Origin of the sequence: Streptomyces sp. NBC_00287, from assembly GCF_036173105.1 — a bacterium.
In the GTDB taxonomy this organism is placed as follows: domain Bacteria; phylum Actinomycetota; class Actinomycetes; order Streptomycetales; family Streptomycetaceae; genus Streptomyces.
Window position 1 is genome coordinate 6548567 of record NZ_CP108053.1, and the last position, 115343, is coordinate 6663909.

Genomic DNA, 115343 nt, shown 5'->3' on the forward strand with positions numbered 1-115343 from the left:
GACAAGATCGTCGTCAAGCTGAAGGTCAACGCCGAGACCATCGACCAGGACGTCATGGCCGGCAAGGCGATCGACCTCGGTGGTACGGGTGTCCAGGCCGCGACCCAGGCGAAGGTCGTCAACTCCTCGGACCTGAAGGCCAGCACCGACAACACCTTCGGTGGCCGTCTGGTCTACATGGCGATCAACACCAAGCTCGCGCCGTTCGACAAGGTCGAGTGCCGCAAGGCCGTGGAGTACGCGGTCGACAAGGTTTCCGTGCAGACCGCGCTCGGCGGCCCGATCCGCGGTGACATCGCCACCACGGTCCTGCCGCCGGACATCCCGGGCTACGAGAAGACCGACCTGTACGCCACGCCGGACAACAAGGGTGACGTCGCCAAGGCCAAGGAGCAGCTGAAGGCCTGCGGCAAGACGTCGATCAAGACCAACATCTCGGCGCGCAGCGACCGTCCGGCGGAGATCGACTCGGCCACCGCGATCATCGACTCGCTGAAGAAGGTCGGCATCGACGCCAGCCTGAAGCAGTTCCCGTCGGGCAAGTACTTCACCGACGCCGCGGGTGTGCCGCAGTTCAACAAGAAGCAGAACATCGGTCTGCACATGATGCAGTGGGGTGCTGACTGGCCGTCCGGCTACGGCTTCCTGCAGCAGATCCTGCACAGTGACGCGATCGGTGAGTCCGGCAACACCAACCTGTCGCAGTTCGACAACGCGGATGTCGACTCGATGCTGGAGAAGGCGATCGCGAGCGAGGACGAGAGCGAGCGCAACAGCCTGTACGCCGAGATCGACAAGAAGACGATGGAGGAGGCGGCCCTCGTTCCGCTGACCTACTTCAAGGTCCTGCTGTACCGCCCCGCCAACTTCACCAACCTGGTCTCGACGGCGGCCTTCAGCGGTCAGTACGACTACCTCAACATCGGCACGACCAAGAAGTAGCCCCGGAAGGCAGGTGAAGGCATTGGTGCCCGCGGGCTTCGCGGCCCGCGGGCACCAGCGCCGATCCCCGTGATCTCGTATATCCTCCGCCGGATGATCGCAGCGGTGATCCTGCTGCTGGTCGTCACCGCGGTCACCTTCGCGATCTTCTTTTTGCTGCCGCGGCTCGCCGGCCAGACGGCCGACCAGCTGGCTCAGCAGTACATCGGGAAGAGCCCCACGAAGGCCGACATCGAAGCGGTCAAGCAGAACCTCGGTCTCGACCAGCCCGTGTACGTCCAGTACTGGGACTTCATCAAGGGGATCGTCTCCGGCGCGACCTATGACCTGGGCCCCACCACCGCGCAGTGCAACGCGCCCTGCTTCGGCTACTCCTTCAAGACCCACGTCGAGGTCTGGCCGCAGCTCACCGACCGTCTGCCGGTGACCTTGTCCCTGGCCGCCGGTGCCGCCGTCATGTGGCTGCTCGGCGGTGTCACGGCCGGTGTGATCTCCGCGCTCAAGCCGCGGTCGTTCGCCGACCGGACGTTCATGGGCATCGCCCTCGCCGGTGTCTCGCTGCCCATGTTCTTCACGGGCCAGCTCGCGCTGTTCCTCTTCACCTTCCAGTGGCCGATCTTCGGCCGCGAGTACGTCCCCTTCACCGAGAACCCCTCGCAGTGGGCCAACACGCTCTTCCCGGCGTGGTGTTCACTCGCCCTGCTCTACTCGGCCATCTACGCCCGGCTGACCCGCTCCGGCATGCTGGAGACGATGAACGAGGACTTCATCCGCACGGCGCGCGCCAAGGGTCTGCGCGAGCGGAAGGTCGTGGTCAAGCACGGGCTGCGGGCGGCGCTGACCCCGATCATCACCGTCTTCGGCATGGACCTCGGACTGCTGCTCGGCGGTGCGGTGATCACCGAGACGGTCTTCTCCCTGCACGGCATCGGTGAGTACGCGGTGCAGTCCATCCGGGACAACGACCTGCCCCCGATCCTCGGCGTCACCCTGCTCGCCGCCTTCTTCGTCGTGATCGCAAACTTCCTGGTGGACCTGTTGTACGCCGCCGCCGACCCGCGGGTGAGGCTCTCGTGACCGAACTCTCCAAGACCGGTGCCGCAGTGGGGGAGCCCGTGAAGGCCCCCTCCGACGCGCCCACCGCCTTTCTCGAAGTCCGCGACCTCAAGGTGCACTTCCCGACCGACGACGGCCTGGTCAAGTCCGTCGACGGGCTCAGCTTCAAGCTGGAGAAGGGCAAGACCCTCTCCATCGTCGGCGAGTCCGGCTCGGGCAAGTCCGTCACCTCGCTGGCGATCATGGGTCTGCACCGCCTCGGCGCACGCGGCAAGAACGTCCAGATGTCCGGCGAGATCTGGCTGGACGGCAAGGAACTGGTCTCCGCCGACCCGGACGAGGTGCGCCGGCTGCGTGGCCGCGAGATGGCGATGATCTTCCAGGACCCGCTGTCCGCGATGCACCCGTACTACACGATCGGCAACCAGATCGTGGAGGCGTACCGCGTCCACCACGACGTCAGCAAGAAGGTCGCGCGCAACCGGGCCATCGAGATGCTCGACCGGGTCGGCATCCCCGAGCCCGCCAAGCGCGTCGACGGCTACCCGCACGAGTTCTCCGGCGGTATGCGCCAGCGCGCGATGATCGCCATGGCGCTGGTGAACAACCCCGAGCTGCTCATCGCGGACGAGCCGACGACCGCCCTGGACGTCACCGTCCAGGCGCAGATCCTCGACCTGATCCGGGATCTCCAGAAGGAGTTCGGCTCCGCGGTCGTCCTGATCACCCACGACCTCGGTGTGGTCGCCGAGATCGCCGACGACGTCCTGGTGATGTACGGCGGCCGGTGCGTGGAGCGCGGCCCGGTCGACGACATCTTCGAGCGGCCGCAGCACCCGTACACCTGGGGTCTGCTCGGCTCGATGCCCCGCATCGACCGCGAGACCTCCGAGCGGCTCATCCCCGTCAAGGGCCAGCCGCCGAGCCTCATCAACGTCCCCTCGGGCTGCGCCTTCCACCCCCGCTGCCCGTACGCGGACGTCCCCAAGGGCGATGTCACCCGCACCGTGCGCCCCGAACTGGCGCAGGTCGGCACCGGACACTTCTCCGCCTGCCACCTCTCGCCCGAGGACCGTACGCGGATCTGGACCGAAGAGATTGCGCCGAAGCTGTGAGTGAGACCAAGAAAACGGACGTGACCGTCCCGGCACAGGCGTCGGCTCCCGCGGAAGAGCGCGAGGTGCTGCTGAAGGTCGAGGGCCTGCAGAAGCACTTCCCGATCCGCAAGGGCGTGCTCCAGCGCCAGGTCGGCGCGGTCAAGGCCGTCGACGGCATCGACTTCGAGGTGCGCAAGGGCGAAACCCTCGGCGTGGTCGGCGAGTCGGGCTGCGGCAAGTCGACGATGGGGCGGGTCATCACCCGGCTCCAGGACCCGACGGGCGGCTCGATCCACTTCGAGGGCAAGGACATCACCCGGCTGAACACAGCCGGGATGCGCCCGCTGCGGCGGGACATCCAGATGATCTTCCAGGACCCGTACGGCTCCCTGAACCCCCGCCACACCATCGGCTCGATCGTCTCGGCGCCCTTCCGGCTCCAGGGCGTGGAGCCCGAGGGCGGGGTGAAGAAGGAGGTCCAGCGCCTGCTGGAGCTGGTCGGCCTGAGCCCCGAGCACTACAACCGCTACCCGCACGAGTTCTCCGGCGGTCAGCGCCAGCGCATCGGCATCGCGCGGGCGCTGGCGCTGAAGCCGAAGCTGGTGGTGGCGGACGAGCCGGTCTCCGCCCTCGATGTGTCGATCCAGGCGCAGGTCGTGAACCTGATGGACGACCTCCAGAAGGAGCTCGGCCTCACGTACGTGATCATCGCGCACGACCTGTCCGTCGTACGCCATGTCTCGGACCGCATCGCGGTGATGTACCTCGGCAAGATTGTCGAACTCGCCGACCGCACCTCGCTGTACGAGGCTCCCATGCACCCGTACACCAAGGCGCTGATGTCGGCGGTGCCGGTGCCGGACCCCAAGCGCCGGGGCACCAAGAGCGACCGCATCCTGCTGCGCGGCGATGTGCCCTCGCCCATCGCGCCGCCGAGCGGCTGCCGTTTCCACACGCGGTGCTGGAAGGCGACGGAGATCTGCAAGACGACCGAACCGCCGCTGCTGGAGCTGCGCCGCGGTCAGCAGGTCGCCTGCCACCACCCGGAGAACTTCGAGGACCAGGCCCCGCAGGACACCGTGCTGCTGACCGCCGCGAAGCAGGCGGCGGAGCTGGTGTCCGACGAGGTGCTGGCGGAGTCGGCGGAGACTTCGGCGGCGGTGGCGGCGGAGGTGGAGGCCACGGCGGCTTCCACTGAGGAGGACGGCGCCGACAAGCAGGAAGCCACCGATAAGCAGGACTAGTACCCCAAGTCCGACCCAGCCCCCGCCTTGCATTGAAAGGCGGGGGCTCGGCATTGGGTGAGAATGGCAGGGTGTTCCAGCAACTCTTCACCCCGTCCGTCCAGCACACGCTCGACTTGATCGGCATCTTCGTCTTCGCGATCTCCGGCGCCCTGCTGGCGGTACGCAAGAACTTCGACGTCTTCGGCATCGCCGTCCTCGCCGAGGTGACCGCACTGGGCGGTGGGCTGTTCCGGGACCTGATCATCGGCGCCGTACCGCCCGCAGCCTTCACGGACCTGGGGTACTTCCTGACTCCGCTGCTCGCCGCGCTCCTGGTCGTCTTCCTGCACCCGCATGTGGAGCGCATCCAGACCGGCGTGAACGTCTTCGACGCGGCCGGCCTCGGCCTGTTCTGCGTCACCGGCACGACGAAGGCGTACGACCACGGCCTCGGCCTCACCGCCTCCGCCGCCCTGGGCCTGGCCACCGCCGTCGGTGGCGGTGTGCTGCGCGATGTGCTCGCCAACGAGGTGCCCTCGCTGCTGCGCTGGGACCGTGACCTCTACGCGGTCCCGGCGATCGTCGGCGCCGCGATGGTCGTCCTGTGCATCCGTTTCGACACCCTGAACTCCGTCACCAGCGGGTTCGCGGCGGCGACGGCCTTCGTACTGCGGCTGCTGGCGATGCGGTACCACTGGCGAGCGCCACGGGCTTGGAACCGTCGCTCGACCGTCCGGGAGGAGTGAGGGGCGGCCGTGGATGGGGGGAAAGCTACCGCTTAGTAGTTACCTGTTGTACCGTTCACTCATGCCAGAAGCAGCGTCCACGCAGGCCACGATCGGCGACAGCGAGTTCGACCGCGACACCGCGCTCACCCGGCGCGAGCCCGGGGTCTACGACATCGACCTCTCCGCCGGCTGGACCATCATCAACGCCGTCAACGGCGGCTATCTGCTGGCCGTCCTCGGCCGTGCGCTCTCCGACGCCCTGCCGCACGCCGACCCCTTCACGATCTCGGCGCACTACCTGACCGCGTCCCAGCCCGGCCCGGCGGTCGTCCGCACCTCGGTGGTCCGCACCGGCCGCAGTCTGTCGACCGGCCAGGCCTCGCTCTTCCAGTACGACGAGCAGGGCCGGGAGGTCGAACGCATCCGCGTCCTCGCCTCCTACGGCGACCTCGACACGCTCCCGGACGACGTCCGTACGACAGCGAAGCCGCCCGCGATCCCGCCGATGGACCAGTGCTTCGGCCCCGAGACTGCATCTGATATCCGACTACCGTCGGGTGGCCCCGCCCCCGTCCCCGGCAGCTCGGCCATCACCGACCGCCTGATGATCAAGCTGGACCCCTCGACGCTGGGCTGGGCCCTCGGCGCCCCGTCCGGAAAGGGCGAGATGCGGGCCTGGTTCGGCCTGTCCGACGGCCGTGACGCGGACCCGCTCTCCCTGCTCCTGGCGGTGGACGCCCTGCCGCCGACGGCCTTCGAACTCGGCATCAAGGGCTGGGTCCCCACGGTCGAACTGACGGTCCACGTCCGTACCCGCCCGGCGCCGGGTCCCCTGCGGGTCTCGATCACGACCCGCAACCTGGCGGGCGGCTTCCTGGAGGAGGACGCGGAGGTGTGGGACAGCAACGACCGTCTGGTGGCCCAGTCGAGGCAGCTGGCAAGGGTCCGTCTCGGCTGAACCTTCGGGGTCGGTCCCTCGTAGCCTGACCCCGTGAAGTCGGACCGCCTCCTCTCGATCCTCCTGCTGCTGCAGACCCGCGGCCGCGTCACGGCAACCGAACTCGCCGAGCGCCTGGAGGTATCGGTCCGCACGATCTACCGGGACATCGAGGCGCTCTCCACCTCGGGCGTCCCGGTCTACACCGAGCGTGGGCGACTCGGCGGCGTAGAACTGCTGGAAGGCTTCCGTACCGACGTCACGGGCCTGACCGCCGACGAGTCCCGCGCCCTGTTCATCCTGGCCGCGCAGGGCGCCCACGCCGCGCTGGGCCTGGACACGGCGCTCGGTTCGGCCCTGCGCAAGGTGATGGCCGCGCTCCCCGCGCCGCACCGCCCGGCCGCCGAAGTGACCTCCCGTCGCATCCTCGTGGACGCCACCCGCTGGAAGGGCGGCCCACAACCGGCCGCGGACCTGGATGTCCTGCAGGACGCGGTCTTCACCGACCGACGCCTGAAGCTGCGGTACCGCCACGGCGGGGAGACCCGGACCCGGACGTACACCGTCGATCCCTACGGCCTCGTCGCCAAGGCGGGTGTCTGGTACCTGGTCGCCGACAGCCGGGGGAAACCACGCCTGTTCCGCGCCGACCGGGTGCGTTCGGCGACGATCCTGACGGACCCGGTGAAGCGCCGCCCGGGCGTCGAACTCGCCGATGCCTGGGCGCAACTGCGCCGCCAGGTCGAGGAACGCCCCGGCACGATCGACGTGACCGTCCGCGTCCGCCGTGACCGCGTCGATCTGTTCCGACGCGTCAACGGCCCCTGGCTGACCGCGCTCCCGCAGGCCGAGGCGGGCAGCGAGTGGCTGACGGCCCAACTCTCCTACGGCTTCCTCGGAGAGGCCCGCCAACTGCTGGCGTTCGGCGACCAGGTGGAGGTGGTCTCACCGCCGGAGGTGCGCGCGGAACTGGCGCGCACGGCCGCGTCCGTCACGGAGCTGTACTTGAGAAGCGCTTTGCCCGACTGACAGGGCCCGGACAGGACGCCCTCAAGGAAGCCCTAAGTGCCGTTGGTTGAGTGCCTGCTTCAGGACTCCCTCATCGTTCTTGGAGCTGTTTCTCATGAAGCGTGCGCGTCTCGTCCCCGCGGTGGCCCTGTTGGCGCTCTCACCCCTGGCATTGGTGGCCTGCGGCTCCGGCGACTCGTCGTCCTCGAACACCGGTAACTCCAGTCAGCAGAACTGCCAGCCGCCGTCGGGGATGCCGAGCGGGGGGCCTTCGGGTGCGCCTTCGGGGATGCCGAGCGGGGCGCCCTCGGGTGTGCCGTCCGGTGCTGCTTCGGGTGCGCCCTCCGGGGCTCCATCGGGGGCTCCGTCGGGCGCGCCCTCCGGTATGCCGAGCGGCGGGCCCGGCGGAGGCGGTGGCCAGGGCGGCTGTGGCGGCGGCCCGGGGCAGCAGGCTCAGCAGGGCTGACGTAGAGAACTGTCGCCGTCTCAGTCCAACCAGTGCCGGCGGCCGATGCTGATGAGCCGCATCCGTCGGTTGGCGATGTGGACGACCCGCGCCCGCTCTTCCTCGGCACCCTCCTCCAGGGTGTCCAGGAAGAGCGAGGCGGTCATGAGCATCTGGTCGACGTAGAGGTTGGCCAGCATCAGGAGATCGTCGTCGCTCCAGCCCTCGGACATCGGGTCCTTGGCGAGCTCACGCTTCACTTCCTCGCCGAACCGGGCGAGTTGGTCCTGGATGGCCTCCCGGACGGGCTGGACCCCGCCGTGCCGCTCGCGGGCGATGAACCGGACGTGGGCCGGGTGGGCGGCGACATGGCCGGCGATCAACTCGACGGCGCGGGCTATGCGTTCGTCCGGGTCGCCGTCGGCGGAGACGGTGGTGCGGATCATCGGGTGCAGACTGCCGAGCGCCTCCTCGACGAGGGCGACGCCGAGATCCGCGGTGGAACGGAAGTGCCGGTAGAAGGCGGTGGGGGCGACGCCGACGGCGCGGGTGACCTCGCGCAGGCCCAGACTGCTCAGGCTCTGCTCCTCCAGCAGTCCCAACGCGGCGTCCAGGAGCGCCTGTCGGGTCTTCTGTTTCTGGGCCTGCCGGATGCCGAGGGTGTGACTCATGCCATGCAGTTAACAACTGTTCTCTGGAATTGAAAAGCCGTCGGGCGCGCTAGACTCATAAGTCAGTGAACAAGTGTAACTACAACCGTTCACCGAAATGTAACGAGACGCATCTCGGAGGGGGATCCCATCCCATGCTGTTCCTCGTCGCCGCGCTCCTGCTGCTGGGCGTCGTCATGGGCACCGTGGCCCACGCACCGCTCGGCTTCACCGTCATAGCCGCCGCAGTGATCGCCACATGGCTGGCCATCTTCGCCCTGCGCGAGCGCCACGCCCGCCGCAGCCACTGAGGGAGCTGACGAACCATGCAACTCACCGCACCCACAACCCACCGCCCGGTCCCCCGAGACGCCGACGGCATGGCCGTGGCGTCCTTCATCCTCGGCCTGGTAGGCCTGTTGGTCCTGAACGTCTTCCTGGGCCCGACAGCGATAGCCCTGGCAGCGGTATCGCTGTGGCGAGGCACGAACCGGCGCGGCCGTGCATACCTGGGCCTGGGCCTGGGGGTAGCGGACCTACTGGTCCTGCTCGCCTTCATGCAGGCGGACGGCACGGTGTCCTGGAGCTTCTGAGTACCCGCGTAGCCGCGGGCCCGCGGGCAAGCGAACCCACCCCGACGCGAGCCCGAACCCACGGCACGTCCCAAGCCCGGCGCCCTCATCCCGGCCCATCCACCGCGCGCCGTAGAATCGGCGTCACCATGGCTTACCTCGACCACGCCGCGACCACCCCGATGCTTCCCGAGGCGGTCGAGGCACTCGCCGCGCAGCTGACCGTCACCGGCAACGCCTCCTCCCTGCACGCAGCCGGCCGCCAGGCCCGCCGCACCGTCGAGGAGTCCCGTGAAACCCTCGCGGAAGCACTCGGCGCCCGCCCCAGCGAGGTCGTCTTCACCTCCGGCGGCACCGAGGCCGACAACCTCGCGGTCAAGGGCCTGTACTGGTCCCGCCGGGACGCCGACCCGGCCCGCACCCGGGTCCTGGCCTCCCCCGTGGAGCACCACGCCGTCCTCGACGCGGTCCACTGGCTCGGCGAACACGAGGGAGCCACCGTCGAGTACCTCCCGGTGGACGAGTACGGCCGAGTCCACCCCGAGGCCCTGCGCGAAGCCATCACCCGCAACCCCGACGACGTGGCCCTGGCCACCGTCATGTGGGCGAACAACGAGATCGGCACCATCCTGCCGATCCGCGAACTCGCCGACACCGCCGCCGAGTTCGGCATCCCCCTGCACGCCGACGCCGTCCAGGCCTTCGGCCAGCTCCCGGTGGACTTCGCCGCATCCGGCCTCGCCGCGATGACCGTCTCCGGCCACAAGATCGGCGGCCCGTACGGCATCGGCGCACTGATCCTCGGCCGTGACCACACCCCCGTCCCCGTCCTGCACGGCGGCGGCCAGGAGCGCCAGGTCCGCTCCGGCACCCTCGACGTCCCCGCCGTCGCCTCCTTCGCGGTCGCCGGCCGGCTGGCCGCCGAGCAGCGCGGGTGGTTCGCCCGGGAGATCGGTGCCCTGCGCGACGACCTGATCGCCGCTGTCCGTACGGCCGTCCCGGACGCGATCCTCGGCGGCGACCCGGTGGACCGCCTCCCGGCCAACGCCCACTTCATGTTCCCCGGCTGCGAGGGCGACTCCCTGCTGCTCCTGCTCGACGCCCAGGGCATCGAGTGCTCCACCGGCTCCGCCTGCACCGCGGGCGTCGCCCAGCCCAGCCACGTCCTGCTGGCCACCGGCACCGACCCGGACCTGGCCCGCGGCACCCTCCGCTTCTCCCTCGGCCACACCTCCACGGAGGCCGACGTCGAGGCGGTCGCCAAGGCGATCGGCCCGGCGGTGGAAAGGGCCCGGGCGGCAGGCCTCAGCTAGGGGTGGCCACGGCTCACGCCACGGCCGTACGCGCCTGCCGTACGAGCTTCATGTACCGCTCCCAGTCCCAGTGCTCGCCCGGATCCGTGTGGTCCGTACCCGGCACCTCGACATGGCCGATGATGTGCTCGCGGTCGACGGGAATGTCGTAGCGCGCGCATATTCGGGCCGTGAGCCGCGCCGAAGCCTCGTACATCTCGTCCGTGAAGCCCTCGGGCCGGTCCACGAAGCCCTCGTGCTCGATGCCGACACTGCGTTCGTTGTAGTCGCGGTTGCCCGCGTGATACGCCACGTCCAGCTCGCGGATCATCTGGGCGATGTGGCCGTCCTTGCGGACGATGTAGTGCGAGGCCGCGCCGTGCTCCGGGTCCTGGAACACCTGCACCGCGCTGTCGAAGCTGCCCTGGGTGACATGGATGATCACCATGTCGATGCCGTAGTCGTCGGGCCGGTCGGCCCGCCGCCAGTTCGCGTCCGACGCCGCCACCCACCGCGCGCCCGCGAAGTCGACCTCACCCTCCTTGCGCGGTTTCTCCACGCCGGGCATCCGCCACCACAGCCGCCCCAGCTCGTCGCGCGCCAGCACGGCGGTGCCCACCGCGGCGGTCGCGCCGCCGATCAGCAGCGCCCGCCGTCCGATGCGCCGGTCCGTGTCCTTGGATGCCTTCCTCGCCCCCATGTGATCGTCAACGGATACTCGTGGGCTCCGGTTCCCGCGGACCCGTACTCTTGAAGAGTTATGACTGATACCACCCCGCAGCGCCCCCTTCGCGTACTCGCCGCCATGTCCGGAGGCGTGGACTCCGCCGTAGCCGCCGCCCGCGCCGCGGAAGCCGGCCACGACGTGACCGGAGTCCACCTCGCGCTCTCCGCGAACCCCCAGTCGTTCCGTACGGGCGCGCGAGGCTGTTGCACCATCGAGGACTCGCGTGACGCGCGCCGCGCCGCGGACGTCATCGGCATCCCGTTCTATGTGTGGGACCTCGCCGACCGCTTCCGCGAGGACGTGGTCGAGGACTTCGTCGCCGAGTACGAGGCGGGCCGCACCCCGAACCCCTGTCTGCGCTGCAACGAGAAGATCAAGTTCGCCGCGCTGCTGGACAAGGCGCTGGCCCTCGGCTTCGACGCGGTCTGCACCGGCCACTACGCCAAGGTGATCGTGAACTCGGACGGCACGCGCGAGCTGCACCGCGCCTCCGACATGGCCAAGGACCAGTCGTACGTCCTCGGCGTCCTGGACGACAAGCAGCTCGCCCACGCGCTCTTCCCGCTCGGCGACACGGTGACGACGAAGGACGAGATCCGCGCGGAGGCCGAGCGCCGGGGTCTCGCGGTCGCGAAGAAGCCCGACTCGCACGACATCTGCTTCATCGCCGACGGCGACACCCAGGGCTTCCTGGCGAAGCGGCTCGGCAAGGCCGAGGGCGACATCGTCGACGAGTCCGGCGCCAAGCTGGGCACGCACGAGGGGGCGTACGGCTTCACCATCGGCCAGCGCAAGGGGCTGCGCATCGGCACCCCGGCCGCCGACGGCAAGCCGCGCTACGTCCTCGACATCTCCCCGGTCGACAACACGGTCACGGTCGGTCCGGCGGCAGCTCTCGACGTCACCGCCCTGCGCGCGATCAAGCCCCGCTGGTGCGGCACCGCCCCCACCGGGCCCGGCACCTACACCGCCCAGCTCCGCGCCCACGGCGGCGAGACCGAGGTCTCCGCCGAACTGATCGACGGCACCCTGGAGGTCGCGTTCACCGAGCCGGTCCGCGGCGTGGCCCCCGGCCAGGCGATCGTCCTGTACGACGGCACGCGCGTGGTGGGCTCGGCGACGATCTCCACGACCACGCGCGCGACGGCGGGCGTGGCCTGAGCGGTCGTACGACGGGCTAGGCGCCGAAGAACTCGGCCAGCACCGGGCCGAGGACCTGCGGTTCCACCATGTGGGTCTGGCCCGGCAGGGAGCGGTACGTGCCCTGCGGTGCCGCCTCCGCAATCGCCTGCGCGGCCTCCCGCATCCACGCGGGGCTCGCGCCGCCCGCGATGGCCAGCAGCGGTGCCTCGACCGAGGCCAGCCGGTCGCGCGGCACCCCGCCGTCGCCCATGACGGCGGCGTCGTAGGCGAGGCTCGGTGCGATGGCCTCCATACCGGCCCACATGGGGGACTGGCGGGCGCCCTGGATCATGGTCTCGGCGAGCCCGGTGAGCCGCAGGAACAGCTCGACGGCGTCTCCTCGCCGGCCCTCTCCGAGCGCCTCGGTCAGGCGCTCGGTGTATGTGGCCCACTCGGCCTTCCCGCCCTCGTACACGGCGAACGGCGTCTCGTACACGGCCACCTGACGGACCGGCAGCCCGCTCGCCGCCGCCTCCAGCGCCAGCGCGCCGCCCGAGGAGACCCCGCACAGCGCCGCCTCGCCGCCCACCACCTCGAGCAGCACCGCGAGATCCTCGACCTCGCGGGCCACGTCGTACGGCGCCGTAGCGCCGCTCTCACCACGGCCCCGGCGGTCGTACGTCACCACCGTGAACCGGTGCCCCGCAAGGGACTCGGCCAAGGGAGCCAGCGTGGCGCCCGTGGACATCGCGCCGCTGACGAGGACGACCGCCGGGCCGTCACCGGTGCTCTCGTACGCGAGGGAGGTGCCGTCGCGCGAAATGGTCTTGTGTCCCATGCCCGACAGACTGCCATCGGGCACCGGACTATTCGGTCACAACACCTCTACTTCGTAGAAGCACAGGTGGTCCTTGATCTGGGCGACGTCCGGCTTGGGCTCGGGGTACGCCCACGCCAGGTCCGCGGTGTCCGGCAGCGACCAGTAGGAGGCCGTGCCCTTGAAGGGGCAGTACGTGTGGGTGTCGGAGGGCGTCAGCAGGTCGAGACGTACGTCCTCGGGCGGAAGGTAGTAGCGCTCGGGACAGCCGGTCTCCCGCAGGACGAGCGGGCGGTCGCTCTCCGCGAGGACCTCGCCGTCGTGGACGACCCGCACGCGCCGCGTGCCCTGCTCGATCGTGATCGTGTGTCCATCAGCCATGGTTGGTGCAGCGCGTGTGGGGCGCCGGTTCTTCCCGCGTACGGTTGCTGCATGCGAATCTGCGTCTTCCTCTCCGCTGCCGATCTCGACGAGCGTTACACCCGCCCCGCGCGGGAGTTCGCGAACCTGCTGGGCAAGGGCGGTCACACGCTCGTGTGGGGCGGCTCCGACGTGGGGCTGATGAAGGTGGTCGCCGACGGGGTGGAGCAGGCGGGCGGGCGGCTGCTCGGTGTGTCCGTGGACTTCCTGGCCGCGAAGGCCCGCCCGGGTGTCGACGAGATGCTTGTCGCCCGGGACCTCGCCGAGCGGAAGAAGCTGCTGCTGGAGAAGGCCGACGCGGTGGTGATCATGGTCGGTGGTACGGGCACGCTCGACGAGGCCACGGAGATCCTGGAGCTGAAGAAGCACGGGCACACGGACAAGCCGGTGGTGCTGCTGAACACGGCGGGCTTCTACGACGGCCTGAAGCAGCAGTTCCGACGCATGGAGGACGAGGGTTTCCTTCCGCGGCCACTGTCCGACCTGGTGTTCTTCGCAGAGGAGCCGGTGGGGGCGCTGGCGTATCTGGAGGAGAGCCAGGGCGTGGAGTGACCGCCCTGTAGTGCGACGATGGCCGGTATGGCTACTCATGTGATCACCGGAGCCGGTTCCGGCATCGGCGCGGCCGTGGCGCGTCGGCTGCACGCGCGCGGGGACGAACTTGTGCTGCACGCGCGTGACGCGGGGCGGGCGAAGGAGTTGGCGGCGGAGTTTCCCGGGGCGAGGACGCTGGTGGGTGACCTTGCCGACCCCGACAAGCTGTCGTGGGCGTTCTCGCACCAGTCGCTTCCGGACCGGGTGGACTCGCTGCTCCACGTCGCGGGCGTGGTGGACCTGGGGAAAGTGGGCGAACTGACCCCCAAGTCCTGGCGCCACCAGCTGAACGTCAACCTCATCGCCCCGGCGGAGCTGACCCGGCACTTCCTGCCCCAACTCCGGGCCACCCGGGGACACGTGGTCTTCGTGAACTCGGGCGCGGGCTTGAACGCGCATGCCGACTGGTCGGCTTACGCGGCGTCAAAGCACGGTCTGAAGGCGCTGGCGGATTCGCTGCGCCACGAGGAACACGCGAACGGTGTCCGTGTCACGTCGGTCTACCCCGGCCGTACGGCGAGCCCTATGCAGGTGAAGGTCCACCAGCAGGAGGGCAAGGAGTACGACGAGTCGAGGTGGATCGACCCGGAGTCGGTGGCGACGACGATCCTGACGGCCCTGGACCTCCCGAGGGACGCGGAAATCAACGACGTAGTGGTCCGCCCGGGCCGCTGAAGCCCTTCTTCGCGGGGGCGGAAGAAGCTTGCGGTGCCCACACCTACGTAGGCTTCCCTGCGTGAACGCACACTTCAGCTTCGCCCCCGCCACCGGCGTCGGCTCCATGCCCGGCGGCGACGCCCGGGAGGCCGCCAAGACGGTCACCGGATCCGTCGAGGACTTCCCGTACCTCGCCGAACTGCCCGCCCGCGGCCCTGGCGCGGACATGATCGGCCGTACCGCAGGAATGCTCGTCGAGCTGTACGCACGCGTGGAGCCCAGCGGCTGGCGGATCGGAGACCGGCCGGGACGGGACACCAAGCGCGCCCGCTCCTGGCTCGGCGAAGACCTCGACGCGCTGGAGGAGTTCACCCAGGGATACGAGGGACAGGTCAAGGTGCAGGCCGTCGGCCCCTGGACCCTCGCCGCTGCCCTCGAGCTGAAGAACGGGGAGTCCGTGCTCTCCGACCAAGGCGCCTGCCGCGACCTCACCGCCTCCCTCACCGAAGGCATCCGACTCCACCTCGCCGAGGTCCAGCAGCGCATCCCCGGCGCCCAACTCGTCCTCCAGCTCGACGAACCATCCCTCACATCAGTGCTCCGGGGGCAGGTCAAAACCGCCAGCGGATACCGCACCCACCGCGCCGTCGACCGCCAGATCGTCGAGGCCGCCCTCCGCGAAGTCCTCGGGGTTCACGAAGGCCGGCCCGTCGTGGTCCACTCATGCGCACCGGACGTCCCCTTCGGACTGCTCCGCCGCGCCGGCGCCACCGCGATCTCCTTCGACTTCTCGCTCCTCACCGAGCGTGACGACGAGACCATCGGAGAGGCGGTCGAGGCGGGCACCCGGCTGTTCGCAGGTGTCGTCCCGGGCACGGACGGCCCATTGTCAGACCCTGCCGGTAGCGTCATGGGTGTCAGGACGCTGTGGCGCAGGCTGGGGCTGCGACCGGGGCTTCTCGCGGAGTCCGTCACGGTCACTCCGGCGTGCGGACTCGCGGGCGCTTCCCCGGAGTACGCCCGCAAGGCTCTCGCCCACTGCGTCCGGGCGGCGAGATCCCTCGCGGACAACCCAGAGTAACGGGAGGACAACACGGTGGCCGGCGACAAGCAAGCGGAGACGACGGTGCCCGCCGAGGCGCGGGAAAAGCACGCCAAGCTCGCTGAGCAGATCGAGGAGCACCGCTTCCGGTACTACGTGAAGGACGCTCCGGTCATCAGCGACGCGGAGTTCGACAAGCTCCTGCGCTCCCTCGAGGCGCTGGAGGACGAGTACGCCGAGCTCCGCACACCCGACTCACCGACCCAGAAGGTCGCGGGGGCGTACGAGACGGAGTTCACGGCCGTCCAGCACCGCCGGCGCATGCTCTCCCTGGACAACGCCTTCGACGACCTGGAGCTCGCCGCCTGGGCCGAGCGCGTCCACAAGGACGTCGGCACCTCCGCGTACCACTTCCTGTGCGAGTTGAAGGTCGACGGCCTCGCCGTGAACCTGACGTACGAGCACGGACGGCTGACGAGGGCCGCGACCCGAGGCGACGGCCGTACCGGCGAGGACATCACTCCCAATGTGCGCACCATCGCTGAGATCCCCGACCGGCTGACCGGCGACAGCATCCCGGACCTGGTCGAGATCCGCGGCGAGGTCTACTTCCCGATGGAGAAGTTCGAGGAGCTCAACGCCCGTCTGGTCGAGGCGGGCGACAAGCCCTTTGCCAACCCGCGCAACGCCGCCGCCGGTTCGCTGCGCCAGAAGGACCCGCGCGTCACCGCCACCCGCCCGCTGCACATGGTCGTCCACGGCATCGGCGCACTGGAGGGCTCCGACGGCCTCACCCGCCTCTCCCAGGCGTACGACCTGCTCAAGACCTGGGGACTGCCCACCTCCCGACACAACAAGGTGGTCGGCGACCTCGACGGCGTCCGGCAGTTCATCGCCTACTACGGCGAGAACCGCCACTCCGTGGAGCACGAGATCGACGGAGTCGTCGTCAAGCTCGACGAGATCCCGCTCCAGGGCCGCCTCGGCTCCACCTCGCGCGCGCCGCGCTGGGCTATCGCGTACAAGTACGCGCCGGAGGAGGTCAACACCAAGCTGGTCAACATCCGCGTGGGCGTGGGCCGTACGGGCCGGGTGACGCCGTACGCCCAGGTCGAGCCGGTGACGGTGGCCGGCTCGGAGGTCGAGTTCGCCACCCTGCACAACCAGGACGTGGTCAAGGCCAAGGGCGTCCTCATCGGCGACACCGTGGTGCTGCGCAAGGCCGGAGATGTCATCCCGGAGATCCTCGGCCCGGTCGTCGACCTGCGCGACGGCAGCGAGCGCGAGTTCGTGATGCCGAGCGAATGCCCCGAGTGCGGTACGGCGCTCAGGCCCATGAAGGAGGGTGACGTCGACCTGCGCTGCCCGAACGCCCGGAGCTGCCCGGCCCAGTTGCGCGAGCGCCTGTTCTACCTCGCGGGCCGCAAGTCGCTGGACATCGAGCACTTCGGATACGTCGCCGCGGCCGCGCTCACCAAGCCGCTGGAGCCCGAGGACCCGCCGCTGATCGACGAGGGCGATCTGTTCGACCTCACTATCGAGCGGCTGCTGCCCATCAAGGCGTACGTCCTCGACCAGGACAGCGGTCTGCCCAAGCGGGACCCGAAGAGCGGCGAGGAGAAGATCGCGACGGTCTTCGCCAACCAGCAGGGCGAGCCGAAGAAGAACGCGCTTGCCATGCTGGAGAACATCCAGGCGGCCAAGGAGCGTCCGCTCGCCCGGGTCCTCACGGGCCTGTCGATCCGTCATGTGGGCCCGGTGGCCGCGGAGGCGCTGGCCCGGGAATTCCGCTCGATCGAGCGGATCGAGCAGGCGAGTGAGGAGGAGCTGGCGGCCACCGACGGCGTCGGCGCGATCATCGCTGCCTCGCTCAAGGAGTGGTTCGCCGAGGAGTGGCACCAGGAGATCCTGCGCAAGTGGCGAGCGGCCGGTGTCCGCATGGAGGAGGAGGGCTCCGGCGAGGACCAGGGCCCGCGCCCGCTCGAAGGGCTCACCGTCGTTGTGACCGGCACCTTGGAGCACTTCACCCGGGACGGCGCCAAGGAGGCGCTGCAGACCCGTGGAGCGAAAGTGACCGGTTCGGTTTCGAAGAAGACGTCCTTCGTCGTTGTGGGTGACAATCCTGGTTCGAAGTACGACAAGGCGATGCAGCTCAAGGTGCCTGTTCTGAACGAGGACGGCTTCAACGTCCTGCTGGAACAAGGCCCCGAGGCGGCGGCCGAAGTCGCGCTTCCGACCGAGGAGTAGCGAGAAGTAGCGGTTGAAGGCCACCCGATCGGCGCATATCAGATGCATACGGGTGGCCGGGGCGCATTCGGGCAACCGTCGACGACCGCTGCCCGTGGAAGCCTTCTGCGGCCTACTGTTGAGATGTGCGCCTGCCGTGCCCAGCTGCGGTTGGGGCATTCCCTTGCTCTTGATGAGCTGGGGGAAGGGTTTTCCAACGCGGTGCCGCCCAGAGTTGTCGGGCATCGGGGCCGCGTGGCGTGGGCACCGCCGGCTGTGAGAGGGACGGGAATGGAACCGACCGAGAGCGCCGCCCCGGACTCACGGCTGCGCCGGTTCACCGGCGCCTGGCGGACGATCCGCTGGTCCGGGTGGGCCGCCGGGCGTCCAGCGGGACCGCCCACCGGGCCGGACGGCCTCGGCGCCGCACAGCTCACCGTCGAGCGCGTCCCCGGCCTGTCGGAGAGCGAGGCCGAACGGCACCTGTCCTGGCCCGCCCTGCCCGCGGCCGTCGTCGCGGCGGCCGGCTTCGTCCTCGGCGCCGGCTTCTACCGCGCCTTCACCGGCGGCCACGCCCTCTTCCCGTCCGGCACCGTCGGCTGGTCGCTCGCCGTGCTCACCGGCGTCATCGTCGGCCACCTCGTCGCCCTCGGCCGCGCCCGCTGGTGGGGCGGCACCGGCTCCGGCGCCGCCCTCACCCTCGCCGTCCTGATGCTCTACGGCTGGGTGCCCGCCGGCATGGTCAGCCTCACCGTCGTCGTGCTGGTCGGCATAGCCCGCCGCCACCGCTGGCGGCAGGGCGTCCTGCACGGCTCGGTGGACATCCTCGGCATCGCCGCCGGCGCCCTGGTGCTCGCCGCGTTCGGCCGGGTGCCGTCCGTCGAGGCCCCCTGGAACCCCGACACCTGGACCTTCTACACCGCCCCCGAGGTAGTGCTGGTCGCCACCGCCTACCTCCTGGTCAGCCGCACCCTGCTGTGGTACCTGCACGCCCCGCGCACCGGAGGACTGCCCACCGTCGCCCGCACCGCCCTGCTCAGACAGGGCCTGGTCGCCGTCGCCCTGCTCGGTATCGCCCCGCTGGTCTGTGTCGTCGCCATGGCCAAGCCGGTGCTGCTGCCGCTGTTCGCCATCCCGCTGATCGCCCTCGACTCCACCCTGTGGATAGCCCGGGCCCGCGCCGAGGAGCAGTTGCGCGACCCGCTGACCGGACTGCCCAACCGGCAGTGGCTGCTGGAGCGCATCTGGACCGCGCTCGACGACGCCGAGCGGATCGGCGCCCGGTCCGCACTGATGGTGATCGACCTGGACCGGTTCCGATCGGTCAATGACACGCTCGGTCATCTCGCCGGTGATCGGCTGCTGCTCCAGATAGCCGACCGGCTCCGGCTGGCGCTGCCCCGCGGGGCCGAGGCCGCGCGCCTGGGCGGTGACGAGTTCGCGGTCTTACTGCCGGTCGCCGACTCCACGACGTCCGCGATCCGGGTCGCCCGCAGTCTGGTCGCCGACCTCAGCTCCCCTCTCGACCTCGACGGCCTCACCCTGGTCCTGGAGGCCAGCGCCGGCGTCGCCGTCTTCCCCGACCACGCCCTGGACGCCGAGGGCCTGCTGCGCCGCGCGGACGTGGCGATGTACCAGGCGAAGCGGGACCGTACGGGCGTAGAGGTGTACGAGTCCAAGCGGGACTCCAACACCCCGGACCGCCTCGGTCTTCTCGGCGATCTGCGCCGGGCGCTGGACGCGCACGAGGTGCAGCTGCACTACCAGCCCAAGGTCCGCTTCGACGGCCAGGTCGCAGGCCTTGAGGCGCTGGTCCGCTGGGTGCATCCGGAGCGCGGGAAGGTGCCGCCGGACGAGTTCATAGCCATCGCCGAGTCCTCCGGGCTGATGCCCTATCTCACCGAGTACGTGCTGGACACGGCGCTCGCCCAGGTCGCCAAGTGGCGGGCCCAGGGCCTGTATGTCCCGGTCGCCGTCAATGTCTCCCCGCGCGACGTCCACACCCCGGGCTTCGCCGGATCGGTCGCCGCCCGGCTCGCCCGGCACGGCGTCCCGGCGGGCTCACTCCAGTTGGAGATAACCGAGCACGTCCTCCTGGAGGACCCGCAGCGCGCCGCCGACACCCTCGCGGGCCTGACCGGGCACGGCGTGAAGATGTCCCTGGACGACTTCGGCACGGGTTATTCCTCCCTCGTGCATCTGCGCCGCCTGCCCGTCAGCGAGCTGAAGATCGACCGCTCGTTCGTGGCCCGGCTCGCCATCGACAACGAGGACGCGGAGATCGTGCGCTGCACGGTCGACCTCGCGCACTCCCTCGGCCTGCTGGTCGTCGCCGAGGGCGTCGAGGACGACGAGACCTGGGAGCGGCTGCGCGACCTGGGCTGCGACGCCGTACAGGGCTGGCTGGTCGCCGCGGCGATGCCTCCCGAGGAGACGACGGCCTGGTTGCGGGCGAGGGGATCACGGGGTTGGCAGAGGCCGAGGGCGGCCCTGCCGGCGGCGGAGTGACGTGCCACGACGGCGCCGCAGCCGCCGAACGACCCTCTGAGGCACTTCCATCCGCGGGGCCCGAGCCGCACTCCCGGGAAACCGTTTAACGGCCGGAGGCCCCCGCCCCATAGGATTGGGCCCAAACCACACGCACTCACCCCAGAGGATCGCTGCATGCCTGGCATCACGCGCGAGGAGGTCGCCCACCTCGCCCGGCTGGCGCGTCTGGAGCTGAAGCCCGAAGAGCTCGAGCACTTCGCGGGACAGCTGGACGACATCATCGGCGCGGTCGCACGCGTCAGTGAGGTCGCCGACCAAGACGTACCGCCGACCTCGCACCCGCTCCCGCTGACGAACGTCATGCGGGCGGACGAGGTCCGTCCGTCGCTCACCCCCGAGCAGGCGCTCTCCGGCGCCCCGGCCCAGGAGCAGCAGCGTTTCAAGGTGCCGCAGATCCTGGGGGAGGACTAATCGCCATGACGGACATCATCAAGCTCACGGCCGCCGAGACCGCCGCGAAGATCGCCTCCGGCGAGCTCACGGCCGTCGAGGTCACCGAGGCCCACCTCGCGCGCATCGAGGCCGTCGACGAGAAGGTGCACGCCTTCCTGCACGTCGACCGCGAGGGCGCTCTAGCCCAGGCGCGTGCCGTCGACGAGAAGCGGGAGAGGGGCGAGAAGCTCGGCCCCCTCGCCGGCGTCCCTCTCGCGCTCAAGGACATCTTCACCACCGAGGGCATCCCGACGACCGTCGGCTCGAAGATCCTGGAGGGGTGGATTCCGCCGTACGACGCCACCCTCACCAAGCGTCTGAAGGCCGCTGACGTCGTCATCCTCGGCAAGACCAACATGGACGAGTTCGCCATGGGGTCGAGCACCGAGAACAGCGCCTACGGCCCCACCGGCAACCCCTGGGACCTCACCAAGATCCCCGGTGGCTCCGGTGGCGGTTCCTCCGCCGCGCTGGCCGCGCACATGGCGCCCCTGGCCATCGGCACCGACACCGGCGGCTCCATCCGCCAGCCGGCCGCCGTCACCGGCACGGTCGGTGTGAAGCCGACGTACGGCGCGGTCTCCCGCTACGGCATGGTCGCCTTCTCCTCATCCCTCGACCAGGGCGGGCCCTGCGCCCGTACGGTCCTGGACGCGGCCCTGCTGCACGAGGTCATCGCCGGGCACGACCCGATGGACTCCACCTCGATCGACGCCCCGGTCCCGCCGGTCGTCGAGGCCGCCCGCAACGGCAGCGTCGAGGGCATGCGCGTCGGCGTCGTCAAGCAGTTCCGCGGTGAGGGCTACCAGGCCGGTGTCATCCAGCGCTTCGACGAGTCCGTGGCTCTGCTCAAGGAGCTGGGCGCCGAGATCGTCGAGCTGGACTGCCCGTCCTTCGACCTCGCGCTCTCCGCGTACTACCTGATCGCGCCCTCCGAGTGCTCCTCCAACCTCGCCCGCTTCGACGGCCTGCGCTACGGCCTGCGCAGCGGCGACGACGGCACGCACTCCGCCGAGGAGGTCACCTCCCTCACCCGTGAGGCGGGCTTCGGCCCCGAGGTCAAGCGCCGCATCATGCTGGGCACCTACGCCCTGTCGAGCGGCTACTACGACGCGTACTACGGCAGCGCCCAGAAGGTCCGTACGCTCATCACGCGCGACTTCGAGAAGGCGTTCGAGCAGGTGGATGTCATCGTCTCGCCGACGACGCCGACCACCGCCTTCGCGATCGGCGAGCGCGCCGACGACCCGATGGCGATGTACCTCGCGGACCTGTGCACCATCCCGACCAACCTGGCGGGCAACGCGGCCATGTCGCTGCCCTGCGGTCTCGCCCCGGAGGACAACCTCCCGGTCGGTCTCCAGATCATCGCCCCGGCGTTGAAGGACGACCGTCTGTACAAGGTGGGGGCAGCCGTAGAGGCCGCCTTCGTGGAAAGGTGGGGCCACCCGCTTCTTGAGGAGGCTCCGTCACTGTGAGCAAGCTGTCCAAGGCCAAGGACTTCAAGAAGTCCAAGTCCGGTACGTACCTGTCGATGGCCACCACCGCGTTCGGCGCGTTCGGTGTCGCCAAGCAGATCAAGAAGGCCCGCGCCGAGCAGGACACGCTGAGGCTGATCGACGCCACCGTCTCCGCGGTCGCGGTCGTCACCGGCCTCGCCATCCTGTACCGCGAACTGAAGCGGCTGGGCGACGACGACGTCCTGCTGGGCTGAGAGGGAAGTTTCACCGTGACCACCACGACCGACCTGGTGTCGTACGAGGACGCGCTGGCGTCGTACGACCCCGTCATGGGCCTTGAGGTCCATGTCGAACTCGGCACCAAGACCAAGATGTTCTGCGGCTGTTCGACCGAGCTCGGCCAGGACGCGAACACCCAGACCTGCCCGGTCTGCCTCGGCATGCCCGGCGCGCTCCCGGTCGTCAACGCGACCGGCGTCGAGTCGGCGATCAAGATCGGTCTCGCGCTGAACTGCGAGATCGCCGAGTGGTGCCGCTTCGCCCGGAAGAACTACTTCTATCCGGACATGCCGAAGAACTTCCAGACCTCCCAGTACGACGAGCCGATCGCCTTCAACGGCTATCTCGACGTGCAGCTGGAGGACGGCGAGACCTTCCGCGTGGAGATCGAGCGCGCCCACATGGAGGAGGACACCGGCAAGTCGACGCACGTCGGCGGTGCCACGGGCCGTATCCATGGCGCCTCGCACTCGCTGCTGGACTACAACCGCGCCGGCATCCCGCTCATCGAGATCGTCACCAAGCCGATCGAGGGTGCGGGCGAGCGTGCTCCCGAGGTGGCGAAGGCGTACGTCCGTGAGCTGCGCGAGGTCATCAAGGCGCTCGGTGTGTCGGAAGCCCGCATGGAGATGGGGCAGATGCGCTGCGACGTGAACCTGTCGCTGCGCCCGCACGGCCGCGAGAAGTTCGGCACGCGTTCCGAGACGAAGAACGTCAACTCGCTGCGGTCCGTGGAGCGTGCGGCCCGTTTCGAGATCCAGCGGCACGCGGCGGTGCTGTCTTCGGGCGGCACGATCATCCAGGAGACCCGCCACTTCCACGAGGACACCGGGTCGACGACCTCGGGCCGCGTGAAGGAGGAGGCCGAGGACTACCGGTACTTCCCGGAGCCGGACCTGGTACCGGTCGCGCCCACCCGTGAGTGGGTCGAGGAGATCCGCGCCGGGCTGCCGGAGCTGCCGCTGGTCCGCCGCAACCGACTCCTCGCGGAGTGGGGCATCTCGGCCACCGAGATGCAGGCGATCCTCAACGCCGGTGCGCTGGACCTGATCGTCGCCACGATCGACGCCGGTGCCGACGCCGCCTCCTCCCGTAAGTGGTGGATGGGCGAACTGGCCCGTAGCGCCAACGAGTCGGGCAAGTCGCTGGACGAGCTGGCGATCACTCCGGCGCAGGTCGCCCGGGTCACCGAGCTGGTTTCGAAGGGTGACCTGAACGACAAGCTGGCCCGTCAGGTCATCGAGGGCGTCCTCGCGGGCGAGGGCACCCCGGACGAGGTCGTCGACAAGCGCGGTCTGAAGGTCGTCTCCGACGAGGGCGCCCTGACCACCGCCGTCGAGGAGGCCATCGCCGGCAACCCGGGCATCGCCGACAAGATCCGCGGCGGCAAGGTGGCCGCGGCCGGCGCCCTGGTGGGCGCGGTCATGAAGGCGACCCGGGGTCAGGCCGACGCGGCCCGCGTCAAGGAGCTGATCCTGGAGAAGCTGGGCGTCAGCGAGGGCTGAGCCGAGTCGCGTACGGCCCCGGAGGCAAGTCCTCCGGGGCCGTTGCGCTGCTTACTTACGGCGTCCTACGAGTCGTACGAAGCCCAGTGCCCGGCCCTCGTCCGCCCGTACCGCCTCGCCGACCCGGCGGGCCATCGTGCGATGGAACTCCTCCGGGCTCTCCTCGGCGATGACGTCGCACCACAGCAGCCAGTCCCGCCAGCCGTCCGGCTGCCAGTCGGCCGCCTCGACCTCGACGGCTCCGCCGCGCGTCCACTGGCGTCGCCACCAGTCGGCGGAGTGGAAGCACCACCAGTCGGGCTCCCACCACTGCTCGAGATGCTCCGGCGGCTCGACGCCGTCCAGTTCCTCCCGCAGTGCGGGCATGACGACGCCGATCCGCCCGCCCGGCTTCAGCAGCCGGGTCAGGGTGGGCAGATAGAGGTCGTTCGTGCCGAAGTACTGGTACGCGTCGATACTCACGATCGCGTCGAAGCTGCCCTCGGCGAAGGGCAGATCATGCGCCTCGGTGTGCACGGGCAGCACCCGGTCGGCGAATCCGGCCTCGGCGATGCGCTGTGCGTTCTCGTAGGGTTTGACCCACAGGTCGGCCGCGGTGACCTGGGCGTCGTACTCCCTGGCCAGGAAGACTGAGGTCATGGCACGGCCGCAGCCCAGGTCGAGCACGCGGGCGCCGGGGCGCAGGGCGTCCAGGCCGAGGGCGGGCGCGAGCCACTCCAGCAGCCACAGGGCGTTCGGGCCCATCTGGTTCTCGATGACCCAGCGGATGTCGTAGGTGTTGCTGCGCGGGTAGCGGGTGTGGGTCAGCCGCTTGGCGAGGTCCTCATTCGAGGGCCCCGTCAGCGGCGGGGTGATGTCTGGCATCGGTGAACGGGCTCCTTGAGTCCGGGGAAGCGGAAAGGGATACGTCGGAGCTCGGTCGGACGCTCAAACAATGCACCTGCTTCGGCCGGCGGCAAGGGGCCGCGAGAACGGCGGACCAAGGGACACTAGCAACCGTGCGTACGGCCCCGCACCTGGTTTCTCAGGGGGACGCGCTACGCTCGCCCGCCATGAGTGGACGCCCCGATTCCGAGCACCCCGCGGACATAGCCGAGGCGCACGAGGTGCACGACGCGCGCCGGGCCCGCTGGACGGCGGCCACGGTCGGCGCACTGCTGACCCTGGCCGGCCTCGCCGCCTCGACGCTCCGCGCCACCGGCTCCGCCCCGGCGCTCGTCCCGGCCGCCTACGCCCTCGGCGCCGCCGTCTGCGGCCTCGCGGCCTTCCTCGGCTCCCGGGGCCGTACCCGGTGGGCGCTGTGGCTGCTGATCGTCGGGGTGACGGTGATGGCGTTCGGAGACCAGTTCGACTGACGTGACAGTGTGGCCGTTACTGTCCTGTGATCTGGCTCGCACTCCTGTGAATAAACCCACGAACGCATTAAACGATCACTTTCACCTGCAAGAGTGGTCTTCGCATTGCTCATGCGTTCTTTGCGGGCTGTTCACCACATGAACGACTGTTCCCGGCTAAAGATCCATAAATCGCACCCCTGGGAGCAGGTTCGTGGCAGCCCTCGCACGCTGGTGTGTCCAGCGCCGCCTCGTCGCCGTACTGCTGTGGCTCCTTGCGCTCGGCGGGGTGAGCGCGGCCGCGGCCGTCGCGGGCTCGGCCTACTCGAACGACTACGAGGTCTCCGGCACCGACTCGGGCCGCGCCGTCCAGCTGCTCCAGGAGGGCTTCCCCGAGGTAGGCGGTGACAGCGACACCGTCGTCTGGCACACCACGTCCGGCACCGTCCGTGCCGTCGCCGTCGAACAGACCATGACGCAGACCCTGGACGAGATCGCCGAGCTGCCCGGAGTGGCCGCCGTGGTCAGCCCGTACGGCGAGCAGGGCGCCGCGCAGATCAGCGAGGACGGTCGTACGGCATACGCCACGGTCACCTTCGGTGACCGGGCCGAGAACCTCGACGCGTCCGAGGTGCAGGCCGTCGTCAGCGCGGCGCAGGACGCCGAGGGCGACGGGCTCCAGGTGGAGCTGGGCGGCAGCGCCATCGCGCTCACCGAGTCCAGTGGCGGGCATCTCGCCGAGGTGGTCGGAGTGGCCGTCGCCGCGCTCGTCCTCTTCCTCGCCTTCGGCTCGCTCGCCGCCTCCCTGCTGCCCATCGCCACCGCCCTGGTCAGCGTCGGCACCGCCTACGCCGGGACCGTGCTGCTCGGGCACGCCATGACCGTCGCCGACTTCGCGCCCATGCTCGGCATGCTGATCGGGCTCGGCGTCGGCATCGACTACGCGCTGTTCATAGTGACCCGGCACCGGCGCGGCCTGAAGCGCGGGCTGCCCGTCGCCGAGTCCATCACCAACGCCGTCGCGACCACCGGACGGGCGGTCGTGTTCGCGGGCGCCACCGTTTGCATCGCCCTGCTGGGCATGCTGATCCTGCGGCTGAACTTCCTCAACGGCGTCGCCATCGCGGCCTCGCTGACCGTGGTGCTCACCGTCGCGGCCTCGGTGACTCTGCTGCCCGCCCTGCTCTCCTTCATCGGCATGCGCGCCCTGAGCCGCCGTGAGCGGCGCAGGCTGGTCGAGCACGGACCCGAACCCGAGCTGCCGACCGGGCTCGCCGCCCGCTGGTCGGCGTTCGTCGAGCGCCACCCCAAGTTGCTCGGCGCCCTCGCCCTGGTCGTCATCACGATCCTCGCGCTGCCCACGCTCTCCCTGCGCCTGGGCACCTCCGACCAGGGCAACAACCCCGAGACCGCCACCACCCGCCAGGCCTACGACCTCCTCGCCGAGGGCTTCGGACCCGGCGTCAACGGCCCGCTGACCCTGGTGACGCACGTCGACGGCGGCGACGACAAGCTCGCCCTGGACAACCTCGACGCCACCCTCCGCTCCACCGAGGGCGTCGCCTCCGTGACCCCGGTGACCTTCAACTCGGCGGGCGACACCGCGTACCTCACACTCGTCCCCGAGTCCTCGCCGCAGTCCCACAGGACCAGCGACCTCGTGGAGCGGCTGCGCTCCGAGGTGCTGCCCCGCGCCGAGACGGGCACCTCCCTCGATGTGCACGTCGGCGGGGTGACGGCCGGCTACGACGACTTCGCCGACGTCATCGTCGGCAAGCTGCCGCTGTTCGTGGGCGTCGTCGTGGGCCTCGGCTGTCTGCTGCTCCTGCTCGCCTTCCGGTCCATCGGCATCCCGCTGAAGGCCGCCGCGATGAACATCGCCGCCGTGGCCGCGTCCTTCGGCATCGTCGTCGCCGTCTTCCAGTGGGGCTGGGGGAGCGAGCTGCTGGGCCTCGGCAGTGCCGGGCCGATCGAGCCCTTCCTTCCCGTGATCATGGTGTCCGTGCTCTTCGGGCTCTCCATGGACTATCAGGTGTTCCTGGTCAGCCGGATGTACGAGGAGTGGCTGGAGACCGGCGACAACCGGCGGGCCGTCCGGATCGGCCTCGCCGAGACCAGCCGGGTGATCAACTCCGCCGCGGTCATCATGATCTCGGTCTTCCTCGCCTTCGTGCTCAGCGGCGACCGGGTGATCGCCATGTTCGGCATCGCCCTCGCCGCCGCCGTCGCCCTGGACGCCTTCGTCCTGCGTACGCTGCTGGTGCCCGCGCTGATGCATCTGCTCGGCGGCGCCAACTGGTGGCTGCCGCGCTGGCTTGACGCCCGGCTGCCGCGGATCAGCATCGAGGCGCCCGAGTCCCGCGCCGCCCATGAGAGGCTGGCCGCTGCGACGGACGCCGAGGTGGCGGACGTACTGGCGAAGGAGCAACGGCAGGATGTACGCGATATCGCTGGGTGACGACGGCGCCGAACTGCGGCCCCTGGAGCCCTGGCACGCCGAGGAGTTCCTCGCGCACCTGGAGCGGGGCCGGGAGTTCATCAACCAGTACGTCCCGTTCGCCTCGAAGGCCAAGGACACCGCCGGTGCCCGCGAAGTCCTCCAGCGCTATGCCGACATGCGCGCCGCCGACACCGGGTCCCTGCACGGCCTGTGGCTGGACGGGAAGCTCGTCGGCGGGGTGCTCTTCCTGAACTTCGACGCGGAGAGCCGCAACTGCGAGGTCGGGTGCTGGCTGGAACCGGCCGGGACCGGACGCGGGCTCGTCACGCGCGCGATGCGGGTGCTGCTCGACTTCGCGTTCGGTGAGCGCGGTATGCACCGCGTGGAGTGGCACGCGGCGGCGGCCAACGAACCCAGCATCAATGTGGCGCGGCGGCTCGGCATGTCCCGGGAGGCCGTGCTGCGGGAGAACTACCCTCATCGGGGCGTACGCCACGACACCGAGGTGTGGGCGATCCTCGCCCCCGAGTGGCACGACGCACGCGCGCGTACCGCTCACAAGGATCATTAAGAAACCTCTCAGACAGCCCCCCTACGGTGCGAGACATGGGAACGAAGACAGTGGACGTGACGAAGACAGCCGAGGAGCCGGAGGCCGTCGAGGCCACCGAGCCCGACGACGAAGTGACGGATGAGGTGACGGAGGCCGAGGCCGCCGCCCCGGAGACCACGGACGAGGGCCCCTCCTTCATCGGCCAGGGCGCCGCCGCGGTCGTCTCCGCGGCGCTCGGCCTGGTGTCGCTGACGGGTGGCTGGATCGGTACGGTCGCCGCCGCCCGCGAGACCCTCGTCGGCCAGCTGGAGACCTCGTCGAGCGCGAGCGTGGCCCAGCAGGTCAAGGAGGTCTACGGCGACGCCTGGCAGACCACCGCCCTGTGGGCGGGCCTGTTCGCGCTCATCGCCCTGATCGCCGGCGTCGTGGTGCTGGCCCGGCCCGCGTTCGGCGTCCCCGGCAAGCCGCAGCCCGTGTGGATCAAGTCGGTCGCCTGGGGCGGCGTCGCGCTCGGTGTGATCGGCCTGCTGATGGCCGTACTGAAGTACACCGACGTCCTGCTCGGCCTGCCCTCCACCAGCTGAGACACCGCAGGTCCTGAGGGGTCTTAGGGCATCCGTAAGCACCTTACGGAGCCCCTGAGGCCCCTCACGCGCGTCTAAGGCCCCGCCTGCCGCCGAAGATGCGGAACTCTCCCGATGTGGCGGACCCCCCTGGGAAACGAGAGTTGAGGCATCGCAGAAAGCGAAGCCGAATCTCTCAAGGGGACATCATGTTCGAGTACGAGCTCCACCACCTCCGCTCCGCCGAGCTCATCCGCGAGGCCCAGAACGACCGGCTGGTCCGCGAGATCATCCGTGGCCGCCGCGCCGCCCGCCGGGAAGCGGCCCGCCAAGACGGAGAGAGCGAGGTGCATACCTCCCGCCGCGGCCGGCTCCGCTCCGCCCGCACCGCGTGAGCACCCAGGGACGGGGGGACCTGCTTGCCCTCCTCCCGAAAACCGGTGCCCCGCTGTCAGAGCCTCGTGCGATGCTCTGGCCCGTGGAAAACCAGTCCGTCAGCCCTGTGTTCGTCGGTCGCGCCGACGAGGTGCAGACCCTGGACGACGCGCTCGCCCGCGCTGAGGCGGGCGAGCCCCAGGCGCTGCTCCTCGGCGGCGAGGCCGGGGTCGGCAAGACCCGCCTCGTCGAGGAGTTCGCGGCCCGCGCATCCCGCGCGGGAGCCGTGATCGCGCTCGGCGGCTGTGTCGAGATCGGCGCCGACGGACTGCCCTTCGCCCCCTTCTCCACCGCCCTGCGCGCCCTGCGCCAGGAACTCCCCAGCGAACTCGCAGCCGCGGCCGCGGGCCAGGAGGAGGAACTCGCCCGACTGCTGCCCGAACTCGGCGAGACCGGCTCCAGGCGCTACGACGAGAACGGCATGGCCCGCCTCTTCGAACTCACCGCCCGCCTGCTGGAACGCGTCGCCGCCGACCGCACGGTCGTCCTCGCCCTGGAGGACCTGCACTGGGCCGACGCCTCCACCCGCCACCTCCTCGCCTACCTCCTCCGCACCCTGCGCACCGGCCGCCTGGTCGTCCTCGCCACCTACCGCTCCGACGACATCCACCGCCGCCATCCGCTGCGCCCCCTGCTCGCCGAACTCGACCGGCTGCGCACCGTCCGCCGGATCGAACTCGCCCGCTTCAACCGTGCCGAGGTCGGCCGCCAGATCGCCGGGATCCTCGCCGCCGAACCCGACCCGGTCCAGGTCGACGAGATCTTCGAACGCTCCGATGGCAACGCCTTCTTCGTCGAGGAACTCGCCGTCGCCGCCCACGAGGGCTGCTGCACCGGGCTCACCGACTCCCTGCGCGATCTGCTCCTGGTGCGAGTGGAGGCGCTGCCCGAGACCGCCCAGCGGGTCGCCCGGATCGTCGCCGAGGGCGGCTCCACCGTGGAGTACCGGCTGCTCGCCGCCGTCGCCCGGCTCGCCGAGGACGATCTCATCGAGGCGCTGCGGGCCGCCGTGGGCGCCAGCATCCTCAGCGCCGCGCCCGGCGGTGACGGCTACCGCTTCCGGCACTCCCTGGTCCGCGAGGCCGTGAGCGACGATCTGCTGCCCGGCGAACGCTCCCGCCTCAACCGCGCCTACGCCGAGGCCCTGGAGGCCGATCCGAGCCTCGTCCCCGCCGACGAACGCGTCATGCGCCTGGCCAGCTACTGGTACCACGCCCACGACCCCGCCAAGGCCCTGCCCGCCGTCCTGGACGCCTCCGTCACGGCCCGCTGCCGGCACGCCTACTCCGAACAACTGCGGCTCCTGGAACGCGCGATGGAGCTGTGGGACACCGCCCCCGAGGACGTACGAGCCACCCTGCGCCCCGTCGACTACACCGAGGTCTACCCGCCCTGCGGCTGCGACCCCGCCACCGCGCCCCTGCGCTATCTCGACCTGATGGCCGAGGCCGCCGTCGCCGGGCGGCTGTGCGGGGAGCGGGAACGCGCGCTGAAGATCACCAAGCGGGCGCTGCATCTGCTGGACGACGAGGGCGACCCCCTGCGGGCCGCGTGGTTCTGGATCCAGCGCTCCCGGCTGGTCCAGGCGCAGGCCCGCGGCGACGGCTGGCAGGAGATCGCCACCGCCCAGGAACTGGTCCGCGGACTGCCGCCGTCCGAGGTGCACGCCGAGGTGCTGGCCACCGCGGCCGCCTGGGCCATGGTCCGGGCACCGGGCCCCGAGGCCATGACCGCCGCCGAGCGCGCCGTCGAGTACGCGCGCATGGTGGGCGCCACCGACATCGAACTGAACGCCCGCCTCACTCTCGGCGTGCTCCTCGTCGGCGCCGGGGACATCGAGACCGGGCTCGCCCTGATGCACGAGGTCCGGGAGCAGGCGCTGCCGCTCGGGCTGCCGTCCGTGCTGGGCCGCAGCCACATCAACCTGGCGTCCAGCCTCGAAGGCATCGGCCGCTCCGAGGAAGCGGTGGGCGTCCTGCGCGAGGGCCTACGACTCGCCCAGGACCGGGGCCTGAGGGACTCCGAGGCCTGGCTCTGGGCCAACCTCGGCGAGGCGCTGATCTCCCTGGGTCACTGGGAAGAGGGCACCGAGGCCGCGGTCACCGCCCAGCGCACGGGACAGGTCGCCAAGCCGCGCGGCTGCGCCGCCCACTGCCTGGCCCACGTCGCGCTGGCCCGAGGGCGGCTGGACGAGGCCGCCCGCTACCTGGCCGACGGCCGCGCCTCCTACGGCACCCACGACCCCATGCCGCAGAACAACCTGCCGCTGTCCAGGCTCGCAATAGCCATCGCCGCCGCCGAGGGCCGCATCCTCGACGCCCGAGCCGAACTCGCGAGCACCCTCGACACCGGCTTCCCGCCCGGCACCCAGCGCTACGCCTGGCCCCTGCTGCTGGCCGCCGCCACCGCCGAAGCCGACGCCCGGGACCTGCCCGGCGCGGGCGAGGGCAGGACCGAGACCCTGCAACACCTCTTCGGCGCGGTGAAGACCCTCACCACGGATGCGCCCATCTGGTACGCCTACGAGCAGTGGGTCCGCGCGGAACTCCACCGCGCCGAGGGCCACGCGCCCGTCGACCTCTGGTCAAAGGTTGTCACCGCCTTCGAACAACTCCAACGCCCCTACGACCTCGCCCGCGTCCGCCACCGCCTGGCGGAGGCGCTCCTGACGGCGGGCGGCGAGAACGACCGAGCCTCCGCGGCGGAACTGCTCCGCCTCGCCCACGCGGTCGCCTGCCATCTGGGGGCCCGCCCTCTGGCAGAGGAGGTCACGTCGCTGGCCCAGCGAGCCCGCCTCCCTCTGACTCCGGACGCACCCCGCGCATCCGCCGACACCCTCGGCCTCACCAGCCGAGAACACGACGTCCTCCGCCTGGTCTCAGCGGGCCGTACCAACCGCCAGATAGCCGAGGAACTCTTCATCTCCCCGAAGACGGCCAGCGTCCATGTGTCCAACATCCTCGCCAAGCTGGGCGTCGCGGGGCGGGGGGAGGCTGCGGCGGTGGCGCATCGGATGGGCTTGTTCGCCCCCGACCCACTCCGCGCACCGACGGCGGGATGAGGCGGCAGGCCGCGGCGTACGCTGTCAGGGACCGGCCAGGGAGGGCGTCATGTTCAACATGTTCGAGGAACTGTTCGCACCCGGCCGCAAGCACACCCGCGATGAGCAGAACCGGCTGGAGCTCACCCGGGAAGACGTCGGGGACGGGGATCCCGGGCGCGGGCCGATAGATCTCGCGTCCGGGAAGGTCGTCGTGCGGATGCCGGTGGAGGAACCAGAAGTCGCTGAAGGCGACGGGGACTGAGTCTCCGCCTTACTTCACCTGCACCTCCAGGATCTTGTCGTCGCCGCCCTCCGGCGAGCCTCGGCCGTCCGTCTCGCTCGTCACCAGCCACAGCTTGTCGCCGCCCGCCGAAACCACCGTGCGCAGTCGGCCGTGGTCGCCCTCCAGGAAGGCCTGCGGTTCGGCCGAGGCCTCCGTGCCCTTCAGGGGGATGCGCCACAGGCGCTCGCCCCTCAGGCCCGCCATCCAGATCGAGCCCTCGGCGTAGGCGATGCCGCTGGGGGAGGCCTCGTCCGTCGTCCACTGGGCTATCGGGTTGTGGAACGCCGGGTCGTCCGACTTGCCCTCCGCCTCCGGCCAGCCGTAGTTGTCGCCCGGCTTGATCGCGTTCAGTTCGTCCCAGGTGTCCTGGCCGAACTCCGCCGCGAACAGACGCTGCTTGGTGTCCCAGGCCAGGCCCTGCACATTGCGGTGGCCGTACGAGTACACCGGGGAGTTCGGGAAGGGGTTGCCCGGGGCCGGTTCGCCCTCCGGGGTCAGGCGCAGGATCTTGCCGCCCAGGGACTTCTTGTCCTGGGACAGTCCCTCCTCGCCGCTCTCGCCCGTGCCCGCGTACAGCATCTTGTCGGGGCCGAAGGCGATCCGGCCGCCATTGTGGACGAAGCCCTTGGGGATGCCCCTGAAGATCGTGTCGGGCGCGCCCAGTTGCTCACCGGACGGCTTGTCCTCGTCGAGGAGCATCCGGACTATGCGGTTGTCCGAGGCCGAGGTGAAGTACGCGTAGATCATGTGGTCCGAGGCGTAGTCCGGGGAGAGCGCGAGGCCCATCAGGCCGCCCTCTCCGGCCGGGGACACCCCGGGCACCTCGCCCAGCTCGGTCTTCTTGCCGGTCTCGGGGTCGACCCGGGTGATCGTGCCCTCGTCACGGGAGGAGACGAGCAGGTCGCCGTCCGGGAGCGGGGCGAGGCCCCACGGGGTCTTCAGATCCTCGGCGACCGTGCGCACCACCTTGGCCGAGCCCTTGGCAGGCGGGGCATCCTCGGACGTGCCTGGCGAAGGGGCCGCCCCCGTCGCCGTACCTCCCGGTGTGGCGCTCTCGCCGCCCGAAGTGTCTCCACCTCCCTCGTCGGAGGAACACCCGGCCGTCAGCAGGAGCGCGGCCGCGGCCAACACGGCCGACACAGCTCGACGTTGCACGATCATGGTCCCTTCGACGCGGCGACCCCCCGGCGGGAGGTTCTACTTGTCATACACCGCTCGCGCCTCACAGGTTCCCGATCCATGAATCTTGAACCGACGACGCGCGAATCTTGAACCGACGACGCGTGAATCTCGAACCGGCGACGCGTGAATCTTGAACCGACGACGCGTGAACCTCGAACCGGCGACGCCCGAGTCCTGAACCGGCGACGCCCGCCCACCGCACAGACTCAGTCCCAAGACCCCCGCGCCCCCGGCAGCACCCCCACCTCCGCCAGATCCTCCGCCGTCAGCCGCAGCCCCGCCGCCCCCGCGTTCTCCGTCACCCACCGTTCCCGCTTCGCCCCGGGCACCGGCACCACGTGCCGCCCCTGTGCCAGCACCCACGCCAGAGCCACCTGCGCCGGGGTGACGTCATCGCCGTGGCGGCGGGCGATGCGGCGCAGGCCCGCCACGATCGGCTGGTTGGCCGCCATCATCTCCGCCGTGAAGCGAGGGTGGCGGGCACGGACGTCGTCCGGTTCGAAGCCCTCGCCCGGGGTCAGCGTGCCGGTCAGGAAGCCGTTGCCGAGCGGCATCGCCGCCAGGAAGCCGATGCCGCGCGCCTCGCACCACGGCAGCAGTGACTCCAGTGCCTCCGGCGACCACACCGACAGCTCCGCCTGCACCGCGCTCACCGGGAAGACCTGCTGCATCCGCCGCAACTGCCGCAGGGAGGTGTCGTGCAGGCGGCTCCCGGACCGACGGCCACCGCGCGCACCCACCGCGCACATGCCCAACGCCCGTACCTTGCCCGCCTGGACGAGCTCCGCCATCGCCCCCCAGGTCTCCTCCACCGGAACCTCGGGGTCCGTGCGGTGCAGTTGGTACAGGTCGATCACATCCGTCTGCAGTCGCCGCAGCGACGCGTCGCAGGCCCGCTTCACATACCCGGGGCGGCCGTTGGCCACGATGTGCTGCTCGCCGACCAGCAGTCCGACCTTCGTCGATACGAAGGCGTCCTGCCGACGCTCCTTCAACACCCGCCCCAGCAACAGCTCGTTGGTGAACGGGCCGTACATGTCGGCCGTGTCCAGCAGCGTCGAGCCCAGATCGAGCGCCCGGTGCACGGCCCGCAGCGACTCGTCACCGCGCTGCCGCGATCCGCTGTACGCCCAGCTCATCGGCATGCACCCGAGTCCGACAGCCCCCACCGCGAGCGCCGCCGCGCCGATCGTCCTGCGCTCCACCTGCTCGTGACCCTCCCTCTTCCGCCACCCCAACCTAACCTCTGCCGTCGGCGAGCCCTGACATAGCCTCCAGAGCATGACTCCTGACGTGTGGCTTCCCATCCCGCCGGAAGAGATCGAGGGGCTCCCCGAGGGGCCGGACTACCGCTTCTGGAACGGCGGCGAGGACTATCCCGCCGACCCCGCCGCGTGCGCGTTCTATGTCGTCCCCTACATGCAGGCGCCGGAGCTCGGTCAGCGCCCGCTGCCCCGGATGAGCTCCGTCCAGGTCGTCCAGACGCTGTCGGCCGGCACCGATCACGTCGAGCCCGGTCTGAAGCATCTGCGGCCCGGCGTAAAACTCTGCAACGCGCGCGGGGTGCACGAAGCGAGCACCGCCGAGCTCACGCTCACGCTGATCCTGGCCTCGCTGCGCGGCATCCCCGATTTCGTGCGCGCCCAGGACAAGGGGGAGTGGCGCGGTGGGTTCCGGCCCGCGCTGGCCGACAAGACCGTCCTCATCGTGGGATACGGCTCGATCGGCGCCGCCATCGAGGACCGGCTCGCGCCGTTCGAACTTGCGCGGGTGGCGCGCGTCGCGCGCTCCGAGCGCACCACGGCGCGCGGGCCCGTGCATCCACTCACCCAACTTCCCGCCCTGCTCCCCGAGGCGGATGTCGTCGTGCTGTCCACACCGCTCACCGAGACCACCCGCCACCTGGTCGACGCCGACTTCCTGGCCCGGATGAAGGACGGCGCGCTGCTGGTGAACGTCGCTCGCGGCGGCGTCGTCGACACCAAGGCCCTGCTCGCCGAACTGGAGAGCGGCCGCATCACCGCGGCCCTCGACGTCACCGACCCCGAACCGCTGCCCCCGGGCCACCCCTTGTGGCAGGCGCCCGGCGTCCTCATCAGCCCGCATGTGGGCGGACCGACATCCGCCTTCCTGCCCCGCGCCAAGCGGCTGCTGGTGGACCAGTTGAGCCGTTTCGTGAACCGGGAGCCGCTGCGCAACGTGATCCTTACGACGGGCGCTTCCACCGGCCCGTCGACCAACGCAACAGCCACGTAATCCGGTTCGGGTACCCTCCGCAATCCTTCGGACGCGGTCCGTGCCCGCATCCCCGCTGGTCGTCACGGAGCGTAGAGAACCTATGTCCCTGAGTGACGAGACTGGTGTATCGTCCCGACAGGGGCTGCGCCGCGCACCGTTCGGCGCCGGGGATGGACATTTCAGACTGTGAGGGGGGCGACGGGCGATGCACGGCCTATGGACCAACGATCCGACGCGGCGGGGCCGCCGGCGGCGACCCTGGCGCACGACCGCGCGCAGACGGGGCCACCACGGCAATCACGGCGGACACCACAGCCACCAGCGCAGGCACAGCAGCCGCAGGAGGCATGCGCACCCAGCGCACCGGGACCCGCGGGATCCGGGAGCGGCGCGGACCGGGAGGGACCGGTGAGCTCGCCGCCGCCTCCCACGACCACCCTCAACGGAGTGTTGCGGGCCCGTCCTTCGTCGGGGGCGCTGCCCCGGCCGCCGTCCCGCGGCGCCGGGTCCGGCATGGTCCCCCAACTCGTCCTGGCCCTGGTCTGCGCGGGATACGCCGTCGGTTCCGCGCTCGGCTGGGGTTCGGCCGAACTCGCACTGATCATGGGGGACTTCGGTCTGAGCGCCGCCGCGGGCGCCGCAGCCGTGTCCTGCTTCATCTACGCTCGCAGCCGCCGTATCCGCTTCCGCCCGGCCTGGCTGCTGTTCGCCCTCTCCTCGGTGATGGCGGCCCTCGGGAACCTGGTCTGGGGGTGGTACGAGGTCGTACTCGGGCGTCCCGTGCCCAGCCCCAGCTACGCGGACGGGTTCTTCCTCTGCTTCGCCCCGCCCGCCATCGTGGGGCTGCTGGTGCTCGCCAAGCGTCCGGTGACCAAGGCCGGCTGGGTCTGTCTCGGTCTGGACGCCTGGCTGATCGGCGGCTCCCTGCTCACCCTGTCGTGGAGCCTTGCCCTCGCGCAGACCGCGGCGGAGTCCGAGGCGACGAGCGTGGCGCACACCGCGCTGTCGCTGGCCTATCCGTTGCTGGACATCGCCCTGGTCAGCATGGTGCTCGCGCTGCACTTCCGGCGCTCGTCGGTGAACCGCACCGCGGTCAACACCGCGATCGGGGCACTCGCCCTGACCGTGATGTGCGACGCCCTGTTCACCTCGCCGCTGATGCACAACAACTACCGTTCCGGCCAACTCCTCGACGCGGGCTGGTTCGCCGGCTCGCTGCTGCTCGCCTACGCCCCGTGGGCCGCCCCGCGGGGCGGCGACGCGGAGCGTCAGGAGAGCGAGGGGTACACGCGCGTGGTGCACGAGCACCTGCCGGGCCAGCGCGGCGGCAGCCACCATCACATGCCCGCGCAGGGAGGTGATCACAGCCGGTTCCCGGCGGCCCGGCCGATCGCCGGTTCCCTGGCCGCCCTCACGCCCTATCTCGCGGCCGCGGTCTGCACCTTGGGGATTCTCTACAACGTCCTCAACGGCCGCAGCGTCGACCGTGTCGTGCTCATCACCGGCGGCACCGTGGTGCTCGCCCTCGTGGTGCGCCAGGGCATCATGCTGCTCGACAACATCACCCTCACCCAGGAACTGGCGCAGAAGGAGAACCACTTCCGCTCTCTGGTGCAGGGCTCCAGCGACGTCATCATGATCGCCGCACCGAACGGCATCCTCCGCTACGTCTCCCCGGCCGCGGCCGGCGTCTACGGCCGCTCCGCGGAGGAGTTGGTGGGTACCGAACTGGCCAATCTCATCCACCCGGAGGACCTGGGCTGCGTGGTGCACGAGGTGCGCCGCTTCCTCGCCGCCAGCCCACTCGAGGAACCCACTACGCGCATCGAGTGCCGTTTCCGGTCCGGTGACGGCGGCTGGCTCAACGTCGAGTCCACCGTCAACCGCCACCACGGCGGCCTCATCTTCAACAGCCGGGACGTGACCGAAAGAGTGCGCCTGCAGGCGCAGCTCCAGCACAACGCCGAGCACGACCCGCTCACCGACCTGCCCAACCGCGCCCTGTTCACCAAGCGCGTGCAGCAGGCCCTGTCCGGCCGCCGCGCCTCCGACCGCGGCGCCGCCCTGCGCGGCACCGCCGTCCTCTTCATCGACCTGGACGGCTTCAAGGCCGTCAACGACACGATCGGCCACCAGGCAGGAGACGAACTGCTCGTCCAGGCCGCCCGCAGACTCCAGGAGGCGGTCCGGCACGGAGACACCGCCTCCCGACTCGGCGGCGACGAGTTCGCCGCGCTCATCGTCGGAGACGGCACCCGCGACCGGTCCGCCCGCGAACGGCACATCCTGGAGCTCGCCGACCGCCTCAGGGTCACGCTGTCGCAGCCGTACGTCATCGACGGCAACGATGTCCGGGTCGCCGCCTCCATCGGCGTCGCGTTCGCCGAGCCCGGCCTCGGCGCGGGCGAGCTGCTGCGCAACGCCGACCTGGCGATGTACCGGGCCAAGGCGTCCGGCAAGGGCCGGGTCGAGCTGTACAAGCCGCAGATGCAGCAGGACGTCGTACGCAAGGCCGAGCTGGCCACGCGACTGCGGGCCGCACTGCACGACGGCGAGTTCGCGCTGCTGCATCAGCCGGTGGTGTGTCTGGAGGACGGCCGGATCACCTCGGTCGCCGCCCAGGCGCGCTGGCGGTCCTCGCAAGGGGTGCTGTTCACGCCCGCCGAGTTCCTGCGGGTCTCCGAGGACAGCGACAAGACCGCCGAGCTGGGCCGCTGGATGCTTCAGGAGGCCGTGGAGCAGGCCGCCGAGCGCACCGCCACCGGGCTTTCGGTGCCGGTGAGCGTGCGGATGAGCGCGCGCCGGCTGCTGGACCGCTCGATGCCGCTCGACTCGATCGAGGCCCTGCTCACCCGGCACGGACTGCCGTCGGGCGCGTTGGTGATCGAGCTGTCCGACACCGACGTACGGGTCTCGCTGGACGAGCTGGAGCGTCGGCTCGGCGCGCTGCGCAGGATGGGTGTCCGGATCGCGCTGGACGGCTTCGGCAGCGGCAGCGCGACGATCACCGCGCTGCGCAGACTCCCTGTCGATGTCCTCAAACTGGACCGCGGTCTGGTCGAGGGCGTCGTCGAGTCCGCGCGGCTGCACAAGATCACCAGCGGGCTGCTGCGGATCGCCACCGACCTCGGGCTCCAGTCCGTGGCCGACGGCGTCGATCTGCCCGAGCAGGTGGTGGCGCTGCGCGCGATGGGCTGCACCCATGGCCAGGGCATGGCGTTCTCCGGGCCACTGGACGAGTACCGGCTGCGCAGAGCGCTCGGATCCGGCCACTATCCGGTCCCGCACGGGCCGGTCGAGCCAGCGTTCGCGGGTGGTGGTTCGGCGGTGTACACCGGAGGTGTGCCCGCTGTTCTCGGAGGCGGCAGTGCCCTTCGCTCACATAATGAGACGCCCGTCCCACCACCTTGACATGCGGTGCGTGCCGGGGGGAGGGTCAGTGCCATGCGCACCCGAATTCTCGTACTTGGAAAGCGCGTCGGCTGACGCTGAGCCCTTGACCGCTCAGCGACCCACTCCCGGCGCGCTCCCCTCGCTTGCCTTACGGCACGAGGGGTTTTTTGTTGCACAGGCACCTGCCGAGCAGCAGTCGTACACCGCACAAACTTCGCAAAAACCCTCAGCATCGAGAAGAGAATGCCGATGACCGAGCAGGCCACCGGGGCCCATCATCCGCAGCCGCGGCCCCGTTCCGGAGGACAGCAGTCCGCGCCCGAGCACGTCACGGGTGCGCAGTCCCTCATCCGCTCTCTCGAGGAGGTCGGGGCCGACACCGTATTCGGCATTCCCGGCGGTGCGATCCTCCCGGCGTACGACCCGCTGATGGACTCCACCAAGGTCCGCCACGTCCTCGTGAGGCACGAGCAGGGCGCGGGCCACGCCGCCACCGGTTACGCGCAGGCCACCGGCAAGGTCGGCGTCTGTATGGCGACTTCCGGCCCCGGCGCCACCAACCTGGTGACCCCGATCGCCGACGCGCACATGGACTCCGTGCCGATGGTCGCGATCACCGGGCAGGTCGCCTCCAAGGCGATCGGCACCGACGCCTTCCAGGAGGCGGACATCGTCGGCATCACCATGCCGATCACCAAGCACAACTTCCTGGTGACCAAGGCCGAGGACATCCCGCGGGTGATCGCGCAGGCGTTCCACATCGCCGCCACCGGCCGCCCGGGCCCGGTCCTGGTCGACATCGCCAAGGACGCCCTCCAGGCGCAGACCACCTTCTCCTGGCCGCCCACCATGGACCTGCCCGGCTACCGCCCGGTGACCAAGCCGCACGCCAAGCAGATCCGCGAGGCCGCCAAGCTGATCACCGCCGCCAAGCGGCCGATCCTCTACGTCGGCGGCGGCGTCCTCAAGGCGCAGGCCACGACCGAGCTGAAGGTCCTCGCCGAGCTGACCGGCGCGCCCGTCACCACCACCCTGATGGCGCTCGGCGCGTTCCCCGACAGCCACCCCCAGCACCTGGGCATGCCCGGTATGCACGGCTCGGTGGCCGCGGTCACCGGACTGCAGAAGGCCGACCTGATCGTCGCCCTCGGCGCCCGCTTCGACGACCGCGTCACCGGCAAGCTGGACAGCTTCGCCCCGTACGCCAAGATCGTGCACGCGGACATCGACCCGGCCGAGATCGGCAAGAACCGCGCCGCGGACGTGCCGATCGTGGGCGACGCCCGTGAGGTCATCGCCGATCTGATCCAGGCGGTGCAGAAGGAGCACAGCGAGGGCCACCGGGGCGACTACGAGGCCTGGTGGAAGGACCTCAGCCGCTGGCGCGACAGCTACCCGCTCGGCTACGACCAGCCCGAGGACGGCTCCCTGTCCCCGCAGCAGGTCATCCAGCGCATCGGCCAACTCGCCCCCGAGGGCACGATCTTCGCGGCGGGCGTCGGCCAGCACCAGATGTGGGCCGCGCACTTCGTCCAGTACGAGAAGCCCGCGACCTGGCTCAACTCCGGCGGCGCCGGGACCATGGGCTACGCGGTCCCGGCCGCGATGGGCGCCAAGGCCGGAGCCCCGGACCAGACCGTCTGGGCGATCGACGGCGACGGCTGCTTCCAGATGACCAATCAGGAGCTCACCACCTGCGCCCTGAACAACATCCCGATCAAGGTCGCCATCATCAACAACGGCGCCCTCGGGATGGTCCGCCAGTGGCAGACCCTCTTCTACAACCAGCGCTACTCCAACACCGTGCTGCACAGCGGCCCGGAGGCGGACGGCAAGCAGCCGAGCGCGGGCACCCGCGTCCCCGACTTCGTCAAGCTGTCGGAGGCCATGGGCTGTTACGCGATCCGCTGCGAGGACCCGGCCGACCTCGACAAGGTGATCGAGGAGGCGAACTCGATCAACGACCGCCCGGTCGTCGTCGACTTCATCGTCCACGAGGACGCGATGGTGTGGCCGATGGTCGCCGCCGGCACCTCCAACGACGAGATCATGGCCGCCCGGGACGTCCGCCCCGACTTCGGCGACAACGAAGACGACTGAGCGAGAGAGACGTAAAAGATCATGTCCAAGCACACGCTCTCCGTCCTGGTGGAGAACACGCCCGGCATCCTGGCCCGGATCGCCGCCCTGTTCTCCCGCCGCGGCTTCAACATCGACTCGCTCGCGGTCGGCGTCACCGAGCACCCCGACATCTCCCGCATCACCATCGTGGTGGGCGTCGAGGACCTGCCGCTCGAGCAGGTGACCAAGCAGCTCAACAAGCTCGTCAACGTGCTGAAGATCGTCGAGCTGGAGCCCGGTTCGGCCGTTCAGCGCGAACTCGTTCTGGTGAAGGTGCGCGCCGACAACGAGACGCGCTCCCAGATCGTCGAGATCGTCCAGCTGTTCCGCGCCAAGACCGTCGACGTCTCCCCGGAGGCCGTCACCATCGAGGCCACCGGCAGCAGCGAGAAGCTGTCCGCCATGCTCAAGATGCTGGAGCCGTACGGCATCAAGGAGCTCGTCCAGTCCGGCACGATCGCGATCGGCCGCGGTGCGCGTTCGATCACGGACCGGTCGCTGCGCGCCCTCGACCGGTCGGCGTAACGACGGATCCGGGCGGCCGGGGAACACCGGCCGCCCGTATACCGAGACCCCCGAACTTCCCTTCCGCCCGCCGTCATACGGTGGGACGCAACACCTGCACACAAGGAGAGAACCCAAAGTGGCCGAGCTGTTCTACGACGCCGACGCCGACCTGTCCATCATCCAGGGCCGCAAGGTCGCGGTCATCGGTTACGGCAGCCAGGGCCACGCCCACGCGCTGTCGCTCCGTGACTCGGGTGTCGACGTGCGCGTCGGTCTGCACGAGGGCTCCAAGTCCAAGGCCAAGGCCGAGGAGCAGGGCCTGCGCGTGGTGACGCCGTCCGAGGCCGCCGCCGAGGCCGACGTCATCATGATCCTGGTCCCGGACCCGATCCAGGCCCAGGTCTACGAGGAGTCCATCAAGGACAACCTCAAGGACGGCGACGCGCTGTTCTTCGGCCACGGCTTCAACATCCGCTTCGGCTTCATCAAGCCCCCGGCCGGCGTCGACGTCTGCATGGTCGCCCCCAAGGGCCCGGGCCACCTCGTGCGTCGCCAGTACGAAGAGGGCCGCGGCGTCCCCTGCATCGCGGCCGTGGAGCAGGACGCGACCGGCAACGGCTTCGCGCTCGCCCTGTCGTACGCCAAGGGCATCGGCGGCACCCGCGCCGGCGTCATCAAGACGACCTTCACCGAGGAGACCGAGACCGACCTGTTCGGTGAGCAGGCCGTCCTCTGCGGTGGCACCGCCGCCCTGGTCAAGGCCGGCTTCGAGACGCTGACCGAGGCCGGCTACCAGCCGGAGATCGCGTACTTCGAGTGCCTGCACGAGCTGAAGCTGATCGTGGACCTCATGTACGAGGGCGGCCTGGAGAAGATGCGCTGGTCGATCTCCGAGACCGCCGAGTGGGGCGACTACGTCACCGGCCCGCGGATCATCACCGACGCCACCAAGGCCGAGATGAAGAAGGTCCTCGCCGAGATCCAGGACGGCACCTTCGCCCAGGCCTGGATGGACGAGTACCACGGCGGTCTGAAGAAGTACAACGAGTACAAGACCGCGGACTCCGAGCACCTGCTGGAGACCACCGGCAAGGAGCTGCGCAAGCTCATGAGCTGGGTGAACGAGGAGGCGTAAGCCTCATGGCGCAGGGCCGGAGCAGCTGCTTCGGCCCTGTTGTCCACCTCGTCCAGCCACGGACGAGTGATCCTTCCGCAGAGGCGTAAGACGCCCTCAGCCGCAGCACTACACTGCTGCACAACATACGCGTCAGGCCCACAGCGTCGTGCGTCTTCCACGCGGCTAAGCGACACCGAGGAATGTGAGGCACACCCCCACGCCGCCCGGCACGCACTCTCGCCGCACCGGCCAAAGGCCCTAGTAGCTCCGCTACGAGGACCTTCGTCCGGCACACCGAGAGCACGCACCGAACGACGCGGGAGCGCACCCCACATTCCCCGGCGCCGCTCCCCCTCCACCGCCTGCGGCCGTCGGGACGGCCGTCCGCATTGGACTTGTGAGGACTCACGTGAGCTCGAAACCCGTCGTACTCATCGCTGAAGAGCTGTCGCCCGCGACCGTGGACGCGCTTGGCCCGGACTTCGAGATCCGCCACTGCAACGGCGCCGACCGGGCGGAGCTGCTCCCGGCCATCGCCGACGTGGACGCGATCCTGATCCGCTCGGCCACCAAGGTCGACGCCGAGGCGATTGCCGCCGCGCGCAAGCTGAAGGTCGTCGCACGAGCCGGCGTCGGCCTGGACAACGTCGACGTCTCCGCCGCCACCAAGGCCGGCGTGATGGTCGTCAACGCCCCGACCTCCAACATCGTGACCGCCGCCGAGCTGGCCTGCGGTCTGCTGCTGGCCACCGCGCGTCACATTCCGCAGGCCAACACCGCCCTGAAGAACGGCGAGTGGAAGCGCAGCAAGTACACGGGTGTCGAGCTGGCGGAGAAGACCCTCGGCGTCGTCGGCCTCGGCCGCATCGGCGCGCTGGTCGCCCAGCGCATGTCGGCCTTCGGTATGAAGGTCGTCGCCTACGACCCCTATGTGCAGCCCGCGCGGGCCGCGCAGATGGGCGTGAAGGTCCTCTCCCTCGACGAGCTGCTCGAGGTCGCCGACTTCATCACCGTCCACCTGCCGAAGACCCCCGAGACCCTCGGTCTCATCGGCGACGAGGCGCTGCACAAGGTCAAGCCGAGCGTGCGCATCGTCAACGCCGCGCGCGGCGGGATCGTCGACGAGGCGGCGCTGTTCTCGGCGCTGAAGGAGGGCCGGGTCGCCGGCGCCGGCCTCGACGTGTACGCGAAGGAGCCCTGCACGGACTCCCCGCTCTTCGAGCTCGACCAGGTCGTGTGCACCCCGCACCTCGGCGCCTCCACCGACGAGGCGCAGGAGAAGGCCGGTATCGCCGTCGCCCGCTCGGTGCGGCTCGCCCTCGCCGGTGAGCTGGTTCCGGACGCGGTGAACGTCCAGGGCGGCGTCATCGCCGAGGACGTCAAGCCGGGTCTGCCGCTCGCCGAGCGCCTCGGCCGGATCTTCACCGCGCTCGCCGGTGAGGTCGCGGTCCGCCTCGACGTCGAGGTGTACGGCGAGATCACCCAGCACGACGTCAAGGTGCTCGAACTCTCCGCGCTCAAGGGCGTCTTCGAGGATGTCGTCGACGAGACGGTGTCCTACGTCAACGCCCCGCTGTTCGCCCAGGAGCGCGGCGTCGAGGTCCGGCTGACCACCAGCTCGGAGTCGGCCGACCACCGCAATGTCGTCACCGTGCGCGGCACGCTCGGCAGCGGCGAGGAGGTCGCGGTCTCCGGCACGCTGGCCGGCCCGAAGCACCTCCAGAAGATCGTCGCGGTCGGTGACTACGACGTCGACCTCGCGCTCGCCGACCACATGGTCGTCCTGCGCTACGAAGACCGTCCGGGTGTCGTCGGCACCGTGGGCCGGGTCTTCGGCGAGGCGGGCATCAACATCGCCGGCATGCAGGTGTCCCGCGCGGTCGCCGGCGGCGAGGCGCTGGCCGTGCTGACGGTCGACGACACGGTGCCCGCCGGGGTGCTGGCCGAGGTCGCCGAGGAGATCGGCGCGACGTCGGCCCGTGCGGTGAACCTGGCCTGAGGTTGCCACGTCAGACGCCGGACGCGCTGAGCTTGCTCGGCTCGTCCGGCGTTTCGCATGCCGGCTGCCGTACCTCGACCCGCCTCAGGGCGACCGCCGCCAGCACCGCCGCCCCCATGAGCAGCACCGCCCCCGCGATCGCCGCCCCCTGCATCCCGCTGGTGAACGCCTCCCGCGCGGCCGTGGCGAGGCCCGGCACCTGATCGGCGACCGCCAGTGCTCCGCCCAGCGTCTCGTGGGCCGCGTCCGGGGCCGAGGCCGGGATCTCGTGGCGGTAGACCGCCGTACCGATCGAGCCGAGCACCGCCATGCCCAGGGCGCCGCCGAACTCCGCGCCGGTCTCCATCAGGGAGGACGCGGAGCCCGCCCGCTCCACGGGGGCGGTGCCCATCGCCAGGTCCATGATCTGGGACATCACCACGACGCCGCCGACAGCGAGCACCGCGCATGCGGACAGCACCAGCCACAGCGAGTCCGTACCGGCGAGGGACAGCAGTCCGAAGCCCGCGGCGGCGATCACAAAGCCCCCGGTGACGACATGGCCGCGGTCGGCGCCCTTCTGCACCAGCTGCGCAGCGAGCGGTGCCGCCGCCCCGATCGGCACCGACGGCAGCAGCGCCCACAGGGCCGCCTCCAGCGCGCTCTTGTCGAGCACCGACTGCAGGTACTGCGTGGTGAAGTACGCCGAGCCGATGATGCCGAACGCCGAGACGAGGTTCAGGGCGACCGAGGGGGCGAAGCCCCGTCCGCGGAAGAGGGCCGGGGAGATCATGGGCGCGGCGGCCGTGCGCTGGCGGTGGACGAAGAGGGCCGCGAAGAGCAGGCCGACGGTGATCGAGACGACGTAGCGGACGTTCCAGCCCTCGGAGGGGATCTCCTTGAGGCCGTAGATCACGGGGAGCACGGCCGCCAGCGACAGCGGGACGCTCAGCCAGTCGAAGCGGTCGGGGGAGGGGTTCTTCGACTCCGGGAGCAGCAGCGGGCCGAGGATCAGCAGCAGCGCCATCGCGGGCAGGTTGACCAGGAAGACCGAGCCCCACCAGAAGTACTCCACGAGCACCCCGCTCATCACCGAACCGAGCGCGATCCCGGCCGTCATCACGCCGGACCACAGGCCGATCGCCTTCGCGCGCTGGCCGGGGTCGGTGAACATCGTGCGGAGCATGGCCATCGTCGACGGCATGAGGGTCGCGCCGCCGATGCCGAGCACCGCGCGGGCCACGATCAGCATCTCCGCGCTGTTGGCGTACGCCGCCGCCAGTGAGGCGGCGCCGAAGGCGGCGGCGCCGATCAGCAGGAGCCGGCGGTGGCCGATGCGGTCGCCGAGCGAGCCCATCGTCATCAGCAGGCCGGCCAGGACGAAGGCGTAGATGTCGAAGATCCACAGCTGCTGGGTGCCGCTCGGCTCCAGGTCGGCGCTGATCGCGGGGATGGCGAAGTAGAGGACCGAGACGTCCATCGAGACCAGCAGCAGCGGCAGCATCAGCACGCCGAGGGCGGTCCATTCCCGGCGCCCGGCACGGGAGTTGGTGATCGGGTTCGTTGTCATGCCGGTGAATGTACAGGCGTCTTAAACGTCTGTCTATGACGACTGTATAGGACGGCTGTATGGATCCGGGGTAGTGTGAGCGTCATGGGACACCGTGAGGATCTGCTCGAAGGCGCCAAGCGCTGCCTGCTGGCGAAGGGATTCGTGCGCACGACCGCGCGCGACATCGTCAAGGAGTCGGGGACGAATCTGGCGTCGATCGGCTATCACTACGGCTCGAAGGACGCGCTGCTGGCGGAGGCCTATCTGGCGCTGGTCGGTGAGCTCTCCGACGCCTTCGACGGGCAGGGTGTCGGCGGCATCGAGGCCGAGCCCGGTTCGATGGAGCGGTTCCGGGAGGTGTGGTCGAACATCATCGGCACCATGCAGGGGCCCGGTTCGATGTGGCGCCTCAGTATCGAGATCGTGGCCATGGGCGACCAGTTGCCCGCTGTGCGCGACCATCTGGCGCAGCAGCAGCGGGATGCCGAGCGTGCTCTCGTCTCGCTGTTCATGGGGGTGCCGGAGGAGGGCGTCCCGGACAAGACCCTGGACACCCTCGGCCGGTTCTACACGACGCTGATGACCGGCCTCATCGCCCAGTGGAACTTCGACCCCGAGCACGCGGCCGACGCCGACGCGCTCACCGAGGGGATGCTTCAGGTGATCGAGGCCGCCACTCGGAAGTGACCCGCCCGTCCCGCATCTCCACCACCCGGTCCGCGACATGCCGTACGACGGCCCGGTCGTGGCAGATGAACAGATAGCCGAGGCCGAGGTCGTCCTGGAGGTCGGCGAGCAGGTTCAGCACACCGGCACGGACCGACGGGTCGAGCGCGGAGACCGGTTCGTCGAGGACGAGCAGACGGGGCTCCGAGGCCAACGCGCGGGCGATTCCCGCGCGTTGGCACTGACCGCCGGAGAGCTCGTGCGGAAAGCGGTCGCCGTACGACGGGTCCAGACCGACCCGGTCGAGGAGTTCGGCGACCCGGACCGGACCGTCGGCGGCCGTCCAGCGGCCCTGCACCTTCAGCGGTTCCGCCACGGCGTCGCGGATACGGTGGCGGGGGCTGAGCGAGCCGTACGGGTCCTGGAAGACGGGCTGCATACGCGGCCGGAGCGGGCGCAGCTCGCTTTCGGTGATGGTCGTCAACTCCCGGTCCTCGAAGCGGACTTCACCGCCGGCCGGGCGGCGCAGCTGGAGGACCGCCAGGGCCGTGGACGACTTGCCGCAGCCGGAGGGGCCGTTCAGGGCGAGGGTCTCTCCGGCCCGCAGGGAGAAGGAGACGTGCTCCACGGCCGTCACGGAGCCGTAGCGGACGACGAGGTCGCGGACGTCAAGAAGAGGCACGTCAGGACGGGGCACGTCAGGAAGGGACATGCTGCGTCTCCCGGAACAACTCGACGGCGGGATGCGGTACTTCGGCGCTGCGATGGCAGGCGACCAGCCGGTCCTCCAGTGGCTGCGGCTCCGGCTCCTCGTGGTGGCAGAGGTCCGTCGCGAGCGGGCAGCGCGGGGAGAAGGCGCAGCCGGGCGGGAGCGCGCCGGGCGCGGGCGGGGTGCCGTCGAGGGAGGGGAGACGGTGGCCGGGGGGTGTGTTGCCGGGGAGGGAGGCCAGCAGGCCCGCGGTGTAGGGGGCCCGGGGTCGGCCCAGCACCTTGTCGGCCGGGCCGAGTTCGGTGAGCCGTCCGGCGTACATGACCAGCACCCGGTCCGCTTGCTGTCGTACGACGTCCATGTCGTGCGTGACGAGCACGAGCGCCGCGCCGACGGCCTCGCAGCGCTCGGCGAGCACCCGCAGCACCTGGTCACGGTGGTCCTCGTCGAGGGCGGTGGTGGGCTCGTCGGCCACGACCACGTCCGGTTCGTTGATGGTCGCCATCGCGATGACCGCCCGCTGCCGCATGCCGCCGGAGTACTCGTGCGGATACGCGCGGGCCTTGCGCTCGGCGTCCGGGATGCCGACGCGGTCGAGTGCCACGACCGCCCGGGCCCGGGCCTCCTTGCGGGAGACGCGGGCCACCGACCGTACGGCCGCGGCGAGTTGGTCGCCGACGGGGTGCACCGGGGACAGCGCGGACAGTGCGTCCTGCGGGACGAGGGAGATACGGCGACCCCGGTGGGCCGCGAGGTCGGGCCGGATCGTCCCGCCGGTCGTCGCATCCTGGGGCAGCATGCCCAGCAGCGCCCGGGCCGAGAGGGACTTGCCCGCGCCCGACTCGCCGACGACGGCGAGCACTTCGCCCGCGCGGACGTCGAACGACAGCCCACGGACGGCCTCCACCCCGTCGAAGGCGATCCGCAGATCGCGCACCGACAGCAGCACGTCAGACTCCAACGGGTGCCTCCTTCTTCTTCGCGCCACGAGGGGCTCGCCGGCCTTGCGCATACGCCGCCGTCGACACCGCGAGACCGGCCAGCAGGGCCAGCGCCACGGCCGGGGCGAGGGCGGCCCACGGGGCGCGTTCCACGTAGGCGCGGGACTCGTCGAGGAGCAGACCCCACTCGGGGGCGGGCGGCTGTGCGCCGAGGCCGAGGAAGCCGAGGGAGGCCAGGGCCAGGGCGATGCCGGGCAGCCGCAGCAGGGCGTGCCGGGCGACGGGCGCGGCCACCGACGGCAGCACGTGCCGGGTCAGGATCCACGACGGAGAGGCGCCGATGGCCCGTTGGGCGGTCAGGAACGCCGACGCGCGCACCTCCTGGACCAGCGCCGCCGCGTGCGCGGCCAGCGGCGGCCAGGAGATCAGCGCCACGGCGAGAGCCGCGCCGTCGGCGCCCGGGCCCGCGGTGGCGGCCACCAGGATGCCGACGATCACCGGCGGCAGCGCGTTGGCGATGTCGGACGCGCCTGCCGCGACGCCGGGCAGGAAGCCCAGCGCGAGTCCCACCAGGAGACTGAGCAGGCATACGGCGGCCGCCGTGCCGACCGTGGAGGCGGCGCCGTGACCGAGCCGGGCCAGCACGTCCCGGCCCAGGCCGTCCGTGCCGAGCGGGTGCGCCCAGGACGGGGCGGACAGGCGGGCGGTGGTGTTCACGGCGTACGGGTCGCGCAGCAGGCCCCAGCCGATGGTCACGGCGAGGACGGTGAACAGGGTCAACGGGACCGCCGCAGGTGTGCGGACCGGTCGGGTCGGAGGCAGGGCGAGGCCCGCGTCCCGCAGGGCGGGGCCCAGCAGACGACGCCGGAGCAGCGCGGCCAGCGCGCCGGTGACCAGGCCGAGGACCAGCAGGGCGAGAACCGAGGCCTGCAGCAGCGGCAGGTCCTGCGACTTGGCCGCGCCGAGGGCCGTACGCCCGATGCCGGGCACCGCGAACACGGTCTCCACGGCGACCGTGCCGCCGGTCAGACCGACGGCAGCCATACCGAACTGCGGGACCAGCGGCGGCAGTACGCGCTTCAGGGCCGCCCCCGCGATCAGGCTCCGGCTCACTCCGGCGCCCCGCCACAGCTCCACCCACCGCTCGTCGAGCACGGCGGGAAGCGCGTCGGCGACCAGCCGGCCGAGCAGACCGCCCGCCGGCACACCGAGGGCGAGCGCGGGCAGCACCATGTACTCGGGCCCGGCCCAGCCGGAGGTGGGCAGCCAGCCCAGCCACACCCCGCACACCAGCAGCGCGACGGTGGCCAGCAGGAATTCGGGTACGGCGGCCAGCATCGCGGCGTACGTCCCGGCCGTGCCCCGGCCCCGCACCAGGACCGGCGCCACCAGCGCGACGCCGACCAGCGCCGCCACGACGAGTGCCGCGCCCATCAGGCCCAGCGACACCTGGAGTCCGGCCGTCACCGACGGCAGTACGTCCGTGCCCGACACCCAGGAGGTGCCGAAGTCCCCGCGCAGCAGGTCGGAGGCCCAGTTCCCCAGCAAGGACAGGGGACCGGCGTCCAGGCCGAGGTCCCGCCGTACGGCGTCCAGGGCCTCCTCGGTCGGCTCCTGCTCGGCCGAGCGGGCACGCAGGACCGACAGCGCCGGGTCCTTGCCGGAGAGCCAGGGCAGCAGGCCCACGGCGGTCAGGACGGCGAGCAGACAGGCGAGACGGGTCAGCCCGGCCGGGCCGACCCCTCGTTTGATCCCCAGTTTCACTTGATGTACGTGTCCGCCGTGACCAGCTCCCGCTCGCGCGGGTCGTGCGCGGCGCCGACGACACCGGCGGCGTCGCCCTGGATGACCCGCTCGTGCAGCATCGGGATCGCGGCGTCCGTGGCGAGGACGGCGGCCTCGGCCTCGATGATCGCCTTGCGGCGGGCCTCGCCGGTCGCGGTCTCGCCGGCCTTCACCAGTGCCTTGTCCACAGTGGGGTCGGCGAGCTGGGGGAGGTTGAAGGAACCGTCCGAGGCGAAGTCGCTGTAGAGGTAGGCGGCCGGGTCGCCGGAGTCGAGGACGGTCGCGCGGGACAGGATGAACGCGTCGAACTTGCCCGCGAGCGCGTCGGACTCGATGTTGGCGTACTCGCGGACGTCCAGCTTCACCTTGAACCCGGCCTTCTGCAGCTGCTGCTGGAGGGCGGCGGCGACCTCGGGGAGTTCGGCGCGGTCGGTGAAGGTGCCGATGGTGACGGTCTGGCCGTCCGCCTTCTTCGCCGCCGCCCGCTTCCCGTCCGTGCGCAGATCGGCGGCCCACGGCAGCGCCGGACCGAGCAGCCCCTCGGCGAGGTCGGCGCGACCCTCGTACACGCCCTTCACGATCGACTCGGCGTCGATGGCCTCACGGACGCCGGCGCGCAGGCCCGCGTCCTTGAAGACGCCGTTCTCGGTGTTGAGGTACAGGGTGTTGGTGCGCGGCATGGGGACCTCGGTGATCAGGTCCTCGTCGACCAGCGCGGCCTGCGATACCGGGATGGCCTCGACGATGTCGGCCTCGCCGCTGCGGAGCGCCGCGGCGCGGGCGGTGCCGTCGGGCACGAACTTCACGTCGATTCCGGGGGCCTTGGCCTTGGAGCCCCAGTAGTCGTCGTAGCGGTCGAGGCTTGCGGAGGTGGTGCCGTTGACCTTCGTCAGCTCGAAGGGGCCGGTGCCGGCGCCGATGGGGTTCACCGTCTTCCCCTGGTACGCCTTCGCGGCCAGGATCGACAGCTGAGGGGAGCTCAGGCGCTGCGGAACCAGGGGGTCCTCGGTAGCGGTGGTGACGGTGACGGTGTCCGCGTCCGTGGCCTTCGCGGTCAGCTCGACGCCGTCGAGGATGCGCGGCTTGGGGGAGGCACCGGCGGCCACGGTGAGGGAGTTGACGACGGCCTTCGCGTCCAGCTGCGTGCCGTCGTGGAAGGTCACGCCGCCACGCATCTCGAAGGTCCAGGTCTTGCCGGACTGCTTCCACTCGGTGGCGAGCGCGGGCTCGGCGTCACCCTCCTTGTCCAGCTTCACCAGGGTCTCGGCGGCGGACCAGCGCGACAGCTTGAAGGCGTCATCGGTGAGTGGGGACAGGGCCGATCGGGGCGGCTGCATATGCGCGACCCGGATGCGCTTGCCCTCGGCGGACGCCTCGGAGGAGTCCGAGGATGCGAAGCAGCCGGTGAGCAGGGCGGAGGCCGCGGAGACCGCGGTGAGGGACAACAAGCGGGCGGGGACGCGCACGGCACACTCCGGGTAAATGCAAGGGAAAAGGTTGAGCGTGCGACGACCGTAGCATGATGACAATCATTTTCAGAAGCGTGGTTCGTTGTGCGGAACGGCTACAGCCGCGCCCCCTTCAGCGCCATGTGCAGCAGCAGCCGGTCCTCGCCGTCGTCCAGGTCGAGACCCGTCAACTGCTCGACGCGGGACAGGCGGTAGTAGAGGGTCTGCCGGTGGATGCCGAGCTCGGCGGCCGTCCGCGCCGCCTGTCCGGCACAGTCGAGATAGACCTCGGCGGTGCGGGCGAGTTCACGGTGAGCGGGGGAGAGGAGCGGGGTCACCGCCGGATCGTGCGCCGTCTCCGGGGGCAGCGCGGTCAGCAGGCGGTACGGGCCGATGCGGGCCCACTCCGCGACAGGCCCGAGTCGCGGCTCGGCCAGCACCGCACGCGCCGCGGCCGACGCCTCCCGCCAGGCCGCCCCCAACTCCACGAGCCCGGCCCGCGCGGCCGCGATACCCGCGCCCCCGCGTCCACCCGCCCGCTCCAGCAGCCGTCCGGCCGCGGAAGTCGCCGGAGTCAGCACCTCCGGGGACCGCAGCCGGATCAGCAACGCCAGCGAGTGGGCCGTCGTCCCCCACGGCACCGTGCACAACGCCGTCGCACCCGGCACCGTACGCACCGACGGGGCGTCGTCCGGGTCGGCCGACGGCCAGGGGGCGACGCAGACGACCGTATGAAGGGAGTCGGCGCGGGCGCCGAGGGCGGTGCGGAGTTCGGCGACGGCCATGTCGCGCTGCCAGTCGCGCTCGGCGGTGAGGACGGCCCGCAGCTCCCGGGTGAGGTCGGCGCCGTGCTGGGCCTCGTCGGCGAGCAGGTTGCCGATGCGGACGGTGACGTCCATCGCGGCGGCCAGTTGGCGGTCGGTGGGGCCCGGATCGTCGTCCAGGAGCCAGACGTAACCGAGGACGACGCCCCGATGGCGTACCGGCAGACAGATCCGGCCGCGATAGACGCCGGCCTCCGGGGTGGGCGGGATCCGGACGGGGGCGCTGGCGCGGGTGATGCCGAAGCCCTCGAACCAGGCGCGGACGGCGGCCGTGGAGCGGCGGGTCAGGATCGAGCGGGTGCGCACGGGATCCAGCGCGGAGGCGTCCAGCTCGCCCTCGCTGTCGTACGCGCCGAAGGCGATCAGCTCGAAGTCGCGGTTCTCCAGGGTCGCGGGGGCGCCGAGCAGTGCCGAAATCTCGTCGACCAGCTCCTGGTAGTCACCCTTGAATTCCGACGTCACTCGGGCATTCTCCCGCATTTTCCGGGGTCCCTCATACATCTGTATGAGATCTGCGGCACGGATGCGTGACAGCTGTCGATGGCCGACGATCGGAGGGATCCTTAGGTTTCACGGTGGTTCTCCGTGCTGTACCCCAAGCGTTGGGTTACGGCCTGTTTCTGATGGTTTGTGGAGGTGCCCCGTGCTGGGTCCCGTGATTCTCGCCGCGTCGCGCAGCGACCGGATGCGACGTCTGGTCTCGGCGGCCCCGGTCACCAAGCAGGTCGTCGACCGCTTCATCCCCGGCGAGACCGTGGACGAGATCGTCCCGATCATCGAGGACCTCACGGCCAAGGGCCTGGAGCTGACCATGGACGTGGTCGGCGAGGACATCACCAACCCCGAGCAGGCCGAGGCCGCCCGCGACGCCTATCTGGAGCTGATCGACCGGCTCAAGGGCCTGGACCTCGGGACGCGGGCCGAGGTGTCCGTGAAGCTGTCGATGTTCGGCCAGGCGCTGCCCGGCGGCCACGAGCTCGCGCTCGCGAACGTCCGCCCGGTCGTCGAGGCCGCCGCCGCCATCGGCACCACGGTCACCCTCGACGCGGAGGACCACACCACCCTCGACTCGATGTTCGCCATCCACGAGGAGCTGCGGAAGGACTTCCCGCAGACCGGCTGCGTCATCCAGGCCTACCTGTTCCGCACCGAGGCCGACGCCCGCCGCCTCGCCGCGAACGGCAGCCGGGTCCGGATCGTCAAGGGCGCCTACAAGGAGCCCGCCGAGGTCGCGTACCAGGACAAGGCCGAGATCGACAAGGCGTACGTCCGCATCACGCGCATCCTGATGGAGGGCTCCGGGTACCCGATGATCGGGTCCCACGACCCGCGTCTGATCTCCATCGCCCAGGAGCTGGCCCACCGCGCCGGGCGCAAGCCGGCCGAGTACGAGTTCCAGATGCTGTACGGCATCCGCAGCGAGGAGCACCTGCGCCTGGCCGCCGAGGGCCACCGCATGCGCGTCTACACGGCGTACGGCACCGACTGGTACGGCTACTTCATGCGCCGCCTGGCGGAGAAGCCGGCGAACCTGCGCTTCTTCGTCCGCTCGATGATCACCAAGGGCTGAGCCCGAAACACCCGCTCAAGTACAAGGAGTTACGGATCTTATGGACGCTGTGACCCAGGTCCCCACCCCCGTCAACGAGCCGGTGCACGGCTATGCCCCCGGCTCGCCCGAGCGCGCTCGGCTCGAGGCCAAGCTCAAGGAGCTGGCCGACAACCCGATCGACCTGCCGATGACCATCGGCGGCGAGAAGCGGATGGGCGGCGGCGAGCGCATCGACGTCGTGCAGCCGCACAACCACAAGGCCCGCCTCGGCACCTACGGCACCGCCACCCAGCAGGACGCCCAGGACGCCGTCGACGCCGCCCTCGCCGCCGCCCCGGCCTGGCGCGCGATGTCCTTCGACGACCGCGCCGCGATCATCCTGCGCGCAGCCGAACTGCTGGCGGGCCCCTGGCGCGAGACGCTGGCCGCGTCCACCATGCTCGGCCAGTCCAAGACCGCCCAGCAGGCCGAGATCGACTGCCCCTGCGAGCTCGTCGACTTCTGGCGCTTCAACGTCAAGTACGCCCGTGACCTGCTCGCCGAGCAGCCCCCGGCCAACTCCCCGGGCGTGTGGAACCGTCTCGACCACCGCCCGCTGGAGGGCTTCGTCTACGCGATCACGCCGTTCAACTTCACGGCCATCGCGGGCAACCTCCCGACCGCTCCGGCCCTGATGGGCAACGTCGTCGTGTGGAAGCCGTCCCCGACGCAGACCCACGCCGCCGTGCTGCTGATGCAGCTGCTGGAGGAGGCAGGCCTGCCCAAGGGCGTCATCAACCTCGTCACCGGTGACGGCATCGAGGTCTCCAAGGTCGCCCTCGAGCACCGCGACCTCGCCGGCATCCACTTCACCGGCTCGACCAAGACCTTCCAGTACCTGTGGAAGACGGTCGGCAACAACATCGAGAAGTACCGCTCCTACCCGCGCATCGTCGGCGAGACCGGCGGCAAGGACTTCGTCGTCGCCCACCCGAGCGCCGACAAGGCGGTCCTGAAGACGGCCCTGACCCGCGGTGCCTTCGAGTACCAGGGCCAGAAGTGCTCGGCGACCTCCCGGGCGTACATCCCGGCGTCGATCTGGAACTCCGGCTTCAAGGAGGAGTTCGCGGCCGAGGTCGACTACCTCACCATGGGTGACGTCACCGACCTGTCGAACTTCGTCGGCGCGGTCATCGACGAGCGTGCCTTCGCCAAGAACAAGGCCGCGATCGACCGGGCCAAGTCGGACCCGACCTGCACCGTCGTCGCGGGCGGCTCCTACGACGACTCGGTGGGCTACTTCGTGCGCCCGACGGTCGTCGAGTGCACGGACCCGGCCAACGAGGTCTTCACCACCGAGTACTTCGGCCCGTTCCTCGCCGTGCACGTCTACGAGGACGACCGGTACGAGGAGATGCTGACCCAGATGGAGTCGGTGTCCGACTACGCCCTGACCGGCTCGGTCATCTCGGGCGACCGCGCGGCGGCGGCGTACACGATGGACAAGCTGCGCTACGCGGCCGGCAACTTCTACATCAACGACAAGTCGACCGGCGCCGTCGTCGGCCAGCAGCCCTTCGGCGGCGGCCGCGCCTCCGGCACCAACGACAAGGCCGGCGCCCCGCAGAACCTGATGCGCTGGACCCTGACCCGCGCCATCAAGGAGACGCTGGTCGCACCGACCGACTACACCTACCCGCACATGGGCTGATCCCCAACGAGCGGTGACGGGCCGGGTCCTACGGGACCCGGCCCGTTCGCGTCTGTGGGGCTACTCGGCGATCTCCGTGCGCTCCCACCACTCGTAGACCGGCAGTCGGCCCTGTGGGGTGTTGTCGGCGCGTGATGTCGGGCGGAAGTGTTCGTAGCCGCCGCGGAGCTTGATCTTCACATCGGGCCCCGGGGCCGGGGGCGGGACGATGCGCTCGGGCAGGTCGTCCGGGCCGCCTTCGAGAAGCACTTTCTCCGTGTCGTTCATGAGCCTCACCGTTCCCCTCACCACCACGGTACCCAGTTCGCCGTCTCAGATAGTAGGAAGTCCGAGTAATTGTGGAGACAGGAGCGCGTCCCTCCCTTAAGTTTGTAGGAGCCGAACGTCTCGCTCGATCAAGCGAATGGCGGTCGTGAGCCGGGCCCCGTGCAGGCAACCCCTGTGGCACCGCTCCCCGCCCCACCCGGCGTCTCGTACCCCCCTCTTCCGCACTCCCGGATTGTTGAAGGAGTCGATTTCCCATGGCCGAGACGACCGCCCGCCGAGTCCGTCATCTGTCCCGTTCGAGCGAGTCCGACCGCAAGAATGCCGCCGCTGCCCTGCAGCGCGCCCTCGACCGCCGTGACAACGGCGGCGCCACCGGCCACTGAGCCGACCCCATACGCCGGGAGCCGCACCCGCGCGAGGTGCGGCGCGGGCTCATGCTCCGCGCCGCACCTCGAAATGGTCGATGCGCTTCCCGTCGTGAGCCAGTGCCGACACCTTGAGGCGTGGCCGCGCGCCGCTCTCCGCCTCCACCTTCAGGACCGAGAAGCCCCGGTAGCGCACCCGCGACCACTCCACGGTCTCGTGCTTCGCGGACCGTGACTTGGTCCACTGGAAGGTGTCCACCGACTCGACGTCCTGGACGCGGCCCTCGTAGCTCTCCGCCACGCCCGCCGGGAAGCCGTACAGATCCTTGCCGCCCCCGCCGGCCGTGACGTACACGATGCCGTCCCGCGACGGGTCCGTGGCCGCGCCGATCGGCACCGGGCGGCCCACCTCGCCGTTCTTGATGGCGTCGGTCCGCTCGTAGACGTGGTTGTGGCCGTTGATCACCAGATCCACCTGGTGCTCGGCGAACAGCGGCAGCCACTCCGCCCGCACCCCGCCGTCCGAGGCGTGCGACGAAGTCGAGTACGTGCAGTGGTGGAAGAAGACCACGACGAAGTCCACCGCCGCCGAGGCCCGTAGCTCGCGCAGGCGCTCATCCAGCCACTTCGTCTGGCGGCCCTGCGTGTGTCCGAGGTTCGCCGGGATCTCGTACGACACGTCGTTCGCGTCCAGCGCCACGAAGCCGACGTTGCCGTAGACGAAGGAGTACACCCCGGGTGCCGTACGCGGGTCGAAGCCGCTGTCCGGGAGGCTGAAGCGGGCCAACTGGCCGCCATAGCCGTCCGGTGAGTACCAGGCCTCCATGTCGTGGTTGCCGGTCGTCACCATCCACGGCACGGTCTTCGCGACCGGCTCGTTCTGCTTGAGGAACAGATCCCAGAACCCGGGGTCGTAGCCGTCCGAAGTCTCGCCCCGGCCCTTGACGTTGGCGTAGCAGATGTCACCGGCGTGCAGATGGAAGGCCGGGTCCTGACGCAGCAACAGCTGGTCGCTCGCCTCGGCCGCGTCGCTGACGCCCTGGTCGCCGAAGGCCGTGAACACGAAGGACTCCGGGTTCGCCGGCGCCGTACGGAAGGAGGAGACCGTCGAGCGGTGCGGGGCGGAGGCGGGGTCGAAGCCGTCGTGGCCCACGCCGTAGTAGTACGTCGTGCCGGGCAGCAGGTCGTCCAGCGCCGCGTGGACGTAGTACTGCTCCAGCGCCGGCCGCACCCCCTGCACGCCCGGCGTGTGCAGATCGCGGATCTCGGCCTCCACCTTGCGGCCCAGTTCGTCGGGGCGTGCACCGATGCGTATGTACGGCTTCTTCACCGCGGCCGGGACCTGCCAGGAGATCCGCATCTGGGTGCGCGGGTCGGCGCCGAAGGCGAGGTGGCGGCCGAAGGGCGTGACCGCCGAGCCGGGGACCTCGGTGGTCGCGGAGGACTTCGGCGTGGCGGTGTCCGAACCCGAGCATCCGGTCAGCAGACCGCCCGCCACCGCGCCCGCCGTCACCAGCGCGCGGCGCCGGGTCAGCTTCGTGCGCGCGTACTCGTACTGCTCGGCCATGCTCATCCGGCGCGCGAGCTGCGGCGGAATACCGATGTCGGGGAGGTCCATGGCCCTGAACTTCCCAGCGAAGCCCAACACCCGCCATACGTACGGGTGAACGGAAACTGACACGATGGAGTTACCGCTGGTCGGCTGTCCGTATCGCGGACGCGGCATGTCATCCCATGGGACGCGGAGTAGGGTGCCGACATGTCTCGCAGCCTCAATCTCGCAGTGATCCCCGGTGACGGCATCGGCCAGGAGGTCGTGGCCGAAGGTCTCAAGGTCCTCTCCGCCGTCCTTCCGCAGGATGTGAAGCTGGAGACCAAGGAGTACGACTTCGGCGCCCAGCGCTACCACGCCACCGGTGAGACCCTCACCGACGCCGACGCCGAGGCGCTGAAGAAGCACGACGCCATCCTGCTCGGCGCGATCGGTGACCCCTCGGTCCCGTCCGGCGTCCTCGAGCGCGGCTTCCTGCTCAAGCTCCGCTTCCTCTTCGACCACCACGTCAACCTGCGTCCGTCGAAGCTCCTTCCGGGTGTCGCCACCCCGCTGGCGGGCGAGCCGTCGATCGACTTCGTCGTCGTCCGCGAGGGCACCGAGGGCCCCTACACCGGCAACGGCGGCACCATCCGCAAGGGCACCCCGCACGAGGTCGCCACCGAGGTCTCCGTGAACACGGCCTTCGGTGTCGAGCGGGTCGTCCGGGACGCCTTCGCCCGTGCCCAGGCCCGGCCGCGCAAGAAGCTCGCGCTGATCCACAAGAACAACGTGCTGACCTTCGCCGGTCACCTGTGGACGAACATCTTCAACAAGGTGGCCGAGGAGTTCCCCGACGTCACCACCGAGTACATGCACGTCGACGCGGCGACCATCTACCTGGTCACCCAGCCCGAGCGCTTCGACGTCATCGTCACCGACAACCTCTTCGGCGACATCATCACCGACCTCGCCGCGGCCGTCTCCGGCGGCATCGGCGTCGCCGCGAGCGGGAACATCAACCCGAGCGGCGAGTTCCCGTCCATGTTCGAGCCCGTGCACGGCTCGGCCCCGGACATCGCGGGCCAGGGCAAGGCCGACCCCACCGCCACGGTCCTGTCCGTCGCCCTGCTGCTGCGCCACCTCGGCTACGAGGCCGAGGCCGCCCGTATCGACGAAGCGGTCTCCGTCGACCTCGCCGAGCGCACCGGCAAGCCCGCCCGCTCCACCGCGGAGATCGGCGACGCGCTCGCGGTACGCGTAGCCGGCTGACCCCGCCGCGCTCCAAGCCGCCGGGTCTCAAACGCCCGGCGGCTTCCCCATGTCCGCCGCCGGGTGCGACCATCGATCCCTGGGCCGCATTCACGCCGTTTTCTTCCTCGGCACACCGCGCGCGATAATCGAACGCGGAGCCGCGGAATGAGGGAATGCTCGGACGTCCTAGCACTGGCCACTGGCAGTACTGGCGTGAGCGCGGCCCGTCACACACAACCGGTGAAGGACAACTACTGATGACGACGCCCACGATCGAGCTCAAGCCCTCGGCCTCGCCACTCTCCGATGCCGAGCGCGCGGCACTGCTGGCCAACCCGGGGTTCGGCCGCCACTTCACCGACCACATGGTGACCATCAAGTGGACCGAAGGCCGCGGCTGGCACGACGGCCAGCTCGTCCCGTACGCGGCGATCTCCCTCGACCCGGCCAGCATGGTCCTGCACTACGCGCAGGAGATCTTCGAGGGCCTCAAGGCCTATCGCCAGCCCGACGGCTCCGTCGCCACCTTCCGCCCGGACAAGAACGCCAAGCGCTTCCAGGCCTCCGCCCGCCGCCTCGGTATGCCCGAGCTTCCGGTCGAGACGTTCATCGAGGCCTGCGACGCGCTGGTCAAGCAGGACGAGGCCTGGGTCCCGGCGCACGGCGGCGAGGAGTCCCTCTACCTGCGTCCGTTCATGATCGCGACCGAGGTCGGGCTCGGGGTGAAGCCGGCCAACGACTATCTGTTCCTCGTCATCGCCTCCCCGGCCGGCGCCTACTTCCCGGGCGGCGTCCAGCCGGTCTCCATCTGGGTCTCCGAGGACCACGTCCGCGCGGTGCCCGGTGGCATGGGCGACGCGAAGACCGGCGGCAACTACGCCGCGTCGCTGCTCGCGCAGGCGGAGGCCGCGGCGAAGGGGTGCGCACAGGTCTGCTACCTCGACGCGGTCGAGCGCAAGTGGGTCGAGGAACTCGGCGGGATGAACCTGTACTTCGTGTACGGCAACAAGATCATCACCCCGACCCTCACCGGGTCCATCCTGGAGGGCGTCACCCGTGACTCCCTGCTCTCCGTCGCCCGTGACCTCGGGTACGAGGCAGAGGAGGGCCGGATCTCCGTCGACCAGTGGCAGCGGGACTCCGAGAACGGCACGCTGACCGAGGTGTTCGCCTGCGGTACGGCGGCGGTGATCACGCCGGTCGGCACGGTGAAGCGGACCGGGGCGGAGTGGACGCAGTCGGGCGGGGAGCCCGGCGAGGTCACGCTGCGACTTCGCCAGGCTCTGCTCGACATCCAGCGAGGCACTGCCGTGGACCAGCACGGGTGGATGCACCCTCTGGGTTAAGGCACCCGGCGTCGGCGCGGGCGTCTGGGGGCTGCCGCCCCCAGGCCCCCGCTTCGGCCTAAACGGCCTCGTCCTCAAACGCCGGACGGGCTGGAAGGGCGACCCCCGCCGCCTCAATGCCCGGCGTCAGCAGCGCGTACGCCACACCCGCCACCAGCCCCGACAGCAGGAAACTGCAGTCCACCCCACCCGTCACCGCCACCAACGGCCCCTCGTACGACGGCAGCGCCACCGCGAGCACCCCGACCGTCGCCCCCAGCGCCCAGGACACTGTCGCCGGGATGTTCCAGCCGCCCCGGAACCAGTAGATCCCGCCCCGTGAGCGGCGGTTGAAGACCTGGAGGGCCTGCGCGTCGTACTGTCCGCGACAGCGGGCGAAGCCGATCAGTGTGATCACCGCCCAGGGCGTGCCGATCGCCGTCAGCAGGAGGACGAAGGACGTCATCGCGTCCTGGGCCGTCGAGGCGTAGTGGCCGACGAAGACGCAGACCGTGGCGACGACCGCGACCGTGTAGGTGGCCGTGGCCCGGGAGGCGCGCGGCAGGATGGCGTCCAGGTCGAGGCCCATGGAGTACAGCATCAGACCGGCGTTGCCGACCGAGCCGGCGGAGGCGGCGAGCAGCAGGGGGATGAGGTACCAGGTGGGCGCCGCGTCCACCAGGGGACCGGCGTAGTCGAGGGCCGCGCGGGCCGCGTACGCCGTGAAGGTGCCGAAGAGCTGGGGGATCAGCAGGCCGAGGGCGAGGCCGAGCCAGGTCGCGTGCAGGACCTTGCGGGAGGAGTGGCGGGCCGGGGAGATGTAGCGGGTGTAGTCGCCGAGCAGCGTGATGAAGGCGATCGGGCCCGACAGGCCCGCGGCCACCGTCGCGAGCAGCCATGTCGGCCAGAACCCGCCCAGCAGATAGCCGCCGGCCTCGGGGAGCGCGGAGGTGGTGAAGTCCGGGGCGTAGGCGAAGACGCCGAGCAGCAGCAGGGCCGTCATGCCGACCGCGAGGACGCGGGACATGGCGAGCAGTACGCGATAGCCGTAGACCGCGCCCGCGACCGTCGCCGCCGCGAGCAGGCCGTAGACGAGGCCGTAGGAGAGGTCATCGGCGGGGATGCCGAACAGGCGGGTCAGGACGCCGAGCATCACATTGCCGCCGATCCATACGGTCAGCGCGGTGTAGCCGAGGGCCAGCAGGAGGCCGACCACCGAGCCGACCAGTCGGCCGCGGACGCCGAACTGGGCGCCGGAAGAGGTGGACAGGTTCGTCGCCGTGCGCAGGGAGATCAGGGCGAGCGGGGCGGTCAGGGCCGTACCGACGGCGGTGCCCACCAGGATCGAGCTCACCGATGCCCACCAGCCGAGGCCGAAGGACGGCGGCAGCCAGCCGAAGACGATCACACCCAGGCAGAGGTTCGACCCGACCAGGATCGAGACGAGGTCACGGGGCCCGCTGGTGCGTTCCTCGTCGGGGATGGTGTCGACTCCCCGCTGTTCCACCCGCATACCTGGTCTCCTTCACCTTGCCCGGCACTTAGAACGTCACTCAATGTCTGTCACTCGGTGGCTGACGTCAAGGCTTTCTTTCATGGAAACCCTGGCTTAGAGTGTTGTTCTAAAGGAGGAACGACTTATGCGGCTCACGCCCACCGAACGCGACCGGCTGCTGCTCTTCGGGGCCGCCGAACTGGCCCGGGCGCGGCGCTCCCGAGGGCTCCGGCTGAATGTCCCGGAGGCCACCGCGCTGATCGCGGACACCGTGTGCGAGGCCGCCCGGGACGGGCTGCGGCTCGCCGAGGCGATCGAGCGCGCCCGCTCGGTCCTCGGCCCCCACGACGTCCTGCCGGGCGTCGCGGACGTGGTCACCGAGGTGCATGTCGAGGCCGTCTTCGACGACGGTTCACGGCTCGCCGTCGTCAGCGACCCCATCGGGGGCGGGCTCGGCAACACGGCTCCCGGTGCGCTGCTGCCCGGTCCCGAGCACGCCGAGCCGGAGCCGGCCGTACGGCTCACGGTGACCAACACCGCCACCGTGCCCGTCTCCGTCACCTCCCACTTCCACTTCTTCGAGGCCAACCCGCGCCTGGACTTCGTACGGGAGCAGGCCTACGGCATGCGGCTCGCCGTGCCCGCCGGTTCCTCGGTCCGGTTCGGCCCCGGGGAGTCGCTGGAGGTCGGACTCGTGCCGATCGGCGGCGCCCGGGTCGCCATCGGCTTCGCCGGGCTCGTCGACGGACCGCTGGACGCGCCCGGCGCCCGCGAGGAGGCGCTGCGTCGCGCCGCCGCCTGCGGCTACCTCGGCATATCGGACATACAGGAGGTCGTGCGATGAGCCGCCCCGGAGGCCATGCCGCTGAGGCCCGCCGCCTCACCCCCTACGAGTACGCGTCCACCCACGGTCCCCGCGCCGGCGACCGCATCCGGCTCGGCGACTCCGGGCTGACGATCCGCGTCGAGTCCGACGCGCAGAAGTACGGCGACGAGTTCCTCGCCGGGTTCGGCAAGACCGCCCGCGACGGGCTGCATCTCAAGGCGGCCGCCGTCCGGGACACCTGTGACGTCGTCATCAGCAATGTCGTGGTGATCGACGCCGTCCAGGGGATCCGGAAGGTCTCCATCGGTATCCGTGAGGGCCGGATCTGCTCGATCGGGCGGGCCGGGAACCCGGACACGCTCGACGGGATCGACGTCGTGGTCGGCACCGGTACGTCCATCGTGTCCGGCGAGGGGCTCATCGCCACCGCCGGTGCCGTCGACACGCATGTCCATCTGCTGTCGCCGCGGATCATGGAGGCCTCGCTGGCCTCCGGTGTGACCACGATCATCGGGCAGGAGTTCGGGCCGGTGTGGGGGGTCGGGGTCAACTCGCCGTGGGCACTGAAGCATGCCTTCAACGCCTTCGACGCCTGGCCGGTCAACATCGGGTTCCTGGGGCGGGGTTCGTCCTCGCACGATGCCCCTTTGATCGAGGCCCTGGCCGAGGGCGGCGCCTCCGGTTTCAAGGTGCACGAGGACATGGGGGCCCACACCCGGGCGCTGGACACGGCGTTGCGGGTCGCCGAGGAGCATGACGTCCAAGTCGCCCTGCACAGCGACGGTTTGAACGAATGCCTCTCGGTCGAGGACACGCTGCGGGTCCTGGACGGTCGTACGATCCACGCCTTCCACATCGAGGGCTGCGGCGGCGGGCATGTGCCGAACGTCCTGAAAATGGCGGGAGTTGCGAACGTCATCGGCTCCTCCACCAATCCCACGCTGCCTTTCGGGCGGGACGCGGTCGCCGAGCACTACGGCATGATCGTCTCCGTCCACGATCTGAAGACGGACCTGCCCGGCGACGCCGCCATGGCCCGGGACCGCATCCGCGCGGGAACCATGGGCGCCGAGGACGTGCTGCACGACCTGGGCGCGATCGGCATCACCTCGTCCGACGCGCAGGGCATGGGACGCGCGGGCGAGACCGTCCGCCGTACCTTCGCCATGGCCGGGAAGATGAAGGCCGAGTTCGGCGCCCCGGACGAGCACGACAACGAGCGTGTCCTGCGCTACATGGCGAAGCTGACCATCAACCCGGCCATCGCGCACGGGCTTTCGCACGAGGTCGGGTCGATCGAGGTCGGCAAGCTCGCCGACCTCGTGCTGTGGAGCCCGGAGTACTTCGGCGCCAAGCCGCAGCTCGTCCTCAAGGCGGGCTTCCCGGCCTACGGCGTGGTCGGTGACCCCAACGCCGCGACCGACACCTGCGAACCGCTCGTCCTGGGCCCGCAGTTCGGCGCGTACGGCGCCACCCCAGCCGACATCTCCGTCGCGTTCGTCGCGCAGGCAGCCCTCGACCAGGGTGGCGACACCATGCCGACCCGGCGTCGCCGTGTCGCCGTGCGCGGCACCCGCGGTATCGGACCGGCTGACCTGCGCCTGAACTCCCGTACCGGAGCAGTCGATGTCGACCAGCGCACGGGCCTGGTGTCGCTGGACGGAGAGCCGCTGCGCTCGGAACCGGCCGACTCGGTCTCGCTGAACCGTCTCTACTTCCTCTAGGACCTTTGATGACCTTCCGTATGCCCCCCGAGTGGGCCCCGCACGAGCGCACCTGGATGGCCTGGCCGGGACCCAACCCGACCTTCACCAACGACGAGGAGCTGGCCGAGGCCCGCGCCGCCTGGGCATCCGTGGCCCGTGCCGTGCGCCGCTTCGAGCCGGTGACGGTGGTGCACGGCCCCGGTCAGGGCGAGTCGGCGCGCGAACTGCTCGGCCCGGAGGTCGACTTGGTGGAGCGCGAGCTCGACGACGCGTGGATGCGGGACATCGGCCCCACGTTTGTCACCGACGGTCGTGAACTGGCCGCCGTGGACTGGGTGTTCAACGGCTGGGGCGGCCAGGACTGGGCCCGCTGGGAGCACGACTCCAAGATCGCCCGCCATGTCGCGGACCTGGTGGGGGTGCCGGTGCTGTCCTCGCCGCTGGTCAACGAGGGCGGCGCGATCCACGTCGACGGCGAGGGCACGGTCCTGCTGACCGACACCGTCCAGCTCGGCTCCGGACGCAACCCCGGCTGGACCCGCGAGCAGGTCGAGGCGGAGATCCACGCCAAGCTCGGCACCACCAAGGCCATCTGGCTCCCGCACGGCCTGGCCGGCGACTACGGCAGGTACGGCACCCAGGGCCATGTCGACATCGTCGCGGCCTTCGCACGGCCCGGCACCGTGCTGGTGCACAGCCAGCGGAACCCCGCCCACCCGGACCACGTCCGCTCGCAGCTGTACATCGACATCCTGCGCGGCCAGACCGACGCGAAGGGCCGCCGCCTGGAGGTCGTCGAGATCCCCGCGCCCACTGTCCTGAGGGACGAGGAGGGCGACTGGGTCGACTACTCCTACATCAACCACTACCTCTGCAACGGCGGAGTCGTCCTGTGCGCCTTCGACGATCCCCATGACGAGCTGGCGGCCGGTATCTTCCGGCGGCTGTTCCCCGAGCGGACCGTGACCCTGGTCGACGCCCGTACCATCTTCGCTGGTGGTGGAGGCATCCACTGCATCACACAACAGCAGCCGAAGATCTAGGAGCCGTCGGATGGCCGGTGCGCGGAAGAACGCGCCGCCGCGGGAGGACGTCCTCGTCGCCGCCATGGAGATGATCGCCGAGCGCGGTCTGGAGAAGCTCACCATGGCGGCCCTCGGCCGCGAGGTCGGGATGAGCAGCGGGCATCTGCTCTACTACTTCGGCTCCAAGGACGAGCTGCTGCTACGGACCCTGGAGTGGAGCGAGGGCCGGCTCGGCGCCGAGCGCGGCCGGCTGCTGACCCGGAGCGCACCGGCCCGGGAGCGGCTCGATGCCTACGTCGATCTGTACGTCCCCGACGGCCATCGCGACCCGCACTGGACACTGTGGCTCGAGGTCTGGAACCGCTCGCAGAACGCCGACGACGACGCCCGCGACCGGCAGGCCGCGATCGAGGGCGCCTGGCACCGCGACCTGGTGGCCCTGCTGGCGGAGGGGGTGTCGCGCGGGGAGTTCCGGCCGGTCGACCCGGACCGTTTCGCGGCTCGCCTCAGGGCGCTCCTCGACGGCTTCTCCATCCATGTGGCGATCGGGCTGCGGGGCACGGACCGGGCGCAAGTTCTCGGCCACGTCAGGGAGTTCCTCCAGAACAGCCTCCTCGCGGACACCTGAGGGTGCGCCCGGGTTGTACTCAATTCGGGGGATTGACGCGGTGACGCGTGGTGCGTTTGCCTCGATGGAAGCCCTCGGCGCAGGGCCGGGGGAGAAGCAACACAGCATCACGGGGGAAACGTGTTCAGAACAATGCGTGGGGTGTCCGTCGTTGTGCTCGCGGGGGCGATGGTCGCGCTGTCGGCCACGTCCGCGGCGCCGGCGCCGAAGCCGGGGCCCGAGCGGATCACGCTGACGGCGACGGGGGAGCAGATCGAGAAGGGGTCGGGCGGTGCGGCGCTCACCGCTGACGGCCGCTATGCCGCGTTCGTCTCGGAGGACGCCGATGTGGTGCCCGGCGACACCAACGGGCGGACCGATGTGTTCATCCGGGACCTGCGCCGGGGAACCGTCGAGCGGGTCAACGTCGCGTCGGACGGGACGCAGGCGGAGGGCGGCTGGGGCAGCCATCGGGTGGAGATCAGCGCCGACGGCCGGTATGTCGCCTTCATGTCCTCGGCGAAGAACCTCGCCGAGTGGCCCGAACCGCCCACCGGCCAGGTGGAGGACGTCTACGTCCACGACCGTCGCACCGGCCGCACGGAACGGGTCAGCGTCGCCGCCGACGGCGGTTCCGCCTGGACGTTCGACACCTTCGACATGTCGGCCGACGGCCGGTATGTCGCCTTCGGCGCCTCGTCGCAGCGGATGGAGGGGGCCGCGAACAGTCAGACCCTCGCCTACGTCGTCGACCGCCGCACCGGCGTCGCCAAGCGGATCAGCGACCACATCCCGTCGGACTGGTACGTCCCGAGCGTCACCCTGAGCGCCGACGGCAGCCACCTGACCTATGTGCAGCGGCACCCGCGGGGCGGGCGGCACGAGTTGTGGCACGTCGATCTGGGCACCGGTGAGCAGAAGCTGGTGAACGCGACCCCTGGCGGCGAGCCCACCAACGGCGGCCCGGGCGGCGCGACGCTCTCCGCGGACGGCCGGTTCGTCGCGTACAGCTCCTTCGACGAGAGCGTGGTCCCCGAGGCGCCGCAGTACACCTGGGAGCTCTACCTGTACGACAGCCGTACCGGGAAGACCCGGTGGATGACCCACGAAGGCAAGGGCGGGCTCGGCGCCGGTCTCCTCAGCCCCGACGGCCGCCGCCTCGCCTACAACACCGAGATCAAGTCGGGCGACGACACCGTCGCGGAGAACGTCCATGTCCGGGATCTGAGGACCGGCCGGACCGAACTCGTCACCCGCACCCTCGCGGGCGGAGCCCAGACCAAGGGATACGCGGCACCCAGCGCCTTCGCCCGGGGCGGCCGGCTCCTCTCCGTCTACTCGTCCTCGTCCGAACTCGTCCCCGGCGACACCAACGGCACGGGCGACGGCTTCCTGCACCGTCTACGGTGACCGACCGCATTCTGAGACAACCGTGAGTGAGGCACGGGGGCTGTGCCAGACTGCCTCCGTGCTCTCGTTCGCCATGATTATTGGCAGCAGGCGCGCCGGTCCGCAGTGACCGCCACGTACGACCAGGTACGGGCGGACACCGTCGTCCTCGACCCGCGCGCAGACCTCTCGCACCCGCGAGGGGTTTTTCGCATTTCTGGCCCACCTTCAGCCGGAGGCGCAGCGCGAGGGATCATTGGGGGATGGTGGAGCCGGTCATTCCGGTACAGACCGAGATCCATTTCATCAGGAGCCTTCAGACCATGACGGAAACCAGCGAGCTCGACGACTCGTTCCACGTCTTCGACACCACCCTGCGCGACGGCGCCCAGCGTGAGGGCATCAACCTCACCGTCGCGGACAAGCTGGCCATCGCACGGCACCTGGACGACTTCGGCGTGGGCTTCATCGAGGGCGGCTGGCCCGGCGCCAACCCGCGGGACACTGAGTTCTTCGCCCGCGCCCAGCAGGAGATCGACTTCAAGCACGCCCAGCTCGTCGCCTTCGGCGCCACGCGCCGGGCGGGCGCCAAGGCGTCGGACGACCCGCAGGTCAAGGCGCTCCTGGAGTCGGGCGCCCCGGTGATCACACTGGTCGCCAAGTCCCACGACCGGCATGTGGAACTCGCGCTGCGCACCACCCTGGACGAGAACCTGGAGATGGTCCGGGACACGGTGTCGTTCCTGAAGGAGCAGGGCCGCCGGGTCTTCGTCGACTGCGAGCACTTCTTCGACGGCTACCGCGCCAACCCCGAGTACGCGAAATCCGTCGTCCGTACGGCCTCGGAGGCCGGCGCCGATGTCGTGATCCTCTGCGACACCAACGGCGGCATGCTCCCGGCGCAGGTCCAGGCGGTCGTCTCGACGGTGCTGGCCGACACGGGCGCCCGGCTCGGCATGCACGCCCAGGACGACACGGGGTGCGCGGTCGCGAACACGCTGGCGGCGGTGGACGCGGGCGCGACCCACGTCCAGTGCACGGCGAACGGGTACGGCGAGCGGGTGGGCAACGCCAACCTGTTCCCGGTGGTGGCGGCGCTGGAGCTGAAGTACGGCAAGCAGGTCCTGCCGGAGGGCAAGCTCCGTGAGATGACCCGTATCTCCCACGCCATCGCCGAGGTGGTGAACCTGACCCCCTCCACCCACCAGCCCTACGTCGGTGTCTCGGCCTTCGCCCACAAGGCGGGCCTGCACGCCTCCGCGATCAAGGTCGACCCGGATCTGTACCAGCACATCGACCCCGAGCAGGTCGGCAACACCATGCGGATGCTGGTCTCCGACATGGCGGGCCGCGCCTCGGTCGAGCTCAAGGGCAAGGAGCTGGGCGTCGACCTGGGCGGCGACCGTCAGCTGGTCGGCCGGGTGGTCGAGCGGGTGAAGGAGCGCGAGCTCAAGGGCTACACCTACGAGGCGGCGGACGCGAGCTTCGAGCTCCTCCTCCGTGCCGAGGTCGAGGGCAAGCCCCTGAAGTACTTCGACGTCGAGTCCTGGCGAGCGATCGTCGAGGACCGGCCTGACGGCAGCCACGCCAACGAGGCCACGGTCAAGCTCTTCGCCAAGGGCGAGCGCATCGTGGCGACGGCGGAGGGCAACGGCCCGGTCAACGCCCTGGACCGCGCCCTGCGCGTCGCCCTGGAAAAGATCTACCCTCAACTCGCCAAGCTGGACCTGGTCGACTACAAGGTCCGCATCCTGGAGGGCGTCCACGGCACCCAGTCCACGACCCGAGTCCTGATCTCGACGTCCGACGGGGCGGGGGAGTGGTCGACGGTGGGCGTGGCGGAGAACGTGATCGCGGCGTCTTGGCAGGCGCTGGAGGATGCGTACGCGTACGGGTTGCTGCGCGCGGGCGTGACACCGGCGGAGTAACACCGACTTTTCTCGCCCCCGCCGCCCCTACCCGTCCCATCCCTGGGGGCTGCGCCCCCAGACCCCCGCTTCGGCCCTGAACGGGCCTCGTCCTCAAACGCCGGACGGGCTAAATCAGCCCCTCCGGCGTTTGAGGAGCGGGGGTCCAGGGGGCAGCGCCCCCTGGGCGGGGTCGAAGGGGCGGCAGCCCCTGGAGGATGGGACGGGTAGGGGCGGCGGGGGCGAGGAAGAGCCCCTACGTCAGGCGCCACTTCTGGTTGGCGGCGCCCGTGCACGACCAGATCTGTGCCCGCGCCCCGTTCGCCGACGAGTTGTCCGTCACGTCCAGGCATTTGTTCGCGGCCGCGTTCACCACATCACCCGTGGCCGCGTTGTACGACCAGGCCTGCGCCCCCGTGCCATTGCAGTCGTACAGCTGCACCTTCGCACCATCCGCCGTAGAACCCCCGGTCACATCCAGGCACTTGCCAAGGGCCCGCACCGACCCGTCCGCCCCCACAGTCCAGCGCTGCGCCGCCGACGAGTTGCAGTCGTACAGCTGCACCGCCGTACCGTTCGCACTCGAACCCCCCGCCACATCAAGGCACTTGCCCGCGAGGCCGACGAACGCCCCCGACTGCGACGGCCCCTCGGTCTGTGTCCCCGACCAGGTGAACGTCGCCGACGTCTTGCCCGGGAGGGAGTACGTCGCGTGCTGGGAACCCCAGTTGATCGTCACCGTCTTCGCCGTTGACGCGTCGTTGTAGGCGATCAGCGCCTTCGAACCGTCCGGGTTGCGCCAGGCCACGTTCGGCACGGACGCCGACGCCGTGGAGGCGATGCGATGGGCGCCCGGTCGGACGAACTTCGTCAGGTGGCCCATCGTGTAGTACTCGACGGTGTAGTCGACCTGCCCGTGCCGCGCATCGCCGTTGTGGACCGTGATCAGACCGTCGCAGACGCCGCAACCGCCGTTGTGCGGACCCCTGTTCTGATCCACCGCCAAGGACCACTTCGTCACCGACTTCGCCCAGTTCCGGGTGTAGTCGATGATGTTCATCATGTCCTCGCGCTGCTGGTTGGCGATCCAGGTGCCGCCCGAGTGCTCGGTGCCGAACGCGTCCAGCTGCGGATACTGGTTGTGTACGGCCGTCTGCTTGGCCACATCACCGCCGTAGCCGTGCCAGGCGATGCCGCCGAAGTTCGGGTGACTGCGGATCGCCGCGTCGTCGACCGTCTGCGCCGCGTAGGCGTCGTAGTCGGACCAGTTCCAGTCGTGCGCCAGCACCTTCGTCGACAGGCCGGCGCTCTGCAGCTTCGGCAGCAGCTCGTTCTTCGTGAAGTACGCCAGCCCGCCGGCGTTCCAGCTCATCGACGGATAACCCGCGCAGCACGTCGGCTCGTTCTGCGCTGTCACGTACGAGATCGGGATGCCCTGAGCCTGGTAGGCCTGCACATACTTCACGAAGTACGAGGCATAGGCCCCGTAGTGCTCCGCCTTCAGCCAGCCCCCGTTGAGCTGCCCGCTGTCCTTCATCCAGGCGGGCGCGGTCCACGGCGAGGCCATCACGGTGAGCGCCGGATTCAGCTGCTTCGCCTGCTTGGTCAGCGGCACCACGTCCTGGAGGTCATGCGCGATGGAGAACTCCGAGAGATCGGTGTCCGTCTGCCCCGCCGGCATGTCGTCGTACGTGTAGCCGAACCGCGCGAGGTCCGAACCGCCCATCGGATTGCGCAGGAACGACAGCCCGATGCCCTCCGTCGGCGAGAACAGCTTGCGCATGGTGTCGTCCCGGGTCGCCTGGGACAGCGCCCCGCTGCCGTCCATCAGCCAGGCCGCGGTGTCCGTGAAGGACGCGCCGCCGCCGGTGAAGGTCTGGTACCGGGTGTTCTCGTCGACGGTGATGTTCTCGCCCGAACCACCGCTGCCGGCCTGGAAGTTGAACGGCGCCTGCGCCTGGAGCCCGCGCACGACATGGCGTCCGCCGGAATCGTCGGTCGTGGTCAGATACGCGGTGACCTGTTCACCGGCCGCCTGCGCCGGGGTCGTGGCCGCGGTGAAACCGGCCGTGGAGAGCAGCCCGGCCAGGAGCAGCCGGAGTACGTGGGGGGATCTCCTCATGGTGCCTCACCTTCCCGAAATGTCTGACGTGACGTCTTGACGGGTCTGCGGGCCGTTAGTTAACTCACGGCGTGATCTAAGTCCTGAGTGAACCATGAGAGTCGAGGGAAGGTCCATGCCAAGAACCGCCCTGCTCGTCTCCACCGCTCTGCTCGCCGCACTGGTGCCGCTGTCGTCGGCCCGCGCGGCGGAGGAACCCGCACCCGTCCCCGTCGACCGCTTCGAAGGGGAAGTCCCCTTCGCCGGCCCGCCCGCCGAGGGCATCTTCACCTGGGGCAGCGACAACGACGATCCGCCCACTCTCCAGCTCAGCGCCCGAGAGGACGCCCCCGAGGGCGAGAAGGTCCTCGCCGGCACCTACGACATCAGCGGCTACGGCGGCTTCACCCACGACTTCGCCTTCGACAAGCCCGCCCACAACTGGTCGGCGAGCAAAGGCATCCGCTTCTGGTGGGACGGACAGAACAACGGCAAGAAGATCGCCTTCGAGCTGAAGGACGGCGGCGCCAACGGCGAGGCCTCCGAGCTGTGGACGACGTCCTTCACCGACGACTTCAGCGGCTGGAAGCAGATCGAGATCCCCTTCACCGACTTCGTCTACCGCACGGACTACCAGCCCGTCGGCGGTATCGACCAGATCCTCGGCCTCACCGAGATGTGGGGCTACGCCGTCACCCTCCCGGTCGGAGCGCCGGGCCAATTCGCCATGGACGGCGTCGAGTTGTACGGCAAGGCGGATCAATCGCTGCGCGCCTCCGTCACCACCGATGCCGCGGTGTACCCGGTGCGGGAAGGCGGCACGGCGGACGTGAAGATCTCCGTCGTCACCACCGGTTCCGCCCCCATCGACGAACCCGTGACCGTCGCGTACGAGACCAGCGGCGGCACCGCCGACTCCGGCAAGGACTACACCCCGGTCACCGGCACGGTCACCTTCCCCGCAGGCACTACTTCCGGCACCACCCGCACGGTCCAGGTCCCGACCCTGAAGGACCGCTCCGCCGAGTCCGCCGAGACGGTCCCGCTGAAGCTGACGGTCACCGGCGCCAAGCCGCCCACCGAGACCCCGCAGATCGTCGTCGACGCGCACGGACTGCCGTATCTCAACAGCAAGTTGCCGGTGAACAAGCGCGTCGCCGATCTCCTCGGACGGATGTCCCTGGCGGAGAAGGCCGGTCAGATGACCCAGGCCGAGCGCGGCGCGATGGGCAAGCCCGGTGACATCGCCGCCTACGACCTCGGCTCGCTGCTTTCCGGCGGCGGTTCCACCCCGACGCCCAACACCGCCGAGGCCTGGGCGAAGATGATCGACTCCTTCCAGCTCAGGGCGCAGGCCACCCGCTTCCAGATCCCCCTGATCTACGGCGTGGACGCCGTGCACGGCCACAACAACCTGGTCGGCGCCACGGTCATGCCGCACAACATCGGCATCGGGGCCACCAGGGACGCCCAACTCGCCCAGCGGGCAGGCGCGGTGACCGCCGCCGAGGTCCGGGCCACCGGCGTCCCCTGGGACTTCGCCCCTTGCCTCTGTGTCACCCGCGACGAACGCTGGGGGCGTTCCTACGAGGCCTTCGGCGAGGACCCGGCCCTGGTCGAGTCCATGGAGACGGTGATCCAGGGTCTCCAAGGCCGCGCGGACGGACGGGACTTGGACCGCGGCGACAAGGTCCTCGCCACCGCCAAGCACTTCGTCGGCGACGGCGGCACCGAGTACGGCTCCTCCACCACCGGCACCTACACCATCGACCAGGGCGTCACCAAGGTCACCCGGCAGCAACTGGAGGCCGTACACCTGGAGCCGTACGAGGAGGCCGTCGACCGGGGCATCGGCACCGTCATGCCGTCGTACTCCTCGCTCGACCTGATCGGCGACGGACAGGGCCCGGTGAAGATGCACGCCCGTGGCGACATGATCAACGGCGTCCTCAAGGGGCGGATGGACTTCGACGGCTTCGTCATCAGCGACTGGAACGGTATCGACCAGATCCCGGGCGACTACGCGAGCGACGTCCGTACGTCGGTCAACGCCGGAGTCGACATGGTCATGGCGCCGTACTCCTACCAGGACTTCCACTCCGCCCTCGTGGCGGAGACGGAGGCCGGGCGCATCAGTGAGCGGCGTGTCGACGACGCGGTGTCGCGGATCCTGACCCAGAAGTTCAAGCTCGGGCTCTTCGAGCAGCCGTACGCCGACACCAGCGGGGCCTCGGAGATCGGTTCCGCCGAGCACCGGGCCGTGGCGCGCCAGGCGGCGGCCGAGTCGCAGGTGCTGCTCAAGAACACGCAGGGCCTGCTGCCGCTGAAGAAGTCGCAGAAGGTGTACGTCGCCGGGTCCAACGCCGATGACATGGGCAACCAGACCGGCGGCTGGACCATCACCTGGCAGGGCTCCTCCGGCGACATCACCCCGGGCACGACGGTCCTGGAGGCAATGCGGAAGAACGCCACGGATCTGACGTACTCCAAGGACGCCTCCGCCCCGACTGACGGCCACGACGTCGGTGTGGTCGTCGTCGGCGAGACCCCCTACGCCGAGGGCGTCGGCGACGTCGGCAACGGCCATGACCTGGAGCTGTCGGCCGCGGACCAGGCGGCCGTCGACAAGGTGTGCGCCGCCATGAAGTGCGCGGTGCTGATCGTCTCCGGGCGGCCGCAGCTCCTCGGCGACCGGCTCGGCGACATCGACGCCCTGGTCGCCTCCTGGCTGCCGGGCACCGAGGGCGACGGCGTGGCCGATGTGCTGTACGGAAAGCGGCCCTTCACCGGGCAGCTCCCCGTCACCTGGCCGAAGTCCGAGGCACAGCTGCCGATCAACGTCGGGGACGCCTCGTACGATCCGCAGTTCCCGTACGGCTGGGGCCTAACCACCCTGACCAAGGTCCCGGAGGGCGGTACCACGACCCTCAGGGCGCTCGGCATCGCAGCCGCGGCGGCCGAGCGGGCCGGGGCCGACGAGGCGGGCCGTGCGCTGGTGACCAAGGCCAGGCTGATCGTCCAGCAGAAGGCGGCGATCACGTCGGCGTACGCCAAACCCTTCGCAGAGGCGGACCGGCTGCTGACGCAGGGGCGGTACGGAGCGGCGGTGGAGAAGCTGACGGCTGCCTACCGGGCGGCCTAGCGGTTCTGGGTACCGGGTCCGGCGGGATTGCCCCCGTCGGGCCCGGTACGTTTGCCCGTTTCGTCAGGTAGCGTCGAGGTATGAGGACTCCGTTGCTCCGGGGCCTTATGCGCTGGGCCCTCGTCCCGGTCGCCGCCACGCTGGCGGTGCTGACCGCCGGTGTGCCCGGCGCGTCCGCCGCCGCGGATCTGTCGACGGTCGCCGAGGCGCTGCGTGAGGACCCCGTCTATGTGGACCCCGCCGCCTCCGACCAGCTGTCGTCGTCGGACGCCGAGGCGCTAGCCGACAAGATCAGAGACGCCGACAAGCCCGTCTTCGTGGCGGTCCTTCCGGCCGACCAACCCGAGGAAGACCTGTTCCGGAACCTGCGTACCGAGACCGGGATCACCGGCCTGTACGCGGTCCGCAGCGGTGACCGCTTCGGCGCCCAGGCCGACTCCTCCGTGCTGAGCAACCAGTCGGTGGACAACCTGGTCACAGCCGTGCAGGGCACCGACGACGTCAAGGCCCAGCTGAACGACTTCGTCGACTCGGCCCTGCTGAACGTGGGTGGCTCGGCGCCGTCGTCCTGGGGCTCCACGACCGACGACGGCGTACCGGTCGCCGGTCTGGTCACCACCGGTGTGGTGCTGGCCGCGGGCGGCGCGGGCGCGTACGCGCTGGTGCGGCGTCGGCGTCTGATGCACGAGCAGGAGCAGCGGGCCGCGCTGGAGAAGCTGCGGGTGGTGGTGGACGAGGACATCACGGCCTTCGGTGAGGAGCTGGAGCGGCTGGACTTCCACCCCGGTGAGCGCGGCGCCGACGACGCGATGCGCACGGACTACGAACACGCCCTGGACTCCTACGAACAGGCCAAGCGGCTGATGGAGGCGGCGACCAAACCGGAGGACGTCAAGGCGGTCACCCAAGCCCTGGAGGACGGCCGCCACTCGCTGGCGGTGCTCGCCGCCCGCCGTGAGGGCCGCCCGCTGCCCGAACGCCGGCCGCCCTGCTTCTTCGACCCCCGGCACGGCCCGTCGGTCGCCGACGTGACCTGGACGCCGACCGGTGGCCCCACCCGCGAGGTCCCGGTCTGCGCGGCCGACCAGGCACGCCTCGCCGACGGCCAGGACCCGATGATCCGCGAGGTCACCACCGATACCGGCGCCCGCCGCCCGTACTGGGACGCCGGACCCGCCTACGGCCCCTGGGCCGGCGGCTACTTCGGCGGCGGCATCCTCCCGGGCCTGCTCATCGGCACGATGCTCGGCAGCATGATGGCCAGCCCCGCCTACGCCGCCGACTACGGAGCCGGTTACGGCGACTTCGGCGGCGGATACGAGGGCGGCGATGTCTCGGGCGCCGACTTCGCCTCGGACGACTTCTCCGGCGGCTTCGGCGGCGGGGACTTCGGCGGGGGCGGGGACTTCGGTGGAGGGTTCTGACGGACGGGACGGGCCCGGCGAGGAGCGGCGCCGGGCCCGTCGTACGGCCGTAATGCCGCCGTACTACAGAGAAGAGGCCGCCGAGGCGATGGCCGAGGCGAAGGTGGAGACCTCGGTGTAGACACCGGGGGCGTTGGGGCGGGCGCAGCCGATGCCCCAGCTGACTATGCCGACCTGGATCCACTGGTTCGCCGCGTCCCGGCGGAACATCGGGCCACCGGAGTCGCCCTGACAGGTGTCGACGCCACCGGCGGTGTAGCCCGCGCAGATCTCCTCGTTCGCGATGAGACCGCTGTACCCGCTGTACGACCGGCAGGTCGCGTCGCTGACGAACGGCACGGTCGCCTTGAGCATGTACCGCTGCTGGCCACCGCCCTCGGTGGCCGCGCCCCAGCCGGCGACGGTGAAGGTGCCGGTGTTGTACTGCGTGGTCGTGGCGATCTTCAGCGTGGGCAGATTGATCGGCTGGGCGAGCTTGATGAGCGCCCAGTCCTTGCCGTCGCCGTTGTAGCCGGGGGCGCGGTACACGTAGGTGGAGCGGACCTGGATCCGGCTGCTGGACTGCAGGTCCACGACGCCGGCGGTGGCGGTGATGCTGGTGTTGGCGCCGGTGCGGCCCACGCAGTGCGCGGCGGTGAGCACGATCTGCTGCGTGTAGAGCGCACCACCGCAGCCCATCGACAGCCGCACCATGAACGGGAACTCACCCTGCGCGGCACGGGTTCCACCGACGACGGGCGCGGGCGCCGCCTGCGCGGCGGAGACGGGCTGAAGGCTGACGACGGCGAGCGCGGCGGTGGCGGCGACGGCGCATCTCTTGAGCGCCTTGAGGAGAGTCTTCAACGGGATGCCTTCCGTGGGGGGTTGGTGGAGGCGTGCGAGGACGTGCGCGACGTTGTCGCGAGCACGTCAACGCTGTGCTCGGATTATGAGAAGGCTGTGAGCGCGAGGCAAGGGGGCCAATCCGGCCAGGCGCGCGGGGCCGCACAGAGGACGGAAACTGACCTATTTCGCGCCTACTGTCTCCCCATGACCACCGCCGAACCCCTCTTCTTCGCCTCCGTCGACGCCCTCGACGCCTGGCTCACCGCGCATCCCGCCCCGCATCCGGGGCTCTGGGTCAAGGTCGCCAAGAAGGGGTCGGGGATTGCGTCCGTCGACTGGGTCGAGGTCAATGACGTGGCGCTGTGCCACGGTTGGATCACCGGGCAGCGCAAGGCGCTGGACGAGTCGTACTTCCTGCAGAAGATCACCCCGCGCCGACCCGGCAGCCTCTGGTCGATGGTCAATGTGCGGCGGGTCGCGGAACTGAGCGCCGCCGGACGGATGCGGCCCGCCGGGCTCGCGGAGGTCGAGGCGGCGCGGGCGGACGGGCGGTGGGAGGCGGCGTACGAGTCGCAGAAGAACGCCACCGTGCCGGAGGACCTGACGGCGGCGCTGGAGCGGAACCCCCGGGCGCGGGAGGCTTTCGAGAAGCTGGGCAGGACGGACCGCTATCAGCTGATCCTCGGCCTGCTCCAGGCCCGTACCCCCAAGAGTCGTGCGGCCAGGCTGGCCGCGGCCGTCGCCAGGCTCGAGGCCCCGTAGACAGCCGAGCGCCCGCCCTCCCGCTGGGGGAGTTGGAGGGCGGGCGCGCTCAGGGGGTGCGGCGGGAGAGCGAACGCAGCGGCGTCACGCGTTGCGGATCGCCGAGATGTCGAAGTTCAGCTTGATCTTGTCGGAGACCAGGACGCCGCCCGTCTCCAGGGCCGCGTTCCAGGTCAGGCCCCACTCGGAGCGCAGGATCTCGGCCTTGCCCTCGAACCCGACGCGCTCGTTGCCGAACGGGTCCTTCGCGGCACCGTTGAACTCCAGGTCGATGGTGATCGGCTTGGTGGTGCCGAGGATCGTCAGGTCACCGGTGATGCGGTAGTCGTCGCCGCCCAGGGCCTCCGCCTTGGTGGAGCGGAAGGTCATGATCGGGAACTCCTCCGTCTTGAAGAAGTCCGCGCTCTTGAGGTGACCGTCACGGTCCGCGGAACCGGTGTCGATGCTGTCCATCTTCACGTCGAGGGAAGCGCTGGACTGCGCGGGGTCGGAGCCGTCCAGGTGCAGCGAGCCGGTGAAGTCCAGGAACTTGCCCTTGACGTTCGTGACCATGGCATGACGGGCGACGAAGCCGAGCGTGGTGTGGGCCGTGTCGATGGTGTAGTCGCCGGTCAGGGCGGCGAGCTCGGGGGTGACGGCGGCGGGGGCCTCGACGGTGTTCTTGCGGCCGAAGATGCTCATGACGTTCTCCTTGGGGACGATGTTGAACATTGAACTACCCAACACGGATGACCGTAGACCTATTCCGTTCGGATTTCAACAACATCCACAGAGTGTTTAAGTAGTCGCTGTCCGTCGTCGTTTCTGTGCCGCTACCCTCTCGATGGGCGAGGGCGAGCCGCCGACTGCGCGCCCTTGTCACTCCGGGGGTGGCATGTGCGAACCATGAATGTGAGGCGGCTCTCAGCAGCCGTCTTTGTCTGACCCCTACAAGCGGGACGCCCTCTGAGCAGGAGGAACGGCTGCATGCCGTCGTGGTTCTGTTCAGGGGTACCAGGAAAACGGGTCGGAGACTGTACGGAGTCGACGGCCCGCTTTCCAAGGCGTTCTTCGTAAGGTCGCTACATGACCGTTTTGGAAGAGACGACGGGTGAGCCCACGGACGCGCGCGGCCGGGTCGCCGAGCTGCACGAGATCCGTGCCCAGGCGCTGGCCGGTCCCAGCGAGAAGGCGACCGAGGCGCAGCACGCCAAGGGCAAGCTGACCGCCCGGGAGCGGATCGAGCTGCTGCTCGACCCGGGCTCCTTCCAGGAGGTCGAGCAGCTGCGTCGGCACCGGGCCCAGGGGTTCGGCCTGGAGGCCAAGAAGCCGTTCACGGACGGTGTCATCACCGGCTGGGGCACGGTGGAGGGCCGCACGGTCTTTGTCTACGCCCATGACTTCCGCATCTTCGGCGGCGCGTTGGGCGAGGCCCACGCCACGAAGATCCACAAGATCATGGACATGGCCATCGCGGCGGGCGCGCCGCTGGTGTCGCTCAACGACGGTGCGGGCGCCCGGATCCAGGAGGGCGTCAGCGCCCTCGCGGGGTACGGCGGCATCTTCCAGCGCAATACGAAGGCGTCGGGCGTCATCCCGCAGATCAGCGTCATGCTCGGCCCGTGCGCCGGCGGCGCGGCCTACTCGCCCGCCCTCACGGACTTCGTGTTCATGGTCCGCGAGACCTCGCAGATGTTCATCACCGGCCCGGACGTGGTCAAGGCGGTGACGGGCGAGGAGATCACCCAGAACGGCCTGGGCGGCGCGGATGTGCACGCCGAGACCTCCGGCGTCTGCCACTTCGCGTACGACGACGAGGAGACGTGCATCGCCGAGGTGCGCTACCTGCTGTCGCTGCTGCCGCAGAACAACCGTGAGAACCCGCCGCGGGTGGAGTCCACGGACGCGGCCGACCGCCGCGGTGACGTCCTGCTGGACCTGGTTCCGGCGGACGGCAACCGGCCGTACGACATGGCCAAGGTCATCGAGGAGATCGTCGACGACGGCGAGTACCTGGAGGTCCACGAGCGCTGGGCGCGGAACATCATCTGCGCGCTGGCCCGTCTGGACGGACAGGTCGTCGGCATCGTCGCCAACCAGCCGCAGTCCCTCGCCGGGGTGCTGGACATCGAGGCCTCGGAAAAAGCTGCGCGCTTTGTCCAGATGTGTGACGCTTTTAACATCCCGATCGTCACTTTCCTCGATGTCCCGGGCTTCCTTCCGGGCGTCGACCAGGAGCACGGCGGAATCATCCGCCACGGCGCGAAGCTGCTGTACGCCTACTGCAACGCGACCGTGCCGCGGATCTCGCTGATCCTGCGCAAGGCCTATGGAGGTGCCTACATCGTCATGGACAGCCAGTCCATCGGTGCGGACCTCACGTATGCGTGGCCGACGAACGAGATCGCCGTGATGGGCGCCGAAGGTGCCGCCAACGTCATCTTCCGGCGCCAGATCGCGGAGGCCGAGGACCCCGAGGCCATGCGGGCCCGCATGGTCAAGGAGTACAAGTCCGAGCTGATGCACCCGTATTACGCGGCCGAGCGGGGTCTGGTGGACGACGTGATCGACCCCGCGGAGACCCGCGAGGTGCTGATCCGCTCGCTGGCGATGCTCCAGTCGAAGCATGCCGACCTGCCGTCCCGCAAGCACGGCAACCCCCCGCAGTAACCCACAGGTACCGCTGCGGAAACCTCTCTCACGGAGACTGACACCCATGAACCTCCCTGACATTCGCGTCGAGAAGGGCCATGCCGGGCCCGAGGAAGTAGCCGCCATCACGGCCATCCTGCTGGCCCGAGCAGCCGCCCGGCCGACGCCGGAACCGGCCCACCGCGGCCGAGCGAAAGCCGGCTGGCGCCGCCTGGAGCGCGAGCCCGGTTTCCGGGCACCGCACAGCTGGCACTGAGCGGTTCAGTCGAAGACGACCTCGGTCCCTGGGAAGTCCAGGGCGCCGGGGTCGTTTGGCATCCGGCAGTTGTCGAGGGTGAGTTGGCGGACCTTGGGTGCCACGAAGTCCGGGGACGAGGGCCACGCGGAGACGTCGACGTGGTGGAGGTTGACCCAGCCCCTGCCAGCGCAGCAGCGTCGTCTTGCCGGAGCCCGCCTCGCCCCGCAGCAGCACCCGCGAGGAACCGCGCAGGGCCGCCTCCACGCGCATTCCGGAGCCCTACCCGGCCACTTCCTCCCAGTCACTCATGTCCGCCCGCAGGCGAGGGAGCGAGCGGGCCGCACGCCGCCACGCCGTGTCGTCGCCGGTCGCGCGCAGGCTGACGTACGAACAGCCGCTCGTACAGGCTGCTTTCAGCCTCGTTCAGGCCCCGCAACGTGTCACAGACCGCGTCGATCACCGTCTCCGGCGAGGCCGGCCCTCTGAACTCGTGCTCCAGGAACGGCTCCAGGCGAGTGCTCATCCCCGCCCCCCTCGCCAAAAAGCAACGGCCCCCATCTCTCCCACAGGAGAAACGAGGGCCGCAAGCACATCGTGCCGACTACCGCAGGCGCGCCATCAGCGCGTGCTCGACCAGCGTGATCAGTGTCGACTTGGCGTCCGCGCGGTGGCGGGCGTCCGTCGTGATGATCGGGGTGTCGGGGCCGATCTGCAGGGCCTCGCGCACCTCGTCCGGGTTGTACGGCTGACTGCCGTCGAAGCCGTTGAGGGCGATCACGAACGGAAGTCCGCTGTTCTCGAAGTAGTCGACCGCCGGGAAGCAGTCGGCGAGCCTGCGGGTGTCGACGAGCACGACCGCGCCGATGGCGCCGCGCACCAGGTCGTCCCACATGAACCAGAAGCGGTCCTGGCCGGGCGTACCGAAGAGGTACAGGATCAGGTCCTGGTCCAGGGTGATACGGCCGAAGTCCATGGCGACCGTCGTGGTCGTCTTGTCTCCGGTGTGGGTGAGGTCGTCGATGCCTGCCGAAGCAGACGTCATGACGGCCTCTGTGCGCAGCGGGTTGATCTCCGAAACGGCCCCGACGAACGTGGTCTTGCCCACGCCGAAGCCACCCGCCACCACGATCTTCGCCGAGGTGGTGGAGCGGGAAGGACCGCCGCTAGAGCTTGCGAAGTCCACTGAGCACCCTTTCGAGCAGTGTCACGTCTGGCTGGCCGCCGGCGTTCTCGTCGCCGCCGGGCTGATGGATGGCGACCAGGCCCGCCTCCGCCAAGTCGGCGACGAGGATCCTGGCCACGCCGAGAGGGATCGTCAGGAGGGCGGAGACTTCCGCCACCGACTTGATCTCGCGGCAGAGGTTGCAGATCCGCTGATGCTCGGGCAACTGGCCCTGCATCTGGTGCGGCTGCGCGGTGGTGTGCACCAGTGCCTCGATGGCGAGCTGGTAGCGCGGGCGCGTCCGGCCGCCGGTCATGGCGTACGGGCGCACCAGGGGGTTGTTCGACGCCCCGGCGGGCGCCGGCTCAGGGGTGCGTCGCTGCGGCTGCACGGGCTGGATGCGCGGTGCCTGCGGCTGGTCGTACGGGGACGGGCCGGGACCCTGCGGCCCCTGCGGCTGCCCGTACGGCTGCTGACGCCGCTGGCTCGGCGTGGAGGGGAAGTTGTACCGGTTCTGGGAACCGTCGTTCTGGCCCTGGGCAGGGCCGTACGACCAGTTGCCCGATGATGAACCGTCTGGGGGTGTTGCCACTTTCTCTCCTCCTCCGACTGTGCCTGGCACCCATCAATGTGGAGCCGCGTCCCGAAACCTTACGGCCACGGGACGCCAAAACGCACCGTCTGTCTGTTAGTTGAGAAGGCTCCCTTGGAGCTCCGCACGCAGATCCGGCGTCAGGACCGTACCGGCACGGTCCACCAGAAGGGCCATCTCGTACCCAATGAGGCCGATGTCCGCCTCCGGGTGGGCAAGAACCGCGAGCGACGAACCGTCGGAGATGGACATGATGAAGAGGAATCCCCTCTCCATCTCCACAACCGTCTGGTTCACACTGCCGCCCTCGAAGATGCGCGAGGCACCGGCGGTCAGCGAGGTCAGACCGGAGGCGACCGCAGCGAGCTGGTCGGCGCGGTCGCGCGGAAAGCCTTCGGACATCGCCAGAAGGAGTCCGTCGGCGGAGACCACCACCGTGTGAGACACCCCAGGGGTGTTGTCCACGAAGTTGGTGATCAACCAGTTCAGGTTCTGTGCCGCCTGGCTAATCGGGCTCACACTAACGCTCCTGGTTGTAGGTGCTGTCAGGACCGAGGCCCTGGCCGTTCGTTTCGCTTCCCGCGCTGCGACCCCGCTGGACACCGCGGCGCAGGTTGCTCAGCCTGCCCCGGACGTCCTCGGGAGCACGGGAGATCTGTGGACCTCCCTGAGGGGTGGTCTCGGCGGCTCCCTCGACCAGGTTGGCCTTGGGTACCCGCCGCGGCAGACCGGAGGAGGTGACTCCGCCCGCCTTGGGCTTGCGGAGCTGCGCCGCCTGCTGCCAGCGATCGTCGTTCGCCGAGCGCCAGTCGTCGTTGGCGGGGGTCTCCGCGGGGGCCGGCGCCTCCTGGCTCACGGGCCGCGCGCCGTTCGTGCCGCTCGCGGCGGATCCACGGCGGGGGAGCCCGGCGTCGGTCAGCGCGTGGGTGGCGGAGGGGGCCGGTCCCGGACGGTCGAAGCCTACGCGGTCGCGCTCATTTGTGTCAGCGGGCCGCACAGGTTCCGGTTCCGGAGCGTACTGGTCCGAGTAACCGTTGCGGTAGTCGTCCTGCTGCGGCCAGTCGTCCTGGTAGCGCCGCTCCTCGAAGGCCGGGAAGGACTCCGGGGCGGACTGGTGCGGGGCCGCGGGCTCCTCCTGAGCGGGCTCCGCATAACCGGGCTCGGGGTAGCCGCCGTTCGACGAGAAGGTGTCGTTCCGCGGCAGGCCGCCGTTCGGCGCGTAGTACTGCTCCTCGTACGACGGTCGCTGCTGCTCCTCGTACGCCGTCTGCGGGTCGTACGCCCCCTGCTGCTCGGGGAAGCCGCCGTGGCCGTTCGGGCCGGTGCTGTCGTAGCCCTGCTGGCCGGTGAACTCGTCGTACGCGGGGTTCTCGGACCCCTCCGGGTCCTGCGACTGGGCCTCCAGGGCCGCACGGCGCTCCTCGCGCATCAGGGAGCGGCCGACCGGGTCCAGTTCGCGGATGTCGTCCGGGACCTCGGTGTAGCGGCTGTCGTCGAAGCCGAGTTCGGCCGCCGTGCGCATCTGCGGACGGCTGAAGTCCTCACCCTGGAAGTTCTGCTCCGGGATGATCTGCGAAACCGTGAACTCGTCCTGCATCGGCGCCACCTCGCCACCACCACCGTGGGTGATCGCGTCGGGCAGCATGACCAGCGAGGTGGTACCGGCCTGCTCGCCCGAGGGGCGCAGCTGGACCCGGATGCCGTGCCGGTCGGACAGTCGGCCGACCACGAACAGGCCCATGCGCTGGGAGATCGCGGCGTCCACGGTCGGCGGGTTGGCCAGCTTGTGGTTGATGTCCGCGAAGTCCTCGGCGGTCAGGCCGATGCCCTTGTCGTGGATCTCGACCATCACACGGCCGTCGGGAAGACGGGTCGCGGTGACGCGGACCTTGGTCTGCGGGGAGGAGAACGTGGTCGCGTTCTCCAGCAGCTCGGCGAGCAGGTGCACGAGGTCGGTGACCGCGCGGCCGTGGATCTCGGCCTCCGGGACGCCGGAGAGCTCGATGCGCTCGTACTGCTCCACCTCGGAGGAGGCGGCGCGCAGCACGTCGACCAGCGGGACCGGCTGGTCCCAGCGGCGGCCGGGCTCCTCGCCGGCGAGGACCAGGAGGTTCTCGCCGTTGCGGCGCATACGGGTCGCGAGGTGGTCCAGCTTGAAGAGGTTCTCCAGCTGGTCCGGGTCGGCCTCGTTGTTCTCCAGGTCGGTGATCAGGGTCAGCTGGCCCTCGATCAGGGACTGGTTGCGGCGCGACAGGTTGGTGAAGATCGCGTTGATGTTGCCCCGGAGCAGGGCCTGCTCGGCGGCGAGTCGGACCGCCTCGCGGTGGACCTGGTCGAAGGCGCGGGCGACCTCGCCGATCTCGTCGGTGGTGGTGATCGGGATCGGCGCGACCCGGGTGTCGACGCGGCCGGGGTCGGTGCGCGAGAGCTGGTCGACCAGCATCGGCAGGCGCTGCTCGGCGATACCGAAGGCGGCGTTGCGCAGCTGGCGCATCGCGCGGCTCATCTGGCGGGCCACCATGCCGGCCAGGATGAACGCGGCGAGCAGGGCGACCACGACGGCGGCACCCACGATGAAGGCGTCACGCTTGGCGTTGTCGGCGATCGTCGCGGCCTCGCTCACCGCGGCGTCGGCCATGTCCGACTCGATCTGCTGGTAGGCGTCGTACTTGAGGGTGTTGACCGCCCACCAGTTCTCGGCGGTCACGCCCTTCTGGGCGATGGCCTGGCGCTCGGCGGGGTCGGTGCTCTTCAGACCCGCGACGAGCCGGACCATGTCGACGGTCTTGGCGGGCGGCGGGACGTACTCCTTGCCCTCGGCGGCAGCCTTCTGGGCGGCCTCCTTGGCCATGGCCGCGCCCTTGGCCTTGATGTCCGTCTCGGCGTCTTCGAGCTTCTGCGCGTCCGCCTCGGTGCCACCGCCGATGTACTCCTGGACGGCGATGCCCTCCAGGTATGCGTACGAGGTGAGGGCGACGCGCTGGCTGGCGAAGCTGCCGGTGCCCGGACCGGGCTGGACCAGCATGTGCATGCCGATGGAGCGCTGGAGCGACAGGGACGCCTTGGTCAGCTCGATGGCGTAGACCGTACGGCCGTAAGAGGTGATGTTGCCGGTGCCGAGGCCGAGCTCGTTGGCGAACTCGGTCAGCGGGTGGGCGACATCGACGTAGCCCTCTTCGGTCTCCACACCGGGGCGCTTGGTCGTGTACGCCTCTTCCCGCAGCGTCGCGAGTGTGGGCTCGACCTTGCGGAACAGCGTCAGGCGGCGCTCGAGGCCGCCCTTGTCCGGCATGCTCTGGGCCGCCTCGTCGAAGGCGTCGGCCGCGTCGTCCGTCTTCTTGCGGGCCGCGGTGACGACGTCCTTGTCCGTGTTCAGCAGGAGCGGCGCGGCCGTGGCGTCACGCTCGTTGTACAGGGCGTCCGCGTAATTGAGGGAGGCCCGCACCAGGCGCGCGGTGTTCTCCGCGTCCTCGGCCTCCTGCCAGGTGTCGATCGAGCTCTTCACCTGGAAGCCGCCCATGACCAGGCCGACCAGCACGGGTATGAGCAGGATCGCGTTCAGCCGGGTCGGCACTCGCCAGTTGCGCGGGGAGAGACGGCCGCCGCTTGAAGCCGGCGCGGCCGTTGGTTCCGATCCGGGCACAGGGGCGGGCGCCGCTCCGCGCGGCGGCGGGGTGAAGTTGCCCCGGGCCGACGGCTCGGGACCGTTCTTGCTTCGCCTCACTCGACCAACAACCTTCCGGCGGTCGGCACCAACGTTGTGCCGCAGTGTCTCAGAGCCCAGTACGCCATCGACTGATGAGTACGTCATTGACTAATGGGCAGTTCAGGCATTCCAGCACGTCGACCTGCGCACTTCCAAACAGTGGAAAGCGTGGTTTCCACGTGATGTAAGCCCTAGATAAAACGGTCATAAAGCGCGAGCCCCGCCAAAAGGCGGGGCCTTCGTGCGCGCAGCGAGACCGGTTGACCGCGACGCGTGGCGGTACCACCCGATTCCTCTGCCGAAACGTTATGAACACCGAAGCCGACCGTGTCAAAGGCCACAGCCGGCTCCGGGACATCTACGACAACTGCCGTACGCGACTGTTGACTTGATCGGCTACCTCAGGCGTGCCATCAGCGCGTGCTCGACCAGCGTGATCAGCGCACTCTTGGCATCCGAGCGGTGCCGGGCGTCCGTCGTGATGATCGGGGTGTCGGGGCCGATCTGCAGGGCCTCGCGCACCTCCTCGGGTGCGTAGGGCTGGTGCCCCTCGAAGCCGTTGAGCGCCACGACGAACGGCAGCCCGCTGTTCTCGAAGTAGTCGACCGCCGGGAAGCAGTCGGCCAGGCGCCGGGTGTCCACCAGCACGATCGCGCCGATGGCGCCGCGCACCAGGTCGTCCCACATGAACCAGAAGCGGTCCTGCCCGGGCGTACCGAACAGGTAGAGGATCAGGTCCTGGTCGAGCGTGATGCGACCGAAGTCCATGGCGACCGTGGTGGTCGTCTTGCCTCCGGTGTGGGTGAGGTCGTCGATGCCCGCGCTCGCGGACGTCATGACGGCCTCCGTGCGCAGCGGGTTGATCTCGGAGACGGCGCCGACGAACGTCGTCTTGCCGACGCCGAAGCCACCCGCCACCACGATCTTCGCGGAGGTGGTCGCCCGGCCTCCGTCAGAGCTTGCGAAGTCCACTGAGCACCCTTTCGAGCAGTGTCACATCAGGTGCACCGCCGTTGTTCTCGTCGCCACCCGGCTGGTGGATGGCGACAAGGCCCGCCTCCGCGAGGTCCGCGACGAGGATCCGGGCCACACCGAGAGGCATCGCCAGCAGCGCCGAAACCTCGGCGACCGACTTCACCTCACGGCACAGATGGCAGATCCGCTGGTGCTCCGGGAGCAGCCCCATGAGCGCTGCCGGGTCGGCCGTGGTGCTGATCAGGGCCTCGATGGCCAGCTGGTAGCGCGGCCGGGTCCGGCCGCCGGTCATCGCGTACGGACGTACCAGCGGCTGGTCGCCCTCATCCTCGTACGGCTCCGCGTACGGATCATGAGAGGCGTTGGGCGGGGTCATGAATCCTCCGGGCGGGACAGCAAGTTGGTCAGTCGTGCCGTCTGACGGGGGCCGGTGGGGGGACTGTGGCGGCCTGACGGTGATTTGGTGAGGCGGGTGGATCCGAGGTCGGTCAGTGGAGCAGACTGCCTTGCAGCTCGGCACGCAGGTCGGGCGTGAGTACCGCACCCGCGCGGTCGACCAGCAGCGCCATCTCGTAGCCGACGAGGCCGATGTCGCACTCCGGGTGCGCGAGTACGGCGAGCGACGAGCCGTCGGAGACGGACATCAGAAAGAGGAATCCTCTCTCCATCTCCACAACCGTCTGCGCCACGGTGCCGCCCTCGAAGATCCGGGAGGCTCCGGCCGTCAGCGAGGTCAGTCCGGACGCTACGGCCGCCAGCTGGTCGGCACGGTCGCGCGGGAATCCCTCCGACATCGCCAGCAGAAGACCGTCGGCGGATACGACGACGGTGTGGGACACCCCTGGGGTGTTGTCCACGAAGTTGGTGATCAACCAGTTGAGGTTCTGTGCTGCCTGGCTCATCGGGCTCAACTAACGCTCCTGCTGGTGAGTGGGGCTCGGGAAGCTGCCGGTCTGGCCGGAGCCAGCCTGACGACCCTGTGCGATACCCCGACGGAGATTGGTCAGCCGCCCGCGCACGTCATCAGGCGCACGCGAGACCTGCGGACCGGTTTGGTGCTGTTGCTGCTGAGCCGTGCCCGGGACGAGGTTCGCCCTGGGCACCCGGCGCGGAAGGCCGGAGGTGGTGACGCCGCCCGCGGCCGGCTGCCGGACGCGCTCTGCCTGCCGAACGAGATCGTCGTTCGGCGAGCTGCGCCAGGAACCGGTGTTGGCGGGACGCTGTGGAGCCGGTGCCGGAGCCTGCGGTGCCTGGGCCGGAGCGGGAGCAGCGCCGTTGGGCTGCTGGCCCTGGCCCTGCTGTGCCTGCTGGCCGTGGAACCAGTTGGTCTCCAGCGTGTCGTACAGCGGCGTACGTCCGTCACCCGGACCCGCTGCCGGCGGCAGCGCCTCGGGCTCGGGACGGTTCGGCCGCTGCTGCGGACGCTGTGGGGCCGGCTGACGCGGGGGGCCGAAGTCGGCCGGGCCGCCCTGCTGGGGCCGTTCGAACTGACCCGTGGTGGACGGGTTCTGCCGACCGGGCATCTGGTGCTGTCCGGTCGAGCCGTTGTCGTAACCCTGCGGGGCCGGGAACTGCCCCGTGGGCTGTCCGCCGGACGAGCCGTAGACGTCCGGGCGGACGAACTCGCCGGTGTTCTGACCCTGCGGAACGTTCGGGCGCGGGTACTGGCCCGTGTTCTGCGGGGAGTCGTAGGAGCCGAAGTCAGCGGGTCCCGCCGGGGCCTGGCGGCCGTCGCCGCGCGGGATCGCCGGCATCTCGGTGGTCGCGCCCGGCCCCTGCCGGTCGTCGATCCGCGGCATCCGGGAGGTGTGCGCCGGGTCCTGCTCGTCATGCCCGCGCGGGGTGTCCAGCGAGGCACGCGGCACCGGCGGCTGGGCGTTCTCGTCGCTCCAGCTCGGGGTGCGCGGCTGCGAGCCACCGGCGCCGGGCAGTTCGGCCCGCGGGCCACCGCGACCGCCCGGCAGCTGCGGCCGACGGCCACGACGGCCGCCGCCGCTCTTCTCGTTCGGGGCCTGCTGCGGGGAGGCCGATGCGGGACGGCCGCCACCGAAGGCGTCCTGGGCCTGCGGGGCACCGGTGCCCGCGGCCTGGAGGCCCTGCGGGGCACCCGGCGCCTGGCCGAAGCCCGCGGGGGACGGCGGAGCCTGACGGTTCGGCGGGGGTCCGGCCGGAGCCTGCGGCACGCCCTGGCCCTGCGGTCCACGCGGGGCACCGGGACGGCCGCCCGAGTCACGGCCGGGCAGCGCGGCCCGCGGTCCCTGACCGGCACCGAGCCGGCCACCGGAGGGCGCACCGGCACCGAGGGCACCGGCACCCGGCGCACCGGCGCCGAGGGAACCGCCCTGACCGGCCGAGCGCCGGGCGGCGGCCGCACCGGCGGCGGCCTGCGCGGCGGCGGGACCGCCGGACGAGGGGCCGCCCTGGCCGGGCTTGCCCGGAGCGGGCTTCTTGCCGCCCTGGGCGACGTCGACGGGGAGCATGACCAGCGCGGTCGTACCACCGGAGTCGGACGGGCGCAGCTGAATACGGATGCCGTGCCGCTGCGACAGTCGACCGACCACGAACAGACCCATGCGGCGGGAGACGGAGACGTCCACGGTGGGCGGCGAGGCGAGCCGCTCGTTGATCGCGGCGAGGTCCTCGGGGGACAGGCCGATACCGGTGTCGTGGATCTCGATCAGCACGCGGCCGTCGGGCAGCGCGTGACCGGTGACCTTGACCTTGGTCTGCGGGGAGGAGAACGAGGTGGCGTTCTCCAGCAGCTCGGCGAGCAGGTGCACGAGGTCGTTGACCACACGGCCGGCCACTTCGGTGGTCGGCACGGAGGCCAGTTCGATGCGCTCGTACTGCTCCACCTCGGAGGCGGCGGCGCGGAGCACGTCGACCAGCGGGACCGGGCGGGTCCAGCGGCGGCCGGGCTCTTCACCGGCGAGAACGAGGAGGTTCTCACCGTTACGGCGCATGCGGGTCGCGAGGTGGTCGAGCTTGAACAGGGAGGACAGCTGGTCCGGGTCGGCCTCGCGGGACTCCAGTTCGGAGATGAGCGAGAGCTGACGCTGGATAAGACCCTGGGAGCGGCGCGAGAGGTTGGTGAACATCGCGTTGACGTTGCCCCGCAGCAGGGCCTGCTCGGCGGCGAGGCGGACCGCCTCGCGGTGCACGTCGTCGAAGGCCGCGGCCACCTTGCCGATCTCGTCCCGGGAGTGCACACCGACCGACTCCACGGAGGTGTCGACGTCCTGCGGGTCCGACTCGGAGAGCTGCTTGACCAGCTCGGGCAGACGGTCGGAGGCGACCCGCGTGGCGGTCTCCTCCAGGCGGCGCAGCGAGCGGATCATGGACCGGGCCACCACGAAGGCGCCGACCAGCGAGACACCCAGCACCAGCAGGATCAGCGCACCGGAGATGATCGCGTCGCGCTCGGAGTCGTTGCGCAGCTCGCGGGCCTTCTGCTCCATCTGCTCCAGCAGAGTCCGCTCGATGTTGCCCATCTGCTCGATCTTGATCGAGCTGTCGTCCACCCAGTCCTTGTACGAGCGCCGGTCCACCGTGGCCAGACCACTGGTGATGGCGCGGTCGCCGTAGGTGTCGGTGGCCTGGATCGTGGAGTTGCCCTCTTCGACCGGCTTGAGGAGCTCGGCGGCGCCCTCACCGCCGTAGATGGCCTTGAAGCTGGCGAGTTCGGAGGTCTGGCTGGCCAGCGCCGACTGGGCGTAGAGCCGGTCGTTGTCCGAGAGGCTGCCGGAGGACTTGGTGTTCACCGGCAGGGCCGCGGCGAGCACCGCGCGCTGGATCGAGGCGTACTCCTTGGCGGAGGAGAAGGCCGCGAGCGCGCGGGTGCGCTGGATCATGTCGGGGTTGCTGGTGGCCTCGGCCATGTCCTGGGAGAGGTCCAGCAGGTGCTCGATCAGCCGGTGGTAGGCCTCGACGGTCTGCGTGGAGTTGTCATCCGCCTGGTACGCGTCCTGGCGGATGCCGCTCAGGGTGCGCAGGTCGCGGACGACACCGACGAGGGTGTCGTGGACGCCCTGGAGGTTGCCGTCGGAGGTGTCGACCTCTTCGGCGGACTCGATGAAGTTCTCGCGCAGCCGGTCGGTCTTGTCGGTGTAGCCCTTGACCGTGTAGCCGGTGGCCTTCTCACCGTGCGCCAGCGGACCCGCGGACTGGTCGCGCTCCTCCTGGAGTGCGGCGGCCAGCTCGGTGGCCTGCTTGGTCATGTCCGTGAGCAGCTTCATGTTGTCGAGCTGCTGCATGTCGTCCATGGAGTCGCTGATACGCAGGGCGCCCAGCGAGGTGGCCGCGACGACCGGGAGAGCGAGCAGCGACACCAGGCGCGTGGAGATACGCCAGTTGCGCAGGGCTATTCGCGGGCCGGGGTTGGAGGGACCCTTCGGCGGCTTGACCGCCGGGGTCGTGGGGCCCGCCGAGGACGGTCCGCCGGGCGCGCCGGGGCGCCCCGTGCCGTCACCTGCCGAGCCCGGGTTCTGGGCGTGCTGGGGCGAGGGACTGCCGGCATTGGGGCCAGTCCCGCCGTGCAGCTCCGGCTCCGCCGAAGCACTGCCATCCCTCTTGAAACGTCCCTGCACTAGCGTCGCAACCTCTGGACCAGGCGCCCCTCCGCGTGAACGGAAGGACGGTGTCGGCGTCGTAGGGGACGTCCTGAATTACGTCCCCTGATGGTCGTGAGTGACCGGCGCTGGCTCCCCCCTCCGCCGCCGCTCGGCGCTGCGTTGCGCCCGTGCGCCGGCTCGATCCCGCGGCGGTCCGTGGAATTCCAGCACAGTGCAGGATCTCCAACAAGGGCCGTGGGCCGAGCCGTGACCTAGGTGACACCTAGTGAGTGTCGAGTCACCGGATGTAGAAAGTGATCTGCCCCAAAACGGACTTATAAGAGCGAGTCGTCAAGGGGTAGGGGGTGTCCCAGTCGCCATGATCAGGAGCGGAATGAGGGCTTCAGTGGGCCAATGTCCGTTTCGTTGGGGTGGGTTGTGGGCCTGATTTGACCGGTTTGGCCTTGAACTCGTGAGCAAACTCACATGCACATCATGGGGTCTTCACGTCTTCCCCGGGGAATCGCATGTTTAGCCTGGCGCTTTACAAGAGGGTGCAATCTGCCAACTCTCTGCCCACCGCACACGACAGGGTTACGTAGAACCGTGAAGACGACGACGATGATCCGCACCATAGCCAACCCGCGGCGCACGACGCTGGCCCACCTCGAGGGCGCCGACGACCTGCAGACCCCGGAGCAGCCGGAGCACTCCGTCGACCTCCCGGCCCAGACGGCGAACCCCCGCCGCACGATCCTGGACGAGATGCCGCTCTCCGCCACCGCAGCGGAGTAATGCCGCGAGGTGCGGGCCCCCTTCCGCGTTAGCCTGGAGCGTCAGACTCCAGCCGCTTAAGTCAAGGGGCCAAGCATCCCGTGCGCATCGCCAGATTCTCCATCGACGGGAACGTCGCCTTCGGCGCGGTCGAGGGCGACAAGCCTGAAGAGCTCGTCCTCAACATCATCAAGGGCATCCCGTTCGCGGAATTCGAGCTCTCCGGCACCAAGGTGCCGCTGAGCAAGGTACGGCTGCTGCCCCCGGTGCTCCCCAACAAGGTCGTGGCCTTCGGCCGCAACTACGCCGAGCACGCGAAGGAACTGGGCAACGAGGTGCCGGACGCGCCGTTCGCCTTCTTCAAGCCGTCGACCTCCGTCATCGGTCCCGGCGACGAGATCCAGTACCCCCCCTTCTCCGAGGAACTGCACCACGAGGCCGAGCTCGCCGTGGTCATCGGCCGGATGTGCCGCGAGGTCCCGCGCGAGCGCGTCAAGGACGTGATCCTCGGCTACACCTGCGCCAACGACGTCACCGCGCGGGACGTCCAGAAGCGCGAGAAGCAGTGGGCCCGGGCCAAGGGCTTCGACACCTCCTGCCCGCTGGGCCCCTGGGTGGAGACGGATCTCGATCCCGCCGACCTGACGATCCAGCTCACGGTCAATGGCCAACAGCGGCAACTCGGCCGCACCAGCGAGATGATCCACTCCATCGAGGATCTGATCGTCAACATCACCGAGGCCATGACGCTGCTCCCCGGCGACGTGATCCTCACGGGCACCCCCGCGGGGGTCGGCCCCCTCGCTGTCGGCGACGAGGTCTCCGTCAGCATCGAAGGCATCGGCACTCTCACCAACAAGGTTGTCAAGCGTGGCTAGCGCACCCGTACGCGTCCGTTTCTGCCCCTCGCCCACCGGTAACCCGCATGTGGGCCTGGTCCGCACCGCCCTGTTCAACTGGGCGTTCGCCAAGCACCACGGCGGCACTCTGGTCTTCCGCATCGAGGACACCGACGCGGCCCGCGACTCGGAGGAGTCGTACAACCAGCTGCTGGACTCGATGCGCTGGCTGGGCTTCGACTGGGACGAGGGCCCGGAGATCGGCGGCCCGCACGCGCCGTACCGCCAGTCGCAGCGCATGGACCTCTACAACGAGGTCGCGCAGAAGCTCCTGGACGCCGGCCACGCGTACTACTGCTACTGCTCCCAGGAGGAGCTGGACAGCCGCCGCGAGGCCGCCCGCGCCGCCGGCAAGCCCTCCGGATACGACGGGCACTGCCGTGAGCTGAGCGCCCAGCAGGTCGCCGAGTACCAGGCCCAGGGCCGCGAGCCGATCGTCCGCTTCCGGATGCCGGACGAGACGATCACCTTTACCGACCTGGTCCGCGGCGAGCTGACGTTCACGCCGGAGAACGTGCCCGACTACGGCATCGTCCGTGCGAACGGCGCGCCGCTCTACACCCTCGTCAACCCGGTCGACGACGCCCTGATGGAGATCACCCACGTCCTGCGCGGCGAGGACCTCCTCTCCTCGACCCCCCGTCAGATCGCCCTGTACAAGGCGCTGTTGGAGCTGGGCATCGCCAAGCAGATCCCGTCCTTCGGGCACCTGCCGTATGTGATGGGCGAGGGCAACAAGAAGCTCTCCAAGCGCGACCCGCAGTCGTCGCTGAACCTCTACCGCGAGCGCGGCTTCCTCCCCGAGGGTCTGCTCAACTACCTCTCCCTGCTCGGCTGGTCGCTCAGCGCGGACCAGGACATCTTCACGATGGACGAGATGGTCGCGGCCTTCGAGATCGCGGACGTGAACCCCAACCCGGCCCGCTTCGACCTCAAGAAGTGCGAGTCGATCAACGGCGACCACATCCGCCTGCTGGATGTGAAGGACTTCACGGAGCGCTGCGCCCCGTGGCTGAAGGCCCCGTTCGCCCCTTGGGCCCCGGAGGACTTCGACGAGACGAAGTGGCTGGCGATCGCCCCCCACGCCCAGACCCGCCTGAAGGTCCTGTCGGAGATCACGGACAACGTCGACTTCCTGTTCCTGCCGGAGCCGGTGTTCGACGAGGCGAGCTGGACGAAGGCGATGAAGGAGGGTTCGGACGCGCTGCTGGTCACGGCCCGCGAGAAGCTGGACTCGGCGGACTGGACGAACCCGGAGTCCCTGAAGGAGGCCGTCCTCACGGCCGGCGAGACCCACGGCCTCAAACTCGGCAAGGCCCAGGCACCGGTCCGCGTCGCCGTCACCGGCCGCACGGTCGGCCTCCCCCTCTTCGAGTCCCTGGAAATCCTGGGCAAGGAGAAGACGCTGTCCCGCATCGACGCGGCACTGGCAAAGCTAGCGGCGTAACCCACGCACGCGTAAGGGGCGGCATCCGGATCACCGGGAGCCGCCCCTTCGGCGTTCCCGGGACGCCCGCACCACCTCGGAGTTACGGTCGGACCATGAGCATTCGGGCGGTGGTCTGGGACGTAGACGACACGATCTTCGACTACACGAGCGCCGACCGCACCGGAATGCGCATGCACTTGACGGCCGAGGGACTGCTGGACGCGTACGAGGGTGCTGAGCAGGCTGTTGCGCGCTGGCGGGAGGTCACCGACGCGCAGTGGGCCCGGTTCTCCGCGGGGGAGGTCTCCTTCGAGGGCCAGCGCCGGGACCGGGTCCGGGTCTTCCTCGGGCAGGAGCTCACCGACGCCGAGGCCGACGACTGGTTCCGCCGCTATCTGAGCCACTACGAGACCGCCTGGGCGCTCTTCCCGGACGTACTGCCCGTCCTGGACGCCCTCGCCGGCAGTCACCGGCACGCGGTGCTCTCCAACTCCAGCATCCACGTCCAGGACCGCAAGCTCCGCGCCCTCGGCGTGCACGAGCGCTTCGAGACCATCCTGTGCGCCGCCGAGCTGGGTGTCTCCAAGCCGGAGGCCGAGGCCTTCCTCGCCGCCTGCGAGGCCCTCGCCCTGCCTCCGCACGAGGTGGCCTACGTCGGGGACCATCCGGAGATCGACGGGCGGGGCGCCGCCGACGCGGGTCTGCTCTCGGTGTGGATCGACCGCGGCACCGTTTCCACCGGCACCGACGCACCCGCAGGTCCGCACCGGATCGCCACCCTCGCCGAACTCCCCGCGCTCCTCGGCTCGGATACCCGTTTTGGAGCCCCGTCCACCTTCGGGTAATGTTCTTCCTGCGCCGCCGGAGAGCGGGCCGAAGCCCGGGAACCGGAGGCGCACGCTAGAACAAGATCCCCCTCGGGGCTTGCGTTCCAGTGGCCTATGGTGTAATTGGCAGCACGACTGATTCTGGTTCAGTTAGTCTTGGTTCGAGTCCAGGTAGGCCAGCTCGCAGAGCTTATCTGCAAAGCCCCCGTTGTGTAGCGGCCTAGCACGCTGCCCTCTCAAGGCAGTAGCGCCGGTTCGAATCCGGTCGGGGGTACGGTGATCTCCTTCGAGATGATCGCTAGGGCCCCCGTTGTGTAGCGGCCTAGCACGCCGCCCTCTCAAGGCGGTAGCGCCGGTTCGAATCCGGTCGGGGGTACGAAATGGTCTAAACCATATTGGTCTATGGTGTAATTGGCAACACTACGGTTTCTGGTACCGTCATTCTTGGTTCGAGTCCAGGTAGACCAGCTCGGATCTGCGGAAAACGCAGGATCCACGCCCCCGTTGTGTAGCGGCCTAGCACGCCGCCCTCTCAAGGCGGTAGCGCCGGTTCGAATCCGGTCGGGGGTACGCGCAATGAAGGCCCTCCACTTCGGTGGAGGGCCTTCGTCGTTCTACTCGTAGCCGTACCGTCGCGTCGACTCCTCCTCCTGCGCCAACCGGTGCAGAGCCTGCAGCATCGGTTCCACGAGGACCGCCCCGAGGACCGCGACTTCGATCTTCTCGGCCTCCGACTCGTGCGTCTCCATGAAATCCAGGTCGAGCACGGCGACCTGCTGCATCAACCTGCCGTAGGGCGCGAGCTGTTCGGGACCCCAGTCGTAGCCGAGACGACGCAGCGCGGCCGCCGCCACCACGAGGGAGCGGAAGGCGGGGGAGTGGGCGGTCAGAGCCCGGGCGTTGGGCCAGCCCAAGGTGTCGAGCAACCCCTCCATCGCGGCCCGCGCGCCCTGGATGAACTCGTCGTCCACCTCCGGCTCGGGCACCTGCGGCATGGACCAGATGGCAGCACCGAGACGCATCGCGCGGGGCAGTGAGTCGTCGTCGACATGCCCCAGCACCTCCCGGACCGTCGCCACCGGCACCCGGCCGACCTGGATCATCGCGCGGATCAGTCGCAGCCGGCGCAGATGCTCCTCGTCGTACTCGGCCGTGGTCGTGTTGATCTGGCGGCCGGGCGCCAACAGCCCTTCGCGCAGGTAGTACTTGATCGTCGCGGTGGACACCCCGCTGCGCTCGCTCAGTTCAGCCAGCCGCATCTCTTGCGCCTTTCCTTGGGGAGTGCCACTATCCAAGCACCACTCAGAAGGATAGTGCCGCTATCCGACAGGGGAAACGGGGGCTCGACATGTTCGCCAAGCCGGTACCGGGTCGTACCACCGCGGACGCCGAGGGCGATGTGGTCGTGCTGCTGATCGGCATGCGGATCAACCACTTCTGGGCCGTGCACCACTGGCTGCCGGTGGCGCTGGGCATGCCGCGGATGCTGCGCGAGCTGGGGAAGGCGCCCGAGCGCGGTCTGCTCGGCCATGTCCTGCTGACGGCCTCGCCGCGGACGTACTACGTCGTCCAGTACTGGGAGTCGAAGGAGAAGCTGTACGCGTACGCGCATGCCTCGGACGCGCTGCACATGCGGGCGTGGGCGACCCTCAACCGCAAGGAGAAGGCGGGGAAGGTCCGGCAGCACGTGGGGCTGTGGCACGAGGCGTACATCGTGCCGGAGGGCTCGTACGAGTCGATCTACTTCGACATGCCGGCCTTCGGGCTCGCCGGTGCGCACGGCCAGGTGCCGCTGGAGCGGCGGGGCCGATCCGCGAAGGACCGGTTCGCGCACCGGTCGGCGAAGACGAAGGTGGCCGAAGAAGCCAGGTGACGGGGGGATCGGGGGACGGGGAGGGCCTGCCGCGGCGTTGAGGCGGGCCCTCCCCGCTGACGTCTCCCGGTGTCAGCCGGTGCGGCGCAGGGCCTCGGAGAGGCGCGCGGCGGCGTCGATGACCGCCTGGGCGTGCATACGGCCCGGGTGGCGCGTCAGGCGCTCGATGGGGCCGGAGACCGAGACGGCGGCCACCACACGGTTCGAGGGGCCGCGCACGGGCGCGGAGACGGACGCGACGCCCGGCTCGCGCTCGCCGATCGACTGGGCCCAGCCCCGGCGCCGTACGCCGGACAGGGCCGTCGCCGTGAAGCGGGCGCCCTGCAGGCCCCGGTGCAGGCGCTCCGGCTCCTCCCAGGCCATGAGGATCTGGGCGGAGGAACCCGCCTTCATCGTGAGCGTCGAACCGACCGGGACCGTGTCCCGAAGTCCGGACAGGCGCTCCGCAGCGGCGACGCAGATGCGCATGTCGCCCTGGCGGCGGTAGAGCTGCGCGCTCTCGCCCGTGACGTCACGCAGGTGTGTGAGCACCGGGCCGGCGGTGGCGAGGAGACGGTCCTCACCCGCGGCCGCGGCCAGTTCTGCCATGCGGGGGCCGAGAATGAAACGGCCCTGCATGTCGCGCGCCACCATGCGGTGGTGTTCCAGCGCCACGGCCAGCCGGTGGGCCGTGGGTCGTGCCAACCCGGTCGCCGCCACCAGACCCGCGAGGGTGGCCGGACCGGACTCCAGGGCGCTCAGGACAAGGGCTGCCTTGTCCAGGACGCCGACGCCGCTACTGTTGTCCATGAAACGATACTCGCGTCTCACTCTGTGAAACGCAAGTTCAATTTTCCGTGGAACACGCCACTCTGGATGTCACGAAGGCACAGCGGCCCGCAGACCAACGGGCCCGGCGGCGGACGCCCGGGAACAGGGGCGGAGCAGCCGTCTTCTCAAGATCTCTAGTTGGGCCGGTGGACCGTATACCGGCCGGAGGGAAAGCGATGGGTAGGACACTCGCGGAGAAGGTCTGGGACGACCACCTCGTCCGGCGCGCCGAGGGCGAGCCCGACCTCCTCTTCATCGATCTGCACCTGCTGCACGAGGTGACCAGCCCGCAGGCCTTCGACGGCCTCCGCAAGAGCGGTCGCCAGGTGCGCCGGCTCGACCTGACCATCGCCACCGAGGACCACAACACTCCGACCCTCGACATCGACAAGCCCATCGCCGACCCGGTCTCCCGCATCCAGCTGGAGACGCTGCGCAAGAACGCCGCCGAGTTCGGGGTGCGCCTGCACCCGCTGGGCGACGTCGAGCAGGGCGTCGTACACGTCGTCGGCCCGCAGCTGGGTCTGACCCAGCCCGGCATGACCGTCGTCTGCGGTGACTCCCACACCTCCACGCACGGCGCCTTCGGCGGCCTGGCGTTCGGCATCGGCACCTCCCAGGTCGAGCATGTACTGGCCACCCAGACGCTGCCCCTGGTCCGCCCGAAGACCATGGCCATCACGGTCAACGGCGAACTGCCCGACGGCGTCACCGCCAAGGACCTGATCCTGGCGATCATCGCCAAGATCGGTACCGGCGGCGGCCAGGGTTACGTCCTGGAATACCGCGGCTCCGCCATCGAGAAGCTCTCGATGGAGGCCCGGATGACCATCTGCAACATGTCGATCGAGGCCGGTGCCCGCGCGGGCATGATCGCCCCCGACCAGACCACCTTCGACTACCTCGAGGGCCGTCCGCACGCCCCCAAGGGCGAGGACTGGGACGCCGCGGTGGCGTACTGGAAGACGCTGAAGACGGACGAGGACGCCGAGTTCGACGCCGAGGTCGTCATCGAGGCCGCCGAACTGTCGCCGTTCGTCACCTGGGGCACCAACCCCGGCCAGGGCGCGCCGCTTTCGGCGACCGTCCCCGACCCTGCTTCGTACGAAGACGCTTCGGAGCGCCTCGCCGCCGAAAAGGCCCTGGAATACATGGGGTTGGAGGCAGGCCAGCCGCTGAAGTCCATCAACGTGGACACCGTCTTCGTAGGTTCCTGCACCAACGGCCGTATCGAGGACCTGCGCGCTGCCGCCGAGCTCATGAAGGGCCGCAAAGTCGCCGACGGCGTACGGATGCTGGTCGTCCCGGGCTCCGCGCGGGTGGGTCTGCAGGCCGTTTCCGAGGGCCTGGACGTCGTCTTCAAGGAGGCCGGCGCCGAATGGCGGCACGCGGGCTGCTCGATGTGTCTGGGCATGAACCCCGACCAGCTGGCCCCCGGTGAGCGCTCCGCGTCCACCTCCAACCGCAACTTCGAGGGCAGGCAGGGCAAGGGCGGCCGTACGCATCTGGTGTCGCCGCAGGTCGCCGCCGCGACCGCCGTGCTGGGTCACCTGGCCTCGCCCGCCGATCTGTCCGACGCCCCTGTGCCCGCTGGAGTCTGAGAGTCATGGAAGCATTCACCACGCACACCGGCCGGGCCGTCCCGCTGCGCCGCTCCAACGTCGACACCGACCAGATCATCCCTGCTCACTGGCTCAAGAAGGTGACCCGGGACGGTTTCGAGGACGGGCTGTTCGAGGCCTGGCGCAAGGACGAGAAGTTCATCCTCAACCAGCCCGAGCGCAAGGGCGCGACCGTTCTGGTCGCCGGTCCCGACTTCGGCACCGGATCCTCCCGTGAGCACGCCGTCTGGGCGCTGCAGAACTACGGCTTCAAGGCCGTCATCTCCTCCCGCTTCGCCGATATCTTCCGCGGCAACTCGCTCAAGAACGGCCTGCTCACGGTGGTTCTGGAGCAGAAGATCGTGGACGCGCTGCAGGAGCTGACGGAGAACGACCCGCAGGCCGAGATCACGGTCGATCTCGAGGCCCGTGAGGTGCGCGCGGAGGGCATCACCGCCTCCTTCGAGCTCGACGAGAACTCCCGCTGGCGGCTGCTGAACGGCCTCGACGACATCTCCATCACCCTCCAGAACGAGGCGGACATCGCCGCGTACGAGACCAAGCGGCCGTCGTACAAGCCGCAGACGCTGCAGACGTGAGTCCGGGAAGCCTCCGGAGCAACTGAACAGGTCGAGATTCGGCCACCAAAACACCCCCGCTGTACCCCCGATCAGCCCGATCGGGGGTACAGCCGTGTCTGCACCCGAACGGCCCCGCGCGCGTCGGTCGGCGTCGCCAACTTCCCACGTTACGACGGTTGTTGTCGGGGTAGGCGAGTGTTGTAGCCGTGGCTTCCGCCGGTGCCCGGAAGGCCGTTTGAGGCGGCAGTTGCACCCTGAGCAGGCGACAACTCGCCCCAGATGGCACAATCTGTGCATGGAACACGACGGCCAACTCGAGCTCTATGCGGCAGTCGCGGACCAACTCAAGGAAGCGCACACAAGAGTGCGTGCACTGCAAGTCCCGGAGGGCGTACGGATGGCGCTGACCCGGAAGCTGCTGGTCATTACGGCCGCGGCCAAGCACGATCTCGCCGATGCGGCAAGGCGTCTGGAGGCGTTTACGGCGGACCTCGACGCGGGGCGACTCCCCGACGAGGAACGTTGAAGGCTCCAGAGACAGTCGAGTCCGTTGCGGCACAAGGGTGATAAGCCCGTTTCGTGTTTGATTTGCGGTATATATCTGCCTAACGTGCGAAAAAGCTTGAACACTTTCGTTCTGGCAATGTCTCCGAAGGGGAAGACGTGAACAAGGCGCAGCTCGTAGAAGCGATTGCCGACAAGCTGGGCGGCCGCCAGCAGGCCGCCGACGCTGTCGACGCGGTCCTGGACGCCATCGTCCGCGCGACCGTCGGGGGTGACCGGGTCTCGGTCACCGGCTTCGGTTCGTTCGAGAAGGTCGACCGTCCGGCGCGTTACGCCCGCAACCCCCAGACGGGCGAGCGGGTTCGGGTCAAGAAGACCTCCGTGCCGCGGTTCCGCGCGGGCCAGGGGTTCAAGGACCTGGTGAGCGGTTCGAAGAAGCTCCCGCGCGGGGGCGAGGTCGCCGTCAAGAAGGCGCCCAAGGGCAGCCTGACCGGCGGTGCCGCGGCCACGGTCAAGAAGGCCGCCGCGAAGAAGACCACCGCGAAGAAGGCCGCCACCGCCAAGAAGGCGGTCACCAAGAAGACCACGGCAGCGGCGAAGAAGACCACGGCGAAGAAGACGACCGCGAAGAAGACCACGGCCGCCGCGAAGAAGACCACGGCGAAGAAGGCCACCACCGCCAAGAAGGCGACGGCCAAGAAGGCCCCCGCGAAGAAGGCGACCGCCAAGAAGGCCCCGGCCAAGAAGTCGACGGCCCGCAAGACCACCGCCAAGAAGACCACCGCCCGCAAGAGGTAGGGGCGCACAGGTACTCACGCGCCGGGCCGGACTCCCCAGGGAGTCCGGCCCGCGGCGCGTTTTTGGGGCTTACAGGGTCTGGAGCGTGACGAGGGTGATGCGCAGCCCGTCCTTCGGGCCCTCCACCTCGATGCGCACGCGCTGTCCGGGCCGCAACAGACGCAGCCCGCCCGCGTCGAACGCCGCCGCGTCGAAGGGGACGGGGGTGCCGTCGTCCAGGAGCACTTGGCCGCTTCGCGTTTCCGGGTCGTACGTGTATGCGGTTGCCTGCATGGTCGTCAGGGTAGTGCCTGGCGGGCCGTGGGGAGTTCACGTCCCCGGAATCAGCAGCCCCGCCGACACCGCCGCCGTATGCCTGCCCACCCCTAGCGCCAGTGCCGTGCGCAGGTCGTCGCCGGTGTCCACGTCCTGGCGTACCGAATCCACCGTGTCCAGGCGCAGTTCCGTCGCTCCGGAAGCGCGGTGACGAGCCCGGGAATCCGTGCCGAATGCCGGGTGCAATTGCCTTCCCGGGGTCGCGGTCAGCAGAGTCGTGCCGATTGCGGCGGCATCCGGCAGGAAAGCGCGGGGGAATTCGGTCGCCGAGTCCAGGACTCGGGCCAATTCCGCGGGGCGCAGCGCCGGAAGATCCGCGTTCAGGGCCGCTACCGCGGAATCGGGGCGACAAGCGCGTACGACCGCCTCTCCGTGCGCCAGGGCGGCGTTCAGGCCGGCCCGTGGGGTGTCGGGGACGACCCGGGCGCCCAGGGCGGCCAGCTCACGGGCGGCCAGGACGTCGTCCGTGACGACTGCCACATCCCGGACCGCGGCGCTGGCCAGCGCGGCCGCCACGGTGTCCTGTGCGAAGGCCAGGGCGAGGGCCGGGCGCAGCCCGTCGGCCGCGGTGTCCGAGAGCCTGCTCTTGGCCCGCGCCAGAGGTTTCAGGGGTATGACCAAGGTCCACTGCACGAGCGTTCGTACCTCTCTTGTCGCGGCCATTGTCACCCGGCTTTCACATGGGCCATCTGGCGGTGCCGTCCCTGGGGCGTACGGTGTTCTCGACAGACGGTCGGCCTGGGGCGACACTTGTGCGGCCCCCCAGGCCCTAGAGGAAGGTGTCCGCGTGCCCCGCCGCAGAATCGGCTTCTGGTACCGCTTGGCAGCGGTGATCGCCAAACCGCCGCTGGTGGTTCTGATCAAGCGGGACTGGCGAGGAATGGAGAACATTCCGGCCGACAGCGGATTTATCACCGTGGTGAACCATAATTCGCACATCGATCCCTTCGCGTACGCTCACTTTCAGTACAACACCGGCCGGGTTCCGCGATTCCTGGCGAAGAGCGGTCTTTTCAAGAAGGGATTCGTCGGCGCCTTCATGCGGGGCACCGGGCAGATCCCCGTCTACCGCGAGACGACGGACGCGCTGAGCGCTTTCCGGGCCGCGATCGACGCCGTGGCGCGCGGCGAATGCGTCGCGTTCTATCCCGAGGGCACCATCACCCGGGACCCCGACCAGTGGCCCATGACCGGCAAGACCGGCGCCGCGCGCGTGGCCCTGCAGACCAAGTGCCCGGTGATCCCGGTCGCGCAGTGGGGCGCCAACGAACTGCTGCCGCCGTACGCCAAGAAGCTCAACGTCCTTCCGCGCAAGACCTCGCGGGTGCTCGCGGGCCCGGCGGTGGACCTGTCGCGCTTCTACGACAAGGAGATGACCCCGGAGCTCCTGAAGGAGGCGACCGAGGTCATCATGGCCGCCATCACCCGCCAGCTGGAGGAGCTCCGCGGCGAGCAGGCGCCCGTCGCGCCCTACGACCCGCGCCAGGAGCGGATCGAACAGCGGCGCCGCAGCCAGGCGCAGACGGGGCACGAGGAGGAGAGCGCCAAGTGAGCAAGTCCGTCAAGGCGGCCGTCTTCGGCACGGGATCATGGGGCACCGCCTTCGGCATGGTGCTCGCCGACGCGGGGTGCGAGGTCACCCTGTGGGGGCGGCGCCCGGAACTCGCCGCAGCGGTCAACTCCACGCGTACGAACCCCGACTACCTTCCCGGCGTCGAACTCCCGGAGAACCTGCGGGCCACCACCGACGCCGCCGAGGCCGCGCACGGCGCCGACTTCACCGTCCTCGCGATCCCCTCGCAGACGCTGCGCGGCAACCTCGCCGAGTGGACCCCGCTGCTCGCGCCGAACACCGTCCTCGTCTCGCTGATGAAGGGCGTCGAACTCGGTTCCGCGATGCGGATGAGCGAGGTCATCGAGGACGTCGCCAAGGTCGGCCCGAGCCGGGTCGCCGTGGTCACCGGGCCCAACCTCGCCCGGGAGATCGCCGCGCGGATGCCGGCCGCCGCCGTCGTCGCGTGTACCGACGAGGCCGTCGCCCAGCGGCTCCAGGCCGCCTGCCACACGCCGTACTTCAGGCCGTACACCGAGACGGACGTGGTCGGTTGCGAGCTGGGCGGGGCCGTGAAGAACGTCATCGGGCTCGCCGTCGGCATCGCGGACGGCATGGGGCTCGGCGACAACGCCAAGGGCTCGCTCATCACCCGCGGCCTCGCGGAGACCGCGCGGCTCGGAGTCGCGCTGGGCGCCGATCCGATGACCTTCGCCGGACTCGCCGGCCTCGGCGACCTGGTGGCCACCTGCTCCTCGCCGCTGTCCCGCAACCACACCTTCGGCACCAACCTCGGCAAGGGCATGACCCTTCAGGAGACCATCGCGGTCACCAAGCAGACCGCCGAGGGCGTCAAGTCCTGTGAGTCCGTGCTGGATCTGGCCCGCAGGCACGGCGTCGACATGCCGATCACCGAGACGGTCGTCGGGATCGTGCACGAGGGCAAGCCTCCCGTGGTCGCCCTCAAGGAGCTGATGTCGCGCAGCGCGAAGCCGGAACGACGCTGAGCGACGCAGCGTCGGCGGCGCTGTATCAGGCCACTACCAACGGGTACTCTCAACGCGATATGAGCACCGAGAACCTCCCCCAGAGCCCTCAGCAGCCGCCTCGCAAGCCGCGCGTGGCCGTCGTGTTCGGCGGCCGCAGCTCCGAACACGGGATCTCCGTGGTCACCGCCGGCGCCGTACTGAAGGCCATCGACCGGACCAAGTACGACGTCCTGCCGATCGGCATCACGCAGGACGGCCGCTGGGCGCTCACCGCCGACGAACCGGAACGCATGGCGATCACCGACCGCCGTACGCCCACCGTCGCGGAGCTCGCCGAGTCGACCGAGGGCGGCGTGGTGCTCCCCGTCGACCCCGCGAACCGCGAAGTCGTCTACAGCGAGCCGGGATCGGTGCCCAAGGCGCTCGGTGAGGTCGACGTCGTCTTCCCCGTCCTGCACGGCCCCTACGGCGAGGACGGCACCCTCCAGGGCCTCCTGGAGCTCTCCGGCGTCCCGTACGTGGGCTCGGGTGTGCTCGCCTCGGCCGTCGGCCAGGACAAGGAGTACATGAAGCGGGTGTTCACCTCCTTCGGGCTCAAGGTCGGCCCGTACGTGGTGATCCGGCCCCGCGAGTGGGAGCAGGACGAGTCGGCCGCCCGTAAGAAGATCGTCGACTTCGCGGCCGAACACGGCTGGCCGCTCTTCGTGAAGCCCGCGCGCGCGGGTTCGTCGATCGGCATCACCAAGGTCGAGGATCTGGCGGGCCTGGACGAGGCCGTCGCCGAGGCCCAGCGGCACGACCCCAAGATCCTGGTCGAGGCGGCGCTGCGCGGCCGGGAGATCGAGTGCGGGGTGCTGGAGTTCGAGGACGGCCCGCGCGCGTCCGTCCCCGCGGAGATCCCGCCGCCGCAGGCGCACGCCTACTACGACTTCGAGGCCAAGTACATCGACTCGACCCCGGGGATCGTCCCGGCCCCGCTGACGGACGAGGAGACCGCCGAGGTCCGCAGGCTGGCGGTGGACGCCTTCGAGGCGGCGTCCTGCGAGGGGCTGGTCCGCGCCGACTTCTTCCTCACGGAGGACGGCGAGTTCGTGATCAACGAGATCAACACGATGCCCGGCTTCACGCCGATCTCGATGTATCCGCAGATGTGGCAGGCGACCGGGGTCGGTTACCCGGAGCTGGTGGACCGGCTGATCCAGGCGGCGCTGCGCCGCTCCACGGGTCTGCGCTGAGCTAGTTGGCGATCCCTTCGGGGATCGCCTTTTTCACGGCCGAGGCCAGGTCGATCAGCGCGGCCGAGCTGTCCACGCCCTCCGGCACGGTCACCTCGACGTACGCACTGCGATTGGCGCAGGTGAAACGGTACGCCCCGCCGTCCTGCTCCTCCATCAGCCAGTCGACGCCGTTCACACCACCGGCCACCGCGTCGGGGTCATGCCCCTCCGCGACCTTCGGGTCGATCATCTTCGGCGGCTGTGCGACACCGCAGCGCAGTATGATCTCCGGGCTTCCCCAGCCCGCGGTCAGCACGGACGCGGGTTCGGGATCACGGCGGCTCTCACCGGCCACCTTCGCCGGCAGTACCTTGTCCAGGTTCTTGCAGAGGCCGGAAGTCTTCGCGTCCGGTGAGGGAACCGCCGCCGACCCGCTGTCGTCTGCTGAGGAGCAGCCCGCGACGGTGATCGACAGGACGAGCGCGGGCAGACCGATGAGCCGGTGACGCAAAGAGTTCACCGGCCAAGGGTAGACGGGGGCTACAGATGGACGACCGGGCAGGTCAGGGTACGGGTGATGCCGTCCACTTGCTGGACCCTGGCGACCACCATGCGGCCGAGGTCGTCTACGGTGTCGGCCTGCGCGCGCACGATCACGTCATACGGTCCTGTCACGTCCTCGGCCTGGATGACTCCAGGGATCTTGCTGATCGTCTCGGCGACGGTCGACGCCTTGCCGACCTCCGTCTGGATCAGGATGTACGCCTGTACCACGGAACCTCCAGGGCGGCCACGAGGATCATGTGGGGAAAAGGAACGCCACGGTATCGCGTCGTCGCTCGTCGCGGGGAGACCCGCGGGGGACGGGGGTCCCGCGCCGGGGTGCAGGCACGACAGTGGTTGACGGTCACCTCGACCGTATCGAGGACAGTAGAGACCCGCGACCGGGAACGCACAGGGACAGAAGGGGCGTAAGGGCAATGAAGGGCACTGTTGGTGAGCTCGGGGAGTTCGGGCTCATCAGGGAGCTCACCTCCCGTCTCACCACCACCCCGGCGGTCCGGGTCGGCCCCGGCGACGACGCCGCGGTGGTCGCCGCGCCCGACCGCAGGGTCGTGGCGAGCACCGACATCCTCCTCGAGGGGCGGCACTTCCGCCGTGACTGGTCCACCGCGTACGACGTGGGCCGCAAGGCCGCCGCGCAGAACCTCGCGGACATCGCGGCCATGGGCGCCGTACCGACCGCCCTGCTGCTCGGTCTGGTTGTCCCCGGTGAGCTCCCGGTGACCTGGGCGACCGAGTTGATGGACGGTCTGCGCGACGAGTGCCAGGTCGCCGGCGCCTCCGTGGTCGGCGGCGATGTCGTACGCGGCGACACGATCATGGTGTCGATCACCGCGCTCGGCGATCTGCGCAACCAGGAGCCCGTCACCCGGGCCGGCGCACAGCCCGGGGACCTCGTCGCGGTGACCGGCTGGCTGGGCTGGTCCGCGGCCGGTTACGCGGTGCTGTCCCGGGGGTTCCGCTCGCCGCGGGCCTTCGTGGAGGCGCACCGGCGCCCGGAGCCGCCGTATCACGCGGGTCCCGCGGCTGCCGGGCTCGGCGCGACGGCGATGTGCGACGTCAGCGACGGGCTGATCGCCGACCTCGGGCACATCGCCGAGGCCAGCAAGGTCCGGATCGACATCCGCTCCGGCGCGATCGACATCCCGTCGCAGATGAACGACATCGGGCAGGCCGTCGGTGTCGACCCCATGCAGTGGGTGCTGACCGGGGGAGAGGACCACGCGATCGTGGCCACCTTCCCGCCGGATGTGAAGCTGCCCGCCCGCTGGAAGGTCATCGGCGAGGTCCTCAACCCCTCGGCGCTGCCCCAGGTGACGGTCGACGGGGCGCCGTGGACCAGCAAGGGCGGCTGGGACCACTTCGGCGGGGACATCGAGTCATGAAGCCCTGTGTCCTGTCGGTCGCGGGCTCCGACTCCGGCGGCGGGGCCGGGATCCAGGCCGACTTGAAGACGATGCTGGCGCTCGGTGTGCACGGCATGAGCGTGATCACGGCGGTCACCGCGCAGAACTCGCTGGGCGTACAGGGAGCTTGGCCGCTGCCCGTGGAGGCGGTGCGGGCGCAGTACCGCAGTGTCGTCGACGACATCGGCGTGCAGGCCGTGAAGACCGGCATGCTGGCCTCCGCGGAACTCGTCGAGGCGGTGGCCGAATTGCTCGGCGGCACGGACGCGCCGGCGGTCGTCGACCCGGTGGGGGTGTCCAAGCACGGGGACTCGCTGCTGGCCGCGTCCGCGCTGGACTCCGTACGCACCAAGCTGCTGCCGGTGGCCACCGTCGCCACCCCGAACCTGGACGAAGTGGCCCAACTCACAGGGGTGCTCGTCGAGTCGGAGGGCGATCTGCGGCGGGCCGCGGCGGCCGTGCTGGCGTACGGGCCGCGCTGGGTCGTGATCAAGGGCGGCCATCTCGCGGGCGATGCGGTGGATCTGCTCACCGACGGCTCCGAGGAGCACTGGCTGCGCGCGCCGCGGCACGACAACCGGCACACGCACGGCACGGGCTGCACGCTGGCCTCCGCGATCGCCGCACAGCTGGCGAAGGGGCAGTCGGTGCCGGAGGCGGTGACGGCGGCCAAGGAGTACGTCACGGGGGCCATCGCCGCCGGGTTCGCGCTGGGCGGGGGGATCGGGCCCGTGGACCATGGGTGGCGGTACCGCGCTTAGCCGTTTGGGGAATGCAAAAGGCCGGTGGGAAATGCAGAAGGCCGGTGGGAAGTGCAAAAAGCCGGTCCACTCGAGGTGGACCGGCTCAGAGCAGCGAACCAGCAGTGGCCGCGCGCTTAGCTGTGCGTCAGCGCGAGACCTTGCCGGCCTTGATGCACGAGGTGCAAGCGTTCACGCGCTTCGGCGTCCCGCCGACCACGGTACGGACGCGCTGGATGTTCGGGTTCCAGCGACGGGACGTACGGCGGTGCGAAAACGAGATGTTGTTGCCGAAGCCCGGCCCCTTGCCGCAGACGTCGCAGTTGGCAGCCACGGGTCACTCCAAAGACTTCAGATGCACTTACGGTTGAACCCGGCAGGCCGGGATCGAGATCGCAGGATCAGAGATCTGAGTGGCGTTGCCAGGGGAAATGGCCCGATCTGCATCGGGCAACCGGAGCAGCATACAACGACTGCGCCAGTAGAACGAAACTACCATGCCTGCTCAGGGGACCGCTCACGGCCCTCTTCCGGCGGACCCGGCCCCTGGGTCTACGCTGCGTCCACGTTCCAGCAGCTCAAGGAGGCGCAGGTGGCGCAGGTGCCGCAGACATTCTTCGATGCTCTCGCGGTACGCACCTGGTGCGGCCTCGCGCTGGAGGCGCTCGGTCGCGCGCGCGAGGAGATCGACGCGATCAACGTCTACCCCGTGGCCGACGGGGACACCGGCACCAACCTGTATCTGACGGTGGAGTCGGCGGCGGCGGCCGTCGACGCGGTGTTCATCGGGCATGAGGCGGGCTCCATCGGGCACGGGGCTAGCGCCGAGGGCACCGTGCCGGCCCTCGCCGACGCCGTGCGCGCGATGGCCCACGGCGCGCTCATAGGCGCGCGCGGGAACTCCGGGACGATCCTGGCGCAGCTGCTGCGCGGTATGGCCCAGGTGCTGGCCACCGACAGTGACTCGGCTCACGCCGACGCGAGCGGGCTCCGGCTCGCCCTGCGGCACGCCGCCGACTCCGCCCGCCAGGCCGTGGCCCATCCGGTCGAGGGCACCGTCCTCACGGTCGCCTCGGCCGCCGCCGACGCGGCCATAGGGGCCGAGGGCGACTGCGGGACCGTCGCGCGGGCCGCCTACGAAGGGGCGCGCGCCGCCCTCGCCGCGACCCCGCACCAGCTCGCCGTGCTGGAACGCGCGGGGGTGGTGGATGCCGGGGGGCGGGGGCTGGTCACCGTCCTCGCGGCTCTGGTGGAGACGCTCACGGGGGAGAGGCCGGTGGTCGCGGCGTCCCACGCGCGCGTGCCGGTCGACAGTCCCGGTGAGTGCGAGCCCGTTCAGGAGGGCGGCCCCGCCTTCGAGGTGATCTACCTCCTGGAGGCCGAGGACGCGGCCGTCGCGCGGCTCCGGGAGCGGCTCGACGCCCTCGGCGACTCGCTGGTCGTGGTCGGCGGCGACGGTCTGTGGAACGTCCATGTGCACGTCGACGACGCCGGTGCCGCCGTGGAGGCGGGCGTCGAGGCCGGACGGCCGTACCGGATCCGGATCACCCACTTCGGCGTAGGCGATGTGCACACCACCGGTGGTGAGCGGCCGCCCCGGGAGCGTGTCCAGCGGGCTGTCGTGGCCGTCGTGCCCGGTCCGGGCCTGGCCGGTCTGTACACCGAGGCCGGCGCGACCACCGTGCTCGCGCGCCCCGGGGAGCCGCCCGCGAGCGGGGAGCTGGTGCAGGCCGTACGACGGGCCCACGCGCGCGAGGTCGTGCTGCTGCCCAATGACGCGGAGCTGCGGCACACCGCGGCGGCCGCCGCCGAGCAGGCCCGTGCCGAGGGCATCCGGGTGGCGCTGATCCCCACCCGGTCCGCGGTCCAGGGGATCGCCGCGCTCGCCGTGCACGAGCCCGAGCGCCGCTTCGACGAGGACGTCGTCTCGATGACCTCCGCGGCCGGCGCGACCCGCTATGCCGAGGTCGCCGTCGCCGAGCGCCAGTCCTGGACCATGGCCGGCATCTGCCAGGCCGGTGACGTCCTCGGCCTCATCGACGGCGACGTCGCCGTCATCGGCGCGGATGTCACGGCCACCGCCGAGACCGTCCTGGACCGCATGCTCGCGGCCGGCGGAGAGCTGGTCACCCTCGTCCTCGGCGACGAGGCGCCCGACGGGATCGCCGGGCACCTCGAAGCGCGCGTACGGGAGTCCTACCTCGCCGTGGACACGGTGGTGTACCGGGGCGGGCGGCAAGGGGCGCTGCTGCTCATCGGCGTGGAGTAGGGCTCAGCGCTCCTCGGTCGCTCAGCCCTCCTCGGTCACCTGGAGCAGCTGCTCCGCCTCCGCTCGCCGTTCCTGTGCCGCCCCGTCCTCCTCGGCGGCGCCCTCGTACGCCGCCAGCACCGCACGCGCGCGTGCCGCCGCGTCCGTCGGCCGGCCCAGGTCCGCCTCCAGCCAGCCTGCGGCGAGTTCGGCGCCGGTACGCGCGTGGCGGCCGGTGTCCCCGAGCGCGGCGAGCACGGTGACCGCCTCCGTCATCCGGGCCAGTGCGTCCTCCAGGGCGGCCTGGATCGAGTCGTCCTCGTCGTCCTCGGCCGCGGACCGGGCGAGCAGATCGCCGAACTGGCGGTGCGTGTGGCCGAGCTCAGCGGTGAGCCGGGCGCAGGCCTCCTCGTCGGGTGCCTCGTCCAGCGCCGCCGCGCACTCCCGGACGGCGGCCGCCATCAGCTCCCGTGCTCCGTCCGCCCCTGCCGCGCCGTCCTCAGCGCGCAGTGCGAGCCACGCGCGGGCGCGCAGGGAGCGGACGAGCCCGTGGATGTTGCCGAGCTCGCGCCACAGGTCGCCCGCGCGCGTGTAGGCCCGGTCCGCCTCCTCGTTGAGCCCTGCCTGCCCGAGCGACTCGGCGGCCAGATGCGCGAGCGTGGCGTGGTCGTGCTGCTCGGGCCAGTGCCGGGCGATCTCGGCGGCCTGCAGACGCCGTTCGGCGGCCTCCCGGTGCTCGCCGAGCTCGCTCAGACAGTCGCCGAGCCACCACTGCGTCTGTACGACCGCGCCGTCGCCGTGCGTCTCGGCGGTCAGGTCGGGCAGCGCCGACTCCAGCACCTCGGCGGCCTCCGCCCAGCGCCCCTGGCGCAGCAGGAACCCGCCGAGCTGATGCCGTGCCCAGGCGCCGAGCGTGGGGCCCTCGCCCGCCTCGTCGGCCCAGTGCGAGGCCTCCAGGGCGTGGTCGGCGGCCTCCTCCGACAGGCCCTGGCCGCCGAGGACCTCGGCGAGCTGAAGATGCAGCTGCGCCCGGCCCGGCGCTTCCAGATGCGGTCCGCCGTGCTCCAGGGCCGCCCGCAGCGCCCGCTCGGCCTCCGCCGTGTCGCCGAGGTGGTGGGCGAGCCCGGCAAGACGGGCCTCGTACTCCACCGCGAACCACGGAAGACCCGCCCCGACGAACGCCGCCGCGGCCCGCGCGAACAGCCGGGCAGCCGCCTCCACATCCCCCGAGAGCGCCGCCAGCTCGGCGAGCATCGCCTGCGCCTCGGCGGCCCGCGAGGCGAGCCGTACGTCGTCGCCGGTGCGCCCGTCCACGAGCGCGAGGACCTCCCGCGCGGACGCATCGGCGGCGCCGAGGACCGCGGGGTCGACCGGCTCGTCGGCCTCGTGGACCCGGCGCATGAGCACGCGCGCGCGTCCCATCAGCACGGCTGCCGTCTGCCGCAGGCCCGTGGCGTCCTCGGCGTACAGCGCGAGGACCCGGTCGTAGGGCTCGGTCACCGCCGCCAGCGCCTCTTCCAGGCGGCCGGTGAGCGCCCGTACGTACGCCGCACGCGTGCGTGCCGCCAGCGACTCGCCCGGGTCGCCCGCCTCGGCGTACAGCTCGGCGGCCCGCTCGAACAGCTCGACGCCGGCGGGGCCGAGGTCCATCGCCCGGTGGTCGGTGATCTCCGCGCGGTCGCGTACGTCCAGCTCGACGCCCTCGGCGGCCCGCGCCACCGCCGCCCACGCCTCCACGGCGTGCGGCTGCAAGGTGTCCGACAGCCGCCGGGCCTCGGCCAGCAGCGTCGGCAGATCGGCCTCCACGGGCTCATCCTGCGCCGGAACCTCCGGCACCGGAACAGCGACGGGAGCCACTGTGGGGCGCGCCGAGCGGACCCCGAGAGGCAGCCGCTCCACCAGTGGTTCCTGCGCCATACGCGCGCGTGCCAGCTCGCTGACGTGAGAGGTGCCGTTGCGCAGGTCGAACCGACCGGCCAGTTCCAGCGCCTCCGCACGCGCGTGTGCGGCGAGTTCGCGTGCCGTCCAGGCGCGGCCCGCGGGACCCGGCACCCGCCGCTCACCGAGCCCGAGCCCGGACAGCCGTTCCATGAGCAGCGTGACGACGGTCAGGAACTCCAGCCTGCTGCGCGGATGCCCGCTGTCGGTGAAGTACGCGGGCCGCTCCGCCAGCAGTTCGAGGCCGCGCGCCTCGTTGCCGGTCAGCGCGCAGAACTCGACGTGGTCCGCGTAGGCGCCGCGCATGCTCTCCAGGGGCCGCACCAGCCGAAAGCCGCGCAGATGGTGGGCGCGCGCCTCGTCCACGTGGCCCAGCCGCAGCAGGGGCGCGAGCGAGGAGGCGAGCGCCGTGTGCGGTTCGTGGGCGCAGGCGAACTCGCCGTCCAGGACCGGTGCCCACAGCTCCAGCGCCCGCTCGCCCCGGCCCCGCTCCGCCTGCCACCAGCCCTGCCCGTGCAGCTCGCAGGCGTGGCAGTCGGCCATGCTGTCCCGGTCGGCGGCAAGCCAGGCGGCGTACGCCCGCTCGGCCCGCGCCACGTCCCCGATGTGCGCGGCCACGCTGAACTCGGCGCTGCGCACGGCCCGTTCGGAGTAGCCGGCGAGCCGGTAGCGGTGCTCCATCTCGCCGAGCCACTTCTCTATGGAGGCCAGCGGGACATGCGGCTGGTCGAGCATGCCGGAGGTCATCCACTTGAACACCCAGTGCAGCGAATGGGCCTCGTACTCGTCGAAGTCCTCGGGCCGCTCGTCCCACATGCGCAGCAGCCGCGCGAACGGGACGAACATCTTGTCCTTCTCGGAGCTGTAGTTGTAGACCTTCAGCTGGTGCCCGAGCGCCTCGATCACGGCGAGCGGGATGTTCAGCTTCTCGGCCTCGGCGAGCAAGTGCTCCGCGCGCGCGTTGCGGGCCGGGCCCTCCGGCTCCTCGGAGTTCTCGGCCATCGCCCGGCGCAGCGCGTCGAAGGCCGCGGTCCCGTCGATTCCGCTCATCAGCGACCCTCCTCGCCGTTCGTGGCCCACTCCAGCAGACCGATGAAGGCCCGGTTCAGCAGCGCCGAGTCGGCGGGCCTGAGCGGCCGCTGCGCCATCAGCAGGGCCTGTCCGTACAGCGACTCGGTGGCGGTGCCGATCAGTTCGGCGTCGCCCAGGGAACTGATGCGCCGGATCAGCGGGTTGAGATGGTTGAGCACGAGACGCGCGCGTGGCGCGCTGCCGCGCAGCGAGCCGAGGATGCCCGCCCACAGGTCGTCGGCCTGCTCCTCGGCCTCCGCGCGGGCCTGCTCGTGCCGGGACGCGCGGTCGTCCAGGTGCAGCGCGGGCACGGACAGCGGATGGAAGGCACGCAGGACGACATCGCAGCCCAGGGGGTCGAGCTTGGCCCGCGCGGCCGCCAGGAAGCCGGACAGCGCCAGCTCCTCGGCCGGGTCGACCGCGTCCAGGTGAGCGGTCACGGTGTCCGCGTCCAGCTCGGCGACCACCGTCCCCGGGCGGACCGAGGGCAGCGCCTCGACGAGCTCGCTGTCGTACGTGTAACCGCCGTTGATCACCCCGACGCCCTGCGCGGAGGCGATCGGCGCGACCTGCCGGTACTCCTCGACGGTCCGCGTGAAGTGCACCACCGGATGCCGCTGCGCGAACTCCTCCAGCGAAAGACGCCCGTCGGTCGTCTCGAAGGGCAGCCACGGCAGCATCGTGCGCAGCATCTCCTTGTCGTGCCGCGCCAGCGACTTCACCCCGAGGTGGTGCACCGACAGGAAGGCCGCCAGCCGTTCCGGATCACCGGCCGCCAGCCCGGTCAACCAGGACCGAATCCTTTCTCCCAGCGCCTCCCGTACGGCCGCCAGCGTCTCGTCCTCGTACAGCGCCTCGCGCGAGGCCGTGGGCCGAAGACTGTCGGTGTCCAGGACACAGCGCACGAAGAACGCCCAGTCGGGCAGCAGCTGTTCGGCCCGCTCGGTCAGCAACATGCCCTTCAGATGCACCCGATGACCGGCACGCCGGGCCGGACTGACCGCCGACGGCAGCACATACGCCACCCCGCGGATCCCCGCCAGGGGAACGTTCAGCTCGATCGAGTCCAGCGGAGTGAACCCGAACAGCTCATGACAGTGCCGGGCCAGCGCCACCCGCCGGTTGGCGGGGGAGGGGTAGGCACGGTCCCAGGGGGCCGGCAGATCGGTGACCTCCTCCTCGCCCACCCGCACGTCGTACGGCAGCAGCGAGCCGAAGTCCCGCGCCAGCGCGAGCACCCGCTCCCGCGTCAGCCACTCCCCGG

General features: G+C 70.2%; 102 protein-coding genes and 5 tRNA genes (2 of these 107 running past the window's edge). 70 read left to right on the plus strand and 37 right to left on the minus strand.

What is annotated here, in order from left to right; translation table 11 throughout:
• The 7 genes from OHT76_RS30015 to OHT76_RS30045 all read left to right on the plus strand — a co-directional run.
• A protein-coding gene (locus tag OHT76_RS30015) for an ABC transporter substrate-binding protein (RefSeq protein WP_443049853.1) crosses the window boundary here: on the plus strand, positions 1-942 show its 3' portion. Its footprint begins 813 nt before the window's first position; 942 of the gene's 1755 nt are visible here — the last part of the coding sequence; its start codon lies off the left edge, out of view; its stop codon occupies positions 940-942.
• A 69-nt stretch (positions 943-1011) separates the two neighbouring features.
• Positions 1012-2019 (plus strand): ABC transporter permease, encoded by a 1008-nt coding sequence (locus OHT76_RS30020; RefSeq protein WP_328873982.1) that lies wholly within the window; start codon positions 1012-1014, stop codon positions 2017-2019.
• Complete coding sequence (locus OHT76_RS30025) at positions 2016-3113, plus strand: ABC transporter ATP-binding protein (RefSeq protein WP_328873983.1); 1098 nt, start codon at positions 2016-2018, stop codon at positions 3111-3113. The genes OHT76_RS30020 and OHT76_RS30025 overlap by 4 nt, the downstream gene beginning before the upstream one ends.
• Positions 3110-4339 (plus strand): ABC transporter ATP-binding protein, encoded by a 1230-nt coding sequence (locus OHT76_RS30030; protein WP_328873984.1) that lies wholly within the window; start codon positions 3110-3112, stop codon positions 4337-4339. The genes OHT76_RS30025 and OHT76_RS30030 overlap by 4 nt, the downstream gene beginning before the upstream one ends.
• A 71-nt stretch (positions 4340-4410) precedes the next feature.
• Positions 4411-5067 carry a trimeric intracellular cation channel family protein gene (locus tag OHT76_RS30035; RefSeq protein ID WP_328873985.1) on the plus strand — a complete coding sequence of 219 codons (657 nt, stop codon included), beginning with the start codon at positions 4411-4413 and terminating at the stop codon, positions 5065-5067.
• Between the two features lie 61 nt (positions 5068-5128).
• Positions 5129-6007 (plus strand): thioesterase family protein, encoded by an 879-nt coding sequence (locus OHT76_RS30040; RefSeq protein WP_328873986.1) that lies wholly within the window; start codon positions 5129-5131, stop codon positions 6005-6007.
• A gap of 33 nt (positions 6008-6040) precedes the next feature.
• On the plus strand, positions 6041-7015 hold the full coding sequence (locus OHT76_RS30045) for a helix-turn-helix transcriptional regulator (protein WP_328873987.1): 975 nt from the start codon (positions 6041-6043) through the stop codon (positions 7013-7015).
• A gap of 465 nt (positions 7016-7480) precedes the next feature.
• Here the strand turns inward: OHT76_RS30045 and OHT76_RS30050 are convergent, their stop codons facing one another.
• Positions 7481-8110 (minus strand): TetR family transcriptional regulator, encoded by a 630-nt coding sequence (locus tag OHT76_RS30050; protein WP_328873988.1) that lies wholly within the window; start codon positions 8108-8110, stop codon positions 7481-7483.
• A gap of 134 nt (positions 8111-8244) precedes the next feature.
• Here OHT76_RS30050 and OHT76_RS30055 point away from each other — a divergent pair, with 134 nt between their 5' ends.
• The 3 genes from OHT76_RS30055 (at position 8245) to OHT76_RS30065 (ending at position 9974) form a co-directional block, all read left to right on the plus strand.
• A complete protein-coding gene (locus OHT76_RS30055) occupies positions 8245-8400 on the plus strand; it encodes a hypothetical protein (RefSeq protein WP_328873989.1) in 156 nt (51 codons plus the stop codon).
• Positions 8401-8415: 15 nt separating this feature from the next.
• A complete protein-coding gene (locus tag OHT76_RS30060; protein ID WP_328873990.1) occupies positions 8416-8682 on the plus strand; it encodes a DUF4190 domain-containing protein in 267 nt (88 codons plus the stop codon).
• Between the two features lie 128 nt (positions 8683-8810).
• Positions 8811-9974, plus strand: a complete 1164-nt coding sequence (locus OHT76_RS30065; protein ID WP_328873991.1) for a cysteine desulfurase family protein — start codon at positions 8811-8813, stop codon at positions 9972-9974.
• Between the two features lie 13 nt (positions 9975-9987).
• Here OHT76_RS30065 and OHT76_RS30070 read toward each other — a convergent pair whose 3' ends face one another.
• A complete protein-coding gene (locus OHT76_RS30070) occupies positions 9988-10653 on the minus strand; it encodes an N-acetylmuramoyl-L-alanine amidase (RefSeq protein ID WP_328873992.1) in 666 nt (221 codons plus the stop codon).
• Between the two features lie 60 nt (positions 10654-10713).
• Between OHT76_RS30070 and mnmA the strand changes: the two genes are divergently transcribed.
• Entirely contained in the window at positions 10714-11841 is a 1128-nt protein-coding gene (gene mnmA, locus OHT76_RS30075; protein ID WP_328873993.1) for a tRNA 2-thiouridine(34) synthase MnmA, read from the plus strand.
• Positions 11842-11857: 16 nt separating this feature from the next.
• Here the strand turns inward: mnmA and OHT76_RS30080 are convergent, their stop codons facing one another.
• Together OHT76_RS30080 and OHT76_RS30085 are read right to left on the minus strand one after the other, a co-directional pair.
• A complete protein-coding gene (locus tag OHT76_RS30080) occupies positions 11858-12640 on the minus strand; it encodes an alpha/beta fold hydrolase (RefSeq protein WP_328873994.1) in 783 nt (260 codons plus the stop codon).
• Between the two features lie 36 nt (positions 12641-12676).
• Complete coding sequence (locus tag OHT76_RS30085; RefSeq protein ID WP_328873995.1) at positions 12677-13000, minus strand: DUF427 domain-containing protein; 324 nt, start codon at positions 12998-13000, stop codon at positions 12677-12679.
• A gap of 51 nt (positions 13001-13051) precedes the next feature.
• Between OHT76_RS30085 and OHT76_RS30090 the strand changes: the two genes are divergently transcribed.
• From OHT76_RS30090 to gatB, 9 genes are all read left to right on the plus strand, one after another.
• Complete coding sequence (locus OHT76_RS30090) at positions 13052-13591, plus strand: TIGR00730 family Rossman fold protein (RefSeq protein ID WP_328873996.1); 540 nt, start codon at positions 13052-13054, stop codon at positions 13589-13591.
• Between the two features lie 18 nt (positions 13592-13609).
• Positions 13610-14308 carry an SDR family oxidoreductase gene (locus OHT76_RS30095; protein ID WP_328873997.1) on the plus strand — a complete coding sequence of 233 codons (699 nt, stop codon included), beginning with the start codon at positions 13610-13612 and terminating at the stop codon, positions 14306-14308.
• 61 nt (positions 14309-14369) lie between these two features.
• On the plus strand, positions 14370-15371 hold the full coding sequence (locus OHT76_RS30100; protein ID WP_328873998.1) for a methionine synthase: 1002 nt from the start codon (positions 14370-14372) through the stop codon (positions 15369-15371).
• 15 nt (positions 15372-15386) lie between these two features.
• The gene (gene ligA, locus OHT76_RS30105; RefSeq protein ID WP_328873999.1) at positions 15387-17579 is read left to right on the plus strand and encodes an NAD-dependent DNA ligase LigA; all 2193 of its coding nucleotides are present in this window, start codon (positions 15387-15389) and stop codon (positions 17577-17579) included.
• 270 nt (positions 17580-17849) lie between these two features.
• Positions 17850-20066 (plus strand): putative bifunctional diguanylate cyclase/phosphodiesterase, encoded by a 2217-nt coding sequence (locus tag OHT76_RS30110; RefSeq protein ID WP_328874000.1) that lies wholly within the window; start codon positions 17850-17852, stop codon positions 20064-20066.
• 156 nt (positions 20067-20222) lie between these two features.
• Entirely contained in the window at positions 20223-20519 is a 297-nt protein-coding gene (gene gatC / locus OHT76_RS30115; protein WP_007384860.1) for an Asp-tRNA(Asn)/Glu-tRNA(Gln) amidotransferase subunit GatC, read from the plus strand.
• Positions 20520-20524: 5 nt separating this feature from the next.
• Complete coding sequence (gatA, locus tag OHT76_RS30120) at positions 20525-22018, plus strand: Asp-tRNA(Asn)/Glu-tRNA(Gln) amidotransferase subunit GatA (RefSeq protein WP_328874001.1); 1494 nt, start codon at positions 20525-20527, stop codon at positions 22016-22018.
• The gene (locus OHT76_RS30125) at positions 22015-22254 is read left to right on the plus strand and encodes a hypothetical protein (protein WP_328874002.1); all 240 of its coding nucleotides are present in this window, start codon (positions 22015-22017) and stop codon (positions 22252-22254) included. The genes gatA and OHT76_RS30125 overlap by 4 nt, the downstream gene beginning before the upstream one ends.
• Before the next feature lie 15 nt (positions 22255-22269).
• Entirely contained in the window at positions 22270-23784 is a 1515-nt protein-coding gene (gene gatB, locus OHT76_RS30130) for an Asp-tRNA(Asn)/Glu-tRNA(Gln) amidotransferase subunit GatB (RefSeq protein WP_328874003.1), read from the plus strand.
• 51 nt (positions 23785-23835) lie between these two features.
• Here the strand turns inward: gatB and OHT76_RS30135 are convergent, their stop codons facing one another.
• On the minus strand, positions 23836-24648 hold the full coding sequence (locus tag OHT76_RS30135; RefSeq protein WP_328874004.1) for an SAM-dependent methyltransferase: 813 nt from the start codon (positions 24646-24648) through the stop codon (positions 23836-23838).
• Positions 24649-24836: 188 nt separating this feature from the next.
• Here OHT76_RS30135 and OHT76_RS30140 point away from each other — a divergent pair, with 188 nt between their 5' ends.
• From OHT76_RS30140 to OHT76_RS30170, 7 genes are all read left to right on the plus strand, one after another.
• On the plus strand, positions 24837-25139 hold the full coding sequence (locus OHT76_RS30140; RefSeq protein WP_328874005.1) for a hypothetical protein: 303 nt from the start codon (positions 24837-24839) through the stop codon (positions 25137-25139).
• A gap of 193 nt (positions 25140-25332) precedes the next feature.
• On the plus strand, positions 25333-27576 hold the full coding sequence (locus tag OHT76_RS30145; protein ID WP_328874006.1) for an MMPL family transporter: 2244 nt from the start codon (positions 25333-25335) through the stop codon (positions 27574-27576).
• Entirely contained in the window at positions 27554-28129 is a 576-nt protein-coding gene (locus OHT76_RS30150) for a GNAT family N-acetyltransferase (RefSeq protein ID WP_328874007.1), read from the plus strand. Before OHT76_RS30145 ends, OHT76_RS30150 begins: the two co-directional genes overlap by 23 nt.
• 35 nt (positions 28130-28164) lie before the next feature.
• On the plus strand, positions 28165-28695 hold the full coding sequence (locus OHT76_RS30155) for a hypothetical protein (protein ID WP_328874008.1): 531 nt from the start codon (positions 28165-28167) through the stop codon (positions 28693-28695).
• A gap of 188 nt (positions 28696-28883) precedes the next feature.
• Positions 28884-29069, plus strand: coding sequence for a hypothetical protein (locus tag OHT76_RS30160; protein ID WP_328874009.1), 186 nt, complete (start codon positions 28884-28886; stop codon positions 29067-29069).
• A gap of 71 nt (positions 29070-29140) precedes the next feature.
• Entirely contained in the window at positions 29141-32170 is a 3030-nt protein-coding gene (locus tag OHT76_RS30165; protein WP_328874010.1) for a helix-turn-helix transcriptional regulator, read from the plus strand.
• A gap of 49 nt (positions 32171-32219) precedes the next feature.
• A complete protein-coding gene (locus OHT76_RS30170; protein WP_328874011.1) occupies positions 32220-32414 on the plus strand; it encodes a DUF6191 domain-containing protein in 195 nt (64 codons plus the stop codon).
• 9 nt (positions 32415-32423) lie between these two features.
• On the opposite strand, the gene OHT76_RS30175 is transcribed toward OHT76_RS30170, so the two are convergent.
• Together OHT76_RS30175 and OHT76_RS30180 are read right to left on the minus strand one after the other, a co-directional pair.
• Positions 32424-33596 carry a PQQ-dependent sugar dehydrogenase gene (locus tag OHT76_RS30175; protein ID WP_328874012.1) on the minus strand — a complete coding sequence of 391 codons (1173 nt, stop codon included), beginning with the start codon at positions 33594-33596 and terminating at the stop codon, positions 32424-32426.
• 227 nt (positions 33597-33823) lie between these two features.
• Positions 33824-34822: an aldo/keto reductase gene (locus OHT76_RS30180; protein ID WP_328874013.1), complete on the minus strand. Its 999-nt coding sequence runs from the start codon at positions 34820-34822 to the stop codon at positions 33824-33826.
• A 76-nt stretch (positions 34823-34898) separates the two neighbouring features.
• Here OHT76_RS30180 and OHT76_RS30185 point away from each other — a divergent pair, with 76 nt between their 5' ends.
• The 6 genes from OHT76_RS30185 (at position 34899) to serA (ending at position 44992) form a co-directional block, all read left to right on the plus strand.
• Positions 34899-35873, plus strand: coding sequence for a 2-hydroxyacid dehydrogenase (locus OHT76_RS30185; RefSeq protein WP_328874014.1), 975 nt, complete (start codon positions 34899-34901; stop codon positions 35871-35873).
• 390 nt (positions 35874-36263) lie between these two features.
• On the plus strand, positions 36264-39266 hold the full coding sequence (locus OHT76_RS30190; protein WP_328874015.1) for a putative bifunctional diguanylate cyclase/phosphodiesterase: 3003 nt from the start codon (positions 36264-36266) through the stop codon (positions 39264-39266).
• Positions 39267-39491: 225 nt separating this feature from the next.
• Positions 39492-41348, plus strand: coding sequence for an acetolactate synthase large subunit (locus tag OHT76_RS30195; protein ID WP_328874016.1), 1857 nt, complete (start codon positions 39492-39494; stop codon positions 41346-41348).
• A gap of 21 nt (positions 41349-41369) precedes the next feature.
• Positions 41370-41894 (plus strand): acetolactate synthase small subunit, encoded by a 525-nt coding sequence (gene ilvN, locus OHT76_RS30200; RefSeq protein WP_187821043.1) that lies wholly within the window; start codon positions 41370-41372, stop codon positions 41892-41894.
• Between the two features lie 118 nt (positions 41895-42012).
• Positions 42013-43011 carry a ketol-acid reductoisomerase gene (gene ilvC, locus OHT76_RS30205; protein WP_328874017.1) on the plus strand — a complete coding sequence of 333 codons (999 nt, stop codon included), beginning with the start codon at positions 42013-42015 and terminating at the stop codon, positions 43009-43011.
• Positions 43012-43402: 391 nt separating this feature from the next.
• A complete protein-coding gene (gene serA, locus OHT76_RS30210; protein ID WP_328874018.1) occupies positions 43403-44992 on the plus strand; it encodes a phosphoglycerate dehydrogenase in 1590 nt (529 codons plus the stop codon).
• A gap of 10 nt (positions 44993-45002) precedes the next feature.
• On the opposite strand, the gene OHT76_RS30215 is transcribed toward serA, so the two are convergent.
• Positions 45003-46541: an MFS transporter gene (locus tag OHT76_RS30215; RefSeq protein WP_328874019.1), complete on the minus strand. Its 1539-nt coding sequence runs from the start codon at positions 46539-46541 to the stop codon at positions 45003-45005.
• An 84-nt stretch (positions 46542-46625) separates the two neighbouring features.
• Between OHT76_RS30215 and OHT76_RS30220 the strand changes: the two genes are divergently transcribed.
• A complete protein-coding gene (locus tag OHT76_RS30220) occupies positions 46626-47210 on the plus strand; it encodes a TetR/AcrR family transcriptional regulator (protein ID WP_328874020.1) in 585 nt (194 codons plus the stop codon).
• Here the strand turns inward: OHT76_RS30220 and OHT76_RS30225 are convergent.
• The 5 genes from OHT76_RS30225 to OHT76_RS30245 all read right to left on the minus strand — a co-directional run bounded on the left by OHT76_RS30225 (position 47164) and on the right by OHT76_RS30245 (position 53376).
• Entirely contained in the window at positions 47164-47871 is a 708-nt protein-coding gene (locus OHT76_RS30225) for an ATP-binding cassette domain-containing protein (protein WP_443049854.1), read from the minus strand. The two genes, OHT76_RS30220 and OHT76_RS30225, sit on opposite strands and share 47 nt — an antisense overlap.
• A 16-nt stretch (positions 47872-47887) precedes the next feature.
• Complete coding sequence (locus OHT76_RS30230) at positions 47888-48859, minus strand: ABC transporter ATP-binding protein (RefSeq protein WP_328874022.1); 972 nt, start codon at positions 48857-48859, stop codon at positions 47888-47890.
• Positions 48849-50603 carry an ABC transporter permease subunit gene (locus OHT76_RS30235; RefSeq protein WP_328874023.1) on the minus strand — a complete coding sequence of 585 codons (1755 nt, stop codon included), beginning with the start codon at positions 50601-50603 and terminating at the stop codon, positions 48849-48851. Before OHT76_RS30235 ends, OHT76_RS30230 begins: the two co-directional genes overlap by 11 nt.
• Entirely contained in the window at positions 50600-52090 is a 1491-nt protein-coding gene (locus tag OHT76_RS30240) for an ABC transporter substrate-binding protein (RefSeq protein WP_328874024.1), read from the minus strand. Before OHT76_RS30240 ends, OHT76_RS30235 begins: the two co-directional genes overlap by 4 nt.
• Before the next feature lie 98 nt (positions 52091-52188).
• Positions 52189-53376 carry a helix-turn-helix domain-containing protein gene (locus OHT76_RS30245; RefSeq protein ID WP_328874025.1) on the minus strand — a complete coding sequence of 396 codons (1188 nt, stop codon included), beginning with the start codon at positions 53374-53376 and terminating at the stop codon, positions 52189-52191.
• A gap of 163 nt (positions 53377-53539) precedes the next feature.
• On the opposite strand from OHT76_RS30245, the gene OHT76_RS30250 reads away from it, so the two are divergent.
• Together OHT76_RS30250 and pruA are read left to right on the plus strand one after the other, a co-directional pair.
• A complete protein-coding gene (locus tag OHT76_RS30250) occupies positions 53540-54466 on the plus strand; it encodes a proline dehydrogenase family protein (RefSeq protein WP_328874026.1) in 927 nt (308 codons plus the stop codon).
• A 40-nt stretch (positions 54467-54506) separates the two neighbouring features.
• Positions 54507-56138, plus strand: a complete 1632-nt coding sequence (gene pruA / locus OHT76_RS30255) for an L-glutamate gamma-semialdehyde dehydrogenase (RefSeq protein ID WP_328874027.1) — start codon at positions 54507-54509, stop codon at positions 56136-56138.
• Between the two features lie 60 nt (positions 56139-56198).
• On the opposite strand, the gene OHT76_RS30260 is transcribed toward pruA, so the two are convergent.
• Positions 56199-56405: a DUF5988 family protein gene (locus tag OHT76_RS30260; RefSeq protein WP_328874028.1), complete on the minus strand. Its 207-nt coding sequence runs from the start codon at positions 56403-56405 to the stop codon at positions 56199-56201.
• A gap of 254 nt (positions 56406-56659) precedes the next feature.
• Here OHT76_RS30260 and OHT76_RS30265 point away from each other — a divergent pair, with 254 nt between their 5' ends.
• Entirely contained in the window at positions 56660-56788 is a 129-nt protein-coding gene (locus OHT76_RS30265) for a hypothetical protein (protein ID WP_260859743.1), read from the plus strand.
• Positions 56789-56837: 49 nt separating this feature from the next.
• Here OHT76_RS30265 and OHT76_RS30270 read toward each other — a convergent pair whose 3' ends face one another.
• Positions 56838-58388 carry a purple acid phosphatase family protein gene (locus OHT76_RS30270; protein WP_328874029.1) on the minus strand — a complete coding sequence of 517 codons (1551 nt, stop codon included), beginning with the start codon at positions 58386-58388 and terminating at the stop codon, positions 56838-56840.
• A gap of 141 nt (positions 58389-58529) precedes the next feature.
• Here OHT76_RS30270 and OHT76_RS30275 point away from each other — a divergent pair, with 141 nt between their 5' ends.
• Together OHT76_RS30275 and OHT76_RS30280 are read left to right on the plus strand one after the other, a co-directional pair.
• Positions 58530-59573, plus strand: coding sequence for a 3-isopropylmalate dehydrogenase (locus OHT76_RS30275; protein ID WP_328874030.1), 1044 nt, complete (start codon positions 58530-58532; stop codon positions 59571-59573).
• Between the two features lie 239 nt (positions 59574-59812).
• On the plus strand, positions 59813-60901 hold the full coding sequence (locus OHT76_RS30280; RefSeq protein WP_328874031.1) for a branched-chain amino acid aminotransferase: 1089 nt from the start codon (positions 59813-59815) through the stop codon (positions 60899-60901).
• Positions 60902-60959: 58 nt separating this feature from the next.
• Here the strand turns inward: OHT76_RS30280 and OHT76_RS30285 are convergent, their stop codons facing one another.
• Complete coding sequence (locus tag OHT76_RS30285) at positions 60960-62393, minus strand: cytosine permease (RefSeq protein WP_328874032.1); 1434 nt, start codon at positions 62391-62393, stop codon at positions 60960-60962.
• 127 nt (positions 62394-62520) lie between these two features.
• Here OHT76_RS30285 and ureA point away from each other — a divergent pair, with 127 nt between their 5' ends.
• The 6 genes from ureA to cimA all read left to right on the plus strand — a co-directional run bounded on the left by ureA (position 62521) and on the right by cimA (position 69856).
• Entirely contained in the window at positions 62521-63219 is a 699-nt protein-coding gene (gene ureA / locus OHT76_RS30290) for an urease subunit gamma (RefSeq protein WP_328874033.1), read from the plus strand.
• Positions 63216-64925, plus strand: a complete 1710-nt coding sequence (locus tag OHT76_RS30295; protein ID WP_328874034.1) for an urease subunit alpha — start codon at positions 63216-63218, stop codon at positions 64923-64925. The genes ureA and OHT76_RS30295 overlap by 4 nt, the downstream gene beginning before the upstream one ends.
• Before the next feature lie 8 nt (positions 64926-64933).
• Positions 64934-65950 carry an agmatine deiminase family protein gene (locus tag OHT76_RS30300; protein WP_328874035.1) on the plus strand — a complete coding sequence of 339 codons (1017 nt, stop codon included), beginning with the start codon at positions 64934-64936 and terminating at the stop codon, positions 65948-65950.
• 10 nt (positions 65951-65960) lie between these two features.
• On the plus strand, positions 65961-66560 hold the full coding sequence (locus OHT76_RS30305; protein ID WP_328874036.1) for a TetR/AcrR family transcriptional regulator: 600 nt from the start codon (positions 65961-65963) through the stop codon (positions 66558-66560).
• A 141-nt stretch (positions 66561-66701) separates the two neighbouring features.
• Positions 66702-67949 (plus strand): TolB family protein, encoded by a 1248-nt coding sequence (locus OHT76_RS30310; protein ID WP_328874037.1) that lies wholly within the window; start codon positions 66702-66704, stop codon positions 67947-67949.
• A 302-nt stretch (positions 67950-68251) separates the two neighbouring features.
• Entirely contained in the window at positions 68252-69856 is a 1605-nt protein-coding gene (cimA, locus tag OHT76_RS30315; RefSeq protein WP_328874038.1) for a citramalate synthase, read from the plus strand.
• A gap of 235 nt (positions 69857-70091) precedes the next feature.
• Here the strand turns inward: cimA and OHT76_RS30320 are convergent, their stop codons facing one another.
• The gene (locus OHT76_RS30320; protein ID WP_328874039.1) at positions 70092-71957 is read right to left on the minus strand and encodes a lectin; all 1866 of its coding nucleotides are present in this window, start codon (positions 71955-71957) and stop codon (positions 70092-70094) included.
• Between the two features lie 115 nt (positions 71958-72072).
• Between OHT76_RS30320 and OHT76_RS30325 the strand changes: the two genes are divergently transcribed.
• Complete coding sequence (locus OHT76_RS30325; RefSeq protein ID WP_328874040.1) at positions 72073-75078, plus strand: glycoside hydrolase family 3 protein; 3006 nt, start codon at positions 72073-72075, stop codon at positions 75076-75078.
• An 80-nt stretch (positions 75079-75158) separates the two neighbouring features.
• A complete protein-coding gene (locus OHT76_RS30330) occupies positions 75159-76502 on the plus strand; it encodes a hypothetical protein (RefSeq protein WP_328874041.1) in 1344 nt (447 codons plus the stop codon).
• A gap of 63 nt (positions 76503-76565) precedes the next feature.
• Here OHT76_RS30330 and OHT76_RS30335 read toward each other — a convergent pair whose 3' ends face one another.
• The gene (locus tag OHT76_RS30335) at positions 76566-77345 is read right to left on the minus strand and encodes a S1 family peptidase (RefSeq protein WP_328874042.1); all 780 of its coding nucleotides are present in this window, start codon (positions 77343-77345) and stop codon (positions 76566-76568) included.
• A gap of 186 nt (positions 77346-77531) precedes the next feature.
• Between OHT76_RS30335 and OHT76_RS30340 the strand changes: the two genes are divergently transcribed.
• Positions 77532-78089: a YdeI/OmpD-associated family protein gene (locus tag OHT76_RS30340; protein ID WP_328874043.1), complete on the plus strand. Its 558-nt coding sequence runs from the start codon at positions 77532-77534 to the stop codon at positions 78087-78089.
• 84 nt (positions 78090-78173) lie between these two features.
• Here OHT76_RS30340 and OHT76_RS30345 read toward each other — a convergent pair whose 3' ends face one another.
• Positions 78174-78770 carry a YceI family protein gene (locus OHT76_RS30345; protein ID WP_328874044.1) on the minus strand — a complete coding sequence of 199 codons (597 nt, stop codon included), beginning with the start codon at positions 78768-78770 and terminating at the stop codon, positions 78174-78176.
• A gap of 384 nt (positions 78771-79154) precedes the next feature.
• On the opposite strand from OHT76_RS30345, the gene OHT76_RS30350 reads away from it, so the two are divergent.
• Both OHT76_RS30350 and OHT76_RS30355 read left to right on the plus strand, forming a co-directional pair.
• Positions 79155-80738, plus strand: a complete 1584-nt coding sequence (locus tag OHT76_RS30350; RefSeq protein WP_328874045.1) for an acyl-CoA carboxylase subunit beta — start codon at positions 79155-79157, stop codon at positions 80736-80738.
• Between the two features lie 46 nt (positions 80739-80784).
• A complete protein-coding gene (locus OHT76_RS30355) occupies positions 80785-80976 on the plus strand; it encodes an acyl-CoA carboxylase subunit epsilon (protein ID WP_328874046.1) in 192 nt (63 codons plus the stop codon).
• Between the two features lie 283 nt (positions 80977-81259).
• Here the strand turns inward: OHT76_RS30355 and OHT76_RS30365 are convergent, their stop codons facing one another.
• The 9 genes from OHT76_RS30365 to OHT76_RS30405 form a co-directional block, all read right to left on the minus strand.
• Positions 81260-81481 carry a hypothetical protein gene (locus tag OHT76_RS30365; RefSeq protein WP_328874047.1) on the minus strand — a complete coding sequence of 74 codons (222 nt, stop codon included), beginning with the start codon at positions 81479-81481 and terminating at the stop codon, positions 81260-81262.
• A gap of 78 nt (positions 81482-81559) precedes the next feature.
• Complete coding sequence (locus tag OHT76_RS30370) at positions 81560-82141, minus strand: GTP-binding protein (RefSeq protein ID WP_161225504.1); 582 nt, start codon at positions 82139-82141, stop codon at positions 81560-81562.
• Complete coding sequence (locus OHT76_RS30375) at positions 82122-82712, minus strand: DUF742 domain-containing protein (RefSeq protein WP_328874048.1); 591 nt, start codon at positions 82710-82712, stop codon at positions 82122-82124. Before OHT76_RS30375 ends, OHT76_RS30370 begins: the two co-directional genes overlap by 20 nt.
• 96 nt (positions 82713-82808) lie before the next feature.
• Positions 82809-83231 (minus strand): roadblock/LC7 domain-containing protein, encoded by a 423-nt coding sequence (locus OHT76_RS30380; protein WP_328874049.1) that lies wholly within the window; start codon positions 83229-83231, stop codon positions 82809-82811.
• A 1-nt stretch (position 83232) separates the two neighbouring features.
• Positions 83233-86436 (minus strand): sensor histidine kinase, encoded by a 3204-nt coding sequence (locus OHT76_RS30385; protein WP_328874050.1) that lies wholly within the window; start codon positions 86434-86436, stop codon positions 83233-83235.
• A 378-nt stretch (positions 86437-86814) separates the two neighbouring features.
• Positions 86815-87390: a GTP-binding protein gene (locus OHT76_RS30390; protein ID WP_046258886.1), complete on the minus strand. Its 576-nt coding sequence runs from the start codon at positions 87388-87390 to the stop codon at positions 86815-86817.
• A complete protein-coding gene (locus OHT76_RS30395; RefSeq protein WP_285513623.1) occupies positions 87371-87769 on the minus strand; it encodes a DUF742 domain-containing protein in 399 nt (132 codons plus the stop codon). Before OHT76_RS30395 ends, OHT76_RS30390 begins: the two co-directional genes overlap by 20 nt.
• 112 nt (positions 87770-87881) lie before the next feature.
• The gene (locus tag OHT76_RS30400; protein WP_023546525.1) at positions 87882-88295 is read right to left on the minus strand and encodes a roadblock/LC7 domain-containing protein; all 414 of its coding nucleotides are present in this window, start codon (positions 88293-88295) and stop codon (positions 87882-87884) included.
• Positions 88296-88304: 9 nt separating this feature from the next.
• Positions 88305-91979, minus strand: a complete 3675-nt coding sequence (locus OHT76_RS30405) for a nitrate- and nitrite sensing domain-containing protein (RefSeq protein WP_328874051.1) — start codon at positions 91977-91979, stop codon at positions 88305-88307.
• Between the two features lie 570 nt (positions 91980-92549).
• Here OHT76_RS30405 and OHT76_RS30410 point away from each other — a divergent pair.
• From OHT76_RS30410 to OHT76_RS30450, 9 genes are all read left to right on the plus strand, one after another.
• The gene (locus OHT76_RS30410) at positions 92550-92738 is read left to right on the plus strand and encodes a hypothetical protein (protein ID WP_328874052.1); all 189 of its coding nucleotides are present in this window, start codon (positions 92550-92552) and stop codon (positions 92736-92738) included.
• An 80-nt stretch (positions 92739-92818) separates the two neighbouring features.
• The gene (locus tag OHT76_RS30415) at positions 92819-93595 is read left to right on the plus strand and encodes a fumarylacetoacetate hydrolase family protein (RefSeq protein ID WP_328874053.1); all 777 of its coding nucleotides are present in this window, start codon (positions 92819-92821) and stop codon (positions 93593-93595) included.
• Positions 93579-95063, plus strand: coding sequence for a glutamate--tRNA ligase (gene gltX, locus OHT76_RS30420; protein ID WP_328874054.1), 1485 nt, complete (start codon positions 93579-93581; stop codon positions 95061-95063). Before OHT76_RS30415 ends, gltX begins: the two co-directional genes overlap by 17 nt.
• 95 nt (positions 95064-95158) lie before the next feature.
• Positions 95159-95890: an HAD family hydrolase gene (locus OHT76_RS30425; protein ID WP_328874055.1), complete on the plus strand. Its 732-nt coding sequence runs from the start codon at positions 95159-95161 to the stop codon at positions 95888-95890.
• A 90-nt stretch (positions 95891-95980) separates the two neighbouring features.
• Positions 95981-96052 (plus strand) — tRNA-Gln (locus OHT76_RS30430).
• A 21-nt stretch (positions 96053-96073) separates the two neighbouring features.
• Positions 96074-96146, plus strand: a tRNA-Glu gene (locus tag OHT76_RS30435).
• A 29-nt stretch (positions 96147-96175) separates the two neighbouring features.
• A tRNA-Glu gene (locus OHT76_RS30440) sits at positions 96176-96248 on the plus strand.
• 20 nt (positions 96249-96268) lie between these two features.
• Positions 96269-96340: transfer RNA gene (locus tag OHT76_RS30445), tRNA-Gln, on the plus strand.
• A 29-nt stretch (positions 96341-96369) separates the two neighbouring features.
• Positions 96370-96442 (plus strand) — tRNA-Glu (locus OHT76_RS30450).
• A 44-nt stretch (positions 96443-96486) separates the two neighbouring features.
• Here OHT76_RS30450 and OHT76_RS30455 read toward each other — a convergent pair.
• Positions 96487-97131, minus strand: a complete 645-nt coding sequence (locus OHT76_RS30455; protein ID WP_328874056.1) for a MerR family transcriptional regulator — start codon at positions 97129-97131, stop codon at positions 96487-96489.
• A gap of 89 nt (positions 97132-97220) precedes the next feature.
• On the opposite strand from OHT76_RS30455, the gene OHT76_RS30460 reads away from it, so the two are divergent.
• Positions 97221-97745, plus strand: a complete 525-nt coding sequence (locus OHT76_RS30460; protein WP_328874057.1) for a DUF4188 domain-containing protein — start codon at positions 97221-97223, stop codon at positions 97743-97745.
• Between the two features lie 72 nt (positions 97746-97817).
• On the opposite strand, the gene ndgR is transcribed toward OHT76_RS30460, so the two are convergent.
• Positions 97818-98534: an IclR family transcriptional regulator NdgR gene (gene ndgR / locus OHT76_RS30465; protein ID WP_250074667.1), complete on the minus strand. Its 717-nt coding sequence runs from the start codon at positions 98532-98534 to the stop codon at positions 97818-97820.
• A gap of 197 nt (positions 98535-98731) precedes the next feature.
• Here ndgR and leuC point away from each other — a divergent pair, with 197 nt between their 5' ends.
• The 4 genes from leuC (at position 98732) to OHT76_RS30485 (ending at position 102039) form a co-directional block, all read left to right on the plus strand.
• Entirely contained in the window at positions 98732-100156 is a 1425-nt protein-coding gene (gene leuC, locus OHT76_RS30470) for a 3-isopropylmalate dehydratase large subunit (protein ID WP_328874058.1), read from the plus strand.
• Between the two features lie 5 nt (positions 100157-100161).
• Positions 100162-100755 carry a 3-isopropylmalate dehydratase small subunit gene (leuD, locus tag OHT76_RS30475; protein ID WP_328874059.1) on the plus strand — a complete coding sequence of 198 codons (594 nt, stop codon included), beginning with the start codon at positions 100162-100164 and terminating at the stop codon, positions 100753-100755.
• Positions 100756-101032: 277 nt separating this feature from the next.
• Positions 101033-101263: a hypothetical protein gene (locus OHT76_RS30480; protein ID WP_328874060.1), complete on the plus strand. Its 231-nt coding sequence runs from the start codon at positions 101033-101035 to the stop codon at positions 101261-101263.
• 137 nt (positions 101264-101400) lie between these two features.
• Entirely contained in the window at positions 101401-102039 is a 639-nt protein-coding gene (locus OHT76_RS30485) for an HU family DNA-binding protein (RefSeq protein WP_328874061.1), read from the plus strand.
• Between the two features lie 69 nt (positions 102040-102108).
• Here OHT76_RS30485 and OHT76_RS30490 read toward each other — a convergent pair whose 3' ends face one another.
• Positions 102109-102312 carry a hypothetical protein gene (locus OHT76_RS30490; protein WP_328874062.1) on the minus strand — a complete coding sequence of 68 codons (204 nt, stop codon included), beginning with the start codon at positions 102310-102312 and terminating at the stop codon, positions 102109-102111.
• Positions 102313-102348: 36 nt separating this feature from the next.
• A complete protein-coding gene (gene cofC / locus OHT76_RS30495) occupies positions 102349-102987 on the minus strand; it encodes a 2-phospho-L-lactate guanylyltransferase (RefSeq protein WP_328874063.1) in 639 nt (212 codons plus the stop codon).
• Between the two features lie 154 nt (positions 102988-103141).
• On the opposite strand from cofC, the gene OHT76_RS30500 reads away from it, so the two are divergent.
• From OHT76_RS30500 to OHT76_RS30510, 3 genes are read left to right on the plus strand one after another with little or no spacing between them, the layout of a single operon-like run.
• Positions 103142-103906, plus strand: a complete 765-nt coding sequence (locus OHT76_RS30500; RefSeq protein ID WP_328874064.1) for a lysophospholipid acyltransferase family protein — start codon at positions 103142-103144, stop codon at positions 103904-103906.
• Positions 103903-104913, plus strand: a complete 1011-nt coding sequence (locus tag OHT76_RS30505) for an NAD(P)H-dependent glycerol-3-phosphate dehydrogenase (protein ID WP_328874065.1) — start codon at positions 103903-103905, stop codon at positions 104911-104913. Before OHT76_RS30500 ends, OHT76_RS30505 begins: the two co-directional genes overlap by 4 nt.
• A gap of 59 nt (positions 104914-104972) precedes the next feature.
• Positions 104973-106130, plus strand: a complete 1158-nt coding sequence (locus tag OHT76_RS30510) for a D-alanine--D-alanine ligase family protein (RefSeq protein WP_328874066.1) — start codon at positions 104973-104975, stop codon at positions 106128-106130.
• Position 106131: 1 nt separating this feature from the next.
• On the opposite strand, the gene OHT76_RS30515 is transcribed toward OHT76_RS30510, so the two are convergent.
• Positions 106132-106632, minus strand: a complete 501-nt coding sequence (locus OHT76_RS30515; protein WP_328874067.1) for a DUF3515 domain-containing protein — start codon at positions 106630-106632, stop codon at positions 106132-106134.
• Between the two features lie 20 nt (positions 106633-106652).
• Positions 106653-106886, minus strand: a complete 234-nt coding sequence (locus OHT76_RS30520) for an Lrp/AsnC family transcriptional regulator (protein WP_016432437.1) — start codon at positions 106884-106886, stop codon at positions 106653-106655.
• Between the two features lie 206 nt (positions 106887-107092).
• On the opposite strand from OHT76_RS30520, the gene OHT76_RS30525 reads away from it, so the two are divergent.
• Positions 107093-108061, plus strand: a complete 969-nt coding sequence (locus OHT76_RS30525; RefSeq protein ID WP_328874068.1) for a thiamine-phosphate kinase — start codon at positions 107093-107095, stop codon at positions 108059-108061.
• On the plus strand, positions 108058-108843 hold the full coding sequence (gene thiD / locus OHT76_RS30530; RefSeq protein ID WP_328874069.1) for a bifunctional hydroxymethylpyrimidine kinase/phosphomethylpyrimidine kinase: 786 nt from the start codon (positions 108058-108060) through the stop codon (positions 108841-108843). The genes OHT76_RS30525 and thiD overlap by 4 nt, the downstream gene beginning before the upstream one ends.
• 127 nt (positions 108844-108970) lie before the next feature.
• Here thiD and rpmB read toward each other — a convergent pair whose 3' ends face one another.
• Positions 108971-109156, minus strand: a complete 186-nt coding sequence (rpmB, locus tag OHT76_RS30535) for a 50S ribosomal protein L28 (protein ID WP_009190838.1) — start codon at positions 109154-109156, stop codon at positions 108971-108973.
• Positions 109157-109414: 258 nt separating this feature from the next.
• Between rpmB and OHT76_RS30540 the strand changes: the two genes are divergently transcribed.
• Positions 109415-111091, plus strand: a complete 1677-nt coding sequence (locus OHT76_RS30540; RefSeq protein WP_328874070.1) for a DAK2 domain-containing protein — start codon at positions 109415-109417, stop codon at positions 111089-111091.
• Between the two features lie 21 nt (positions 111092-111112).
• Here OHT76_RS30540 and OHT76_RS30545 read toward each other — a convergent pair whose 3' ends face one another.
• A complete protein-coding gene (locus OHT76_RS30545; protein ID WP_328874071.1) occupies positions 111113-114058 on the minus strand; it encodes a tetratricopeptide repeat protein in 2946 nt (981 codons plus the stop codon).
• A protein-coding gene (locus OHT76_RS30550; RefSeq protein WP_328874072.1) for an HSP90 family protein crosses the window boundary here: on the minus strand, positions 114058-115343 show its 3' portion. Its footprint extends 544 nt past the window's final position; the window shows 1286 of its 1830 coding nt (coding positions 545-1830); its start codon lies off the right edge, out of view — the gene reads right to left on this strand; the stop codon is at positions 114058-114060. The genes OHT76_RS30545 and OHT76_RS30550 overlap by 1 nt, the downstream gene beginning before the upstream one ends.

Excerpts from the sequence above, each read along its gene's own strand:
- OHT76_RS30245 (WP_328874025.1), bottom strand. The coding sequence starts at position 53,376 with ATGCGGGAGAATGCCCGAGTGACGTCGGAATTCAAGGGTGACTACCAG.
- OHT76_RS30365 (WP_328874047.1), bottom strand. The coding sequence starts at position 81,481 with ATGAGCACTCGCCTGGAGCCGTTCCTGGAGCACGAGTTCAGAGGGCCG.
- OHT76_RS30355 (WP_328874046.1), top strand. The coding sequence starts at position 80,785 with ATGAACCTCCCTGACATTCGCGTCGAGAAGGGCCATGCCGGGCCCGAG.
- OHT76_RS30425 (WP_328874055.1), top strand. The coding sequence starts at position 95,159 with ATGAGCATTCGGGCGGTGGTCTGGGACGTAGACGACACGATCTTCGAC.
- OHT76_RS30150 (WP_328874007.1), top strand. The coding sequence starts at position 27,554 with ATGTACGCGATATCGCTGGGTGACGACGGCGCCGAACTGCGGCCCCTG.
- OHT76_RS30060 (WP_328873990.1), top strand. The coding sequence starts at position 8,416 with ATGCAACTCACCGCACCCACAACCCACCGCCCGGTCCCCCGAGACGCC.
- OHT76_RS30070 (WP_328873992.1), bottom strand. The coding sequence starts at position 10,653 with ATGGGGGCGAGGAAGGCATCCAAGGACACGGACCGGCGCATCGGACGG.
- ndgR (WP_250074667.1), bottom strand. The coding sequence starts at position 98,534 with ATGGACAACAGTAGCGGCGTCGGCGTCCTGGACAAGGCAGCCCTTGTC.
- OHT76_RS30510 (WP_328874066.1), top strand. The coding sequence starts at position 104,973 with ATGAGCACCGAGAACCTCCCCCAGAGCCCTCAGCAGCCGCCTCGCAAG.
- gatA (WP_328874001.1), top strand. The coding sequence starts at position 20,525 with ATGACGGACATCATCAAGCTCACGGCCGCCGAGACCGCCGCGAAGATC.
- OHT76_RS30055 (WP_328873989.1), top strand. The coding sequence starts at position 8,245 with ATGCTGTTCCTCGTCGCCGCGCTCCTGCTGCTGGGCGTCGTCATGGGC.
- OHT76_RS30265 (WP_260859743.1), top strand. The coding sequence starts at position 56,660 with ATGGCCGAGACGACCGCCCGCCGAGTCCGTCATCTGTCCCGTTCGAGC.
- OHT76_RS30280 (WP_328874031.1), top strand. The coding sequence starts at position 59,813 with ATGACGACGCCCACGATCGAGCTCAAGCCCTCGGCCTCGCCACTCTCC.
- OHT76_RS30175 (WP_328874012.1), bottom strand. The coding sequence starts at position 33,596 with ATGATCGTGCAACGTCGAGCTGTGTCGGCCGTGTTGGCCGCGGCCGCG.
- ureA (WP_328874033.1), top strand. The coding sequence starts at position 62,521 with ATGCGGCTCACGCCCACCGAACGCGACCGGCTGCTGCTCTTCGGGGCC.
- OHT76_RS30340 (WP_328874043.1), top strand. The coding sequence starts at position 77,532 with ATGACCACCGCCGAACCCCTCTTCTTCGCCTCCGTCGACGCCCTCGAC.
- leuC (WP_328874058.1), top strand. The coding sequence starts at position 98,732 with ATGGGTAGGACACTCGCGGAGAAGGTCTGGGACGACCACCTCGTCCGG.
- OHT76_RS30275 (WP_328874030.1), top strand. The coding sequence starts at position 58,530 with ATGTCTCGCAGCCTCAATCTCGCAGTGATCCCCGGTGACGGCATCGGC.
- OHT76_RS30160 (WP_328874009.1), top strand. The coding sequence starts at position 28,884 with ATGTTCGAGTACGAGCTCCACCACCTCCGCTCCGCCGAGCTCATCCGC.
- OHT76_RS30185 (WP_328874014.1), top strand. The coding sequence starts at position 34,899 with ATGACTCCTGACGTGTGGCTTCCCATCCCGCCGGAAGAGATCGAGGGG.
- OHT76_RS30545 (WP_328874071.1), bottom strand. The coding sequence starts at position 114,058 with ATGAGCGGAATCGACGGGACCGCGGCCTTCGACGCGCTGCGCCGGGCG.
- pruA (WP_328874027.1), top strand. The coding sequence starts at position 54,507 with ATGGACGCTGTGACCCAGGTCCCCACCCCCGTCAACGAGCCGGTGCAC.
- OHT76_RS30095 (WP_328873997.1), top strand. The coding sequence starts at position 13,610 with ATGGCCGGTATGGCTACTCATGTGATCACCGGAGCCGGTTCCGGCATC.
- OHT76_RS30460 (WP_328874057.1), top strand. The coding sequence starts at position 97,221 with ATGTTCGCCAAGCCGGTACCGGGTCGTACCACCGCGGACGCCGAGGGC.
- OHT76_RS30220 (WP_328874020.1), top strand. The coding sequence starts at position 46,626 with ATGGGACACCGTGAGGATCTGCTCGAAGGCGCCAAGCGCTGCCTGCTG.
- OHT76_RS30490 (WP_328874062.1), bottom strand. The coding sequence starts at position 102,312 with ATGCAGGCAACCGCATACACGTACGACCCGGAAACGCGAAGCGGCCAA.
- thiD (WP_328874069.1), top strand. The coding sequence starts at position 108,058 with ATGAAGCCCTGTGTCCTGTCGGTCGCGGGCTCCGACTCCGGCGGCGGG.
- OHT76_RS30080 (WP_328873994.1), bottom strand. The coding sequence starts at position 12,640 with ATGGGACACAAGACCATTTCGCGCGACGGCACCTCCCTCGCGTACGAG.
- OHT76_RS30285 (WP_328874032.1), bottom strand. The coding sequence starts at position 62,393 with ATGCGGGTGGAACAGCGGGGAGTCGACACCATCCCCGACGAGGAACGC.
- OHT76_RS30215 (WP_328874019.1), bottom strand. The coding sequence starts at position 46,541 with ATGACAACGAACCCGATCACCAACTCCCGTGCCGGGCGCCGGGAATGG.
- OHT76_RS30165 (WP_328874010.1), top strand. The coding sequence starts at position 29,141 with ATGCTCTGGCCCGTGGAAAACCAGTCCGTCAGCCCTGTGTTCGTCGGT.
- OHT76_RS30090 (WP_328873996.1), top strand. The coding sequence starts at position 13,052 with ATGCGAATCTGCGTCTTCCTCTCCGCTGCCGATCTCGACGAGCGTTAC.
- OHT76_RS30050 (WP_328873988.1), bottom strand. The coding sequence starts at position 8,110 with ATGAGTCACACCCTCGGCATCCGGCAGGCCCAGAAACAGAAGACCCGA.
- OHT76_RS30260 (WP_328874028.1), bottom strand. The coding sequence starts at position 56,405 with ATGAACGACACGGAGAAAGTGCTTCTCGAAGGCGGCCCGGACGACCTG.
- OHT76_RS30270 (WP_328874029.1), bottom strand. The coding sequence starts at position 58,388 with ATGGACCTCCCCGACATCGGTATTCCGCCGCAGCTCGCGCGCCGGATG.
- OHT76_RS30065 (WP_328873991.1), top strand. The coding sequence starts at position 8,811 with ATGGCTTACCTCGACCACGCCGCGACCACCCCGATGCTTCCCGAGGCG.
- OHT76_RS30525 (WP_328874068.1), top strand. The coding sequence starts at position 107,093 with ATGAAGGGCACTGTTGGTGAGCTCGGGGAGTTCGGGCTCATCAGGGAG.
- OHT76_RS30395 (WP_285513623.1), bottom strand. The coding sequence starts at position 87,769 with ATGACCCCGCCCAACGCCTCTCATGATCCGTACGCGGAGCCGTACGAG.
- cimA (WP_328874038.1), top strand. The coding sequence starts at position 68,252 with ATGACGGAAACCAGCGAGCTCGACGACTCGTTCCACGTCTTCGACACC.
- OHT76_RS30085 (WP_328873995.1), bottom strand. The coding sequence starts at position 13,000 with ATGGCTGATGGACACACGATCACGATCGAGCAGGGCACGCGGCGCGTG.
- leuD (WP_328874059.1), top strand. The coding sequence starts at position 100,162 with ATGGAAGCATTCACCACGCACACCGGCCGGGCCGTCCCGCTGCGCCGC.
- OHT76_RS30350 (WP_328874045.1), top strand. The coding sequence starts at position 79,155 with ATGACCGTTTTGGAAGAGACGACGGGTGAGCCCACGGACGCGCGCGGC.
- OHT76_RS30040 (WP_328873986.1), top strand. The coding sequence starts at position 5,129 with ATGCCAGAAGCAGCGTCCACGCAGGCCACGATCGGCGACAGCGAGTTC.
- OHT76_RS30305 (WP_328874036.1), top strand. The coding sequence starts at position 65,961 with ATGGCCGGTGCGCGGAAGAACGCGCCGCCGCGGGAGGACGTCCTCGTC.
- OHT76_RS30110 (WP_328874000.1), top strand. The coding sequence starts at position 17,850 with ATGGAACCGACCGAGAGCGCCGCCCCGGACTCACGGCTGCGCCGGTTC.
- OHT76_RS30480 (WP_328874060.1), top strand. The coding sequence starts at position 101,033 with ATGGAACACGACGGCCAACTCGAGCTCTATGCGGCAGTCGCGGACCAA.
- mnmA (WP_328873993.1), top strand. The coding sequence starts at position 10,714 with ATGACTGATACCACCCCGCAGCGCCCCCTTCGCGTACTCGCCGCCATG.
- OHT76_RS30345 (WP_328874044.1), bottom strand. The coding sequence starts at position 78,770 with ATGAGCATCTTCGGCCGCAAGAACACCGTCGAGGCCCCCGCCGCCGTC.
- OHT76_RS30295 (WP_328874034.1), top strand. The coding sequence starts at position 63,216 with ATGAGCCGCCCCGGAGGCCATGCCGCTGAGGCCCGCCGCCTCACCCCC.
- OHT76_RS30135 (WP_328874004.1), bottom strand. The coding sequence starts at position 24,648 with ATGCCAGACATCACCCCGCCGCTGACGGGGCCCTCGAATGAGGACCTC.
- OHT76_RS30155 (WP_328874008.1), top strand. The coding sequence starts at position 28,165 with ATGGGAACGAAGACAGTGGACGTGACGAAGACAGCCGAGGAGCCGGAG.
- ilvN (WP_187821043.1), top strand. The coding sequence starts at position 41,370 with ATGTCCAAGCACACGCTCTCCGTCCTGGTGGAGAACACGCCCGGCATC.
- gatC (WP_007384860.1), top strand. The coding sequence starts at position 20,223 with ATGCCTGGCATCACGCGCGAGGAGGTCGCCCACCTCGCCCGGCTGGCG.
- OHT76_RS30330 (WP_328874041.1), top strand. The coding sequence starts at position 75,159 with ATGAGGACTCCGTTGCTCCGGGGCCTTATGCGCTGGGCCCTCGTCCCG.
- OHT76_RS30325 (WP_328874040.1), top strand. The coding sequence starts at position 72,073 with ATGCCAAGAACCGCCCTGCTCGTCTCCACCGCTCTGCTCGCCGCACTG.
- OHT76_RS30455 (WP_328874056.1), bottom strand. The coding sequence starts at position 97,131 with ATGCGGCTGGCTGAACTGAGCGAGCGCAGCGGGGTGTCCACCGCGACG.
- OHT76_RS30195 (WP_328874016.1), top strand. The coding sequence starts at position 39,492 with ATGCCGATGACCGAGCAGGCCACCGGGGCCCATCATCCGCAGCCGCGG.
- OHT76_RS30300 (WP_328874035.1), top strand. The coding sequence starts at position 64,934 with ATGACCTTCCGTATGCCCCCCGAGTGGGCCCCGCACGAGCGCACCTGG.
- OHT76_RS30320 (WP_328874039.1), bottom strand. The coding sequence starts at position 71,957 with ATGAGGAGATCCCCCCACGTACTCCGGCTGCTCCTGGCCGGGCTGCTC.
- OHT76_RS30400 (WP_023546525.1), bottom strand. The coding sequence starts at position 88,295 with ATGAGCCAGGCAGCACAGAACCTCAACTGGTTGATCACCAACTTCGTG.
- OHT76_RS30170 (WP_328874011.1), top strand. The coding sequence starts at position 32,220 with ATGTTCAACATGTTCGAGGAACTGTTCGCACCCGGCCGCAAGCACACC.
- OHT76_RS30140 (WP_328874005.1), top strand. The coding sequence starts at position 24,837 with ATGAGTGGACGCCCCGATTCCGAGCACCCCGCGGACATAGCCGAGGCG.